Origin of the sequence: Kitasatospora sp. NPDC058170 (assembly GCF_042883905.1) — a bacterium.
Lineage (GTDB): Bacteria > Actinomycetota > Actinomycetes > Streptomycetales > Streptomycetaceae > Kitasatospora.
Map to the genome: position 1 here is coordinate 1 of NZ_JBHVUV010000034.1, position 99,013 is coordinate 99,013.

Sequence of the window (99,013 nt, forward strand, 5' to 3'; positions counted from 1 at the left end):
TACGTCCAGTACGAGGGCTTCCGGCCGGCACGCCGATAGCACGCACCGGACGCCGCTCCTTGACGGGCAAAAGTTGCCTGACGCGGCACTAGGCCCTGTCCGGCCGATCTTGCCGGGCGCGCGACGCCGGGCATCCCGGCTGGACGCACGCCCGAATCGCCCAAGTACGTCCAGTACGAGGGCGCTCCGGGCGCACGCCCAGCCGGGCGCGGATTGGGGGCACCTCCCGGCCGAAGGCTGGGGGAGTCGCGCGCTGATCCGCCAAGATCGACCGGACAGGGCCTAGGCTGCGGGCATGTCCGACATGTCCGATGGCTCTGGTGTGGTGTCCGACAGCCCGCTGCCCGACGGCCCGGCGCCCGACAGCCCGCTGCCCGACGGCGCGGCCGCCGACGATGCGGTGCTGGCCCGGCTGGCGCTGGGTCTTGAGGGCGTCCAGGCCGCGCAGCGCGGACGGACGGCCGAGGCCCGGCACAGCTTCGAGCGGCTCTGGGCGGAGCTCGGCGAGCGAGGCGACGTGTTCCACCGCTGCGTGCTGGCCCACTACCTGGCCGACCTCCAGGACGACCCGCGGGCCGAGCTGGAGTGGGACCAGCGGGCCCTGGCCGCCGCCGACTCGCTGACCGCCGAGCAGGCCCAGACCTACCGGTCCGCCCTCCAGGTCCGCGCCTTCTACCCCTCGCTGTACCTCAACCTGGCCTCCGACCACCTCAAGCTCGGCGAGCCGGACCGCGCCCGCGAGCAACTGGAGCGCGCCGTGCGCAGCCTGGACGCGCTCCCCGAGGACGCGTACGGCGCGGGCATCCGAGCCGCCGTGGAGGACCTGCGCCTGCGCCTGCGCGGCTAGGTCCCCGTCCGGTCGCTTCGCCGACCCGGGCCGTCCGAAGAGCTGTTGTTCAACGTTTTTGTTCAATGACCGAGCGCCGAACCCGAACAACCCCGGTGCGCTACATCTGGGACACACGCCTCAGGAGTGCCGCAGTTCCGCAGTTCCACCGGACGCCGGGAGAGTTCACCAGATGACGACGCTCTGCATCGGAAACAACCGCACCGAGGAGATGGTCGGGGACCTCACCGGGATGACGCAGCTGGAGCGGCGGTTCGCCGGCTGCGGGGCCCAGCGGATGATCTGGTTCGCCGAGGACGACGACGTGCTGGTGCTGCCCTGGGAGCCCGACCCGGTGTACCTCGGGTACGTCACCGGGCTGACCGGCACCCGGGCCGAGAGCCTGACCGTCGTGGTGCCGCCGCCCGGTGTGGAGGGCGAGGACATCCTCACCCCGGACCGGCTGGCCGACCCGGGCTTCCGCGAGGAGCTGCGCCGGGCGCTGGCCGGGCGTCCGGTGGATCGGGTGCTGGCGATCTCGCCCAACGCGGCCGTGGTCGACCTGGCCGCCGCGCTCGGTGCCGAACACGCCGTACCCGGCCACGCCTTCGCCGCACAGGGCGGCAACGCGCTGGTCAACAGCAAGGCGGTGTTCCGGGCGCTGGCGGCCGGGGCCGGGGTGCCGATCCCGCCGGGGACGGTCGCCACCGCGCCGCAGCAGGTGGAGGCGGCGGTCAACGGCCTGCTGGAGCAGGGCCACAGCGTGATGATGAAGGTCGAGTACCAGGCCGGCGGCTTCGGCAACGAGATCCTCAGCCGCGACGAGCAGGTCACCCCGGCCGGTGCGCAGCGGGTGGTCCTGCTGGCGGACCGGGCGGCGGTGGCCGGCTACGTCGCCGAGCGGTGGGAGTGGCTGACCGGCGGCCGGGGCCAGCGGGTCGTGGTGGAGCGGTACTTCACGGACGCGGTGCCGCTCTACGCGGAGTTCACGATCGGCGACCACGCCGCGGTGCTGTCCGGCTGCGGTGAGATGGTGATGGACCCGGTGGTGATCGGGGAGATCACCCCGCCGGTCACCCCGGACGCCGGGGCGCGGGCCGAACTGGTCGACCAGGCCGCGCGGTTGTGCGAGTCGCTGCGGGTGCTCGGATACCGGGGCACGGTCAGCGCGGACGCCTTCCTGACGCCCAAGGGCGAGCTGTACTTCAGCGAGACCAACGGCCGGCTGACCGGGTCGACGCATCTGCACGAGGCGCTGTTCGCCCGGCTGGTCGGCGACGGGCACCGCGCCTCCCGGGTGATCCTGGAGCTGGCCGGGCTCGCCGTGCCGTCCTTCCCGGAGGCCGTCGCGGCGGTGGAGCGGGCCGGGCTGGCCTTCGACCGCGCGACCCGCACGGGTGTGGTGTTCAGCGCCGACTTCGCCCCGGCCGACGGCTCGGTGATGTACTGCGTGATCGCCGAGGACGCCGAAGCGGCCCGGGCGGCGGAGCGCCGGCTGGCCGCGCTCTTCGCCGAGTGACGGCGCCGGACGGAGGGCCGCGCCCCGGGATGCGCGCGGCGGTGATCCACCGGTACGGCGGGCCCGAGGAGTTCCGGGTCGAGACCCGGCCCGAGCCGGTGGCCGGGCCGGGGCAGTGCCTGATCGACGTCACCCTGGCCGGGATCAACTACGCGGACCTGCACTGCCGTCGGGGCGAGTACCAGCGCTACCCGCTGCCCGCCGTGCTCGGCGCGGACGTGGTCGGCCGGCGGCGCGGGGACGGGCGGCGGGTCGCCGCCCTGCTGCGCTCCGGCGGCGGCTACGCCCAGGTGGCGTGTGCCGAGGCCGCGTACACCGTGGAGGTGCCGCCGGAGGTCGGTGACGAACAGGCGCTGGCGCTGCTGGAGCAGGGCGCGACGGCGTACGGCGCGCTGGCCCTGCTGGGGCGGGTGCGGGCCGGTGAGCGGGTGGCGGTGACGGCGGCGGCCGGCGGGGTCGGCCACCTGGCGGTCCAGCTGGCCCGGGAGTTGGGCGCGGGCCGGGTGGTGGGGCTGGCGTCGACGCCTGCGAAGCGGGAGTTCGTCCGCTCGCTCGGAGCCGATGCGGCGCTCGACCCGGCCGATCCCCGACTGGCCGCGCTGCTCGGCGAGTTCGGCGGGGTCGACCTGTTCGTCGACTCGCTCGGCGGCGAGGTGCTGCGGGTGGGGCTGGCCGCGCTGGCGCCGTTCGGGCGGCTGCTCAGCGTGGGGGCGCGCGGCGACGCCGAGGAGTCCTTCACGGTGGACGAGCTGGCGGACCGTTCGGTGGGGGTGCTGGCCTTCTGGCTGCAGCAGGTCCTGGACGACCGGGCGCTGTTCACCGACGTCGCCGACCGGCTCTTCCGACTCGCGGGTGACAAGCGGCTGGTGGCCAGGGTCGACCGGGTCGTCCCGCTCTCCGGGGTGGGCGGCGCGCACCGCGCGCTGGCCGCGCGGGAGACCATGGGCAAGGTGCTGGTGGACGTCCACCGGGAGGACGGCGGCGCCCGCTGAGGGTACGGGGGCGTGCCGACGGGGGGCGGGGCTGCGATGCGGCCCTGCCCCCTCGGCCTGTGCTCAGTAGCCGGTGGCCTCGTCCAGGCCGTGGCCGCGCAGTGGCACCAGGAAGCTGCGCTCGAAGACCACCACCACCTCGCCGGTCGACTTCGTCCCGGTGGTGCGGCAGCTGACGATGCCCTGCCCCTCGCGGGACTTGGAGAGCCGCTTGGCGAGCGTCTCGGTGTGCGCGTACAGGGTGTCGCCGGCGAACACCGGGTGGGTCATCCGGATGTTCTCCCACCCCAGGTTGGCGATGGTCCGCCCGCTGGTGGAGCGGGCGGTCATCCCGCCGACGATGCTGAGCGTCACCAGGCTGGAGACGATCGGCCGGCCCCAGGGGGTGTGCTCGCTGTACGCGGCGTCGATGTGCAGCGGGGCGTCGTTCATGCTCAGCATGCTCATCAGCACGTTGTCCAGCTCGGTGACCGTCCGGCCGGGGCGGTGCTCGATGACGTCGCCGACGGTGAACTCCTCGTAGTAGCGGCCGACCACCTCCCGGTAGCGCCGCTCGCCGATCCGCCGGTAGCCGGCGGGCCCGAGGTCGTCCGGAACGTCGTCCGGAACGTGGTCCGGGGTGTGCTCCGGGATCTGCTCCGGGGTGTGGTCCGTGGTGTCGTCCGGTGTCCTGTCCGTACTGCCGTGCATGCCGTGCTTCTCCCGAAGTGTCAGAGGTCGGAGGTGAGTTCCTTGACGTGCCCGGCGAACTCGGTGATCAGCCGCTCGTCCATGTCGGCGCGCATCATCAGCCGCAGTCCGGCCTCGCCCTTGGGGACGATCGGGAAGAACACCGCCGAGCTGTAGAAGCCGCGCTCGAAGAGCTGGGCGGAGAGCTTGACGGCGCGCTCGGCGTCGCCCACGTCCACCCGGCGCACCGGCAGTCCGTTGCCCGCGAAGGTGGTCGGCAGCAGCTCGTCGAAGAGGTCGATATTGCGGTTCAACCTGGCCTGGAGTTCACCGAGTTCGCCGGAGCGGTGGACGTCGGCGCTGCCCAGCGAGGCGCCGACCAGCGGCAGGGCGACGTTCTGCGACCAGCCGACCGGGCCGGCGTGGCGGTGCAGGAACTCGAACTGCTCGCGGTTGCCGAGCATCGCGATGCCGCCGCCCGTCCCGAATCCCTTGCCGAGACTGGCCACGATCACGGTCAGCGGGTTCATCTCCAGCCGGGAGCGGACGAAGCCCTCGCCGCGCTCGCCCATGATGGACAGCGAGTGGGAGTCGTCGATGTAGAGGAACAGCCCGTAGCGGTCCTGGAGTTCGAGCAGGCCGTCGAGCGCGGCCGCGCCGCCCATCGAGTACGCGCCGTCCGCCACGTAGGCGACCCGGGGGTACTTGCGACAGATGTCCTCCAGGTAGTTCAGGTCGTTGTGCGGGCAGTTGAGCACCAGCGACTCGTCCGCGCAGATCGGCTTCACGTACGCCATGCAGAAGTGGCAGAAGCGGTCGAAGACCATCACCCGGGGGCCGCCGCCGGTGCCGTCGCAGGTGCCGTCGAGGTGGCCGGAGGCGATCAGCGGCAGGATCCCGGCGGTCAGCGCGGTGCAGGAGGCGCCCGGCAGGATGTGGGCGCCGAACAGCTCGCCGAGCTCCTCCTCCAGCCGCACCAGCAGGTTGTGCCGGATCCGGGTGGTGGAGGTGACCAGCCAGGTGCTCTTGGACTCGGTGAGCGCGTCCACCGCGCCGGACGCGATCTTCGGGTGGTTGTTCAGGCCGAGGTAGGCGCAGGACACCATGTTGGCGAACTCGTGGCCGGTCTCGCGGACGATCAGCCGGTTGTTGGACTCCGAGTCGACCTTGATGCCGATCAGCCCGTTCGCACCGGCCGCCTGCCACACCGGGTCGGCGGTGGCGAGCATGGCCTCGGCGTTGCGGTACCGGCGCGGGCCCTGGATGGACTCTTCGGTCATCGTCACTTCTCTTTCCTGGTGGCTGCGGGCGGGTTGGGCGCGTCGGGCCCGACGGGAGCGCGGGGCGGTACCGGCGGGGTGCGCGGTGCCGGCGCGGTGGGCGGTACCGGCGGGCCGGGCGGGTCGAACTGCTCGATCAGGCGCTGGGATGCCTCGAAGAAGGGCATGCCGACCATCACGCCGTCCACGACGGTGACCGAGCGGCCGTTCTCGCGGCCCGCCTCGACCACCCGCCGGGCCCGCTCCAGCAGTTGCTCGTCCGGACTGAACGCCTCGTTGATCAGCCGGAGCTGCCGGGGGTGTACGGCGATCTTGCCGCTGAAGCCGAAGTCCCGGGCGAGCGCGGCCTCCCGGCGCAGCCCGTCCAGGTCGGTCACCTCGAAGAACGGCGCGTCCATCGCCTCCACCCCGGCGGCGCGGGCACTGTTGACCACCCGGCCGCGGGCGTGCACCAGGGCCTCCCAGGAGAGCCGGGCGCCGACCGCGAAGGCGTAGTCGGCCGAGCCGAAGACCAGTCCGCGCAGCCGGTGGCCGGCCGCGGCGATGGCGGGTGCGTGCTCGATGCCGAGCGGGGTCTCCACGACGGCGAGGAACTCCGTCTGCGGGCAGTCCGCGCCGAGCGCGCCGGCGGCGATCTCGATGTCCCGGGGGGACTCCGCCATCGGGATCAGGACGATGTCCGGCTTGACCCGGTAGCGGGTGAGCGCGATCAGGTCGCGCAGACCCTCCGGCCCGGACAGTGTGTTGATGCGCACCGCGCTGCGGGCCAGCTTGGTGGACGGCAGGGCGAAGAACTCCTCGGCGAGTCGGCGGGCCTCCTCCTTGTGGGTGGGCGGGACCGAGTCCTCCAGGTCGACCATGGCGATATCGGCCCCGGACTGGTGGCTCTTGGCGTACCGCTCCACCGCCATCGCGGGTGTGGACAGCAGGGAACGGCAGTACCGCGTGAACTTCATGGAAATCTCCGAAGTCAGCGAAGTCTGCGGCTCCCGGTTCTATCCCACCGGCATTGTTCGGCGCCGAGTGGCTGGACATTGAACATCAACTCGGAACAACCGGCCCGTAGGTCCCATTGTTTGACGCCAACTGCCCTGTGCATGATGAATCCCGGGGGATGGACACACGGCTGCACACCACGTCATGTCATCGGGACTCGTGTCATCGAGCACCACTTCAACGGAGAAGGGGGCTGTTGTGCCGCGTCGAGAGAGTCCACTGGACCAGGGGGACGGGCCGCTGCTGCGATTCGCGGGCGATCTGCGGGCGCTCAGGGAGCGGGCGGGCACCCCGCCGTACCGCCAACTCGCGGTACGGGCGCACTGCTCCGCCGCCAGTCTGTCGGTGGCCGCGGGCGGTCGGCGGCTGCCGAGCCTCGCCGTCACGCTCGCCTATGTACAGGCCTGCGGGGGTGACGTACGGGAGTGGCAGCACCGCTGGCAGCTGCTCGCCGCCGAACTCGCCGCCGACACCGCCGCCCGGCGGCGCGCCCAGGACGCCGGGCGGGCACCCTACCCGGGGGCCGTGGCCTTCGAAGCGGCGGACGCGGAGCGGTTCTTCGGGCGGGAGGCGCTGCTGGACCGGCTGGTGGCGCTGCTCTCCGAACGGCGGCTGGTGGTGCTCGTCGGGCCGTCCGGGGTCGGGAAGTCCTCGCTGGTCAGGGCGGGTCTGCTGGCCAGGCTGGACGGCGGCGCGGCGGGCGGGCCCCGCGAGGGACCGTCCGTCGGGTCGGCGGCCGGACCGACCGGAGGGGTGGCGGCCGGTCGGGGCGGTGGGCCGCGCGGCGGGCGGGCGAACGGGGGCGCCGCACCCGTCGCCCTGCTGACCCCGGGGGAACGGCCGATGGAGGCCTTCGCGTTGGCGTTGGCCCGGCTCGGGCAGCGAGCCGGGGAGGCGCAGCGGGGGGCCGACCCGGTGCTGGTGGTGGACCAGGCGGAGGAACTGCGCACCCGGTGCCGGGACGCGGCCGAACGGGAGAGTTTCCTGGACGCGCTGGTGGCGAGCGCCGCCGACCCGGGCGGAGGCCGTGGTGGCCAAGGGCCGTTCCGCTGCCGGGTGGTGCTGGTGGTGCGCTCCGACCAGGGCGCCGCACTGCTGGCCGAGCACCCGGCACTCACCGCGGCCTGTCGGGACGCGGTGCTGGCGGTCGGGCGTCCGGCGCCGGACGAACTGCGCCGGGCGATCACCGAACCCGCACTGCGCTCGGGCTGCACCGTCGAGGGCGCGCTGCTCGCCGTCCTGATCTCCGCCGCCGCCCAACAGCCGGGAGCGTTACCCCTGTTGTCCTCCGCCCTGTTGGAGACCTGGCGGCGACGCAGCGGAAACGCGCTGACCCTGGCCGGATTCCAGGCCACCGGCGGGTTCGAGGGGGCACTGGCCCGGACCGCCGAGGCGCTGTACGGCGGGCTGGGGGCGGAGGACCGCGAGCGGGCCAGATCGGTGTTCCTGCGGCTCAGCGGCGAGGCGGCTCCCGGCGGCGGCGAGGGTGCGCGCAAGCCCGTCGGGCGGGCCGAGTTCGACGAGCCGGGGGTACCGGCGGTGCTGGAACGGCTGGTCCGGGCGCGCCTGGTGGTACTGGACCGGGGCACCGTCGAGCTGGCGCACCACGTGCTGCCGCAGGCCTGGCCCCGGCTGCGGGACTGGCTGGCCGAGGGGCGGGAGGTGCTCGGCGACCAGCGGCGGCTCACCGAGGCCGCCCGGATCTGGGACGCGGCCGACCGGGACCCGGAACTGCTCCTGCGCGGCGCCCGGTTGGAACAGGTCCGGCGGCGGGTGACGGCCGGCGAGCTGACCCCGGCCGGGGTCGAGCGGGCCTTCCTGTCGGCGGCCGTGCGGACGGCCGCTGCGGACCGGCGCCGGGCCCGCCGGCAGAGCCTGGCGGTGGCCGGGCTCGCGGCGGCCGGCGGAGCGCTGCTCACCCTGGCGGGCGGGAGCCGGATGCGGCGGGCCTGGCGGCATTGATCAGTGCCGCAGCGGCGGGAGTTGAACAATCCCGCGGTTAATCGCCGGGTAATCCGGCCGGGCCGGGATTGTCGATCACCTGCTTGCGCGGCCGTCGGCGGGCCGGGTAGCTTGGCGATCGATCCCGGCCCGTGCAGCTTGCGAATCGGCCTGCCTGGCCAGGGATTTCCCGCCGGTCCCGGTCGGCCGGTGCCGGCCGGACGGTTTCCCCGAGGCAATTCCGCCGCCGGGGAGGCCCGTTCGGTATCCGCCTGGGCGCGGTTGTGCGCGCTGCCGCCCTTCCCGCTCCTCCCGTCGCGCCTCTCGCCCACTCTTTCCGCTGTTCCCGCTGTGTTCGTGTCCTGCTGTGTTCGTGCTGCTCGCGTCGTGACGTCGTTCGCGCCCGTTCCGGCGGTTTCCGTCCTTCGCGGCGGTTCGCAGCCGTTCCCCGCCGTACTCGCTGTCCCCGCCGTACTTGCTGTCCCGCCGTACTCGCTGTCCCGCCGTCCTCGTTGTTCACGTAGTCCTCGCCATATCCCGAATCCGCGTCAAGGGGGAGTCATGTCCAATTCGGCCCGTCCGGTGCACAGCTGGGACGAGTTCACCACACTGCGCGAGGTCGTGGTCGGCACCGCCGTGGGTGCCCGGCTGCCCGAGCAGTCCGACCCGTCGTCCTGGCTGTCCTGCTTCCCGAAGACCAGTGCCGCCGACCTCGCCGCGATCCCCACCGGTGCCTACCCGCAGCAGGTGATCGAGGAGACCGAGGAGGACCTGGACGCGCTGGTCGCCACCCTGCGCGGCCTGGGCGTCACCGTCCGCCAGCCCGAAGTGATCGACCACGCGGCGGAGTTCGCGGCGCCGCGCTGGCGGGCCGAGGGAGGCTTCCACAGCTACTGCCCGCGCGACCTCACCCTGGTGGTCGGCGAGACGGTGATCGAGGTGGCGAGTCCGATGCGGGCCCGCTACTTCGAGGTGTTCGGCCTGCGCGACCTGTTCCAGGAGTACCTGAAGGGCGGCGCCAACTGGCTGTCCGCGCCCCGGCCGCGACTGGACGACGAGCTCTTCGAGTTCGACGCGGACGGGCTGCCGCTGCTCGGCGAGGCGGAGCCCGTCTTCGACGCCGCCAACGTGCTGCGGCTCGGCCGGGACGTCTTCTACCAGGTCTCCCGCAGCGGCAACGAACTCGGCCTGCGCTGGCTGGAGTCGACCCTCGGCCTGCTCGGGGACCTGCGGCTGCACCCGCTGCGCGGCATCTACGGCTACACCCACATCGACAGCACCATCGCCCTGCTGCGGCCGGGCCTGGTCCTGCTCAACCCCGAGCGGATCAGCCCGGAGACGGTGCCCGAGCCGCTGCGCGGCTGGGACATCCTCTGGTGCCCGCCGGCCGAGCCCTCGGCCGACTCGCCGGAGAACGCGCTGAGCGAGAGCTGGATCAGCATGAACCTGCTGATGGTCAGCCCCGACACCGCGATCGTGGAGTCGGGCCAGCACAGCCTGATCAAGCAGCTGGAGCACGCGGGCATCACCGTCGTTCCGCAGCGCCTGCGCCACTCGCGGGTGCTCGGCGGCGGCTTCCACTGCGTCACGCTGGACATCCGGCGGGACGGCGGGCTGGAGGACTACCTGGCGTGAGCCGGGCGGCGGGGCGGCCCCGGGCGGCCGCCCCGCGTCCGCAGGCCGCTGCCGGCCGCCCCGCGCCGACCCTCCCGCGGTGATCGACACACGGGCGGGGCTGGCATGCTTGACCGGTGACTTCTCCGTTCGACGCCCCCGTGCCCACCCCGTCCGCCGACGACCGCGACGGCCGGCCGCAGTACGTCCTGCCGCTGGTCGTGCGGCTGGAGCGGGCCACCCCGCCCGGGCGGACCGACGCGCTGGAGACCTCGGCGCGCGCGGTGCTCACCCTGCTGGCCGACCCCCGGGTCACCGAGCCCGACGGCGAGTGGGTCGAGCGGGTCGCGGCCTGGGAGGACGCCCGGATCCGCAAGGTGGTCCGGCGGGCCCGGGGCGGCGAATGGCGGCGGGCCGGCGAGCTTCCCGGGATCACGGTGGCGGGGCGGGAGGCGGAGGTGCGGGTCTTCCCGCCGATCCCGCTGGACGGCTGGCCCAAGGAGCTGGCCAAGCTCCAGGTGTCGGGGACGGACCTGGAGGAGGCCGGCCCGCTCGACGACCCGGCACCCGGTGTGCCGGTGCTCTGGCTCAACCCCGAGCTGGAGATGAGCGCCGGCAAGACGATGGCGCAGACCGGCCACGCCGCCCAGCTCGCCTGGTGGCGGCTGGACGACGCCCAGCGCAAGGAGTGGGCCGAGTCCGGCTTCGCGCTGGCCGTCCGGACCGCCTCGCCCGCGGCGTGGACGGAGCTGCTGGCGAGCGGCCTGCCGCTGGTCCGGGACGCGGGGTTCACCGAGATCGCGCCCGGGCCGACCGTCGTACTCGAAGGCGGCGAGCGCTACTGCCCCGTCGGGCGCCTGCGGCGGTCGTGAGCACACCGTTGCGCCAGCCGGAGAACCCGTACCGGGAATCAGGCCGTGACGAGCTCCTGCTCGCGGTCCGGCGTCCTGACCTTGGGCTTCCTGTTCGGCAGTGAGAGCCGGAAGACCTTGCGCCACGCGGAGAACACCTGCTTGGGCAGCGGCCCGGTGACGTACTCCAGCTCGTACTTCTCGAACAGCGCGCGCACCTTCACCGCGACTTCGGCGTACCGGTTGCTCGGCAGGTCCGGGAACAGGTGGTGCTCGATCTGGTGCGACAGGTTGCCGGTCATGAAGTGCATGGCCCTGCTGCCGCTGATGTTCGCCGAGCCCATCATCTGGCGCAGGTACCACTGGCCGCGCGTCTCGTCCTTGATCGACCGGCGCTGGAAGACCTGTACGCCCTCGGGGAAGTGCCCGCACATGATCACCGAGTGGGACCAGATGTTGCGGACCAGGTTCGCGGTGAACGTGGCGGCGAGCGTGGTGAGGAACGACGGGCCCGACAGCAGCGGGTGGATCACGTAGTCCTTGAGCACCTGCCTGCGGATCTTGCGGCCCACGGCCCTGGCCCGCGCGCGGAACTCCGGGTTCTTGCGGCGCCGCTTGTGCAGGTTCCTGCCGAGCTCCAGGTCGTACGCCGCGATGCCGTACTCGAAGAAGCAGGCGTTGACGAGGTTCCACAGCGGCTGGCCGAGGTGGAACGGGTGCCACTTCTGGTCCTCGTCGACGCGCATGATGCCGTAGCCGAGGTCGTTGTCCTTGCCGATCACGTTGGTGTACGTGTGGTGCAGCTCGTTGTGGGAGTGCTTCCACTGCTCGGACGGCGAGACGTGGTCCCACTCCCAGGTGGTGGAGTGGATCTTCGGGTCCCGCATCCAGTCCCACTGGCCGTGCAGGACGTTGTGGCCGATCTCCATGTTCTCCATGATCTTCGCCACGGACAGGCCGGCGGTGCCGAGCAGCCACGCGGGCGGGAAGATCGAGAACAGCAGCACGCCCCTGCTGGCCAGCTCGAGCTTGCGCTGCGCCGAGATGACCTTGCGGATGTAGGCGGCGTCCTTCTCGCCGCGGCCGGCGATCACCTCGTCGCGGATCGCGTCCAGCTCGCGGCCGAGCTCCTCGATCTGCTCCGTGGTCAGGTGGGCGGTGGGGTCGATGGCGGTCAAGGTGCGTCTACCGTTCGATGTCGCAGGGGCCCGCCGCGGCGGACACGCAGGTCTGGATGAGGACGCCCGGCTCGGCCTCGGTGATCTCGCCGGTGCGCAGGTCGCGGACGGCGCCCGCCTTGAGCGGCGTGACGCAGCCGAAGCAGATGCCCATGCGGCACCCGGAGGGCATCAGCACGCCGGCCTCCTCGCCGATGTCCAGCAACGGCGTGGCGCCGTCCGCGTCCACGGTCCTGCCGGTGTTGCTGAAGGTCACCTCGCCGCCGCCGTCGCCGGCGACCACGATGCCGGGGCGGAAGCGTTCGGTGTGCAGGCGCTCGTGAACGCCGTGCCCGGTCCAGTGCTCCTCTGCGGCGTCGAGCAGGCCTGCGGGCCCGCACGCCCAGGTCTCGCGCTCGGCCCAGTCGGGCACGAGTTCGTCGAGGCGGGCGATGTCGAGCCTGCCGTCCGTGTCGGTGTGCACCTCGGTGAGGCGCAGCCTCTTCTCCGCGACCAGCTCGTGCAGTTCCTCGCGGAAGATCACGTCCTGCGGCTGGGGCGCGCAGTGGATCATGACGACGTCGTCGAGCGCGTTGTCGCGCAGCATGCCCATCACGGGCGTGATGCCGCTGCCGGCCGTCAGGTAGAGCACCTTGGCGGGCTTGGCCTGCGGCAGCACGAAGTCACCGGTCGGCTGGTCGAGCCGGATCAGCGTGCCCGGTGTCGCCCTGTGGACGAGGTGGTTGCTGACCCTGCCCTCCGGGATCGCCTTCACGGTGATCGTGATGCGGCCGTCCCGGCGTTCCGTCGGCGAGGTGATGGAGTAGGCGCGCCACAGGCGCCTCCCGTCGACGTCGACCCCGATCCGCACGTACTGACCGGCTGTGTGGCCGCGCCAGCCCCGCCCCGGCCTGATCACGACGGTCGCGGCGTCCCCGGTCTCGGGGTGCACGGCCTCGATGCGCCCCCGCAGGTCGGCGCCCGCACGCAGCGGGCTGACCAGGTCGAGGTAGTCGGACGGCAGCAGCGGCGTCGTGACCATCTCCAGCAGCTTCCACGCCCTGCTGCGGAGGGCTGTACTCGTCATGAGTCCAGCTTGCTGCGCCTCAGGGCGTAAAGTCCTGACCGTAGGACGTGAATCTGGTCGGCCGAATTGTTCGCAGGGAACAAAAACGTGAGCCATGCAATCCGGAGGGCCAGCGAGCTGGTCCTGGACGAGACGACGGTCACCGCGCTTCGGGCCGCGCTGACGGCCACCGCGGACGAGGTCGTCGGGGCGATCATCGACGAGGTCCCTCCCTACGCGAACGCCCTTTCGGGCCGCATGGGCGGGACCATCCGCCGAGCCGTCCGCACCGCCCTGGGGCACTACCTGGACCTCGCGAGCGGGCACGCCGCAAGTGGCGACGCCGGTGACGCAGCCTACGAGCTGGGCCGTGGCGAGGTGCGCGACGGCCGTTCGATGGACGCCCTGCTCAGCGCCTACCGCGTCGGCGCCCGGGTGGCCTGGCGGTGCCTGGCGGCGGGTGCCGTACCCGCAGGTCTGCCCGCTGCCGAAGTCGCCAAGTTCGCCGAGCTGACCTTCGCCTACATCGACGAGCTCTCCGCTGCGAGCGCCGCGGGCCACGCCGACGAGCTGGCCGCCCGGGGCAGGGCCCACGAGCGCCACCTGGAACACCTGGCCCGCGACCTCCTCGCCGACGCGAGCCCGGACGTGCTGCTGGCCTCTGTCCAACGGGCCGGGTGGCAGACCCCCGTTTCGCTGACCGCGGTCCTGCTGCCCGCGGCCCAGGCCCGGCCCGCCTACCGCGCGCTCGACCCGGGCACCCTCGTCCTCGACGATCTGCCGGACTCCACCGGTGTGCTGCTCGTTCCCGATGCCGACCGGGCACACCTTCTGCGGCAGCTGACCGACCGCACCGCCGTGGTCGGCCCGGCACGGCCCTGGACCCGCGCCTCCGCCTCGTACGCACGAGCCGTACGCGCGCGCTCCCTCTCCTGCGACATCCGCGACACCGAGGACCACCTGCCCGAGCTGGTACTGAGCGCCGACATGGACGCGTTCGCGGACCTGCGGGCCCGAGCCCTCGCACCGTTGCGGACCCTGCCCGCCGCGACCGCACGGCGGCTGGAGGAGACGTTGAGGGCGTGGCTGCTGCACCAGGGCAGGCGGGACGAGGTGGCGGCGGCGTTGTTCGTCCACCCTCAGACGGTCCGGTACCGGATGTCGCAGCTGCGGGAGCTGTTTCCGGATCTCGCATCGCCGCACCGGGTCCTCGAACTGACCCTGGCGGTGGGTCTTCGGGGCAGCTGACGCGTACCTCGACCGTCCGCGACCGCGTCCGCGAGCGCGCCAGGAACCGTGCCTCGTTCCCGGTGTCGCGCTCCGCGTCACGCGTCCCGGCGGCGCAGGGTGCGCAGCCCGGCGTAGGCGGCGGCGGCCGCCCAGAGGGCCATGATCAGCAGTCCGGTCCAGTGCCCGTACGCGATCTCCGGGTCGTCGGCGTAGCGCAGCGCGTACTGGCCGGCCCGGTCGGGGAGGAACTGCACCGCGTACCGGACCCCGGGGACGCCGCTGAGCAGCGGGGAGAGCAGGAAGACGGTCGGCACCAGCAGGCCCATCGCGGCGGTGAGGTTGCGCAGCACGGCGGTCAGGCCGAGGCAGAGCACCACCAGCAGCACCGGGTAGAGCACCCCGGCGGTGGCGCTGCGGACGGCGGCGGGCCCGTCCCAGTCGCCGGGGACGAAGGCGGCGTACCCGGCGAAGGAGCCGGCCGTCCCGGCCAGGCCGGCGCCGAGGGCGACGAGCACCCCGAGGAGGAGCTTCCCGCCGTAGAGGCGTCCGCGCAGCGGGACGGCGGTGAGCGAGACGCCGATCATGCGGCTGCTGAACTCCTGCCCGATCAGCAGGATCCCGAAGCAGGCCAGCGCGGCCTGGCCGAAGTTGAGTCCGTAGTGGATGCCGACCCCGGGGTCCTGGACGAGGCTGTCGTCCTTGCCGCCGACCGCGGCGCCCACCGCCGTGCCGAAGCCGGCCGTGAGCAGCACCGCGATCAGCGGGGGCAGCCAGAGCGAGCGGAGGGTGGTGAACTTGATCCGCTCGGAGCGCAGGACCTGTCCGAGGGGAGCGGTCCGGGTGCTCATGCCGCCACCGCCCGGTACTCGACACTGTCGGCGGTCATCCGCATGAAGGCCTCCTCCAACGAGTCCTGTCGGACGGCGATCTCGTACAGCACCACGCCGTTCGCGGCCGCGAGCGCGGCGATCCGCTCGGGTTCGGCGCCGCTCACCTCCCAGGCGCCGCCGTCCACCGGTTCGGCCGTCACCGCCCCCGTGCCGAGGCCGGCGAGGTCGCCGCCGAGCAGGGCGGCCAGTTTCGGCGGATCCACCGCGCGGACCCGGATCCGGGTGCGGCCGTGGCGGGCGATGAAGTCCGAGGTGGCGGCGTCCGACAGCAGCCGGCCCCGGCCGATCACCACCAGGTGGTCGGCGGTGAGCGCCATCTCCGTCATCAGGTGCGAGGAGACCAGCACCGACCGGCCCTCGGCGGCCAGTTCGCGCAGCAGGGTGCGGATCCAGCGGATGCCCTCGGGGTCGAGGCCGTTGACCGGCTCGTCCAGCATCAGCGTCTGCGGGTCGCCGAGCAGTGCGGCGGCCACGCCGAGGCGCTGGCGCATGCCGAGCGAGAACCCGCGGATCCGGCGGCTCGCGGCGTCGGTCAGGCCGACCTGGGCGAGCACCTCCTCCACCCGGTGCTCCGGCAGCCCGTCGGTGGCGGCCAGCCAGCGCAGGTGTCCACGGGCGGTGCGGCCGCCGTGCACGGCATGGGCGTCGAGCAGGGCGCCGACCGCGCGCAGCGGGTGGGCGAGTTCGGCGTACGGGCGGCCGTCGACCAGGGCGCGTCCGGCGGTCGGCCGGTCCAGGCCGAGGATCATCCGCATGGTGGTGCTCTTGCCCGCGCCGTTCGGCCCGAGGAAGCCCGTCACCACGCCCGGCCGGACCTCGAAGCCGAGGTCGTCGACCACCCTCGTCCCGTCGTACTCCTTGGTGAGGCCCTGAACCTCGATCATCGCGGCGCTCCCTCGCTCGGTGTGCCCCCATTCCACCGGAGCGGACGGCCCCGGCGGATCCCGCCGGGGAGGGGATCGGCCTCCCTCCCGGGAGGGAGGCCGGGTGCGCCGCTGACCTGGCAGGATGGCGCAATGCCCAGGATCCTCGCGCCGTTCCTCAGCGCCGCCGTGTACGCGCGGTGGCTGCACCTGTGGGTCGGGTGCGTCTTCGCCGGTGTCATCCTGATGATCTATCCGGGGACGTACGGGTGGAGCCCGGCCGAAGTCCTGCTGCGGGCCGTCCCGTTGGACGCCGCGCTGCTCGTGCTCGCCGCGCTGGTACCCGCGATGCGCCGCGCGGAGGGGGTGCAGGCGCGGTTGCTGCTGCTGCCCGAGCGGGAGCAGGACATCGCGGCCGAACCCGCCCGTGGCTGGGCCGACCGGCGGCGCACCGCGGCCTGGTTGGTCGGCCGGGTGGCCCTCGGGTCGCTGGTCGGGTTGCTCACCGTGCTGACGCTCACCGCCTGCGGCGATTTGCTGACCAGGCCGGCACCGAAGGTCTACGGTGTCGGACTTCCGTCCCAGGGCGGGGCGTTGTGGTACCCACTGGCGGTGCCGGTGCTGCTGTTCGGCTACGGCTGGCTGGTGGTGTGGGCCGGTCGGCTCCAACTCGCCATGGCCGTCCGGCTGCTGGGGCCGTCCCCGGCCGAGCGGCTGGCCGCCGCCGAGCTGCGGGCCGAACGCCTGCTGGAGCGCAACCGGTTGGCCCGCGAGCTGCACGACTCCATCGGCCACGCACTGACCGTGACGGTCCTTCAGGCCGGTGCGGCCCGCGAGGTCGGCGACCAGGCGTTCGTCGCCAGGGCGCTCGAAGTGATCGAGGAGACCGGCCGCCAGGCGATGGACGACCTGGAGCGCACGCTCGTCCTGCTCCGCGAGACCCCGGACAGGGTGGCCACCGAGCACCCCGGGATCGAGCAGCTGCCCGGGCTGTTCGACACCGCGCGCTCGGCCGGCAGCCCGGTCGAGGCGTGGATCGACGTGCCCTCGGGGAAGCTGCCCGGGGTGCTCTCCCGGGAGTCCTACCGGATCGTCCAGGAGGGTGTCACCAACGCCCTCAAGTACGCGCCCGGCGAGCCGATCACCGTCCGGGTGGCCGTGCGGGACGGCCGGTTGGAGCTGCGCTGCGCCAACGCGGTCGGTACGGCGGCGCAGGCCCGGAGCGCAGCGGCCCGCGGCGCCCAGGCCCGGAACGCATCGGCCCGTACGGCGGCCCGCGGCGGGTCGAACCGGGGTGGCAAGGGGCTGCGCGGCATCCGGGAGCGGGCCGCGCTGCTCGGCGGGGAGGCCTCGGCGGGGGCCGAGTCCGGCGAGTGGGTGCTGGCGGTGCGGATGCCCCTACGCTTGGGCGCGTGATGATCGACATTCTGCTGGCGGACGACGAAGAGCTGGTCAGGGCGGGTCTGCGGGCCGTGTTGGAGGCCCAGGGGGATCTTCGGGTGGTCGGCGAGGCCGCGGACGGGGCCGAGGCGGTGGAGCTGGCCCGGACGCTGCGTCCGCACGTGGTGCTGATGGACGTCCGGATGCCGCGGATGGACGGTCTGGCGGCGACCCGGGCGCTCGTGGCGCAGCGTCCGGGCGCGAGCGATGGCGCGATCGAGGGTGCGGGTTCGGGTGACACCGGGGGTGCGGGTGACGCCGGGGGTGCGGGTGCGCGGCAGCAGCCGAAGATCCTGGTCGTCACCACCTTCGAGAACGACGACTACGTCTACCAGGCCCTGCGGGCCGGCGCCGACGGCTTCCTGCTGAAGCGCTCCCGGCCCGCCGAGATCGCCCACGCCGTCCGGTTGGTGGCGGCGGGCGAGTCACTGCTCTTCCCCACCGCGATCCGCCGCCTCGCCGCCGGCCAGGGCAACCGGGCCGCCCGCGAGGGCATGGCCCGCGCCGCCCTCACCGACCGCGAGTCCGAGGTGCTGCGCCTGGTGGCCCGCGGCCTGACCAACGGTGAGATCGCCGAGCAGCTCCACCTCGGCGTGCAGACCGTGAAGACCCACGTCAGCAGCGTGCTGGCGAAGCTCGGGGCCCGTGACCGCACACAGGCCGTGATCGCCGCCTACGAGTCCGGCTTCGTGGAGCCCTCGGAGTAGCCGGGGCGGCCCGTCGAGGCGGTCCGTCGGGGCCGTCCGCCGCAGCGGGCTCAGGCCGGGTAGACGCGGGTCTGGGCGGCCTTGACGGCGGCCCAGACGGAGCTGCCGGGGGCCAGGTCGAGCTCGGCGGCCGCCGCCGGGGTCAGGTCGGCGGCCATCGGCAGGACGCCGACGAGATCGGCGCGGACCTGGTCACCGTGCAGGTCCAGGCCCGCGACCTCCAACTCCCAGACGTTGCGCGCGCTGGACTCCGGCCGCTCCCGGTACAGCGTGACGGCCGACGGCGGAAAGGCGACGAAGGCGGGACCGGACAACTGCTCGGCGGCGGTCATCGTGAGGCCGCCCGGCAGCGTGACCAGATGCCCTTCGGCGGTGCCCTGGTAGAGGTTGAGGCCGACCAGCCGGGCGATGTAGTCGGTACGCGGGTGCCGGGAGATCTCCGCCGGGCTGCCGGACTGCACCTCGCGGCCGCCCTCGATCACCACCAGCCGGTCGGCCAGCACCATGGCGTCCAGCGGGTCGTGCGTCACCAGCACCGCGACGGCCTCGAAGTCGGCGAGGTGGCGCCGGAGTTGGGACCGGACGTCGAGCCGGGTACGGGCGTCCAGGGCGGCCAGCGGCTCGTCCAGCAGCAGCAGCCGGGGCCGGACGGCGAGCGCGCGGGCCAGCGCCACCCGCTGCGCCTGGCCGCCGGAGAGGCTGCCCGGGCGGGCGCCGGCGTGCTCGGTGAGGCCCATCCGCTCCAGCCAGCCGGCCGCCTCGGCGCGGGCCTCGCGCTTGGGACGGCCCTGGCAGCGCGGCCCGAAGGCGACGTTGTCGAGGGCGCTGAGGTGCGGGAAGAGAAGGTAGTCCTGGAACACCACACCGACCGGGCGCTCCTCGGCGGGCGTGTGCAGGCGCTCGGCCGGATCCTCCAGGACGCGGCCGTCCAGGCGCAGATGGCCGCCGGTGAGCGGCAGCAGCCCGGCGAGGGCGCGCAGCGCGGTCGACTTGCCGGCGCCGTTCGGGCCGAGCAGGGCGATCACCTCGCCGGGGGCGGCGGTGAGCGCCAGGTCGAGGCTGAAGGCGGCCCGCTCCACGCGTAGCCGGGCGTCGAGCGCGTGGGTGGCAGCAGTCATGGCGGGCGCGTCCAGGGGGAGTTCGGCGGGGCGGGGGCCGACCGGTCCGGCCCTGCGCCCCGCGGGAGGCGGCGGCGTGCTCACGGGGTCGACATCCAGCGGTCGCGCAGACCGGCCAGCACGGCGATGGAGACCACCAGCAGGACCAGCGAGAGCGCGATGGCCGCCTCCGGATCCGACTCCATGGCGAGGTACACGGCGAGCGGCATGGTCTGCGTCCGGCCGGGGAAGTTGCCGGCGAAGGTGATCGTCGCGCCGAACTCACCGAGCGCCCGCGCCCAGGCCAGCACGGCGCCGGCGCCGATGCCCGGGGCGATCAGCGGCAGCGTCACCCGGCGGAACGCCGTCAGCCGCGAGGCGCCCAGGGTGGCGGCGGCCTCCTCGTAGCGGGGATCGGCGGCCCGCAGCGCACCCTCGACGCTGATCACCAGGAACGGCATCGCCACGAAGGTCTCGGCGATCACCACGCCGGTGGTGGTGAAGGGCAGGGTGATGCCGAAGGCCGAGTCCAGCCACTGCCCGACGATGCCGCGCCGCCCGAGGACCAGCAGCAGCGCCACACCGCCGACCACCGGCGGCAGCACCAGCGGCAGGGTGACCAGCGCCCGGACGAGGCGCCGCCCCGGCAGCTCGGTGCGGGCGAGCAGCCAGGCCAGCGGCACCCCGAGCACCAGCGACACCCCCGTGGCCGCCGTGGCGCAGATCAGCGAGAGCCGCAGCGCGTCCCACACCTCGGTGCTGGTGAGCTGCTCGGGCAGGGTGCTCCAGGGCGCCCGGATCAGCAGCCCGACCAGCGGCAGGGTCAGGAACGCGAGCCCCAGCAGCGCCGGGAGCAGCAGCGCGACCGGGACGCGGCGGGCGCGCCGCCGGCGCGGCAGGCCCTTGTGCGGGGCTCGCGCGCCGGCGGCGGTGCGGGTGGTGCGAGGGCTCACGGCGCCTGGAAGCCGGCCGCGGTGAGCGCCTGCCGCGCCTCGGGCGACTGGATGTACGCGACGAAGGCCGCGGCGCCGTCCTTGTTGGGGGCCTTGGCCAGCGCGGCGATCGGGTAGTCGTTCACGGCCTTGTCGGCCTCGGGGAAGTTCACGCCGTCGATCTTCGCAGCATCGGACTTCACATCGGTCCGGTAGACCAGCGAGGCGTCCACCTCGCCCAGTTCGACCTTGGTCAGCGCGCCCTTGACGTCCTGCTCCAGGGTGACGGGCGTCAGGTTGACTCCGGCGGCCTTGAGCGCCGTCTGGGCGGCGGCGCCGCACGGCACCTCCTTGGCGCACAGCGCGACCTTCACACCGGCGGCGGTGAGGTCGTTCAGCGAGGCGATGTGCTTGGGGTTGCCCTTGGGCACGGCGATGGTGAGCGTGTTCTTCACGAAGGTCTTCGGCTCGCCGCTCGCGCCGCCCGCGTCGGTGACGGTCTTCATGGTGGCCGGGCTGGCGGCGGCGAAGACGTCGGCCGGGGCGCCGGAGTTGATGCTGGTGGCGAGCGCCGAGCTGCCGCCGAAGTTGAACTTGACGCCGGCGCCGGGGTTCGCGGCCTCGAACTTCTTGCCGAGGTCGGTGAAGCTCTCCTTGAGCGAGGCGGCGGCGAAGACGGTGATCGTGCCGGACACCTTCGGGCTCGCGGCGGTGGCGCTGCCGGAGGCGGACGCCGCCGAGGAGCCGCTCGCGGAGGACTTGCCGTCGCCGTCGCTGCCGCAGGCGGTGACCCCGAGGCTGAGGGCGAGGGCCGCTGCGGCGGCGACGGCGAGTCTGCGGGTGCCGGTCGTACTGAGGGTCATTGGTGCGTCCCTTCCTGGGCGCGCCGGAAGGGGCGCGGGGCGGTGCGTGCAGAGGTGGTGCTTGCAGGTGCGGTCCTTGTGGTGATCATAGTGCCGCAAATACAAGGGAAAAATCCCCTGTGGCATTGCACAGCGGGCGCTCGCCAGCCCGGTCTGCCCGGCTGTGGGAAGCCTCAAACCCGGTGCGGCCGGCCCGCGGCCGACGAGGCGTTCCAGGGGCGTTCCAGGGGCGTTCCCGAGGTGTGCCAGGGAGCGGGCGCGGCTCTCTGCGTGCTCTCCGCAGGCCCGGGGTGGCCGAAAACCCCTCGCGCCCGGGCGGGCCGGGGCGCAAGAGTGGCCGGTGGCCGTCCATGCCGTCGGCCGACCGGCCGGGCCGAAGGGGACCGACCGGCCGGGCCCAAGGGGGGAGTACACCCATGTCCACACTGCGCGTCACCGCCGAGCGGCTGATCATCCTCGCCCACCCGAACGCGGACGCCCTCGAACTCGCCCAGGTCGGCCTCTACCGGGCGGTGGTGGCCAAGGGCGTGTACCGGACCGGCGACCACGCCGTCTACATCCCCGAGCAGGCGGTGCTGCCCGCCCAGCTGATCGAGGAGCTGGGCCTGACCGGCCGGCTCGCCGGCAGCAGGTCGGACCGGGTCAAGGCGGTCCGGCTGCGCGGCGAGCTGTCGCAGGGCATCGTCTGCCGACCGGGCGCGCTGGCCGGCGCCGACCTGGCGTCGGCGGCCGAACGCGGCGAGGACTTCGCCGAACTGCTGGGCGTCACCAAATGGCAGCCGCCGATCCCGACCTCGATGAGCGGGGACGTGGGGCGCGCGCCGGATCTGCTGCCCTGGGTGGACATCGAGAACCTCAAGCGCTTCCCGGACGTCTTCGCGCCGGGCGAGCCGGTGGTGCTGACCGAGAAGCTGCACGGCAGCTGCTGCCTGCTCACCTTCCACGCCGCGACCGGAGAGGTGCAGGTGTCCTCCAAGGGCATCGGCGCCCAGGGCCTGGCGCTGACCGAGGACGGGCGCAACCTGTACTGGCGGGCGGTCCGGGCGCACGGCATACCGGAGGTCGCCGCGAGACTGGCGCAGCGGCTGGGCGCCGAGCGGGTCGGCATCTTCGGCGAGGTGTTCGGCGCCGGGGTGCAGGACCTCACCTACGGCGAGTCCGGCCGCAGCGAACTGCCCGGCTACGCCGCGTTCGACGTCTCGGCGGTCGTCGACGGGCAGCTGCGCTGGCTGCCGGCCGCCGAACTGCTGGACGGCGAACTGCCGTTGGTGCCCGAGCTGTGGCGCGGACCGTTCGACACGGAGACGGTGCTGGCGCTGGCCCAGGGGCGGGAGACCGTCTCCGGGCGCGAACTGCACGTACGGGAGGGCGTGGTGGTCCGTCCGCTGAGCGAGCGCTACAGCCCGGTGCTGGGCGGCCGGGCGATCGCCAAGGTGGTCGGCGACGCGTACCTGACCCGCAAGGGCGGCACCGAGTACGAGTGATCCGGCGATGTGCGCCCGGGCGGGTGTCGAGGCGCCCGCCCGGGCCCCCGGAACCGGGGGCCGGCGGCGGCACAAGACCGACCCATTCGAACACAACGCCCGCGCATCGCGGGCAGCTTTTCACATCTTCACGTGGCCAATTCCGGCCCCTCGATAGCGTCCCACGCACCCCAGACCGGAAGCGCACGTGCGGAAGGCATATGACGGGTGATCGCTCCCAGGAGGCCGGTCGTCCGTCACGCGCCGCCCCGCCGGAGTCCGCCCGGTCGAGGGAGCCCGGGCGCGGCGTGAACCGCCCCCGGGCCCGACCGGTCGACCGGAGGTCCCATGGGCACGATGAACCACTTCAGTTTCGGCTGGCTGACGCCGGGGCTGTCGTACGCGATGGCGTGCCTCGGAGCCGCGCTGGGCCTGCGCTGCACCCTGCGCGGACTCTCCGCCACCGGCGCCGCCCGCCGCAACTGGCTGCTCACCGCGGCCGCCGCGATCGGCTCCGGCATCTGGACCATGCACTTCGTGGCGATGTTCGGCTTCACCGTCGACGGCACCGAACTGCGCTACAACGTGCCGCTGACCGTGCTCAGCCTGGTGGTGGCCGTGCTGGTGACCGGGCTGGGGATGTTCGCCGTCGGCCACGGGCGGCACCGGGGCCTGGCGCTGCTGGCCGGAGGCCTCACCACCGGCCTCGGCGTCGCCGCGATGCACTACCTCGGCATGGCCGCCATCCGGCTGCACGGCGGCCTGCACTACGACCCGGCCTCGGTCGCGCTCTCCGTGCTGATCGCGGTCGGCGCCGCCACCGCCGCCCTGTGGGCCGCCGTCACCATCCGCAACGTGTACGCGGCCGGCGCCGCCTCGCTGGTCATGGGCCTCGCCGTCAGCTGTATGCACTACACCGGCATGGCCGCCGTCCACGTCCGGCTGGAGCCCGCCAGAACCGGGCTCGGCGGCGCCGCCCCGATGGAGTTCGTCTTCCCGCTCGCCGTCGGGCTCGGCTCCTTCCTGTTCCTCACCTCCGCCTTCGTCGCGCTCTCCCCGACCGCACAGGAACGGGCCGCCTACCAGGAGGCCGGCGAGCTGGCGATCGAGGAGTTCACGCCGGCCGCCGACCAGGGCCACGCCGGGCGCCAGGCCCCCCACCTGCACGGCCGCGCGGCCTGAGCCGGCCGGCCCTGGTCCGGATCGCACCCGGCTCCCGGGCCCGCCTCCCGCGCCGTTTCCCGGGCCCGCCCCCCGCACCGACCTTCCGCACCGATCCTTCCGCCGGAAAGGCTCCTCACCCATGCGCGAAAGCCGCGGTACCGCGCCCGGTCCCCGCCGGGGTGCCCACGCCGGGCCGCCTGCCAGGCCCCCTCGTTCCCCCGCCCGCCGCAGCGCGCTCGGGCTGCGTCCCCGCACCGTCCGCGCCCGCATCGTGGCGCTGCTGATGGTCCCGGTCGTCTCGGTGCTCGCGCTCTGGGCGTTCGCCACCGTCACCACCGCGCAGGACGTCTGGAACCTGCTGCGCCTGCGCGCGGCACACGCCACCGTGCTCACCCCGATCGGCGACACCGTCGCCGGGCTGCAGGCCGAACGCACCGCCGCAGGACAGCTGTTGGCCGCGCCGGGCGCAGCCCGGGAGAGCGCCCTGCGCGAGGCCGCCGCCACCACCGACCGGGCACTCGACCCGCTGCTCCTCGGCCCGCCGCCCCGCGACCGCGCCGCCGCCGAACCACTGTCCGGCGGGGAGTCCGGCGCGGCGTCCGAATCGGTGTCCGACCCGGCGTCCGGCGCGGTCGGCGCCGCCCCGGTCGCCCGCGGCGGGCAGGGCTACAACCGGGCCGACGCCGAGGGGCTCGGCCCGGACGCCGCCGCGCGGCTGGACGCGCTCGGCACCGCCGTCGCCGCACTGCCCGCGCTGCGCACCCGGATCCTGGCCCGTGCGGTCGGCTGGCCCGAGGCGTACGCCGCGTACGGCACGGCCGTCGACCGGGCGCTGGCGGTGTCCGGCGCGCTGACACCGCTCCAGGACCACCGGGTCGCCTCCGACGCCCGGGTGCTGCTGGAGTTCGCCCGCTCCCGCGAACTGCTGGCCAGGGAAGACGCGTTGCTGCGCGCGGCCCAGCTGTCCGGCGGTCTCGGCGAGGACCAGCTGCGCGAGTTCGCCGGTACCGTCCTCGCCCGCCGCCGGTTCGAGCAGGGGTCCGCCGCCGACCTGCGCCCGCAGGACCGGTCCGCACTGCTCGCCGTCACCGGCGGCCCGGACCACCGGGACCTCACCGGCTACGAGGACCGGGTCCGCACCGCCCCCGACGGCCGGGCGGCCGTCGTCGCCGTCGCGCCGGAACGCTGGTCGGTGGCCGCCGGGAACGTCGCCCGCGACCTGCGCGCGGTCGAGGACGCGGCCGGCCGCGCCGCCGCCGAGCGCGAGGACCCCTACGCGCTCGGCCTGTTCACCCCCTCGGGGATCGCGGTACTGCTCGGCCTGGCGGCCGTGCTCGCCTCGCTGGTGATCTCGGTGCGGATCGGGCGCGGTCTGGTCACCGAGCTGATCGGCCTGCGCAATTCGGCACTTGAGCTGGCCGGGCGCAAACTCCCCGCCACCATGCGGAGGTTGCGCTCCGGTGAGGAGGTCGACATCGAGAGCGAGGCTCCGCTCCCGGCGCACGGGAGCGACGAGATCGGCCAGGTGCACGGCGCGCTGGGCACCGTTCAGCGGGCGGCCGTCACGGCGGCCGTCGAACGCGCCGAGGTGCTCTCCGGGGTCTCCGGGGTCTTCGTCAACCTGGCCCGCCGCAGCCAGGTCCTGGTCCACCGCCAACTCACCCTGCTGGACACGATGGAGCGCCGTACCGAGGACCCGTCCGAACTGGCCGACCTGTTCCGGCTGGACCACCTCACCACCCGGATGCGCCGCCACGCCGAGGGCCTGATCATCCTCTCCGGCGCGGCCCCCGGGCGGGCCTGGCGCAGGCCCGTCCCGCTGCTGGACGTGGTCCGCGCCGCCGTCTCCGAGGTCGAGGAGTACGCCCGGGTCGAGGTGCACCGGCTGCCGCCCGCGGCCGTCACCGGGCAGGCCGTCGCCGACCTCACCCACCTGGTCGCCGAGCTGGTCGAGAACGCCACCGGCTTCTCGCCGCCGCACACCCGGGTCCACATCCGCGGCGAACAGGTCGGCAACGGCTACGCGGTGGAGATCGAGGACCGCGGCCTGGGCATGGGCGGCGAGGCGCTGGCCGACGCCAACCGGCGGATCGCCGCCGCCGGGCAGGCCGACCTCTTCGACAGCGACCGGCTCGGCCTGTTCGTGGTCAGCCGGTTGGCCCGGCGGCACGGGATCAGGGTGTCGCTGCAGACCTCCGCGTACGGCGGGACGACCGCCGTGGTGCTGCTGCCCACCGCCCTGCTGGCCGAGGACCGCCCGGGCGGGAGCCTCCCGGAGGGGAGTGGCCTGGAGGGGAGTGGCCCGGAGGGGAGCCGACCGGTCGAGTGGTGGGAACCGGTCGATGCGGTACCGGAGTTGGACATCGATTCGCCGCCCGACCGGCCGCCGTTCGGCGCCCGGAGCGGTGACCCCGGGGTGTTGCGCCCCACCCCGTTCCGGGCCTCCGGCGCCCGGACGGACGGCCCGGCTGTGGACGGGCCACCGGTTGCCGACCGCCGTCCGAAGCCCGGACCGGGGCCGGTCGTCCGGGCGGTCCCCGCGCCGCAACCGCTCTCCTCGCCGCAGTCCGACGTTGCCCAGCCCGCCTTCGGCCGGCGGACCGGGCAGCGAGCCGAACAGCGAGCTGAGCAGCGGCCGGAAAGGCGGCCGGAACAGCGGCCGGAACGGCTGACCGAGCCGCCGACCGAAGGCGTGACCGGACCGGACGAGCTGCCCCGCCGGATCCGCCAGGCCAGCCTGGTACCGCAGTTGCGCGAGGCGCCGCCCGCCCCGGCCCCCGGCACCCGCCGCGCCGCATCGGCGCCCGGCCGCCCCCCGGAGGCCGCCCGCGCCGCGATGTCCGCCTACCAGCAGGGCTGGGCACGCGGTGAGCGCCCGGCGGCACCCGAATCGAACCACCAACCCCAAGGCCCCGAAGGAGAGCGCCGATGATCGGCACCACCCACCGCGCGGGAGAGCTCAACTGGCTGCTCGACGAGCTCGTTTCGCGGGTCGTCGAGGTCAGGTTCGCCGTGATGCTCTCCGCCGACGGTCTGGCGATGGGCACCTCGGCCGGCCTGGACCGGGAGGACGGCGAGCACCTGGCAGCCGTCGCCTCCGGCTTCCACAGCCTGGCCAAGGGCGCCGGACGGCACTTCGACGCGGGCGAGGTCCGCCAGACCATGGTCGAGCTGGAGCGCGGCTTCCTCTGCGTGGCCGCCGCCGGCGAGGGCACCTGCCTGGCGGTGTTCTCCACCGCCGAAGCCGATCTCGGCCTGATCGCCTACGAGATGGCCCGGCTGGTGCGCCGGGTCGGCGAGCACCTCCGGTCCGCGCCGCGCAGATCGTCGGACGGGTGAGCCCGGTGCCGGAGCAGCGCCCGTACCCGCACCGCCGCACCGACCCGCCACCCCCGTCCGATCCGCCCCCGTACGATCCGCAGCCCCCGCTGCCCCCGCCGTCCCGTCGGGCCCCGGTGCCCCCGCGCAACCCGCTCGCCGCCGCCCACCGCTCGCGCTGGTACGACGACGAGGCCGGCCCGCTGGTCCGCCCGTACGCCATGACCAGGGGCCGGACCCGCCCCGCCGGGCGGGGGTTCGACCTGATCGCCCTGGTGGTCGCCGACGTCCCGGACGGCCCGGACGCCCCCGACCTGCCGGTCGGCCCCGAGCAGGGCCTGATCCTCGGCCGCTGCCGCGGCGGAGCCCTCTCGGTGGCCGAGATCGCCGCCGACCTCGACCTGCCGCTCGGCGTGGTCCGGGTGCTGCTCGGCGACCTGCTGGCGGCCGGGTACATCCGGGTCAGCCGCCCCGTCCCGCCTGCCCTGCTCCCCGACGAGCGCATCCTCCAGGAGGTCGTCCATGGACTCCGCGCACTCTGACAGCACCCGCAGCGCCGCGCCGGGCGCCGCCGACCCCGCCGTCCTCGCGCTCAAGATCCTGGTGGCGGGCGGCTTCGGCGTCGGCAAGACCACCCTGGTCGGCTCGGTCAGCGAGATCCGCCCGCTGCGTACGGAGGAACTGCTCACCGAGGCCGGGCGGGGCGTGGACGACACCGGCGGGGTGGAGCAGAAGTCCACCACCACGGTCGCGATGGACTTCGGGCGGATCACCATCCGCGAGGGCCTGGCGGTCTATCTCTTCGGGACGCCGGGGCAGGACCGGTTCTGGTTCCTCTGGGACGAGTTGGCGCAGGGCGCGCTCGGCGCCGTGGTGCTCGCCGACACCCGCCGGCTGACCGACTGCTTCCCCGCCGTCGACTTCTTCGAGCACCGGGGCATCCCGTTCGTGGTGGCCGTCAACCGCTTCGCCGGCACCCGGGAGTTTCGTCCGGACGAGGTCGCCCGCGCGCTGGACCTGGAGTCCGGTACCCCGGTGGTGGTGTGCGACGCCCGGCGCCGGGCCTCGGGCAAGGAGGTGCTGATCAACCTGGTCGAGCACGCCGGCCGGGTGCACGCCGCCCGCCTGCTGGCCCACGCGGCCCCGGTGGGCTGAACGCCCGGCGGTCCGAACGCCCGGCGGCCTGACCGCCCGGCGCGCCCGACAGCCTCAACTCCCCATCGGGCGTGGGGGAATGGACGAAGGGGTGCCACCGATCGGCGGCACCCCTTCGACGGCGGTGCCGGTGCGGGCCGATGAGGGACGGCCCGGCCCGGTGCCGGTGTCAGCCGCGGCTCTGGAAGTCGATGTGGGTCCAGCTGGAGCCCGGGCAGTTGCCCCAGACCGCCCACGGCTGCGAGCGGGCGCCGATCCACAGGCCGGTGCTGGACGTGCCGTTGGCGCAGTAGGTGATGGTGCGCAACTCGCCCGAGTAGATCCGGCAGTTGCCCTCCCAGCGCCAGCCGTAGTCGGCGGTGATGACGCAGTTGTACGAGGCGGTGACAGCCGTGGGCCAGGCGATGCCCGATCCGGCGGTGATGGTCTGGTCGGCGGCAGGTGCGCCGGCGGCCGGCAGGGTGGTCGCGCCGAGTGCGCCGAGGGCGGCCGCGGCCACCATCCCGAACTTGGCGACGTTCCTGGCGATACAGCCTGACATGGTGGTGCCTCCTTGCTCCGCGCCCGGACGACGGGCCGGGTATTCGCGCCGGCCGCTTCATCCGATGACGTAATGCACACGAACGACTGCGGTCGGTGAAACGACGCCCTAGAGTGTGATGTGGGTCACAACTGGGATTGTCGGGTGCCGAGTTCCGAGGTGGGCGGCATGGGATTCACCGGTCCGTGTTCGAATGAGTGCGCAGGGGACTTCAATCGGGCGTTCACCGCGATTCTGCCCAGGCTCCGGCGCGCCGCGGTTTCGCTCACCGGCTGCCCGAGCCGTGCCGAGGACGTCGTGCACGATGCGTACCTGAGAATCGCGCGACGCCCGGAGCGCTTTCTCCGCCATCCGCAGCCCTACGCCTACGCGTTCACGACGATGGTCAATCTGGTGCGCGACCAGTGGCGCCGTGAGCGGCGGCGGACGCTCCTCCCGGACGCGGCCGAGGAGCCGGCCGGTGCGGACCGGATCGGCGAGGTGCAGTCCTCCTGGGAGGTGCTCCGGCTGCTGCGCTGCCTGACCGTCAAGCAGGCCCGGGTGGTCCTGCTGGTCGACCTCTACGGGTACAGCCTCGACGAGGCGGCCGCGCTGCTGGGGGTGCACCGCAGCACCCTGGCGGTCACCCGCCGCCGTGCGCACGGCCGACTGCGGGCCGTCCTCGAAAGCGAACGCGCATACGAACGCGCCTGCGAGCGCCGACGTGAGGGTGAGCGCCGGCGCGAGGGCGAACACCGACGCGAGGGTGACCACCGGCGCGAGGGCGAACCCGGGAGGCGGGGCGCGGGCGAGGGGGGAGGCGGACGGGAGCGGGGCGGCGGGCCGGACCGGAATCGCCCCGACGCACCGAACTGACGCCATGTCAGCTGATGCGGCGCCCCGGCCCGTACGCTGAAAATCGTGATCACGTACGAGGACCGCAGGCTGCGCACCCTGGCCGAGGACGGCCGCTGGCCCGAGCTGCTGGGCGCCTACCGGCAGGCCCGGGCCGCCGCCGCGGCGCGCGCCGGTGAGCGATCGGCGGCGGCCGAGACGGCGTCGCTCGGCCAGCTGATCGCGTACGGCGCGCCGCCCGAGCTGTCCGTCCGGCTGTTCGACCCGGACGGCGGTCCGGGCGCCGCCGCCGGGGTCGCCGACCACGACACCGGGCCGCTCTGGGAGGTCCTCGCCACCCGGCACTCCTGGCTGCGGCTGGCCCCGCTGCTCGGGCCCCCGGTGGTCCGCCGGCTGGTCGCGCACACCCGGGTGCTGATGGGGGAGGACCTCGCCTACGGGGCCGAGCCCGACCCGGAGGGCGTGCCGCTGCTGCTGGAGCCCTGGGAGGCGGCGGGCTGGGGCGACGGCCCCCGGGTGCGGGAGTACCTGCCGGGCGGTGGTTCGCGCAGTGCGCTGCTGGCGCTGCCCGCCTGCCGCGAGGGCCTGGGCCCGGTGCTGCTGCCGGAGCCGGTGGCGCGGCTGACCGGACAGCGGGCCACCCGGGCGCTGGCCGCCCTGGCGGGCTGGGTGGAGGTGGCCTGCGTCCGGGGCCCGGCGCCGCAGGCGGCCGCCCGGCTGGCACCCGACCTGCGGGTCACCGGCGGGTACCTGCCGCTCGCCGCCGCCTATCCGGCGCTGGTGCAGGCCGGGGCGGGGGACCGGGCGCACGGTTCGGCGCTCGGGCGGCTGGCGCTCTGGCGGGCGCTCGCCGCGATGGCCGGCGCCGATCGGCCCGACCGGGCCGAGGTGAACGCGCTGGTGGCCCGGATGCGCTGCTTCACCTGGTGCGACCCGGCGGACGAGCTGCGCCATCTGCACCTCGCCCTGGAGGATCCGGCGACCGGTCTGAGCTGGGCGATCAGCGGCTCCGAAGAGGCCTGAGCGGTCCGGCCGGACCCGGAGGAGGGTCCGAACGCACGGGACCCCCGGCCCGGCGCCGCTCGGGGGGTTGGGCGAGGCGCCGGACCGGGGGAGTCAGGGGATGCGGTGGGGCTCAGACGGCCGCGGACTGCGCACTCGGCGCGCCGCTCTGGACGGGGACGCCGTCCGGACGGCCTTCCACGGGGGAGCCCTCCGTGGTGGAGCCCTCGACAGGGGAGCCCTCCGCGGGGGAGGCGGAAACGTCCTCGGGTGCGCCGGCGTGGTCGTCGACCAGCGTCCGCTCGTCGAAGGGCACCTCGCCGGCCAGCACCCGCCGGGCCCGCTCACGGTCCAGCTCACCCGTCCAGTGGCCGATCAGCACGGTCGCGACGGCGTTGCCCGCGAAGTTGGTCAGCGCCCGGGCCTCCGACATGAAGCGGTCGATGCCGACGATCAGGCCGACCCCGTCGACCAGGGCGGGCTTGTGCGACTGGAGCCCGCCCGCCAGGGTGGCCAGCCCGGCGCCGGTGACCCCGGCCGCGCCCTTGCTGGCGATCACCATGAAGACCAGCAGCGACAGCTGCTCGCCGAGCGACATCGGCTTGTCCATCGCCTCGGAGATGAAGATCGAGGCCATGGTCAGGTAGATCGCGGTGCCGTCCAGGTTGAAGCTGTAGCCGGTCGGCACGGTGATCCCGACCACCGGGCGGCTGACGCCCAGGTGCTCCATCTTGGCGATCAGCCGGGGCAGCGCGCTCTCCGAGGAGGAGGTCGAGAGGATCAGCAGGAACTCGCGGCCGAGGTAGCGCAGCAGCGTGAACACGTTGACCCCGGCGACCAGCCGCAGCAGCAGGCCGAGCACCACGACCACGAACAGCGCGCAGGTGACGTAGAAGCCGATCATGATCACGGCGAGGCTCTTCAGCGCGGAGGTGCCGGTCGCCCCGACCACCGCCGCCATCGCCCCGAAGGCGCCGACCGGCGCCAGCCACATGATCATCGACATGACCCGGAACACCAGCCGCTGCACGTGCCCGATCCCGCGCAGCACGGGTGCGCCCGCCGGCCCCATCGCCTGGAGCGCGAAACCGGTCAGCAGCGCGACCAGCAGGGTCTGCAGCACCTTGCCCTCGGTGAGGGCCGAGAGCATGGTGGTCGGGATCATCCCGAGCAGGAAGTCGGTGGTGGACTGCGCGGCCCCGGCGGTGGCCTGGGCGTGTCCGGCCTTGGCCAGGGCCTGGGTGAGGTGCAGGCCGGAGCCGGGCTCCAGCAGGTTGCCGACGGCCAGGCCGATGCCCAGCGCCACCGTCGACATGGTGAGGAAGTAGCCGAGGGCGAGCCCGCCGACCTTGCCGACCTTCGCGGCCTTGGCCACCGAGCCGATGCCCAGCACGATGGTGCAGAAGATCACCGGGCTGATCATCATCTTGATGAGGTTGACGAAGCCCGTCCCGATCGGCTTCAGCTCCACGGCGAAGCCGGGCGCGGCCAGCCCGACCGCGACGCCGGCGACGACCGCCGCGATCACCGCCAGGTAGAGGTAATGGGTGCGGTCCTTCCGTCTGACCCCCGCCTGTGGTCCTGCTCCGGTGATCGACATCTGCGGCTCCTTCGCCCTGCAGTCCTGGCGGCCCCGGGTGGTGGGCCGCTCCGACTATGGGCCGCGCCGTGACGGAGGTCACGTTTGCGTTCATAGAGTTCACGACGGGCCCCACCGGGAGGCCGCGCGGGATCCGCCGGGGGAGGCCGCGCTGGATGCGCCGGGGGCTGCCGGGAGCTGCCGGGAGGCGCCGCCGGCTCCGGCGGGGCCGCCCCGGGCGTGGTGCACACTGTCAGGCATGTCCGTGCGCACCCTCCCCCCGCCGCGCCGGCTGGTGCGCAGCCTGGCCGGACAGCTCTTCGTCGTCCAGGTGGTGATCGTCGCCGCCGTGGTGGCGGGCGGCGCCGTGCTGGCCTACCTGTTCACCGCCGACCGCACCGAGGGCGCGGCCCGCAGCCAGGTGACCGCCGTGGCCCGCGCGGTCGCCGACTCGCCGTCCGTCCGGGCCGCCGTCGCCGGACCCGACCCGTCGGCCGTGCTCCAGCCCTACGCCGAGCAGGTCCGGGCGGACACCGGGGTCTCCTTCATCACCGTGATGGACACGGCCGGCGTGCGCTGGACCCATCCGCTGCCGGAGCAGATCGGCAAGACCTTCCTCGGGCACATCGACTGGGCGCTCGCCGGGGAGACCCGCAGCGAGACGTACACCGGCACGCTCGGTCCGTCCGTGCGGGTGGTCACCCCGGTGCTGGACGAGCGGCGGCAGGTGATCGCCCTGGTCAGCGCGGGCATCACGGTGCGGTCCATCACCGACCAGCTGCGCGGGCCGCTGCTCGCGCTGGCCGGTGTCGCGGTCGCCGCACTGGCGGTCGGCGGGCTCGGCACCTACCTCGCCAACTCCCGGCTGCGGCGGCACACCCACGGCATGGGGCCGGCCGAGCTCAGCCACCTCTACGAGTACCACCAGGCCACGCTGCACTCGGTACGGGAGGGTCTGGTGCTGCTCGACCGAACGCACCGGGTGGTGCTCTGCAATGACGCCGCCCGGGAACTGCTCGGCCTGAGCGGCGAGTTGGAGGGGCGCCCGGTGGACGGGCTGGGACTGCCGGAGGCCCTGGTGGCGGCCGTGCTGGGCGAGGTGCCGGTCCGGGACGAGGTCCACCTCACCGCCGAGCGGGTGGTGGTGCTCAACACCTCGACCATCGGCACCGGCCTCGGCCGCGCCGTCACCCTCCGGGACCACACCGAACTCCAGTCCCTCAGCGGTGAACTGGACTCGGTGAAGTCCTTCACCGAGGCGCTCGGCGCACAGGCCCACGAGGCCGCCAACCGGCTGCACGCCGTCGTGTCGCTGATCGAACTCGGCCGCCACGAACAGGCGGTGGAGTTCGCCACCGCCGAACTCGCGCTCGCCCAGCAGCTCACCGACCGGGTGGTCGCGGCCGTCGGCGAGCCGGTGCTCGCCGCGCTGATGCTCGGCAAGGCCGCCCAGGCCGCCGAGCGGGGCGTGGAGTTGACGCTCACCGAGGACAGCCGGATCGACGACGGCGTGCTGCCGCCCGGACTGCCCGCCCGCGACCTGATCACCGTGCTCGGCAACCTGGTCGACAACGCGGTGGACGCGGCCATCGCCGGCGCCGCCGACTGGCCCGGCCAGCCGGAGGTCACCGTCACCGCCCGGATCGACGACGGGGACCTGCTGCTGCGGGTCGCCGACACCGGTGCCGGGATCGAACCGGGCGCGGTGGAGGACGTGTTCCGGCGCGGCTGGAGCACCAAGCAGGACGGCCGCGGGCACGGCCTCGGGCTCGCCCTGGTCGCCCAGGCCGCCCGGCGCAACGGCGGCACGGTGGAGGTCGGGCGCGAGCGCGGCGCGGTGCTCACCGTCCGGCTGCCGCTGCAACGGGCGGAGGTGGCGCGGTGATCTCCGTCCTGGTGGTCGAGGACGACCCGGTGGCCGCCGCCGCCCACACCCTGTACGTCGAGCGCGAACCGGGCTTCCGGGCCGTCGGCACCGTGCACAGCTGCGCCGACGCCCTGCGCTTCCTGGACCGCGCCCGTGCGGCGGGCACTCCCGTGGACCTCACCCTGCTCGACCTCTACCTGCCCGACGGTCACGGGCTGCAGCTCTGCCGCACCCTGCGCGCGGCCGGGCACGGCACCGACGTCATCGCCGTCACCTCCGCCCGCGACCTCACCATGGTCCGCCAGGCCGTCTCGGCGGGCGTCGTGCAGTACCTGCTGAAGCCGTTCAGCGGCGCGGCCCTGCACGACCGGCTGGAGCGCTACGCCCGCTACCGCGACACCCTGGGCCGCACCGGCGAGGCCACCGGCCAGGACGAGGTCGACCAGGCGTTCGCCCTGCTCCGCACGCCCGAGCGCACCGCGCTCCCGAAGGGGCTCAGCGCCCCGACCCTGGACACCGTCGCCACCGTGCTGCGGGAGTCCGCCGCCGGTCTCTCCGCGGCCGCCGCGGGTGTGGCGGCCGGGGTCTCCCGGATCACCGCTCGCCGCTACCTGGAGCACCTGGTCGACACCGGGCGTGCCGTGCGCGAGCCGCAGTACGGCCAGGTGGGCCGCCCGGAGCTCTGCTACCGCTGGCGGGAGCGGGAGCGGGAGCGGTGAGGCGCGGCTCGGGTCCGGGGTTCGGGTCCGGGGTTCGGGTCCGGGGTTCGGGTCCGGGGGTTGGGTCCGGGGGTTGGGTCCGGGGGTTGGGGGCCCGTCGTCCAGGGCCGGTGTGCGTGCGGCCGTTCGTCGTTTCGGGCCCGCCCGTGACCTCCCGGGCGGGCGCTCGTTGGAGGGGAGGGTGCGCCGTCACCCGCTCGGGTGGTTCTCGCCGTCCCGGGGCCATGCGAGCAGGTCAGGCCAGTAAAGTTAGGCTTACCTAACTTTATTGGGAGTTCGCCTTGACGCTCGCCGCTGAGTCCGCCACCGGGCCCGCCGTCCCCGCCCAGGCCCCAGGGGATGCCATCCTGCGCCGCCAGCGCGTCCGCGAGTCCGCCGCCCGCACCTACGCCCGCTCCTTCCCGATCGTCCCGGTCCGCGCCAACGGCATGACCGTCGAGGGCGCGGACGGCCGCCGCTACCTGGACTGCCTCTCCGGCGCAGGCAGCCTCGCGCTCGGCCACAACCACCCGGTGGTGCTGGAGGCGATCCGCCGCACCCTGGACAGCGGGGCGCCGCTGCACCTGCTCGACCTCGCCACCGCCGAGAAGGACGACTTCACCACCGCCCTGTTCGAGAGCCTGCCCAGGGAGTTCGGCGAACGCGCCCGGGTGCACTTCTGCGGCCCCGCCGGGACGGACGCCGTCGAGGCCGCCCTCAAGCTGATGCAGACCGCCACCGGCCGCAGCGGTGCGCTCGCCTTCACCGGCGCCTACCACGGCATGACGGCCGGCGCCCTCGCGCTGACCGGGAGCGTCGCCGTCAAGGAGCCGCTGCCCGGCGGCGGCGAGGTCGTCCGGCTGCCCTACCCGTACGGCTACCGCTGCCCGTTCGGCGTCGGCGGAGACGCCGGGGCCGATCTGGCCGCCACCTACGTCGAGCGGCTGCTGGACGACCCCTCGGGCGGGGTGGTCAAACCGGCCGCGATGATCCTGGAGGCCGTCCAGGGCGAGGGCGGGGTCGTCCCCGCCCCCGACGGCTGGCTGCGCGAGATGCGCCGGATCACCGCCCAACGCGGCATCCCGCTGATCGTCGACGAGGTACAGACCGGCGTCGGCCGCACCGGCGCCATGTGGGCGGTCGAGCACAGCGGGATCGTCCCGGACGCCATGGTGCTCTCCAAGGCGATCGGAGGCAGCCTCCCGCTGGCCGTCGTCGTCTACCGCGAGGACTACGACGGCTGGCGGCCCGGCGCGCACACCGGCACCTTCCGCGGGAACACCCTCGCCATGGCGGCCGGCGCGGCCACCCTGCGGTACGTCGCCGCCAACGGCCTGGCCGAGCGGGCCGCCCTGGTCGGCGCCCGGATGACCGAGCGGCTGCGGGCGCTGCGCGAGGAGCTGCCGGTGGTCGGGGACGTCCGCGGACGCGGGCTGATGATCGGGGTCGAACTGGTCGACCCCGGCGCCGAACCGGACGCCTGCGGGGCTCGCCCGGCCGCGCCCGCGCTCGCCGTCAAGGTCCGCGAGGCCTGCCTGGCCCGCGGCCTGATCGTCGAACTCGGCGGTCGCCACGACGCCGTGCTGCGCCTGCTGCCGCCGCTCACCATGACCGACGAACAGGCCGCGGCCGTGTTCGACCGGCTGGCCGACGCGATCTCCTCGGCCGGCGCGGGGGCGCTCACGGGTGCGCCGGTCGATGCCGCGCCCGCCGTCGCCGCGCCTGCTGTCGCCGCACCCGCCAGGGCGGCGCGGTCCGGTGCGACACCCGCCCAGGCTGTCCGGTCCGGTGTGGCCCGGTCGGAGGCGGCGCTGTGACCGTCCCCGACCCCTCGGGCGAGGACCCGGGCATGCCCGACGAGCCCATCCCGCTCGACGCCCTCGCCGGGGGCGTCGACGGCCCCGGCGCACTCGGCCCGCTGCTGGCCACCGTGCTGGACGCGCTGGACGCCGGCACCGGCCTGCGCGGCGGCCCGCTCCCGGCCGGCACCCCCGCCGAGATCGCCGGACTGGTCGCCGAGGGCCTGCGCGGCGCCCACGGCCGCGGCGCCCTCGCCCGCCTCACCGAACTGCTCGCCTACGGCGCCGCCGACCCCGCCGACCCGGCCTGCGCCGCCCATCTGCACTGCCCCCCGCTCGCCGTCGCGGCCGCCGCCGACCTCGCCGTCAGCGCACTCAACCCCTCGCAGGACTCCTGGGACCAGGCCCCCGCCGCCACCGCCCTGGAGACGGAGCTGCTCGCCGAACTCGCCGGCCTGGTCGGCTACGACCCGGCCCGGGCGGCCGGCGTGCTCACCTCCGGCGGCACCGAGTCCAACCTGATGGGCCTGATGCTGGCGCGCGACCAGAAGCTCGACGGCATCGTCGAACTGGACGGCCTCCCGGCCGGCGGGACCCCTCGGATCATCGCCTCGCACGCCGCGCACTTCTCCGTCCAGCGCGCCGCCGCCCTGCTCGGCCTCGGCGAACGCGCCGTCGTCCCCGTCCCGGTCGACCGCCGGCTGCGGATGGACCCGGCCGCCCTGGAGCGCGTCCTGGCCGAGGTCACCTGGGCCGGACAGACCCCGATCGCCCTGGTCGCCACCGCCGGCACCACCGACACCGGCGCCATCGACCCGCTGCACGCCGCCGCCGACCTCGCCGCCCGCTACGGCGCCTGGCTGCACGTGGACGCCGCGTACGGCGGCGGCGCCCTGCTCTCCGACCGGCTGGCCCCGCTGCTGGACGGCATCGAGCGCGCCGACTCCGTCTCCCTGGACTGGCACAAGCTCGGCTGGCAGCCCGCCGCCGCCGGGGTCTTCCTGGTCCGCCACGCCGAGAGCTACGTCTCGCTCGCCCGCCGCGCCGAGTACCTCAACCCGGCCGACGACGAACACGCCGGCTACCCCAGCCTGTTGGGCCGCTCGCTGCGCACCACCCGGCGGGCCGACGCCTTCAAACTCGCCGTCACCCTGCGCACCCTCGGCCGCAGCGGCCTCGGCCGACTGGTCGACGCCTGCCACGAACTCGCCCTCGGCGCCGCCAAGGCCGTCCGGGGCGAGCCCGAACTGGAGCTGTACTGCGAACCCGTGCTGACCACCGTGGTGTTCCGCTACCGGCCCCCGGGATCGAGCCATGACCCGGCCGTCCTGGACGAGGTCAACGGCACGCTGCGCCGACTGCTGCTGCGCTCCGGCCGGGCCGTGGTCGGCCGCACCGAACTGCCCGGCGAGGGGCCCGGCCGGGTCCGGCTGAAGCTGACACTGCTCAACCCGCACACCACCCCCACGGAGGTCGGCGCGCTGCTCCACGAGGTGGTGCGGGCCGGGCGGGAGACAAAACCCTCGTAGGTCGCGGCGTGCGGTTCGTGGCCCGCGGTTCGTGGCCCGCGGTTCGTGGTCCGTAGTCCGCGGGTCCGTAGTCCGCGGGCCCGCAATCCGCCGGGCGCGGCCGGTGGCCCGCGACTCCAAAGGAAAAAGCAACGCCTTTTTCCGGCAGGGATGTTGGAGGAAGGCACACTGGTGTGCCAGGGTATCCGGGGGATATTCACCCGCCCCCGGAAAGCCTCCGTGGACATACCGTTGGGCACTCGTACAGGCTGATTCCGGCCGCCCGGTGATCGAATTCCGCCAACCCCCGGACAGGGCTTGCGGAGATCCCGAAGCGCGGCGGTAACTTCATGTGGTCGCCGATGCACCAAGCGCACACGGCTTCCCGGGGAAAGGCCGTCTGACCAGGTGCGCGCCACCCCGCATGCGGTGAACTCACCCTCACAAGCCGGTGAACTCTGCGTACCCGCATTGCATTTCAGTGAATCCCGGTAAAGCCACATGAACCCCAGTCCTGTGACGCGGAGGCAAAGGCATGCGCGAAACCACCCTGAGTACCACCACGCCGGGTCCCGGCAGCGCCCCGGCGGATACCGCCCCCGCCGTGTTCGAGGCGCTGCCGTTCTCCGCCCGCTGCCGGGAGATCTGGCAGCGCGGGGACCACCTGCTCATCGGCGTCAGCCCGGGGAACAGCTATTTCAGCCACCGCCGGATCGCCGAACTCATCGGGTGGGGGCGGGAGTTCTTCGACCGAATCGACATCGTCTACGCCGACCTGCACGTCGGGACCCAGTACGAGACCTTCGGCTACACCCCCGAACACGCCCACCGCCGGGCCGCCAAGGAGGTCAAGGCCACCGCCCGCCGGATCGAGCGCGGCATCGAGGAGGCCGGCCGGCGCGAGGGCGTCCGGGTGCACCCGCTCTCCGCGTTCACCGGCCATCCCGCGTACCGCCGACTGCACCGCCGGGTGATGGACGCGCTGGGATCCGACCGCGAGTTCCACGCCGCCGCCGAGGGCATGGCGCGCGGCTTCCTGGCCGCCCGGCTGGACGAGGGACTCGCCCCGGACGAACGCCAACTGGCGGCCGGGCTGCAGTACATAGCCGCCGAGCTGCCGTTCTTCCTGGACACCCCGGCACTGCTCGGCGTGCCCAGCTCGGTCAGCTGCTACCACTTCGAACTTCCGCTCACGCGCGTCCTGTTCGGCCGCGAGCAGGGCCTGCGGGCGGAGCCAGGACAGGCCTACGCCGTGGTCCGCCCGGCCGCACCGGTCAGCTCGGCGCCGTCGGCGCAAGCCGCCTGAACAACCCGCCCGAACAGCCCGCCTGAACAAGCCGCCCGAACAAGCCGCCTGAACAGCCCGCCACCAGCCCACTTCTCCCACGCTCCAGGAGCACCCTCATGACCGACCTGACCTTCCCGCTCTCCCGCAGAGGCGACGTCCTGCCCGAGGAGGCGCGGCGGCTGTGCGAGGAACAGCCCGTCGCCCGGGTCCGCACCATGACCGGCGACCCCGCCTGGCTGGTCAGCAGCCACGCGCTCGCCAAGCAGGTGCTGGAGGACGAGCGGTTCAGCCTCAAGGACACCGCCAACCCCGGCGTGCCCCGCCAGTACGCGCTGACCATCCCGCCGGAGGTGGTCGACAACATGGGCAACATCAACAGCGCCGGCCTGCGCAACGCCGTGATGAAGACCCTCACACCGCGTGCCGACAAGGAGTTGGACGGCTGGCTGCAGGCCGAGGCCCACCGGCTGATCGACACCCTGGTCGAGCAGGGCGCTCCGGGCGAGCTCCGGGACGGGTTCACCGAGCCGTACTCCGCGGCCCTGCACTGCCGGCTGCTCGGCATACCCGTCGACGACTGGCGACGGCTGATGGCCGGCATCGACGTCGCCTTCCTCACCAGCCCGCAGCCGTTCGAGGGCTCCACGCCCAACTGGTACAAGGACCTCGGCTACATGATGGAGCGGCTCAACGCCGACCCGGAGCCCAAGGACGGCCTGCTCGGCCGGTTCGTCGAGCTGCGCCGCTCGCCGGACGTCTCCGAACGGGTCGGCGACGAACTGCTGGCCACCGTCGCGCTGTCGCTGTTCGGGGCGGGCGCCGTCTCCACCTCGTCCTTCCTGCTGCACGCCGTCATCTACCTCGCCCGGCAGCCCGAGCTGGCCGAGCGGCTGCGCCGGGAGCCCGCGCTGATCGGCCGCGCGGTCGACGAGCTGCTGCGGGTCAACCTGTCGATCGGGGACGCCCTGCCCCGGATCGCGCTGGCGGACGTGCAGGTCGGCGAGGTGCTGGTGAAGGAGGGCGAGCTGGTGCTGGTGCTGGTCGAGGGCGCCAACTACGACCCGGCCGTCTTCCCGGACCCGGAGCGGATCGACTTCGACCGGAGCAGCAACCCGCACCTCGCCTTCGGCGCCGGACGCCACTTCTGCCCGGCCTCGGCGCTCGGCCGCACCCATGCGGAGATCGCTGTGACGGCCCTGGTCGAGCGGCTGCCGGGCCTGCGGCTGGCCCTGCCGGCCGAGCAGCTGGCCTGGCGGCCCGGGTTCATCAAGCGCCTGCCGGAGCGGCTGCCGGTGGTCTGGTAGCCCGCGCGGGGCACCCGACCGGGAGTGGTCCTCGGCCGGACAGGTCCTAGTCGGCGAGCAGGACGGCGCGGACGTGCTCCCAGGTCTCCCGGTCGGCGGCGACCAGTAGGCCGTCCTCGCCGCCCGGCGCCTCCGGGCGGTAGGTGCTGCCGTCGAGCCGCGCCGAGACGCCGCCCGCCTCGGTGACCAGCAGGGAGCCGGGCGCGTGGTCCCAGGGCAGGGTGCGCCAGTAGAGGATGAAGTCCAGCTCGCCGTCGGCGATGTCCGGGTACTCGATCCCGGCCGCGTGCCGGCCCGCGGTGACCTCGCCGAACGCCGCGTGGGAGTTGCGCTGCATCCGCTCGTGGTCGGCCGGGGCGAGGAAGCGGCTCTTCACCACACCGCGCCACTTGGCCGGTCCGGCGGGGGCCGGGGGGCGGGTCAGCCGGTGGCCGTCGCGCCAGGCGCCGGAGCCCAACTCGGCGGTGTAGCAGGTGGCGGTGACCGGCTGCCAGATCCAGGCGGCGACGGTCTGTCCGGCCCGGACGAGCGAGGCCATCACGGCGAACTCGGGGCGGCCGGCGATGAAGTTCGAGGTGCCGTCGACCGGGTCGACCAGCCAGACGGCGGGCTCGGAGTGCAGTGCCCGGGCGAGTGCCGGGTCGGCTGCCACGGCCTCCTCGCCGACCACCGGGACGGGCAGCAGCTCGCGCAGCCGCCGCGCGATGATCACCTCGGCCTCGCGGTCGGCCACGGTCACCACCTCGCCGGGGGCCTTCTCCATCACCTCGCCCGCGGCCAGCGCCCGGAACCGCGGCTCGACCACCTCGGCCGACGCCTCGGCGAGGATCTCCGCCACCTTGTCCATCAGCACGTGCCCGCTCCCTTCGCTGGCTACCACTCTCGCACGTCTGTGCGGTGGTGACCTGCGGCGGCCCCTCGCCGGGGGCGCGGAGGCGGTGCCGTTCACCTGGTACGGGGTGGGGGTTCGGCTCGGCGTCCCGGTGCCGTTCACCCCGGCACCGGCCGCCGGGCCGGGGTCGGGGTTGGGGAGGCGGGCGGGCTGTCTCCGGCTCTGTGTACCGGTTCCGTGGTCGTTGGCTGGCCCGTTGCCTGGTCCGTTGCGCGGGCCGTTACGCGGCCCGGGGCGGCGTCCGCGGTCGGGCGCCCCGGGCGGTGCCCCGCCCGGGGCCTGCGGTGCAGGTCAGCCGCCCGGGGAGGCCTCTCCGGGCAGCTCCCCGCCCGGCTCCGCGACTGCTTCTCCGCCCGGCTCCTCGACCGGTTCCTCGGCGCCGAGGTGGTGGAAGCCCGGGCGAGGATGCATCAGGAACTCGTGGTGCGAGATGTTCCACGCGTAGGCGCCGGCCATCGAGAACAGCACCCGGTCCGCAGTCCGCAGACCCCCGGCCGCCGGGGCGGCGTGGGCGAGGACGTCCTTCGGGGTGCAGAGCTGACCGGCCAGGCTCGCCCGCCCGGTCCGTACGGCGGGCCGCGGCCACGGATACGGCCACTCCTCGACCGCCAGCACCGAGAACGGCTGGTCGTGCCCCCGGGTGGCCGGGGTGCGCAGGTGGTGGGTGCCGCCGCGGACCACGGCGAAGTCCTCGCCGTGGCTGTGCTTCACGTCCAGCACCTCGGTCGCGTACCAGCCGCAGTAGGCGGTCAGCGCCCGGCCCGGCTCGATCCGCAGGGTCAGGCCGGGGTGGCGGTCCAGCAGCTCGGCCAGCCCCTCGCCGAAGGCCGTCCAGTCGAAGCGGGCAGCCGGATCGGCGTAGTCGACGGCCATGCCGCCGCCCACGTTGACCTCCTCCAGCGCGAACCCGTGCCGGTCGGCCAGCCCGGCCGACCAGTCGACGATCTGCCCGGCGACGGCCAGCTGCTCCGCCGCCGCCAGCCCGCTGGCCAGGTGGGCGTGCACCCCGCGCAGCCGCAGCCGGTGCCCGAGCGGCCCGGACAGCAGCCGGACGCACTCCTCGGCGCGGTCCGGGTCCAGCCCGAACGGCGCCGGGCGCCCGCCCATGGCGAGGGCGACCGAGTCCAGCGCGCCCGCCGCCACCGGGAGGTTCACCCGCAGCAGCACGTCCACCACGGTCGGTGGCCGACCGGCCAGCTCGGCGGCCAGTCGACGCAGCTCCTGCTCGCTCTCGACGTGCCAGCGGTGCACCCCGGCATCGACCGCGGCCGCGATCTCGGCGGGCGTCTTGCCGGGACCGCCGAAGGCCAGCGGCGCGTCCGGCACGGACTGCCGCACATGTGCCAACTCGCCGCCGCTCGACACCTCGTACCCGTCCACCGACGCGCGCAGCGCGGCCAGCACGGGTGCCTCCGGATTGGCCTTGGCGGCGTAGTACAGCTCGACCCGCCGGGGCAGCGCCGCCCGGATCCCGGCGGCGTGCGCGCGCAGGGCGGCGAGGTCGTAGACGTACGCGGGCAGCGCCTCCGGCGCGAGGCCGGCGACGTGCCGGCGGACCGGTTCGGTGGCGGTCATCGGGGGCTCCGGGTGAAGGGGTGCGGGGTGGGGGCTGCAGGGGCAGGGGCGGTGGCGTACCGGGCGGTGGGCGGGCTCGGCGGCCGGGTGGTCCGGGTGGTCCGGGTGGTCCGGGCGGTCCGGGCGGTCATCGGGGGCTCCCGGCCGGGGTGAGCGGGCGGACCGGCTGGACCGGCAGGTGGGCGGCCTCCGCGAGCACGGAGCTGGCCAGCGGCGACGGCAGCCGGACGTACCCGGCCGCCCGGTCGGCCTTGCGCTCCCAGCGGGTGAGCAGGTTGGCCTTGGCGGGCAGCGGCACCCCGGCGAGCAGCGCGCGCAGCCGCGGCGGCCGGCCGTGGGCGTCCGCGTACGCCTCCAGGGTGTGCCGGACGGCCTCCCAGAGCGCGCCCTCGGCGGCGGGGTGGCGGTCGGCGAGGGCGGCGAGCAGCTCGGCGACGTGGTTGACCAGCAGGCAGTACACCACCCGGTCCCAGCCGCGTTCCGCGTCGTACGCCATCGGGCCGGCCACCTCGGGCGGCAGCGCGGCCAGCACGGCGGCGTTCTGCTCGGGGAGGAGCTTGGTGCCCTCCAGGTCGCGGAAGAAGACCTGGGCCGGCCGCCCGGCCGCGTCCACCCCGATCAGCACGTTCTGCAGGTGCGGCTCCAGGACCACGCCGTGGTCGAAGTAGGCGGCGAGCACCGGCGGGACGAGCAGCCGCAGATAGGCGGTCCACCAGTCGAGGGCCTGCCGGGCGTCCGCGTCCGCGCCGAGCAGCCGCCCGATCTGGGCGGAGCTGGTCGGGTGCTCGTCCGCCACGGCTGCCGCCAGCAGCGGGGTGACGCCGGGCCGCAGCACGTCCGTGAAGCCGTCGCGGACGATCAGGCCGAAGCCCTCGTACAGCGCGGCGTCCGGGCGGCCGTCGGCGCCGGGCAGGGCGAGGGTGCGGAAGGCCGGTTCGCGCAGCATCGCGGCGGCCGGGAACCGGGCGGCCAGGTCGGCCAGCACCGGGTCCAGCAGCCGGGTGAGCGCGACCGCGCCGGTCAGCTCGTAGGAGGCGTTCTTGCGCAGGCAGTTGGTGATGCGGACGTTGAGGCTGAACTTCAGGAAGGCGCCGGCGCCGTGCAGGGTGCGCACCGAGGCGGTGGCGGTGAACGGCTCGCCGCCGGGCCCGAGGTCCAGGACGTCCCCGCGGGCCAGGGCTCCGCGCAACAGCGGGTGTTCGTCGAGGAGTTGGTACTGCCAGGGGTGCGCGGGCAGCAGCCGGTAGCCGGCGGGCACTTCGCGCAGCCCGTCCAGCAGCGCGGTGGCGGAGGGGTCCAGGGACTCCCCGGCGACCAGCTCCTCCCGCACGGCGAGATGGCGCAGCCGGAACGCGGCCCGGGACTCCGGCGCGTACGACCGCCAGTCGCCGCGCTCGGCGGAGCGCGACTTCGGTGCGGGGTGGAAGCGGTGGCCGAACAGCAGGGCCTGCTCGGACTCCAGGTAGCGGTCCGGCCCGGGGTCCGGTCGGGCGGTCAGCCCGGCCAGCACTCCCGCATGGCTCGACGCCAGCTGGTCGAGGAACTCCTCGTTCGCCGTGCCGGTGCGCAGCTCCAGCTCGTCCTGGACGTACCCGGCGAGCTCACGCCAGGCCAACTCGGCCCAACCGTCCGGGCGTTCCTCCTCGATCGGGCCGGTGAACCGGTGGGCGCCCAGCAGCGAGGTGCGGCGCAGCGCGACCCGCAGCAGGGCGCCGCGGCGGGGCAGCCGGACCAGCAGCCGGCCGTCGGTGACGGCGGTCTGGCGCTCGGGCCCGGAGACCTCGCGCAGCAGGCAGTTGAGCAGGGTGTGCGCCACCGCCAGGTCGGCGGAGGGCAACCCGGCAGCGTGCGGCTGCGCGGAGTGCGGCCCCTCGGAAGGTCGGCCCGTGGGCGACGGTTCGGCGAGTGTCGCCTCGCCGCGGGTCACCTCGGTACGGGTCGCTTCGGTACGGGTCACTTCGGTGTGGACCGCTTCGGTGTGGATCGCTTGGGTGAGCGGGTCGCGGGTCGTCGACTCGTGGGTGGTCGGCTGGCGGGTCATCGGCGACTCCAACGCTGGCGGGACGCGGAAGGGGAAGGCTAATGCGGTGGCCGCGAGTGCGGCCAGGAGTGCGGCGGCGGTGCCGACCAGCACGGGGGCGGTGGCCCCGAAGCGGCCGTTGGCCAGCGCCGCGACGGCTCCGGCGGCCACGGCGCCGCCCTTGGAGACGAATTCGAGGGTGCCGAACATCCGCCCCGGCGCCCGGCCGCGCGCGGCCTCGGCCGCCAGGACGGAGAGGCAGACCAGTCCCAGCGTGAGCCCGGCACCGAGCAGCAGCCGGACCAGGACGAACACCGGCAGGGAGTACGCGACGGCGTGCCCGGCCAGGCCGAGCGCGACGAAGCCGAAGCCGAGCGCGATCCCGGAGTGCGGGCGGTCGAGGAAGGCGGTGTGGGTGCGGGCGGCGAACGCCAGGTAGCACAGGTGCGGCAGGGCGAACAGCACGCCGGTCGTGGTGTCGGAGACCCCGGGGAGGCGTTGCCCGGCCAGGGATATCAGATAGGGGAAGGAGCTGATGGTGGCGAAGACGAAGGCGAACTCCAGGGCGAGCAAAGCCCGCAGGGGCATCGCCTCGGCGGCTTCGGGCAGCTCCGGCGCCTGCGCGTCGGGCACCGCCGGACCGCCCGGTTCCGGCAGCAGCGCGAGCAGGCCGGCGGCGGCCAGCGGCAGTGCGGCCATCACCAGGTACTGCCGGTGCGGGTCGATCCACGGCGACAGTGCGCCGACCAGGATCGGTGCCGCCACCAGCGCCGCCCGGGCGCTGCCCTGCATCAGCGTGAGCGCACGGGACAGCCGGGAGCCGTCGAGGGCGGCCGCGAGATAGCCGTTGGTGGCGGCGAAGGTGCCGCCGAGGAAGCCCTGGAGGACCAGGGCGAGGGTGAAGGCGGGCAGGCTGTCGGCGGCGCCGGCCAGCAGGAAGGAGACGGTGAGTCCGAGTTGGGCGCGCAACAGCAGCCGCTTGCGGCCGAACCGGTCGGCGAGGCGCCCCCAGAGCGGCGCGCCGAGGGCGCTGAACACCGTCGGCACGATGTAGAGCACGCCCGCCCAGCGGCCCTGCGGATCGCCGAGCGCGGGCAGGATGGCGGTCAGGTAGGGCGGGAGGCCGAGCGCGGCGAAGGAGGCCACGAAGTAGCAGGCCGCGACGGCGTGCACCTGGCGGCGGCCGAGCCCGCCGGAGCGGGCGGTGTCGCGGCCGGAGGGCTGCGCCAGGGCGTTCACGGTCACCTGGTGAGCCCCGTCGGACCCTTCGGCAGCAGGTAGTTGGGCCCGCTGGTGTAGTGCTTGTTGATGTCGGCCGCGCCCGAGCGCTGCTTGCTGAGCAGGGTGCCGGCGGTGACCATCGCCTTGACCGGGAGCCGTTCGGCGTCCAGCAGCCCGGTTCGCAGCGGTTCGCCCGCCGGGCCGATCCGGTCGACGGCCTCGGTCAGCCGCTTGCGCAACAGGGCCAGGGTGTCGGCGAGTTCGGCCCGCCCGTGCTCGGCGAGGCCGAACGCCAGGGCGCCGGTGCAGAGATGGCCGGTGATGGTAGTGAAGAGGTCGGTCAGCGGCCGGTCCTCCTCGCCGGTGATCCGGGCGTCGTCGAACGCGTCCGGCTCGGGGGCGAGTTCACCCAGCCTGGCGGCGAGCCGCGCGGTGTGCACCCGCGGCCCGTCGTCGTCCTTGTAGAGCAGCCGCAGGCCGCCGTCCTCGTCCAGCACGAGCGAGGTGTTCTGCTGGTGGGACTCCAGCGCGATGCCGTACCCGAACAGCGTGGCCTGCCAGTCGAGCAGCAGCTCCAGCAGGGTGTCGTACAGGGCGAACGCGTCCCCGCCGTGGAACCGGTCGGCGAGGTGGTCGAGGACGAGGCGGCCGCCGGGTGCGGGGGCCAGCAGGGCCGCCAGCGGGACGGTGACCGCCCGGTCCAGGCCGGCGGGCTGGCGGCGGAGCAGGACGGCGAGCAGCTCGTGGCCGGCGTGCGCCCAGCTCTGTTCGTCGGCGTGCAGGATCCGGTCGGCGAAGCGCGGCTCGCGGGCCAGTACGGCCTCGATCAGCCGCTGTCCGGCCGCGCCGTCGCGCAGCGTGCCGGGCTTGATGGTGCGGCGGTTGAGCCGGCCCAGGGTGGCGGTGGCGAGCGGGAGTTTGAGGTGGCAGGTGGGGTCGTCGGCGACCGCGACTGTGCGCATCGAGAGGGTGGGGACGACGGTCAGGTACGGCCGGTCGGCGAGTACGGCGCGTCCCGCCAGACCGGTCGCGTGCAGAGCCTCGGCCAACGGGGAGCCGGGCGGCGGGGAGCCGGCCCGGGGGGAGCCGGCCTGGGGGGCGCCGGTGGCCGTGCGGGACTCGGCTGCCGTGTGCGGTTCGGCCGGGCGGGGAGCGGCCGGTGGCGCCGCCAGGGTGAGCGGGTGGATCGGCAGGGTGGCCCAGGCGGCGTCGCCGCCCTCCAGGTCGAGGCCGAGCCAGCTCGGGGTGGGCCACCAGCTGGGCAGCGGCCGCTCGCCGTGCCGGGTCACCGAACCGGCCGGGACGGCGAGCCAGCGCAGTTCGAAGGCCGGGTGGAACTCGGGCGCGTGGCTGCGCAGTTGCGTCTCGGTGAGGCCGGATCGGCCGCGCGCGGTGGGGTAGACAGGGTGGTCGAGGTAGGCGGCGAGGGTGTCGTGGCCGAGGGCGGCGGCGGGGCCGGTCCAGTGGGCCGGGTCCGGGCCGTACAGGTCGGTGAGCGCGGTGTGCACCTGTCCGCGGACGCGGTCGTGCAGCTCCATGGTGGCGAGGGTCTGCCGGCACTCCTCGGTGAAGGCGCTCCAGCCGGGCCGGTCCTCGGGGTCGGCGAGGCCGCCGAGGGCCGCCAGGATGTCGTCGAGACCGGTGACCCGGCGGCCGGACAGCTCCAGCAGCGGCAGACGGGCGGCGTACTCGCTCTGGAAGCCCTCCTCCGCGACGGGCAGCGCGAGGGTGGCACCGGCGGCCGGGTCGAGGACGATCCAGCGGCCGTCCGCGCGCTCGTCGAGGCGGCCGCGGGTGCGCAGTCCGAGCACGTCCTCGCGCAGCAGCGCGGAGAGGACCCTGAGCGTCAACTGCTCGGCGGTGCTCACGGGGTGATCTCCCAGGTGTTGGCGGCGGTGAAGCGGGCGACGGAGGCGTCCACGGCGGACTGGTCGGTGCCGACGGCCCAGATCACGCCGAGGTAGTCCCGGTTGGTGCGGTAGTGCTCGTGCCGTTCGCCGACCGGACGCAGCGGGCGGTAGGCGAGCCTCACCCCGTCGCGCTGCTCGTCGTACGGGCCGGGGGCGGCGGTGAGCGTGCCGGCGCGGTCGGCGCAGACCGCCTCGTTGCGGGCCCGGCGGCCGGCCGCGGCGCAGCGTTCGGTGAGGTCCTCGGGCAGCGGGTGGCCGAGGTGGACGGCGAGGATGTGCTCGAACAGCGGGATGCCGAGGACCTCGGCCAGCATCAGGTCGCACTGGTCGCCGATGACGCGGTAGTTGACCTCGATCAGGCGGGCCCGGCCGTCCGGCTGGACGACGAACTCGGTGTGGCAGGCCCCGAGTCCGACGCCGACCGCGTCGAGCTGGCCGAGGACCTGGTCGAGGACGGCCTGCGGGTGGCCGGGGAGGAACTCCAGGGCCTCCTCGATGAAGTGCGGGGGAGGGGAGACCGTGGTCCGGAACCCGCCGAGGACATGGCGGCGGCGGGAGTCGCCGAGCGTCTCCAGGGTGTACAGCTGCCCGTCCAGGAACTCCTCGACGACCAGGGTCGCGCCGGCCCGGCGGTGCTGGATCTCCCGGCAGCGCAGCCCCAGTTCCGCGGCGTCGGCGACCAGCGTGACGTCCTCGCTGGCGACGCCCTCGCGCGGCTTGACGACGCAGGGGAACGGCGGGTCCAGCTCGGCCGGGTCCTGCCCGGGTGCCAGCTCGGCGGACCAGACGGCGTCCAGGCCGGCCGCGGCGAGGTGACGGCGGAGCTGGCCCTTGTCCTTCGCCCGCAGCGCGGCCTTCCAGTCCTTGGCCGGCAGCCCGAAGTACTCGGCGGCCAGGGCGGTCTGGGTCTGGAGGTGGTCGCTGTTGCTGAACACCGCGTCGGGGGCGTGGTGGCGGGAGACCAGGCTGACGACCTCGCGGAAGTCCCGCACCTCGCAATCCAGCACCTCGGGCGCGAACTCCGTCCCCGCGTAGGCGCGTCGATGGGCTTCCGGACAGTCGGTGAGCACGGTGACATCGAGGCCGAGACGGGCGGCCGCGGGCAGGAAGCCGTCGGTGACCGAGTCGGTGGGGTTCAGGGCGAGCAGGTACAGCCGCATGGTGGTGTCCTCATGTGAGGTGGGACGGGGGACCGGGGGCGGGCAGGGGCCGCGGGGCCGCGGGGGCCGCGGCGGCCGAGGGGCCGCGATGCCCACCCCCCTTCCGCTGACGACTACTTGGGCGCGTCGACGCCCGCGGCCTTGGCGATGTCGCCGAGCATCGCCTCGGCGGCCTGCACACCGATGCCGGACATCCAGGTCTCGTCCGGCACGTTGAAGACCCTGTTGTTCCGGACGGCGTTCAGGCCCTGCCAGACCGAGGTGCCCTGGACCTCGCTCTGCTTGGTCTTGGTCGGGTCGTCGGCCACGGTGACGAACACCAGGTCGGCGTCGGCCTGGTTGATCTGTTCGGCGCTGACCTCCAGCATCGACTGGTCGACGTCCTGCGAGGCCGGGCGGCCCAGGCCGACATCCTTCAGCACGACACCGCTGAACGACTGCTTCTGGTAGAGCCGGGTCGGGCCGGCCACGAAGCGGACCACCGAGGCGGTCGGCTCGGTGCCGCCGTTCTTCGCCCTGATCGCCTCGCCGAGCCTGGCCGCGCGGGCCTCGTAGTCGGCCAGCGCCTTCCCGGCCTCGGCCTCCTTGCCCAGGGCCTTGGCGTAGAGCGCGAGGTTCTCCTTCCACGGGAAACCGGTGGTCTCGGCGAGCACGGTCGGTGCGATGGCGTTGAGCTTGTCGTAGACCTTGGCGTGCCGGACCTTGGAGGACAGGATCAGGTCGGGCTTGAGGGAGGCGATCAGCTCCAGGTTCGGCTCGTTCATCGGGCCGACGTCCTTGGTGTCCTTGATCCTGTCCTTGAGGTAGTTCGGGAACCCGCCCTCGGTCTTCATGTGCGGAGACACCGCGCCGAGGGGGGTGATGCCCAGCAGGGTGACATCGTCCAGCTCGCCGCTGTCCAGGACGACGACGCGCTTGGGCTGGGCCTTGATCTCGGCGGTGCCCGCGGCGTGGGCGACGCTGCGCGGGAACCCGGCGGCGGACCCGGCGGCGGACCTGGCCGCCCCGGCGGAGGCGGCGGAGTCGTCGGCGTGCTTGGCGGCGTCCGTGGTGTCGCCGCTGCTGCCGCAGGCGGCCAGCAGCGTGGTGGAGACGGCGACGGCGAGCAGGGCGACGGGGATTCTGCGGGCGCGGGCGGAGCGGGTCATGACGGGTTCCTTGTCTCGGGTGGGGGAGCCGCCACCGGGTGAGCGGGGCTGCACGGTGCCGGGGTGAGCGGGGGGACGGGTGGACGGGGGGCAGGTGAACCGGGGGAGGGCTGGACGGACGGGGGAGGAGGACGGCCGGGGTCAGGCGCCGGCGTGCCGTCCCGTCCGGGCTCTCGGGACGACCAGCGGCGTGCCGGTCTCCGGGTCGGGCACGACCAGGCAGGGCACCTGGAAGACGGCCTCCACCAGCTCGGCCGTCAGCACCTCGGCGGGCGGTCCGGCGGCGGCCAGGCGGCCGTCCTTGAGGACGACCAGGTGGTCGGCGTAGCGGGCGGCCTGGCCGAGGTCGTGCAGCACCATCACGACCGTGCGCCCGGCCTCGGCGTGCAGGTCGGCGACCAGGTCCAGGACGTCCAGCTGGTGGCGGAGGTCCAGGAAGGTGGTCGGCTCGTCGAGCAGCAGCAGCTCGGTGTCCTGGGCGAGTGCCAGCGCGATCCAGGCGCGCTGGCGCTGGCCGCCGGAGAGCCGGTCCACCTGCTGGTCGCGCAGCTCGGCGGTGCCGGTGCGGGCCAGCGCGTCCTCGACGGCGGCCTGGTCGGCCTTCGACCACGGGCTGAGCATCCGCTGGTGGGGGAAGCGGCCGAGCCGGACGAGTGACTCGACGGTGATCGCCTCGGGTGTGACCGGCTGCTGGGGCAGCAGGCCCATCCGCTTGGCGAGGGCCCGGGCGGGCATCCGGTGGATGTCGGAGCCGTCCAGGGTGACGGTGCCGGCGGCCGGGCCGAGCAACCGGACCAGGCCGCGCAGCAGGGTGGACTTGCCGCAGGCGTTGGGCCCGACGATCGCGGTGACGGCGCTCCCGGGCAGCTCCAGGTCCAGGCCGTCCACGACCACCCGGTTGCCGTAGCGCAGGTCCAGGCCGTGGGCGGCGAGGCGGTTGCCCGCCGGTGCGGCGGAAGGGGCGGTCATCGGTTGCTCCTCTGGGGCAGCCGGCCCTGGCGGATCATCAGCACCAGGAGCCAGGGCGCGCCGAGGGTGGCGGTGACGGCACCGACCGGCAGCCCGTGGACGGGGATCACATGGAGGACGAGCAGGTCGGAGGAGAGCAGCAGCACGGCTCCGGTGAGCGCGGTGAGACCGAGCGTGCCGAGGGTGGGCGGGCCGGCCAGCAGCCGCACCAGGTGCGGTACGGCGAGCGCCACGAAGGCGACCGGTCCGGTGAGCGCGGCGGCCAGTGAGGCGAGGGTGATGGTGAGCAGCAGCAGCCCGAGCCGGTCGCGGCCGGGGTTCAGACCGAGCCCGCCGGCGGAGTCGTCGCCGAGGTCGAGCACGGCGATCCGGCGCTGGCAGAGCAGTACGGCCACCATGGCGGTCCCGATGGCGGCGCCGCCGATCCAGACCTCGGTCCAGTTCCGCCCGTACAGCGAGCCGGTGGTCCACTGCATCGCGGAGGAGGCCAGCTCGGCCGGGAACCGGACGATCATCAGGTTCACGGCCGCCGCCAGGCCCTGCTGGACCGCCAGGCCGACCAGTACCAGGCGGGTGACGGCCATCCGGGAGCGCCAGGCGAAGCCGCCGAGCAGCAGGGCGGCCAGCAGTCCGCCGCCGAGTGCGGCGAGCGGGATGAGCTCCTGGGAGGCGCCGGTGGCGAGCATCAGCACCGCGCCGAAGGACGCGCCGCCGGTGACGCCGATGGTGTCGGGGGAGGCCAGCGGGTTGCGGAAGAGCCGCTGGAGCATCGAGCCGGCCACCGCCAGGCCCGCGCCCGCGATCAGCGCCGAGACCACGCGGGGCGCCCGGAACTCCTGGACGACGAGGACGTTCCCGGTGTCGCCGAGGCCGGCCAGGGCGCGCAGTGCGTCCCAGGTGGACATCCGGACCTGGCCGGTGCCGAGCGCCAGGCCGGTCAGTAGCACGAGCAGGGCGGCGGCGGCCAGCGACCAGAGCGCGGTCCGGGCCCGGCGGCTGGTCCGGGTCGGGGTGTTGGCGGTGCCGGTGCCGGTGCCGGTGCGGGTGTCGGCGCGGGTGTCGGCGCGGGTGTCGGCGCGGGTGTCGGCGCGGGTGCTGGTGTCGGTGATGATCGGGGCTGTCGCGGTGGACGGGCCGGTGGCGTCGGTGGAGCTCATCGGGCCACCCTCCGGGCCAGCACCGCGAGCAGCGGCGCGCCGAGGAAGGCCGTCACGATGCCGACCTCGATCTCGGAGGGCCGGGCCACCACGCGGCCGAGGACGTCGGCGGCGAGCAGCAGCAGCGGACCGGCGATCAGACAGCCTGGCAGCAGCCAGCGGTGGTCGTTGCCGAGCAGCGGACGGACCAGGTGGGGGGCGGCCAGCCCGATGAAGGCGACCGGTCCGGCGACGGCGACGGCGCTGCCCGCCAGCAGGACGACGGCCAGCCCGCCGACCACCCGGATCCGGGCCACCGGCACGCCGAGCGACTGCGCGGCCTCGTCGCCGAGCGCCAGCGCGTTGAGCGAGGGCGAGACGGTGAAGGCGGCGAGCAGCCCGAGCACCAGGAACGGCAGCACCGGTGCGAGCGTGTCCAGGTGGCGCCCGGCGATCGATCCGGCCAGCCAGAACCGGGCCTCGTCCAGGGTGCGGTGACTGGCCAGCATCAGCGCGGACGTCCAGGAGGTGAGCACCACCGTCAGGACGGTGCCGCCGAGCGCCAGCCGGACCGGGTCGAGGTCGCCGCCGCTCCGGGACATCGCGTACGCCGCCACCGCCGTGACACTCGCTCCGGCCATGGCGAACCAGATGTACTCGACCGGACGGGTGAGCCCGAAGGTGTAGATCGCCGCGACCACCGCGAAGCTCGCGCCCGCGTTGATGCCCAGGGTGACCGGCGAGGCCAGCGGGTTGCGGGTGACGCCCTGGGCGACCGCCCCGGCGACCCCGAGCGCCGCCCCGATCGCGACGCCGATGATTGTCCGCGGGACTCGAAGGCCCGTCACCACATTTGCGTCTCCGTGGTGTTCGGTACCGGCCAGGGCGTGGACCACCGTGGACAGCGGGATGGATCGGGATCCGAGCGCAAGGCTCAGTGCGGCGAACAGCACCAGGGCGCAGACCCCGAAGGCTAGCAGCGCAGGCTGCCGTACCGACGAGGGTCGGAGCGCCGCCGGGGCCGTGGAGGCCGGCGGTTCGATTCTCAGCACGGGGTGAGATATTAGGTTAGGCAATCCTTACCTAGTCAAGTCCGGGCGCGCTTGGTCCGGACCACCCGTTGACGGCCTATAAGGTGAGCCTCACCTTATTCGATCTCGGGAGTGCCGATGATCTCGGGAGTACCCCTGCCCGCGCCGCCCACGCAGGCGCTGCCGTGTCCGGCGGAGTCCGTCCGTGCCGACTACGAGCAGCTGTTCGGCCGCTGCCCGGTGCTCCAGGTGAGACTCCTCGGCGATCACGACCCGGATCCGTCCGGCCATCAGGGCTGGTACTCCGCAGCCGAGTTGGCCCACCGGCCCGAGGCGCTGGACGCCGCCCTCGCCGGCGAGGCCGCCCGGATCGCCGCCGAGCACGGCAGGGAACCGCGTCCGCACGTCAGCGCCTCCCGCCTGCTGCACCACTACCTCTGGACCGCCTGCGTCCTCCTCGCTGGCCCCTGGTTCCTGGCCGGCCGCGTCCCGGTGATCGACCCCGCCGACATCTGGCTGCACGCTCCGACGGGCGACTTCGCCCTGCGCCCGCGCGGCCATGTCTCGCTGCCCGGGCACGTCCCGCTGTCCGGTGAGGACGAGCTCCGGGCCGAACTGCGCACCGCCGTCGTCGGCCATGCCGAACCGCTGCTCGCCGCGTTCGCCGCCGCCACCCGGCGCGGCACCCGGGCGCTGTGGGGCATGGTGACGGACGATCTGGCCTCCGCCATCTGGTACCTCGGCCGGATGTTGGGCGAGGAGGACGCGTCGGTGGCCGCCGCCGAGGCCGTCCTCCCCGGCGGCACCCTCCCGCTCCCCGGCTCCGCCGACTTCCGCCGCCTCACCGGCTCCGACGGCAGCAGCCACCACACCCGCACCCGCCTCGGCTGCTGCCTGTACTACGCGATCCGCCCGGACTCCGCCTGCCTCACGTGCCCGCGGACCTCCGACGAGGAGCGCCTGCTCCGCCTGGAGCAGACGGCGGGCTGACGGCGGGCTGACGGCGGGGGTGACGGCCGGAACGGCGGTGGGGGTGGCGGTGGGGGTTGTCTGGCCTGGCGGGGGTTGGCCTGGCAGGGGTCTCCGGGCGCCCGGCCCCGCACGGCTACTCGGATCCGATCGCGGCCAGGACGTCCAGCCCCGCTGCCCGCCGGGCCGGCCACAGCGCCGCGGCCATGCCTACCAGCGCGGCGAGCACCAGCATCAGCATCAGCTCGCCGTACGGGAGTACCGGAGTGACGTCCTCGCCCTTGACGAGCAGGGTGCGGATCGAGGCCCAGGCCAGCAGGCTGCCGAGCGCCATGCCCGTGGCCGCCCCGAAGAGCGAGACCACGACCGACTCCAGCCGGACCATCTGCCGGATGCCGCCGCGCTCCAGCCCGACCGCTCGCAGCATCCCGATCTCCCGCCGCCGCTCGAACACCGCCATGGTCAGCGTGTTGACCACACCCAGGGCGGCGATCACCAGCGCCACCCCCAGCAGCGCGTAGAGGATCTTCAGGGCAACGCTGATGGTGTCGTTGAAGCCGTCCCGTAGATCCTGCTTGCTCTGTATCTCCAGCACCGGGTTGTTCCCGGTCGCATCCCTGATGGACTGCCGGAGCGCCGCGGTGGCACCGTCGACACCCTTCACCAGGATGTGGTTGATGTACGCCTCCGGTTGGTGCCGCGCGATCTCCGCATTCGACAGCAGCAGTGATTCGAGCATTCGGCTCGTCTCGAAGACACCACCCACCGTGACTGGGACGGTGGGCCCGCCGGGGCGGCCCACCTGCAGGTCGGAGCCGACCGACACCCCTTCGTCCGCCGCGTACTCGGCGCTCACCAGGATCTGCCCCCGCCTCAGCGCCTCCGTGGAACCGCTGAGCATGGTGAGCTGGACCAGCCGGTCGACGGTGTCCGGATCGAAGCCCTGGACCGTCTCGGGGCCGCCGTCGACCTGCCAGTACACACTGCTCACGGCGCCGGCGGCAGCCACCCCCGGCGCCGCGGAGATCCGGTCGACGAGCTGGGGCGAGAGGCTGTTGTTGTTCATCCGGACGGCGTAGTCGGCCTTCATGTCGGCAGTGACCGCCTCGTCCAGTGCCGTTGCCACCGACGAGCCCAGCACCGTCAAGCCGGTGATCAAGGTCAGTCCGATGGTGAGCGCCGCGGCGGTGGCGGCGGTACGCCGGGGACTGCGCAGGACGTTGAGTGCGGCAAGCCTGCCGGGAGTGCCGAACAGCCGGGCCAGCACCGGGCGGGCCAGCGCGACGACCGGGCGGGACAGCAACGGGAGCAGCAACAGCACGCCGACCGTCGCCGGCAGCGCACCCAGGTCCACCCAGAACTGCGACGGCATGCCCTTGCCGCCGGCACCCCGCAGGACCAGGGCGGCACCCGCCAGGGTGCTCAGCACCCCGAGGGCGTTGCGCAGCCGCAGACTTCGCCCGGCCTCCGGCTGCGCCCCGCTGCCCATCGCCGCAACCGGTGCGATCCGGGCCGCGCGCAGGGCGGGAAGCAGCGCGGACAGCATGGTCGTCAGAGTGCCCACCGCCACTGCGGCGGCGGCCGAACTCGCAGTGATCACGAGTGGACCGGTCGGCAGATCCGGGTACAGCGAGGCGAACAGAGCGCGCAGCCCCGCGCCGATGCCGACACCGGCCAGCAGCCCGATCGCCGAGGAGCCGCCGCCGATCACCAGCGCCTCGGCCAGCACCGACCCGGTGACCTGCCAGCGGCCCGCACCGACCGCCCGCATCAGTGCCAGCTCCCGGGTGCGCTGGGCGATCAGCATGGTGAAGGTGTTGGCGATGATGAAGGCGCCGACGAAGAGCGAGATGCCGGCGAAGGAGAGCAGCACCGTGCGCGTCCCTTGGGTGCCCTCGGCGAGTCGGGTGGCCTGATCGTCGCTCAACTCCTGGGCGGTGTCGGCGGAGAACTGCTTTTCGGCGGGTACGAGGGGCTTCACCTGGGAGAGCAGCGAGTCCTCGGAGACGCCCGCGCGGGCGGTCACCTCGATACCGCTGTACTGGCCGGGGGCCAGCAGAGTCCGCTGCGCCTCGGCCGTCTCCAGCAGCACCAGGGTGCCGCCGGCGGACACCACCGGGTCGTCCGTGCTGAACACGCCCACCAGCCGGGCCTCGAAGACCGGCCCGCCGGCCGAGAGGCGGACGGTGTCACCGACCCGGTAGCCGCCCTTCCAGGCGGCCGCGCGATCGAGCGCGATCTCGCCCGCACCCTGTGGGCCGCGCCCCTCGACGATCGGATAGCGGTCGTCCCTGCCGTCCGGTCCCGGAAGGAAGTTGGTACCCCGGGCCAGCTCTGCCTCGCCGAGCAGGTCGCCGTCGCGATCGGCGACGGCCGTGAAGCTGGTGACCACTGGCCGGACCCGTGCGGTGCCCGGTAGCGCCGCGAGTTGTCGGACGGTGGTGTCTGTCAGAGCTGTCGAGCCTCGCTCGCTCTTCTGACGGGGGCTGACGAAAGCGCCCGCGGCTTGGTCCGTGACCAGGACGGACAGTTGGGAGTAGTCGGTGGAGCGGCTGTTCTCGGCGGCCCGGCGGGCGGTGTCGGAGAAGATCAGCGTCCCCGCAAGGAAGGCGGTGCCGATGATGACGGAGCAGGCCGTCATCAGCAGCCTGCCTCGATGGGCCAGTACATTGCGCAGTGCGGCGCGGAGCATGAGGTGTCCCGGATGGTGGTGGAGGGGCGGTCGGCGGTTCGTTGGCCGTTCGGTTCGTCGGCCGTTCGGTTCGTCGGCGGGTGAGGTCGCGGGTGGGGCGGCTGTCGGTGGGTCAGGTCGTGCGCCTGGTCGTCCGCCCGGCGGGTTCAAGGCGGCGCATGCGATCCAGGACGGTGTCGGCGGTGGGCAGACGGAACTCGTCCACGACCCGGCCGTCGGCGAGGAAGACCACCCGGTCGGCGTAGCCCGCGGCCACCGGGTCGTGCGTCACCATCACGACGGTCTGGCCGAGTTCGTCTACGGAGGTGCGCAGGAAGCCGAGGATCTCCGCACCGGTGCGGGAGTCCAGATTGCCGGTCGGCTCGTCCGCGAAGACGATGCCGGGCTTCGAGGCCAGCGCCCGGGCGCAGGCCACCCGTTGCTGCTGGCCGCCGGAGAGCTGGGACGGGCGGTGCGCGAGACGGCCCGCGAGCCCGACCGCGTCGATCACCCGGGCGATCCACTGTTCGTCGGGACGCCGCCCGGCGATGTCCAGCGGCAGGGTGATGTTCTCCAGGGCGCTGAGCGTGGGGAGGAGGTTGAAGGCCTGGAAGACGAAGCCGATCCGCTCCCGGCGCAGACGGGTGAGCTGCCTGTCGCGGAGCCCGACGAGCTCGGTGTCGCCGATCGTCACCGAGCCGGAAGTGGCGGTGTCCAGCCCCGCGAGACAGTGCATCAGCGTCGACTTGCCCGAACCCGAGGGCCCCATGATGGCGGTGAACTCGCCCTGGCCGAAGACGACGTTGACATCGTCCAGTGCCACGACACGGGTCTCGCCCTCGCCGTGGACCTTGCTCAACCCGGTGGCACGGGCGGCGGTGCCGGCCCCGGCCCTGCCTGTGGCCGTGGATGCGGTGGTGACGTTCATGGGAGGTTCTCCTCGCTCTCGGTGGTCCACCGCAAAGCTGCCGCAGCCGGAGTGGTCACGTCGTCTGGCTGTGGGCAGAACTCCTCCTGGCCCTCGTCTGCCTCTGGGCGTATCCCGCCAGGCAGACGCGTGTGCACGAACCGCCTGGCTACGATCGCCGCATGAAAGAAGCGATGCCGCGTCCGCCGTTGCTCGGACGGATCCCACCGCGCGCCTGGCCGATGCTCGGCTGGTGCGCGGCGACGGTGTTCGCCCTGATGTTCCACGACAGCAGGCCGCACGACCCGCTGCCCGGCAACTCGTGGCTGGGCTGGGCGGTGCACCTCGACGTCGGGCTCTGGGCGGTGCTCAGCGTCCTGGCTGCGCTGCCGATCCTCCTGTGGCGTCGCAGGCCGCAGCTCGCCCTCGGCCTGATGCTGGCCGAGTCGGTGCTGTTCATGGGAGTCGGCCGGTCCTGGCTGCTGCTTCTGCTGGCGACGGACACTCTCGTGCTCTATCTGGCGGCGGGCGCTCCTCGACCACCGGTCCCGGGCGGCCGCGCCGGCGGCAGCCCAGCCGGAGGCCCCGGCCCGGCAGCGGGTGTCGAGGCGCAGGGCCAGGGAGACGGTGGTGCCGGCGCCGACCCCGAGCCCTCCCGCCGGGCCGCCGCCGGCGCGGCCGCCGTCACACTCGCCGCCCAGCTCGCCGAGTGGCGTGCCACCAACGGCAGTTGGGCGCACGGCCTGTTGGCCGCCGCGGTCCCGATCGCCGCGGGCGTCGTCATCGCCTGGCTGGTCGGCCACTCCGTCCGTCAGCGCCGTCACTATGCCGAGAGCCTGCGCATCCAGGCCGCCGCACAGGCCGCAGAGCGGGCCGTCCAGGCCGAACGACTCAGGATCGCACGAGAGTTGCACGACATGGTCGCCCACAGTATCGGGGTGATCGCGTTCCAGGCCGGTGCGGCCGGCCGGGTCTTCGACACCCAGCCCGAGGGCGCCCGCCAGGCGCTCACCGCCATCGAACTCACCAGCCGGGAGACGCTGGCAGGCCTTCGCCGCATGCTCGGAGTGCTGCGCCGCGCCGACGCCGACTGGCACGGGGAGCACGGGGAGCACGGGCGCGGAAGCGGGTACGGACACGGCAGAGCGGGACAGGAGGAGTATGCCGGCGCCGGCCCGGGCAGCCCGGCGGCGGGCCTCGCCGACCTCGAACGGTTGACGGCCACGACAGCCGCGGCCGGAGTCGACATCGACGTGAGAACGCTTGGGCAGCCGCGCCCGCTGCGCCCCGAGATCGACCTGTCCGCGTTCCGTATCATCCAGGAGTCGGTGACCAACGTGGTGCGGCATGCAGCTGCCCGGCGCTGCCGGGTCCTCGTCGAGTACCGGAGCGAGGAGCTTGCCATCGAGATCACCGACGACGGGCCCGACGACGGGCCCGTCGGCCGATCAGTCGCCCCGACCTCTTCGGCCCCCTCGGCTGGCCAGGCCGGCCGGCGGCTGGGCAGTGGCTACGGAATCGCCGGTATGCGGGAGCGGGTCGGCCTGTTGAACGGCCGGTTCAGTGCGGGCCCGCGCCCCGAGGGCGGTTTCCGGGTGATGGCGAGGCTGCCGGGATGACGATTCGCGTCGTGCTTGCCGACGATCAGCCCCTGATCCGTGCAGGGTTGAGCATGGTCATCGCCGACACCCCCGATATCGAGATCGTCGGCGAGGCCGGGACGGGTGCGGAGGCAGTCCGGCTGGTCCGCGAACTCGGGCCGGACGTCGCCCTGATGGACATCCGGATGCCCGGCATGGACGGCATCGAGGCGACCCGCCTGATCACCTCGGACCAGGCCGTCACCACCCGGGTACTCGTCCTCACCACCTTCGACGACGATGACAACGTCTACGCCGCCCTCCGAGCCGGCGCCTCCGGATTCCTGGTCAAGGACATGGCCCTGGACGACATCCTCGCCGCGACCCGCGTGGTCGCCGCCGGCGATGCCCTGATCGCCCCGAGCGTCACCCGGCGCCTCATCGCGGAGTTCGCCGACCGCCCCGAACCAGCCGCCCCCGCTGCCCTCGCCGCCCCGACGGCCCCCACCACCCCCACGGCCCTCGCTACCCCTACTGCCCCCACCGCGCCTCCGATCCCCGGCCTGGAGAGCGTCACCGAACGCGAACGCGAGGTCCTCACCCTGGTCGGCCGCGGCCTCTCCAATGCGGAGATCGCAGCCAGACTCTTCATCGGTCCGGGCACGGCCAAGACCCACGTGGCCCGGCTGCTGACCAAACTCGACGCCCGCGACCGCGTCCAACTCGTCATCACCGCCTATGAGGCCGGCCTGGTCTCGCCGAGCCGGTGAGGTTACGCTCCCCAGCATGATCAATTCGACGATGCGGGTGCGGATCGCGCGCCCCTCCCGGGACCTCGCCGCCGCCGAGCGGTTCTACGTCGAGGGCCTGGAGTTGGACATCCTCTGGCGCACCACCGAGCGCGTCTCCGGTGAGCACGACCTGCTCATGGTCGGTCCGCCCGGCGGGGCATGGCACTTCGAGCTCACCCACGACCCGGAGCTGCCGCTGGAGCCCACGCCGACGGTCGACGACCTCTTCGTGGTCTACCTGGGCACCCCCGTCGACGACGCCCTGGTCGAGCGCCTGGTGGCGGCCGGCGGCGCCCGGGTGGCGGCGCACAACCCGTACTGGGACGAACACGGCGTCACCGTCGCCGATCCGGACGGGTACCGTCTGGTGCTGTGCAGTCGCACCTGGGGTGCCTGAGGCGGCGGTCCACCGGTGTGGCGGGCGGCCGGGCCTTCTCACGGCCGGCTCCCTGACGTACTGTCACTCACTGCCGGTGCGCCGAGTCCCCCGTCGGACGGCGTCCACACCGGGAATCCCTGAGCCTGCGAGCACACCCGAACCGGGGTGCGCGTCCCGACCGGCGGCGCGCGCCCAGCTGTTCCAGGCGGCCACCACCACAGGAGAAGAGAGACGGCCATGACCACCGTGCGCGGAACATCCGTGGACATCCCCACGCCGGACGGCACCGCCGACGCCTACCTGGCCCACCCGGACGACGGCGGCCGGTACCCCGGCGTCCTGCTGTACATGAACGCGTTCGGACTGCGCCCTTCGCTGGAGGCGGCGGTCCGGCGGATCGCGGCGGCCGGCTACACGGTGCTGGCGCCCAACGTGCTGTACCGCCACGGGCGCGCGCCGTTGATCGAGCTGCCCGGGTTCGTCAATCCCGCCGCGGACCCGACGATCTTCGAGCGCCTCGGCCCGATGATGGACGCGCTCACCCCCGAGCTCGCGATGCGTGACGCGGGCGCCTACCTCCGCTGGCTGGCCGACTCCCCGCTGGCCACCGAGGGCCCGGTGGGCATCACCGGCTACTGCCTCGGCGCAGGCCTGGCCCTGCGTACGGCGGGCACCTACCCGGACCGGGTCGCCGCCGCGGCCGGTTTCCACGGCAGCGCCCTGGCGAGCGAGGAGGCGGACAGCCCGCACCTGCTCGCGGACCGGATCACCGCCGAGCTGTACTTCGGTCACGCCGACCAGGACCGGTCGATGCCTCAGGAGCAGATCGACCGCCTGGACAAGGCGCTCACCGGGGCGGGCGTGCGCCACACCTGCGAGGTCTACGAAGGGGCCCGGCACGGCTTCACCCAGACCGACACCGCACCGTACGACGAGGCGGCGACCGACCGGCACTGGGAGGCGCTGATGGCGCTGCTGAAGCGCGCGCTCTAGGCGCACACCGGAAAAGGGCAGGACATCTGACTGGGCTGGGGCGGCAGGCTCGCCGGGGCGCCGCTGCCCGAGACCGACGAACTGATCGTCAGACCGGGCCTCAACCTCCGTCACCCCGGCCGCCCGCCAATCAGCCGCAGGGGCGTGTACCCGCGGTGCGGCGGGACTTCTATGCTGCCGTGATGATCAAACCGATTGAGCTGGTGATATTCGACTGCGACGGCGTGCTGGTCGACAGCGAACGCATCGCGGCACGCGTCCAGGTCGCGCTGGGAGCAGAGTTGGGCTGGCCGCTGACCGAGAGCGAGGTCGTCGAGCGGTTCATCGGGCGGTCCACCGCCTCCATCGCCGAACAGGTCGCCACCCGGCTGGGTGCCGAGACGGCGGCGCTCTGGGGGAAGCGGTTCGAACAGCTCCACCGTGAAGCGGTCGACGTGGGGCTGCGCCCCGTGGAGGGCCTGCCGGAGGCGCTCGCCGGGATCGCCCTGCCGACCTGCGTGGCGTCCAGCGGATCCCACGAGAAGATGCGCCACACGCTCGGGCGCACCGGGCTTTACGGGCACTTCGAGGGCCGCATCTTCAGCGCCACGGAGGTCGACCGCGGCAAGCCGGCGCCGGATCTGTTCCTGTACGCCGCCGAGCGGATGGGCGTCGACCCGGCCGCGTGCGCGGTGGTGGAGGACAGCCGCCCGGGAGTGCAGGCCGCCCGGGCCGCCGGGATGCGGGCCTTCGGCTATGCCGGAGGGCTGACCCCGGCCGAGCGGCTCGAAGGGCCCGCCACCGTCGTCTTCCACGACATGCGTGAACTGCCCGCGCTCATCGGCGGGTCGGGGCGGTAGGGGCGGTCGAGGTAGCGGGGACGGTAGGGCATGCTGCGCCGAGAAAATGCCGTGCCCGCTGTCACGCCCCCGCGCTACGTTGCCGCCCATGACGGAATTCGTACTAGTAGCAGGTGCCTGGCTCGGATCGTGGGCATGGGACGAGGTGGTGCCCGAGCTGCGGGCGGCCGGCCACGGCGTCCACGCACTGACGCTCTCTGGCCTCGCGGAGCGGCAGGGGCTGCCGGCCGGCCAGCAGACCCATGTCCAAGACATCGTCGACGAGATAGAGCGCCTCGACCTGCGCGACGTCGTGCTGGTCGGGCACAGCTACTCGGGCATCCCGGTGGGGCAGGCCGCCGAGCGGATCGGTGACCGGCTGCGCCGCGTGGTGTTCGTGGACTCCAACGTCCCGGCCGACGGCGAGTCCTTCGTCTCGGCCTGGCCGGAGGGCCGGTCGATGGTGGAGGGGTCGATCGCCGCGAACGGGGGCTTCTGGGCACCCCTGACCGCCGCCGACTACGCCGGACACGGTCTCACCGACGAGCAGATCGACCGGATCACGGCCGGCGCGACGCCCCACCCGGGCGCCACGCTGACCGAGCCGTCCGTCCTGCGGCGCCCGCTCGGCGAGCTCCCGGCGACGTACCTCAAGTGCGTGCTCGACGGCCCGGAGCCGATGGAGGCGGTCGCCGAGCTGCTGAAGAGCGAGCACTGGGAGCTGGCCGAACTGGGCACCGGTCACTGGCCGATGTTCTCCGAGCCGCAGGAGCTGGCCCGGATCCTGCTCCGGTCGGCCGCCGCATCCTGAGCGGCTGAGCGGCCGACCCGGGCCGATCTGAGCCGACCCGGCAGACTCGGCCGACCCGGCCACGAGGGCCCCGGCGTCCACCGGCGTCCCTCGGGGCGGGGGTCGCAGAGGCCTCGTGCCGTCGTTCCGGGCTGCGGTCAGGGCGGGTGTGCGGGCCTGCCGCTCACGGGTGCCGCGTGCCCGTCGAGGTCGGGGCCGAGCCCCGGCGTCCGGCCGACCACTCCTCCCGGAGCAGCCCGAACAGCACCCGGTCATAGCGCTCGCCGTCCACCAGCACGGCCGACCGGCGCCGCCCCTCCTCGTGGAACCCCAACCGGGTGAAGGCGCGCACGGCACGTTCGTTGCCGCTCCAGGTGTCCAGCTCCAGGCGGTTCAGCCCGTACGCGCCGAACAGGTGGTCCATGATCAGCCGGACGGCCTCCGAGCCGTGCCCCCGGCCCCAGAACTCCCGCTCCCCGATGGTGACTCCCAGCGTCGCGACCCCGGCGTAGGGGTCGAGGTCCCGGTATTCGGCCATGCCGATGACGCGGCCGTCCGTCAGGTCCTCGACCGTGAACACGGCCGCCTCCCGGGGGACCAGCCGCAGCATGGTGTCGAATCCGATCCCGATCGCCTCGGCGGTGACCGGCCCGAAGCACGGGTCCCCGGCCGAGGCCCAGCGCACCACCTCCGGGTCGTTCCGCCACCGGAGGTGGTGCTCCGCGTCCTCCGCGCGCAACGCACGCAGCTTCACCAGGGTGCCTTTGATCATGGTCGGATCATAGAACCGCCCGATCCGCGGTGTGATCGGGATCGGCATCCCGGCCGGTGCCAGTGCCAGTGCCAGCGTCAGTGCCGGTGCCGGTGCCGGTCCCGTGCCGGCTCCGACCGCGCCCGTCCTGCCGCTGCGCCCGCCTCGCCAGGGATAAACCACGTGCCGGGGAGCACGGGTGCCGCGTAGCCTGCCTGGTTGTGGACAAGGTGCGCGCCGAGCGGCAACTCCGTCTGATCGCCGAGGCCGTGGAGGTCGCCGGAGCCCTCGGGGCGGCGGTGTGGCTCCGCGGGGGGTGGGCGATGGACTTCTACCTCGGCGGGACCACACGCGACCATGCCGACATCGACTGGTTCCTCTGGGCGGACGACGCCGCAGGTGTGGCGGACGGACTGCTGCGGCGCGGCTACCGACCGGTGCCGGGGCCGCCGGCCGATCTTCAGCTCGACTTCGCCAAGCACGGGCTGGACAGCAGTTTCACGCTTCTGAAGCGGGATGAGGCCGGCCGTCCGGTGGTCGCGGGAGGCCCCTGGGCCGGTGCGCGCTGGCCCGAGGGAATGCTCGACGCCGGGCCCGGCCGGATCGGTGGTCTGCAGTGCGCGATCGTCAGTCCGCAGGCCCAGATCGAGATCAAGCGGATGATGCCAGTCTGGGATCCCGCCCGCCCGCGGCGGGCCAAGGACGCCGAGGACATCGTCCGGCTGGAGGAGGCCCTCCGGGCCCGGGGTGCAACGGTCTGAGGGCGGCCGCCGGACGTCGACGGCAGCGGCCCTGCCGACGGTCGGCGCGCAAGGAGCGCCTCCCGTCGACAGGGCCCACCGTCGGCTGCTGCGGCCACGAACCCGGCCCGGCCCGGTCGGCCGCCGGATCGCCGGTCTGTCGGCCCGCCAGCCCGCCGGCCCGTCAGCCCGTCGGCCCGTCAGCCCACCCGGACCCGGACCTCCTTCACCGCCAGCGCCTTGCAGGACGGCGAGCCGCCCGTCTGACGGCAGGTGGCGCGGTCGACGTAGTTCCAGGTGAGCGTGGTGGTGCCGACCGCCGTGGCGGTCCAGGTCTGGCGGACGGTGTGGCCGCACCCGACGGAGCCGGGCGGGCAGCTGGTCAACGCGACGTCCTCGCCGCGCCGGACCACCGCGGCGTCACCCGCACCCACCAGCTCCCAGCCGTGCGGGAGCGGGGCCGAGCGCAGCGCGACGCCCACCGAGCCGCCGACGCGCAGCTGGACGTCGGCGGGGTCGAAGGGGGGAAGCCGGCCGCCGCCGACCGCTTCCGCGTCGCCGTCGGCGGGGAGCGTGACGACGGCGTCCGGGTCCTTGGCCGCCGAGGCGGACGGTGAGGACGAGCAACCCGCCAGCGGTACCAGCACCGCGAGCAGCGCGCAGGCGACCGCGCCCCGGGCGGAGGGGCGAGCCGTCATGCGCCCAGCTCCCGGAGGTCGCGCCGCAGCGCGAGGAGCGCCGAGACCTCCGCCAGCCAGCGCGCGAACAGGTGCTCGCGCCCCAGGTCGGCGCCGCTCGCCGCGGCGGCCTGCAGCCAGCTGCGGACCAGCGTGCGGCCGGTCTGGCCGATCACCGGTTCGGGCAGGTCGAGGGCGGCCGCGAAGCCGCCGGCCCGGACGTGCTGGGCGAGGAAGCTCAACGGGTACGGGCCCACGCCCGCGGCCTCGGCGTGGTGGGTCGCGGCGATCGCGGCCTCGGTGAACAGGGCCTGGCGCGGGCCGCCGGCGAGCAGCAGGCCCCGGGTGATGGCCGTGGGGACATCGAGGTCCGCCAGTTCGGCGTCCGGCCGGACGGTGGTCATTTCGGCAGCTCCAGGGCGGTCGACTTGTTCAGGGGGTGTTCACCGGGGGTCAGTCCGCCGAGCTGGCTGTTGACGAACTGCTCCTCGGTCACCCAGGAGGTGAAGCCCCAGGGGTTGTAGACCTGCAGCTTGTCACCGTCGCGTCCGATGATCATCATCTGGTGGCCGGAGTCGTTGTTGCGCACGGTGATCGGTACCGGAAGGCCCTCGTCGACCGACTTCTCGATCCGCGCCAGCGCGGCCCGGCGGTCGTCGTCGCTCTTCAGCTCGACGTGCTCGTAGTCGGCGCCGGTGGCCTTGCCGAGGTCCTTGTCGGCCAGGTAGGTCTGGGCCTTGCTGCCGAGGCCCTTGTCCTCCTCCGGGTAGGTCTTCCTCCCGTCGGCCTTCTGCCCCTGGATGTACTCGTCGATGTAGGTCTTCTGCAGCCGCTGCTCGAAGTTCTGCGGGGAGTCGGCACCGGGCACGTCCGGCGTCCCGCCGGTGGTGAGCTGGAACATCAGCAGCGGGTCCAGCTTGGCCTGGGCGATCACGGTGGACGCGGCGACGCAGTCGCTGACGTCGCGCTGCGAGTAGACGCCGTACCCGTCGATGTTGACCTGCTGGCCCTGGTACGTGACGTCGATGTTGTCCGAGGACTCCCGGCCGGTGTCCCCGGTGGTCGTCGCGGGCACCAGGTGCTGGGCGAGCCAGGCCGGGTCGTCGCCGTGCGGGTGGATCGCGGCGTCGAACTTCTGGATGTCCGCCACCGAGTGGCCGGCGGCCAGCGCCTTCCAGAGGTACGCGGCCTCCTCGGGCGACTTGGCGCCGGACAGCAGGGCGCGGAACGCCGCCTGGTCCGCGCCGGTCATCACACCGAGGGTCTGGGTGGCGCGGTCGAGCTGGTTGGGCGTGAGGATGTAGCCGCCGTCCTCGCCCACGCCCGGGTTCTTCTCGGTGGCCAGGACCACGGCCGCCAGCGGGTCGATCGACCCCTGGCCGGCGCGCTCGGCGCGGGCCATCGAGGCGAGCTGGTTCAGCCGGCTGGCGGTGCTGGTGGCGCAGCTCTCGGCCCGCCGGGCCGCGGCCAGGCGGGCGCCGACACCGGCCATCGCGGTCTGCATCGCGCCCTGGTCGAAGCCGCCCAGGTCGTCCTTGATCTTGTCCCCGGCGGACTTCAGCTGCCGGCAGCCGTCCGAGTCGGTCTTCTGCGCCCACTCCAGGTCGTTGGCCCAGGCCTCCAGCAGCGTGGCGGCCGAGGCGAGGGTCTCCTTGGAGGTGGTGGTCTCCGCCGACATCGCCTGCACCGCCTGGGTGGCGTGCTCGGCCACCGAACCGGTCCAGACCGCGGGCAGCTGGTTGGTGGCGATGCCGGAGAGGTCCTGTGCGGCGCTCGCGAAGGAGGCGGACGCCTGCGCGTAGTCCTTGGCGCGGGCCCGCACGGCGCCAGGATCGCCGACCGGCGGAGGTACCGCCAAGGCCTCGTTGATGCCCTGCAGCAGGTGCAGGTTGGGGAGCATGAACTGCGGTTGCTCGATGTTGTGCTGAGCGTGCTCCAGATCCTTGACCTTGCTCACCGGCCGCCACCCGCCGTCACCAGGGAGGCGGTCACGGCCTTTTCGGCGTTGCGGTAGTTGGTCGTGGTGGTCGCCATCTTCTGCGACAGCTCGTCAAGGGCGCGCTGGGTGACCGATATCTCCTTCGACCAGGCGACGTCGAAGCTCGACCAGGCCTTGTCCATGCCGAACTCGCCGAACGCCGTCGACGCGTAGCAGGCCGAGCCGGCGAACGCCGTCTTGGCCGCCGCGATGTCGGTCGCCGTTTTGTTCAGCTGCTCGGTCACGCCGTTCAGGCCCGCCACGTTGACGCGGTATCCGTCCGATCCGCCGCTGGCGCCCGGCGCTGCTCCGCCGCTCATGGTTCCCCCGTTGTGTCAGGTACGTCCCGTCCGCAATGACTCCGGTGCCCGCGCAACTGGAGGCGTGGACACCGGAGGCAAGAGCCTAACGCGTGCCGGGGGCGCCCCGGACGACGAGGTTCGCCGCTCGGCAGTGGCGGAGCCGGGGTGGACCGGGCTGCCATCGGCGGGTGGTGAAGGACTGGTGACGAACGGTCGGGAGCTGGTGGTGGAGGGGTCGGTTTCTTGCGCCCGGCGCCATCGAATATGTAGACCGGTCTACTGGTCTACTGGTCTATCGGTCTACTGGTCCTCGGGCCCGCGGTCCGCCGGCTCGGTTCCCCTGGAAATAGGTAGACCGGTCTACCGGCTGGCCAGCCCCGTGCGTACACGCCCCTCGGAATATGTAGACCGATCTACCTTTACCGCGCTAATCGACCGATCGGTCTACATACTTGGCCACCTGCCCGGCACGCGATTCTGTTGACCGGTCTACCTACTGGCAGAATCTACTGACCGGTCTACATATTTCTTCTCAAGCGCCTCCGAACGCGCCGTCGCGCGGCGGCGGTAGCGGCGGTCGGTGGCGGTGCACCCGGCGAGCAGCAGGGCCGCGGCCGCGGCGGCGACGGTGATCCGGAAGGGTGCGGTCGGCGCGAAGTGGTCCGCGGACCAGCCGCCGAGGAAGGTGCCGGCGGACTGGGCCAGGATGATGGCGCTGACCAGGGCGGCCATGGCCTCGCCGAGCCGGGCCGGCGGGACGGTCCGCTCCACCAGGCCGAACATGGTGATCATCTGCGGCGCCACGGCCACCCCCAGGCAGCCGATGGCAGCGGCCAGGACGCCGATGCCGCCGCCCGAGAACAGCAGCAGCACGGACGTGCTGAAGAGCAGCACCGTCCCGACCCGCAGCCGCAGCGGCAGCTCCCAACGGGCCGGGAGGGCGGCCGTGGCGATCCCGGCGAACGCGCTGGTGAAACCCATGAAGCCGTAGAGCACCCCGGCGGCTCCCGGACGCCCGAGCGCATCCGTGGTGGCCGTCACCCCGACCTGTACGGAGCCGAAGCAGGCACCCAGCAGCGCCATCCCGGCCAGCAGCAGCACATACGGCGTGGTCAACAGCCGTTCGGCCGACCGGATCCGGCGCCCGCCCGCCCCCGGAGCGGCCGTCGGGTGCAGGGCGAAGAGCGTCGCGCAGACGCCGACCAGCGCCGCCGCCGTGAGGAGTCCGGCGGCCGGCGAGGCCAGCGTGGCGAGCACGCCGACGACGGCCGGGCCGGTGGTGAAGCTGACCTCGTCCACGATGCCGTCCAGCGAGAGCATCGAGGACGTCAACTCGCCGTCCCCGCGCGCCAACCGGACCCAGCGGCTGCGCGACAGCGGCCCGACCAGCGGGACGGAGAGGCCGATCAGCGCGGCCGGCGCGATCTGCCAGACCAGCGGGAGACCGCCCTCCGAGGCGCCGACCAGCGCGAGGATCGCCAGCGCGTTGACGGCCGCAGCGACCAGGCCGACCGTCCGCTGCCCGCGCCGGTCGGCGAGTCGGCCGATCAACGGTCCGCCGACCGCCTGGCCGACGGCCAGCGCCCCGGCCACCAGCGAACCGAGCCAGACGCTGTCGGTGTTGCGGGTGACCAGGAGCAGCGTGCCGATCGGGCACATCGCGTTCGGCAGCCGCCCCAACAGCGACCAGAGCAGCACCCGGCCGCCCGTCACCCGCGCCACCGCGCGGAACTTTCCGACCACGGACACCATGACGACCCCCACACGGAGCCGGCGCGGGCGCCCGCCTCCCACCACCGGCCCGACCAGGTGAAAGGGGACCTGCGGGTGAGCTTCGACCGTATGGTTCGGACGAACTCGCGGGTAACCGTGCGATCACCCAGTGGAGTCGACCGGCCGTCGCGGACGGGGTTGGAGGACCACCCAAGCCGGGGGCCGCCCAAGCCGGGGGCCGCCGAAGTCGGGGACGTCGCACCACAGTCATCAACACTTTCTTCGACCCGGCCGACACGATCGTCATCGTTCGCAGCCCGATCCGTCGGGCATGGACCACCCACCGCTGGGACGCCCGACCCCGACGCCGCCCGACCCCGACGCCGTCCGTGACCACCCGTCCGTGACCACCCGTCCGTGACCACCCGTCCGTGACCACCCGCCTATGACCACCCGCCTGTCCGCGCCGCCTACTGTCCGTCGGAGGCTTTGGCTGCTACGGTCAAGGACTTCTCGTAGCACACCGACAGCGGATCCTGCTCATGCGGCAGGTAGTTCGCGATCATTCGATATCCGGACCGCTCGTACAGGCGGATCGCAGCCGGCTGTCGGACGCCCGTCTCCAATCGCATCCACCGGCCGCCGAGTTCCCGGGCAAGCTGCTCGGCCGCTGTCAGTAGCGCACCGGCGGCGCCCCTTCCCCGGACGGCTGGGGACACGAACATCCGTTTCAGCTCGCAGGTCTCCAGCGAGATCGGCTGCACCGCACAACATCCGACCGCCTGGTCCTCCCGACGGACCAGCAGGTAGCGGGCCTCCGGAGACAGCGGAGTGGGACGGGCATCAGCGGCTAGCCCATAGACCGGGATCAACTCTGCCGTCATCGCGGCCATCAGGGAGCAGAGAGCCTGGTCGTCGGCGGCACAGGGAGAGACGAAAAACACGCGATCATCGTCGCAGCACGTTCCGCCGTCCCGCCGGCACCAGACCACGGTTTTCGGCCAGGCGGACAGCGCCCAAGCCGAGCCGCGACCCGACCCGACCCGCCCTGACCCGACCCGCCCTGACCCGACCCCGCCCGATCCGGGCGGACCGGGTCAGCCCACCAGGTCCTTCCGGATCTGGGCGAGGATCAGCCCGGCCCCGGTGTAGCCGATGCCGAGCATCCACAGGTTGTCGTCCACCTGGTAGACCCGCCCGTTCCGCACCGCGTCGAGGCTGCGCCAGAGCGCGCCCTCGGTGATCCGTCCGTGGTCGGACTTCGCCGCGTCGCCGTACACCGAGTAGAAGATGACGTCGGCGGCCGCCTGGTCCACCTGCTCGGGGCTGATCTCCAGCGAGAAGCCGGGCTTGTCCTGGTTGGCGGGCCGACCGACGCCGAGGTCCCTGAAGACCGAGCCGACGAAGGTGTCGTTGAGGTAAAGCCGGGTCGGGGCGCCGGCCAGGAAGCGGGCCATCCCGACGCGGGTGGCGGCCGTCTTCTCGGGCCCGCCGAGCGCCGTGACCAGCGCCCTCACCTTCCCCTGGTACTCCGCCTCCACCGCTGCGGCCTCCGTCTGGCGGCCCAGCGCCTCGGCGTGCAGCCGGAAGTTCTCCTTCCAGGCGGGGCCGGTGGTCTTGGTCAGGACGGTCGGCGCGATCTTCGACAGCTCGTCGTAGCGCTTGTCGTCGCGGACCTGGTTGCTGAGGATCAGGTCGGGCCGAAGGGCGGCGATCGACTCCAGACCCGGCTGGCCGATGACGCCGACGGGTTTGGTCCCGGCGAACCGCGCGGCCGGCAGATAGGCGGAGAACGGCGCGCCGTCGCTCACAGTCGTCGCGCCGACCGGGGTGATGCCCAGCGTCACGACCGAGTCCAGCGCGTCGGTGTCGAGGACGACCACCCGGACCGCGCGCTGCGGGACGGTGCTCTCGCCGCGCGCGTGCCGGACGGTACGGGTGCCGCCGGACGAGGCCCCACCGGAACCGGCCCCACCGGAACCCGCTCCACCCGACCCGGCCCCGTCCGAACCGGCACCGGAGGAGTCGGAGCCGGAGGAGTCGGAGCCGGAGGAGTCGGAGCCGCTCGAACCGCAGGCCGCGAGGAGGAGACCGGACCCCGCGGCGGCAAGGGCGGAGAGCGCGGCGCGGCGTGTGAACAGTTGGGGCATCGGGCGGCTCCAGAGGGTCCGGCGACAGGGCCGACCGCATTCCTGCCCGTCTGCCGGCGCGGCTACGCCTGGTCGCCCGGGCCGGTCTCCAGCCTTCGCTGGCGCAGCAGTTCGCCGTACTCGGCGTGCACCCGCCGGTCCATGGCGAGCGCGAACTGGGCGTCCGCCACCGTCCGGGCGAGCGGGCGTACGCGCTGGATCCGCTCGGTCAGCCGGGCGGCCTCGCCGGCGGGCAGCGGGGCGTCGGCGGCGAGGGCGCCGAGGATCTGCTCGCGGACCAGCACGGTGAAGATCTCGGCGATCGCGTCCGCGTGCTCCTGGGTCCGGCGGCTCGCCTCCAGCACGACCGACAGCGGCACGCCCTCGGCGACCAGGGCCGTGGTGGAGTCCATCAGCCGCCGGCTGACGTGGGTGATGCCGTCCTCCTGGACGGTGACGTAGCCCTGGGCGATGGACTCGGCGGTGTTCTCCTCGGTGAGCTGGTCGCCGAAGGCGTCCTTCAGCTCGTCCCAGTCCAGGTGTACCGGCGACTCGTCCGACCAGGGGGCGACGATCGCGGCCTCCAGTCCGATCAGCTCGGCGACGTCCCGGCCGCTCTCCCCGGCGCCGATGAGCTCGGCGATGCCGCCGAGGGTGTGGCCGCGCTCCAGGAGTTCGGCGATGACCCGCAGCCGGGCCAGGTGGGCCTCGCCGTACCAGGCGATCCGGCCGTCCTTGCGCGGCGGCTGGAGCAGCTTGCGTTCGCGGTAGAACCGCAGCGTACGGGTGGTGATGCCGGCCGCTTTGGCCAGTTCCTCCACCCGGTACTCGCGTTGTCTGTCGCCCGCAGCTGCTCTGACCTTGTCCACGGCGCTCAGCATAGGACTGGCGGTCGTCGAGGTACTGCGATCACGGCAACGCGGCGGCGACGGCACCGGGCGGTCGCCGAAACGACGCGGCTCGGCTTCTTCCATCGACTGTCAGCAAGGGCTACCCTGCCAATCATGCCAGTGATTGCTGGCGCGATTGGCGGGGTAGTTCCCCGAACAGGAGTTCCCCGAACCAGGACGCCCGGGATGCACGCGCGGACCGCCTGCCGCACACCACCCACGGCGCGTCGCACACCGCACACCGCACACCGCACACGGCACACCGCACACGGCGCGCCACGCCACGCACGCCACGCACGGCACGCCACACACCGCAGTGCGTACCTCACGCCCCCACCCTCAGGAGGACGCCGCATGGCATCCAGCACCAAGCGCCCCCGGCCCGCCGCCCCCGGCCAGGGCTCGCCGGCCGCCGTCCCACACGTCCGGGTGGCGGTCATCGGCTCCGGCTTCGGCGGCCTCGGCGCCGGCGTCCGGCTGCGCCGCGCCGGGATCACGGACTTCGTCGTCCTGGAGCGCGCCGACTCGGTCGGCGGCACCTGGCGTGACAACAGCTACCCCGGCTGTGCCTGCGACGTGCCCTCGCACCTCTACTCCTTCTCCTTCGCGCCGAACCCCGACTGGCCGCGCAGCTTCTCCGGCCAGCCCGACATCCGTGCCTATCTGGAGAAGGTCGCCGACGTCTTCGGGCTCCGCCCCCACCTGCGCTTCAACACCGAGGTGACCGAGGCCCGCTGGGAGGCCGAGCAGACCCGTTGGCGGATCACCACCACCGCCGGTCAGTGGACCGCCGACGCGATCGTCTCCGCCGCCGGTCCGCTCGCGGACCCGCAGGTACCCGACCTGCCGGGCCTGGACACCTTCCCCGGCAAGGTGTTCCACTCCTCCCGCTGGGACCACGACTTCGACCTCGCCGGCAAGCGCGTCGCGATGGTCGGCACCGGCGCCTCCGCCGCCCAGATCATCCCGTCCATCCAGCCCCGGGTGGGCAGGCTGACCGTCTTCCAGCGCACACCGGCCTGGGTCCTGCCGCGCCGCGACCGCGAGATCACCGCCGCCGAGAAGTGGCTGCACGGACGGCTGCCCGTCACCACCAAGATCCGCCGAGGGGCGCTCTTCGCGCTGCGCGAGCTCCAGGTGGACGCCTTCGTCCGGCGGCCCGGCGCGCTGCGGCTGGTCCAGCAGCTCGCCGAGCGGCACATCGCGCAGGGCGTCGCCGACCCGGCGCTGCGGGCCAGGCTCACCCCCGACTACCGGATCGGCTGCAAGCGCATCCTGCTCAGCAACACCTACTACCCGGCGCTGGCCGCCGCCAACACCGAGGTGGTCCCCGCCGGTCTCGCCGAGGTGCGCGGCTCGACCCTGGTCGCGGCCGACGGCAGCGAGCACGAGGCGGACGCGATTGTCTTCGGGACCGGCTTCCACGTCACCGACATGCCCATCGGGTCGCGGGTGTTCGGCGTCGACGGCCGGAGCCTCGCCGAGGAGTGGAAGGGCGGCATGGAGGCGCTGCGCGGCTCCACCGTGCACGGCTTCCCCAACCTCTTCTTCGTCATCGGGCCCAACACCGGCCTCGGCAACAGCTCGATGATCCTGATGATCGAGTCCCAGCTGAACTACCTGGTCGACGCGCTCACCACGCTCACGTCCGTGGGCGCGACGGCGATGCAGCCCACCGCCCGGGCGCAGCGGCGCTGGAACCTCGAACTCCAGCACCGGATGGACCGCACGGTCTGGACCACCGGCGGCTGCCGCAGCTGGTACCTGGACGGCAGCGGCAAGAACACCGTGCTCTGGCCCGCCTCCACCACCGCGTTCCGCCGCGCCACCCGCCGGGTGGACCTCGCCGAGTACGAGCTGATCATGCGCTCCCGGTCCACACCCGGCGCACCCGCTGCCGCCACCGGGCCCGGCGCGACGGCCGCAGCCACGGCCACCGAGCCGCCCGGCGCGGCCGCGGCAGAGGAGGCCCTGGCATGAGCCCCGTCGTCCCCGCCGACTGCGTACCACCCGTCCCGGCCGAGGAGTTGCGGGTCCGCTCGGCCGACGGCCTCCTGCTGCACGTGGAGATCCACGGGCGGCCGGACGCCCCGACCGTCGTCCTCGCCCACGGCTGGACCTGCTCGACCGCCTTCTGGGCCCCGGTGATCCGCCAACTCGCCGACCGCTACCGTGTGGTGGCGTACGACCAGCGCGGCCACGGCCGCAGCGAGGTCCCGCCGAGCCGGGCGCGCTACTCCACCCGGGCGCTCGCCGACGACCTCGAAGCCGTGGTCGTCCGGACCGTCCCGGCGGGGGAGCGGGCCGTCCTCGCCGGGCACAGCATGGGCGGCATGACCATCATGGCCGGCGCCGACCGCCCCGCCGTCGCCGACCGCACCGGCGCCGCACTGCTGGTCTCCACCGGCCCGGACCGCCTGCTCGCCGAACTGCGGGTCCTGCCGGACGGGTTGCGCCACCCGGGGCTGCGCCGCCTGCTGCACCGACGGGTACTGCGCTCCCGGCTGCCGCTCGGTCCGGTCGGGCCGGTCAGCCGGGCCGCGCTCAAGTACGCCACCATGGGCTCCGGTTCACCGGCGGGTCGGGTCCACGCGGCGGCCCGGGTCGTGCACGCCTGCCCGACCGTGGTCCGGGCCGAGTGGGCCGGCGTGCTGGACACCCTCGACGTCACCGCGGGACTCGGGCGGCTCGTCGCGCCGACCGCCGTGATCGTCGGTACCGACGACCGGCTGACCCCGCCGGTGCACGCCCACCGGATCGTCGCGGCGCTGCCTGACCCGCAGGGGCTGCTCCTGCTGCCCGGGGTCGGCCACATGGCGCCGTTCGAGCGGCCCACCGAGGTCGCCGCCGAGATCCACCGCCTCGCGGCCGCCCACCTGGCCGCCGCCCAGCTGCCCGCTGCCGACCTGGCCGCCGCCGACCGTCCCGAGGTCCATCTCCCCACCGCCCGGAGCCAGAGCCCGATCCAACACCCGACCCGGACCCAGGGCCCGACCCAAACCCAGGGCCAGAGCCAGCACCCGACCCAGACCCAGAGCCAGAGGAGTGTCACCGCATGAGCGCCACCCCGCCGCTATCCGAGCAGGTCGTCGTCATCACCGGTGCCGCCCGCGGCGTCGGCGCCGCGCTCGCCCGCAAGCTCAGCCTGCGCGGCGCCAGGGTCGCCCTGGTCGGCCTGGAGCCGGCCGAGCTCAAGGTCGTGGCCGCGCTCTGCGGGCCGGCCGCCACCGCCTGGGAGGTCGATGTCACCGACATCGAGGCACTCGGCGAGGCCGCCCGGCAGATCCGGGAGCACTACGGCCGGATCGACACGGTGATCGCCAACGCGGGCATCGCGATCGGCGGACCGCTGCTGGACAGCGACCACCGGGCGTTCACCCGGGTGATCGAGGTCAACCTGCTCGGCAGCGTCGCCACCGCGCGGGCCTTCCTCCCGGCCCTCACCGAGAGCGGCGGCTATCTGCTCCAGATCGCCTCGTTGGCCGCGATGACGCCCGCGCCGCTGATGAGCGCCTACTGCGCCAGCAAGTCGGGCGTCGAGGCCTTCGCTCACTCGCTGCGCGCCGAGGTCGCCTACCAGGGGGTCAAGGTCGGTGTGGGCTACCTGAGTTGGACCGACACCGACATGGTGCGCGGCGCCGACCAGGACGCCGTCCTCAGGCAGATGCGGGCGCGCCTGCCCTGGCCGGCCAGCAAGACGTACCCGCTGGAGCCGGCGGTGGACCGGCTCGTCGCGGGTGTCGCCCGCCGCTCGGCGCACGTCTACGCCCAGGCCTGGCTGCGCGGCATGCAGCCGATGCGCTGGCTGCTGCCGACCCTCATCGCCAAGGCCGGCGCCCGCGATGTCGCCAAGCTGGCCCCGGAGATCAAGGCCACCGCCGCGACCCGGCTGCGACCGGTGGGCGCCGGCGGCGCGGCCGACAGCGCCGCGCGCTCCGAGAAGCCCTGACCGTACGGCCGACGCCCGCGGGCCGGTCACGTCGATCGTCGACGTGACCGGCCAGCGGGCGTCGCGGCCGGGGTCCTGCTGCCGGGCCCCGCGCGTGGAGTTTCAGGACTCCGGCTGGGAGAGCGATTTCAGGGCGTCGTAGGCCTGTTGGACGAACCGGCCGTCCAGCGAGGGGCCGCAGTTGGCCAGGGCGCCGACCGCGGTGGCGGTCTGCGGGCAGAGACCGACGAAGGCGGTGAAGCCCCGGGTGGCACCGGAGTGGAAGAGCAGGTCGCGGCCGGCGACGTGGCGGTGGTTCCAGACCAGGCCGAGCCGGTCGGTGGACCGCGGCAAGCGCAGCCGGAGCTGCTGGACGTCCAGCAGAGCGCTGCCCAACGCGCTTTCCCGGGGCTGGAGATGGGCCAGCAGGTAGCGCAGCAGGTCGGCTCCGGATGTGCGGACGGCGCCCGCGCCGGGCAGGCCGGGGATGCGCCAGGGCGGGAGCGGGTGGCCGCGCCGGTGACCGACGGCCTGGTCGGGCGCGTCGGGTCCGCCGGCGGTGCCAGGTCCGCCGGCGGTGCCAGGTCCGCCGGCGGTGCCGGGTTCGCAGGTGGTGGAGCGCAGGCCGAGCGGTCGGCCGACCCGGTCGGCGAGCAGGTCGGCGTAGTCGGCGCTCCCGGCCTCGGCAAGCAGTCGGCCGAGCAGCCCCACACCGAAGTTGGAGTAGGCGAACCGGCTGCCCGGGCGGTGCCGCACGGTGGTGCGTGCCAGTCCGGCCCGCAACTCCTCGTCGCCGTAGGCGGCGTAGGGGTTGCTGAAGAAGGTCGGGAGCGCCGACGACACCAGGCCGGGCGGGAGGCGGGGGAGGCCGGAGGTGTGGGTGGCCAGGTGCAGCAGGGTGACGGGCGGCCCGTCGGCGGGGACCGCGGGGGGCCGCCAGTGCCGGGGGAGGTGGCTCTCGATCGGGTCGGCCGGGGCGAGTTCGCCGCGCGCGGCCATCGTGGCGAGCAGCAGGGCGGTGAACGTCTTGGTGACGGAGCCGAGTTCGAAGACGGTGTCCGGGGTGCAGGGGGCGGCGGTGTCGTGGCCGAGCCGGCCGTGGCAGTGGACGGCCCGCCGGTCGCCGCGCGCCACCGCCAGGGTCACGGCGGTGGCGTACGGCGCGGCGGCCCGGACGAGTGCGGTGGACTCCCGGGCACCGACGGCGGCGGGAGTGGCGACCGGGCCGGCGGGGGCGGTGCACACGCCCCTCGCCGTCCGGCCGGACGCCCTGCCGGACATCGGGTCGGCCGTCTCGGCCGTCTCCGCCGGATCGGTCGGGCCGGTGGGGCCGGTCGGGCCGGTGGGGCCCGTCGCCGTCATGCCGCCACGGCCGCGCCGCCGAGCGCGCGCGAGAGGGTGACGGTGCCGGCCACCACCGCGACCACGGCGGTGTGCTCGTGGTCCTGGAAGGCCTGGGCCGTGTCCTCGGCGACCGGCTCGGAGTTGTCGCGCGGGATCAGCCCGTCCTCGCGCTGGACGGCGGCCAGCGCCTCCCAGCCCTGCAGGCCGGTGACCGGTTCGCCGATGCAGGAGTCCACCACCAGCAGCTCGCCGACGAGGTCCCACTGGCCGACCTCCAGCCAGATATCCACCCAGGCGGGCAGCCAGGCGCGCACGTAGTCGCGCATCGGCTCCGGCAGGTTCTCCGGACGGGCGCCCCAGTCGGTGAGGTGGAAGACCGTGTGGGTGATGTCGTAGCCGGTCATCCAGTCGACCGCCCACGGCTCGGGCGTGGCGCCGAGCCACGTCCCGGCGGCGAGCGCGGCCCAGTCGTCCGGCTGGTTCCGCAGACCGACCACCCGGCGGGCGTTGGCGACGGCGAGCCGGCGGCTGGGCAGGATCTCGGCGGCCCGGACGGCGCGCAGCTTGCCGAGCGACTCCAGCAGCTCGTCCATGGCCGGGTGGCGGTAGCCGGCCCGGGCGAAGTGGACGTACGTCTCCAGCGGGTCGGTCATCACCAGGTGGCGCAACTGTCGCTCGTAGAGCAGGTTCCCCTCGCGCAGCTGGGCCCAGCCGAAGTCGAGGAGCTCGCGCGCGATCCGGGCGTCGTGCGGGCCGGTGACGCCGTCGCGAAGGACGAGCGAGGCGGCCAGCGCGCATTCGCCGAGCGGCTTGTAGGCGTTGTTCGGGTCGGCCAGGTCGATGGTGATGTTGTCCGAGAGCCGGCCGAATCCCTGTTCGTGCGAGGCGTGCAGCCAGGCCATCGCACGCGAGCCGAGCTGCTGGGCGGTGGCGAGGAGGTGGTGGTCCGTCATGGCCGGGCTCCGTTCCCGTCCGTGGCCAGCAGTGCGGCACCGATGGCGAGTTCGAGGGCGGTGCGGGCGCTGCCGTCGCCGACGACCTGGATCCGCTCCAGGACCGGTTCGACCTCCAGGGGCAGCGGCAGGCCCTGGGCCTGCGTCCAGCAGAGCCAGCGGGCGAGCCGGGCGGCCACCCGGTGGTCGCGGCGCAGCATCGAGCGGACGGTTCCGCGGGCCAGCGCCAGGGTGTTGGCCCGGGCGGCCTCGTGCACCGGTCCGTCGAGGTCGGGCAGGGCGAGCGCGGAGAGCTGCGCCATCCGGACCGACCAGCCCTGCCAGGCGTGCGGCCGCAGGTGCGGGGCGTGCTCGGGTTGCGGGGCGGCCAGGTCGAGGGCGGTGAAACCCTGCGCGGTGACGGAGCGCAGCGTCCGGGTCAGCAGGACACCGGTCGCCCAGTCCCGCCAGGCGGCGATCAGCGCCGCCCCGGCAGGCCCGTCCTCGTCGACGGAGGGTGACGGGGCGCCGGGAGCCGTCGGGGCGTTCGTCGCGGGCGCGGTGACGGCGGGTGACGGGAAGGCGTGCTGGGCCTCGGCCAGCAGCAGGGCGGTCTGCTCGTCCGGGGCGGCGCCGCCGAGCAGCTGCGGTGCGAACAGGTCCGGCCCGAGCACCCGGGCGGCGGCCAGCAACGGCCTGGGTGCGGCGGCGGTGCCGGGATCGGCGAGCGCGGCCGCACCCCCGACGCCCCGGAGGGTGTCGAGGGTGCGGCCCGCCAGCCGCTCGACCGCTGCGGCGTACTCGTCGCGGAGCGAGATATCGGCGGTTGGCATGGTTGCGTGGTCCTCCTTGACGGGGGTTTCACGAAGGCTCACGGGGGTCCGTGACGGGAAGGCCCAAGGTGCGGGGGCTTCTCGGCGGCGACCGGGTGGATCCTTCGCGAGGGGCCCGGGTGTCGTCTCCGACTACCGGGTCTTCTCCTTGGGCTGCTTCGGGGAAAGCAGCAGAGCCAGCCCCACCAGCAGCAGCGCAGCGGCTTCGGGGCGGTACGTGGGCGCGTCGCTCACGGCGGCCTCGTCCTCCACCATCAGCGCGCCGAGCGCATCGAGTTCGGCCCGGGTCGCGAGCGGCGCCGGGGCCCTTCCGGTCGTGTACTGAGTAAGCATCAGATATGCCTCCTCAACAGGATCTTCACCGCCTGGTCCGGCGATGCCCCTGACCGACCTTACGAGCACGAACGATCGCCCGCATCCGCACTGCTCTGATCTGCGAAGTTACCGGTGCGTTGGGTGAGTGGCGCCCGGGGTCGGTACGGTCAGGGGCATGACCACTGCCTTGATCACCGGCGCGACCGCCGGCATCGGAGCCGCCTTCGCGCGACGGCTCGCCCGGAGCGGCTACCGGCTCGTCCTGGTGGCCCGGGACACCGAGCGGCTGGAGCGTTCCGCCGCCGACCTGAAGGCCACGTTCGGCATCGACACCGAGGTGCTGACCGCCGACCTGGCCACGGAGGACGGCATCGCCGCCGTCGAGGCCCGACTGGCCGACGGCGACCGCCCGGTGGACCTGCTGGTGAACAACGCCGGCTTCGGCAACAAGGGTGCCTTCCTGACCGTCCCGCTCCAGGACGAGCTGGACATGCTGAAGGTGCACGTGGAGGCGATCCTGCGGCTGACCACGGCCGCCCTGCCGGGGATGCGCGAGCGCAGGCGCGGCGCGATCGTCAACGTGGCCTCGGTGGCGGCCTTCCTGCCGCGCGGTACGTACGGCGCCAGCAAGGCGTGGGTGGTGAGCTTCACCCAGGGCGTGCAGCGGGACCTCGGCGGCAGTGGGGTGCGGCTGATGGCGCTCTGCCCGGGGTTCACCCGCACCGAGTTCCACGCGCGGGCGGGCATGGGCACGGGCAACATCCCGTCCTGGGGCTGGCTGTCCGCGGAGCGGGTGGTCGGCGAGGCGATGCGCGACCTGGCTCGCGGCCGCTCGGTGTCCGTCCCGGGCCGGCGCTACAAGATCGCCGTGGCGATCGCCCGACTGCTGCCCTCGGGCAAGCTCGGCAAGGTCTCCTCCAAGGCGGCGCGGACCTACCGGACGAACTGACCGGACCGACTGACCGTACGCACGCCCGGGGCGCCGCGTCGCACTCCCGCAAGGGGGCGGCGCGGCGCCCTGCGCGTGGGGCGCTCCGGGTGTCCGGGCGCACCCGCGCGTGGCCGGGGTGCAGCGGCCCGTCGGCCCGGCGGTACGGGAATAGAGTGAGCCTCACTATTAGCTTCGCTAACTATGAGCTATTCTCGCTATGCTGGTGGAGGCCCGACCGGGATACCTGCCACGCCTGCGACGCCTGCGGTGCGCCTCGTGCCGGCCATGACTGCCATGACTGCCATGCCAGCCAAGCGCGCCAAGGCCGCCACGTGCGCCACGACCGCCGCGCCGCCGGCCACGCCCGCTCCACCCGCCACACCCGCCGCGCCACCGCGCGCCCGACCGAGGGAGGCCCGCCCTTGAGGCCCGACGGCATCCGATGGACCCCGCCCGCCCGCGCCGAGGGCGAGCCCCGCCCGCCCGCCCAGTGGCGGCGCATCCTCGCGCTGTTCCGCCCGTACACGGGCCGCCTCACCGCCGTCGGGCTGCTGGTGGCGGCCTCCGCCGTGGTCTCGGTGGTGTCGCCGTTCCTGCTGCGGGCCGTCCTGGACACCGCCATCCCGCAGGGCCGGACCGGGCTGCTGAGCCTCCTCGTGCTCGGCATGATCGCCGCTGCCGTGGTCAACAGCGTCTTCAGCGTGGTGCAGACCCTGATCTCCACCACCGTCGGCCAGCGCGTCATGCACGACCTGCGCACGGCCGTCTACACCCACCTCCAGCGGATGTCCCTGGCGTTCTTCACCCGCACCCGCACCGGCGAGGTGCAGTCCCGGATCGCCAACGACATCGGCGGCATGCAGTCCACGGTGACCTCCACCGCCACCTCGCTGGTCTCCAACTTCACCAGCGTGATCGCCTCCGTGGTCGCCATGGTCGCGCTGGACTGGCGCCTCACCGTGGTCTCGCTGCTGCTCCTGCCGCTGTTCGTCTGGATCAGCCGCCGGGTCGGCAGCGAGCGCAAGAAGATCACCACCGAGCGGCAGAAGCAGCTGGCCGCGATGAGCTCGGCCGTCCAGGAGTCGCTCTCGGTCAGCGGCATCCTGCTGGGCCGCACCATGGGCCGCTCCGGCTCGCTCTCCAAGGAGTTCACCGAGCAGTCCGACCAGCTCGCCGAGCTGGAGGTGCGCTCCAGCATGGCGGGGCGCTGGCGGATGAACACCATCCAGATCGTGATGGCCGCGATGCCCGCGGTGATCTACTGGGCGGCCGGCCTGGCCGCGGCCGGCGGCTCCCCGATCGTCTCGATCGGCACCCTGGTCGCCTTCGTCTCGCTCCAGCAGGGACTGTTCCGCCCGACCGTCAGCCTGCTCTCCACCGGCGTCCAGGTGCAGACCTCGCTGGCACTGTTCCAGCGCATCTTCGAGTACCTCGACCTGCCGGTGGAGATCGCCGAGCCCGAGCGGCCGGTCACCCTGGAACGGATCCGGGGCGAGGTCCGCTTCGAGGGCGTCGACTTCCGCTACGACCCGGAGCAGGAGAAGCCCACCCTGTCCGGCGTCGACCTGAAGGTCCCGGCCGGCGGCTCGCTCGCGGTGGTCGGCGAGACCGGCTCCGGCAAGACCACGCTCAGCTATCTCGTCCCCCGCCTGTACGACGTGACCGGGGGGCGGGTGACCATCGACGGCGTCGACGTCCGGGAGCTCTCCTTCGACACCCTCGCCCGGGCGGTCGGCGTGGTCTCCCAGGAGACCTACCTCTTCCACGCCTCGGTCGCCGACAACCTGCGCTTCGCCAAACCGGACGCCACCGACGCGGAACTGGTCGCCGCCGCCGAGGCCGCGCAGATCCACGGGACCATCGCCGGGCTGCCGGACGGCTACGACACGCTGGTCGGGGAGCGCGGCTACCGCTTCTCGGGAGGGGAGAAGCAGCGGCTCGCGCTCGCCCGGACCATCCTGCGCAACCCGCCGGTGCTGATCCTGGACGAGGCCACCAGTGCGCTGGACAACCGCACCGAGCTCGCCGTCCAGCAGGCGATCGACACCCTGGCGGCGGGTCGGACCACCATCACCATCGCCCACCGGCTCTCGACCGTCCGCTCCGCCGACCAGATCGTGGTCCTGGACCGGGGCGAGGTGGCCGAGCTGGGCACCCACGACGGGCTGGTCGAGGCGAACGGCCGCTACGCGGCGCTGCTGCGCCGGGACGCGCCGGTCGCCGCCGCACCCGTGTAGGGCGCCGCACCCGGGCGAGGTGCCGCAGCCGCGGAGGGCGCGGTAGCCGTCGGGGAGGCGCGGGTCAGGCGGCCTTGGGGAGCTCGTTGTAGCTCTCCACGAACTCCTGGCCGGAGAGCTGCTGGATCGCCCGCATCACCTCGTCGGTGACGTGCCGCCGGGCCTTGAGCGAGCGGGCCTGCCCGTGCAGCTCGTCGAAGTGCAGCGGCTCGCCGAAGCGGACCGTCACCTTGCGGATCCGCGGCACGCGCTTGCCGATCGGCAGGATCTGCTCGGGCCCCTCCAGCGCCACCGGGACCACCGGGACGCCGGCGGTCAGCGCCAGCCAGGCCACGCCGGTCTTGCCGCGGTAGAGCCGGCCGTCGAGCGAGCGGGTGCCCTCCGGGTAGATGCCGAAGGCCTTGCCGTCCTCCAGGATCTCCAGCGCCGACTCCAGCGAGGCCTGAGCGGAACGGTAGGTGCCGCGCTCGACCGGCACCGCGCCGATCGACTCGAAGAAGCCCTTGGAGAGCGCGCCCTTGAGCCCGGTGCCGGTGAAGTACTCGGCCTTGGCGAGGAAGTGCACCCGGCGCGGCGCCGTCAGCGGGATCACCACGCTGTCGATGAAGGAGAGGTGGTTGCTGGCCAGGATCACCCCGCCCTTGCGCGGCACGTTCTCCAGACCCTGGATGTCCGGCCGCCAGATGCCCCGTGAGACGGGTTTCAGCACCAGCTTGGTGAAAAGGTCGAGCACGGTCCCTCCCTGGACGAACGCGCCCGGGAGGCGCCCGGGCCTGAACATGCGGCAATCGGTGGTCGGTTCCCGGCCGGGCCGAGATCAGACCCGCAGACTACGACACCCACCCGGGAGGCCGTCCACTCCCGCCAGCCGTGGTGCTCGCCACGGCCGGGTAGGGTACGGCCGTCGGAAACGCACATCAGCAGTTCTTCAGTTCCTCAGGAGGGGCAACCCATGGCAGACGTCGACACGATCCGCGCGGCCTTCGACAAGTACGACGTGAACGGCGACGGCCGGATCACCGCCGCCGAGTACGCCACGGTCGCGCGTGAGCTCGGCGACCTGACCACGTCGATCGCCGTGGCCGAGGCCATCATCAACCGGATGGACACCAACCACGACGGCGAGCTGACCTTCGACGAGTTCCTGGCCGCGCGCCAGAGCTGACCCGGTTCGCCGCTGCGGGGCCCCTGTCGTCGGCAGGGGCCCCGCAGTGATGTCCCGGCCCGTGGGCCCGCTCAGGCCCCGGCGGGGGGCACCGGGAACACCCGGCGGACCACCCGCTCCGCCGCCCCGCCGTCGTCCCACGGGCAGAACCGCTCCCGGAAGGCCGCCCGCGCCGCCGGCGCCGGATCCCCGGCCAGCAGCGCCGCCGCCAGCCCGTCGGCGTCCACCGTGACCGCGCCCGGCGGCTGCGCGAACAGGTCGAAGTAGACCCCCCGCACCCGCTGGTACTGCTCCCAGTCCGGGGCGAAGACCACCACCGGCCGGTCCAGCACCGCGTAGTCGAACATCATCGACGAGTAGTCCGTGACCAGCACGTCGGCCGCCAGGTACAGGTCCTCCACGGTCGGGTGCGCCGAGACGTCCACGATCTCCGCGGCCCCCTCGCCCGTCGCCAGGTCGCCCGGGCCGCCGGTGTGGAAGTAGTGCGTGCGCACCAGGAGCGTGAACCCCGGCCCGAGCCGCCGCGCCAGCTCCCGGACGTCCACCAGCGGCACGTACCCGCCCTGGCCCTCGCGGTGCGTCGGCGCGTACAGCACCGCCGTCCGGCCCGGCGCCAGCCCGAACCGCTCGCGCATCGCGGCCACTTCGGCGGGCGTGGTGTTCGCCAGCCGGTCGTTGCGCGGGTAGCCGGTGTCCAGCATCTCGTACCGGCCGGGGAAGGCCCGGGCGAAGTGCTCGCTGGTGTGCGGGTTGGAGGAGACCAGGAAGTCCCAGCGGTCGACGGCCTCCTGGAGGCGCGCGAAGTCCATCCCGTCGGCCGCGACCGGGTGGTCCCTGAGGTCCATGCCCATCGCCTTCAGCGGCGTGCCGTGCTGGGTCTGGACGTGCACCGTACCGGGCCGCTTCACCATGGTCCGCGGGAAGTTGACGTTGTTGACGAAGTACTTGGCGGTCGCCATCGCCTTCAGGTACGCGGGCGTGTTGACGATCACGTACGGCACTCCGGCCGGCAGCGTGGCCGCCTGGGTGCGGTTCTCCACCACCCAGACGCCCCGGACGGCGGGCGCCAGCTCCCTGGCCTTCTCGTAGATCGCGGCCGGGCTGCAGGCGTAACCCCGGTGCCAGTAGGCCGCGTAGACCGCCAGGTGCTCGTCCAGCGGCAGCCGGCGGAAGGCGTTGTACGCGGTGAAGCGGGCACTGCTGCGCACCCCGCGCTTCACCGCCGGTGCGACCGCCCGCGCCCCGCGCTTCAGTTCGCGCGGCAGCCGCCCGGTGCGGCGCAGCTCCGCGTAGGCGATCCGCGAACCGCGCGCCGCCAGCCGGTACTGCACTCCGCGCAGACCGCCGGGGAAGCGGTAGCCGGCCGGGCGGTGGCGGGCGAAGTGCTCGGCGATCCGGCGGAAGAAGTCCTTGCGCAGCTCGGGCGGGACCAGCCCCGGGGTGTCGTGGACGGTCAGTGCCTGCTGCACGGTGCGCTCGAAGACGAGGGTGCGCAGGGTGTCGGGGACGGGGCGCCCGGTGCGGTCCAGGAAGGCGAAGATCGCGTCGTACTGGGCGAAGGCGTCGGCGTGCTTGGGGGAGGCGGTGCTGGTGATCGCGCCGGCCCGGCCGCGCCGGTAGAAGTAGCAGGGGCGGTCCAGGTAGCGCAGCCGTCCGGCGGCCAGCAGCGCCGGGTAGGTGACGGAGATGTCCTCGTAGAAGCCGCGTCCGAAGGAGACGCCGAGGCCGAGCAGGAACTCGCGGCGGAACACCTTGTTCCAGACCGACATCACGGTCCGGAACAGTGCGGGGTGCTCGGCGACGGTGCAGCCCTGCTCCAGGGGGGAGCCGGCCAGCACGTGGCGCCACGGGTTGGGCTCGGTCCCGCCGTCCGGGTAGACGTGGGTGAAGCCGGTCAGCAGGACGTCGGCGGGGGCCTCCCCCTCCTTCTCCCGGGCCCGCTCCCGCTCCAGCTCGTCGAGGACCGCCGCGACGGTGCCCTCCGGGAGCCAGTCGTCGCTGTCCACGAACCAGACGTACTCGCCGCGCACCTCGGGCAGCGCGGCGGTGCGGGCGCCGCCCAGGCCCTGGTTCTCGGTGAGGTGCAGCACCCGCAGCCGGGGGTCGCGGGCCGCGTACTCGTCGAGGATCTCGCCGCAGCGGTCGGGGGAGAGGTCGTCGACCGCGATCACCTCGAAGCGCGGCTCCTCGGCGGGGGAGGCTTCGCGGGGCTCACCGGCCGGACCGGATTCGAGGATCGAGTCGAGGCAGCGGGGCAGGAAGCGCTCCACGCCGTGGACGGGGAGCACGATGCTGAGGAGGACTGGCACGCTGGCCGAGTCTACCGAGCGCGGCGTGATCCGGAACCGCCGGTGCCGCGCCCTGTGGAGGGCGGCACCGGCAGCCGGGTGGCGGCCCGGCCGACCCTCTACGGCCGACCGCCGGTCCGAGCACCCCCCGAGCCTGGCCACCGCAGCGTCGAGGCGGCCGGGCAGTGGCTCGGGTGAGCCGGAATCCTTCAATGCTCTTCATCAGTCGAACACACTCATGAGCGTGTCTCGTACTGGTGTCGCCGAAAGAGATATTGCTTGGAGGTTTCCCCCGAGTCAATCCCTCGAATGTGTTCACTTCCTGAACAGATGGTCACGGTGCGGAGCGCCGCAGCCGGGGCTGTCCTCTCTACCGTCCGCTCCGGTGGGAGTGCGCCCCCGGGCCCCGGCTCCCCGCCGTCTGTGTCCGCCCGCGGCTCCCTGTGGCGACCCTGTGCGCCCGGCGTGTGCCTCCTGCGCGAGCGCCGGGTCCGTGCCTCCGGTCCCCGCTGACCTCCGGCCGGTCGTGCACCATCATTGATGCCTAGTCGTGACCGCCCGCTCTGCCCCTGGTGCACCGTCAGTTGACGTCGCACGGTACGGTGGCAGAACACCAGGACGGTTGCGCGAAGGCCGTCTGTCACGGATAGTCTTCGCCTCACGGCCCTGGCGCCTCGTAGGGGTGGGAAAACTGATGGAACACATGCAAGCGCGGACTCGGGCCCGCGTGCCGGCTATCCAGTGCGGTGTCGGTACGACCGGCCGCAGGATCGAACGGCACCTGGCTGTGCTCGGCGCGCCCGCGCTCCCGGCGGTGGACACCGCCGAGGCGCTCGGGTTGATAAGGGAGCTGACGCCGCGTGGCGCCGGCGCCCCCACCGCGCCGCGCCGCCACGTGCGGGTGTCGCTTCTGGCGCCGCTGCGCCGGCTGCGGCGAAGCCTCTTCGGCGGACGCGGCTGAAGCGGGGGCCTGTCCGGCCCCGGGGGCCTCGCGGCCCCTCCGGGCCGTCCCGGCTCCCGCGCACACCGGCACCGACCCGATGGACCTGAGGGCCCATCGGGTCTTTGGCGTACCCGGGACACCCCTCGCGCGGGCACGGAGCTCCCACCCTACGCCGCCGAGCCGCTCCGGTACAGGGAGTCGGTGAGGCGGTTCGGCGCACCCCCCGGCGTGGGTGAGGATGGCGCCATGGCGGACAGCAACCACTCCAGCTCCAGCAGCTCCCAGGCCCCCTCCCCCCAGGCCTCCTCCCTTCCGGCCCCCTCCTTCCAGACCACCACCTTCGAGATCACCACGGGCAGCCGCGAGGTCGCGCTCGACATCACCGGCCGCTGCACCGCGTTCCTCGACGAGCGCGCCGCCGGGCGCGACGGCCTGCTCAACGTCTTCGTCCCGCACGCCACGGCCGGCATCGCCGTGCTGGAGACCGGCTCGGGCAGCGACGACGACTTCCTCGCCACGCTGCGTGAGCTGCTCCCGGCCGACGACCGCTGGCGGCACCGGCACGGCAGCCCGGGCCACGGCCGCGACCACGTGGTGCCCGGCCTGGTCGCGCCGCATGCCACGCTGCCGGTGATCGGCGGCCAACTGGCGCTCGGGATCTGGCAGTCCGTGGTCCTGGTCGACACCAACGGGGACAACCCGCGGCGGACGGTCCGGCTGTCCTTCCTGGGCTGAGACGACCCGGGGGCTGCCGCGGCGGGACCGCTCGGCGGGGGCGGGACTGCGGCGCGGGCGGGACAGCCGGGCGCGGGCGGTACCGCGGCGCGGGGCGCCTCCGCCCGCCGCTACCGGACCGCGGCCGCCACGGCGGTGAGGTAGCGCTCGATCGCCAGGTACTGGCAGAGCACGGCCACCGGGCGGCCGAGCCGCGCGTACCAGGCGGAGAGCCGGGAGAACGCGGTCACCTCGAACCAGACCTCGCCGGTGCCGTCCATGGTCACCAGGAACGCCTCCTCGCCGCACTCCGGGTGCCCCGGCAGGGTCCCGTAGGCGAAGCCGATCCGGTCCGGCTCGTCCACCGTCCACACCACCCGGCAGGGGATCACCAGCCTCGGGCGGCGCGTGCCGGGCAGGCTCAGCCGGATCAGCACCGTCGCGCCCGGCTCGGCCGGGGCGTGCGGATGGACCGCGAAGCCGGTGCCGAGCTGGCTGCCCCATCCGAGGACGTAGCGGCCGGCCCGCTCCAGTACCCCGGGCCCGTGCCCGAGGTGGATCCGCCGCCGAAGGTGCGCGTAGCCCGCCGGGAGACGGGCGTCCCGGGTGGCGCCGACCTCCGGATAGCTGGGCGAGGCGGACCGGGCGGCGAGCAGTCGCCGGTCGAGGGTGGTGGGCATGGCGCCACCGTACCGGGGGGTGCCGACCGGCCCGGTACCGGGCCGGTGCCCTGTCCGGTCGGTCCGTGCGCGGATTGGTCGGCCAGGGCCCTGCCTGCTGCGCGGAGCGGACCGGCCTTGCGACCCGGTGGGGCGGCGGAGTAGGAAGGCGGCATGAGTGAAGCAGCGAACGGCGTCGACGCGGTGGACAGCGGTGCGGACGACGCGGGCCCGGTCTGCGCCGTGGCCCCGGCCGGGACGGTGGCGGCACTGACGCACGACCCGGGGCTGACCGGGCCGCGGGCCGACTGCGTGCTGTGCGGCGAGCCGACCGAGCTGCCCGCGGACCAGCCGGGGACGACGCTCTGCCCGGTCTGTGCCTGGCAGCAGGCCCAGCGGATCGCCTGCTCCGGCTGACGCCGGGACGGGCGGGCGTGTACCGCCCGGCGCCCACCCGCTGCCCGGTCCCCGCTACCCGGTCCCCGCTGCTCCCGTCCGGGGCCCCGCCGTCAGACGTCCTCCCGTCAGACGTCCTCCCGGCGGGCCAGCGCGAGGGTGGAACCGCTGCGGCCCTTGCGGACCAGCAGCTGCGCCGGGATCCGGGTGCGCAGGTCCGCGACGTGGCTGACGATGCCCACCGCGCGGTCCCGCTCCCGCAGGCCGTCCAGGACGTCCATCACCTCTTCCAGCGCCTGTTCGTCCAGCGTGCCGAAGCCCTCGTCGATGAACAGGGTGTCCAGCGGCATCCCGCCCGCCTCGTCCGTGACCACGTCGGCCAGGCCCAGCGCCAGCGCGAGCGAGGCGAAGAAGCTCTCGCCGCCGGAGAGCGTCGCGGTGTCCCGCTCGGTGCCCGTCCAGGCGTCGACCACCCGCAGGGCCAGGCCGGAGCGCCGGTTGCCGGTACCCCGGTCGTCGCTGTGCACGAGGGTGTAGCGGCCGCCGGACATCCGCACCAGCCGGTCGCTCGCCGCGGCGGCCACCTGCTCCAGGCGGGCCGCCAGCACGTACGACTCCAGGCGCATCCGCAGCCGGTTCTCCGTGGAGGTGCCCGCAGCGAGCGAGGCGAGCCGGTTGATCCGGGCGAACCGGACCAGTGCCGGGGCCAGCGAGGCGGCCAGCGCGGCCAGCTGTCGGCCGATCCCGGCCAGCTCCTCGCAGCGCCGACGGGCCGCGTCCTGCGCCGCGTGCGCCCGGCGCAGCCGGTCGGTGGCGCCCTGGAGCCGGGCCTGGGTGCCCGGAAGGTCCGCCGCCGGACAGGCCGCGGCCGCCACCAGTTCGGGCTCGGCGAGCAGCCGCTCCACCGCCGCCCGCGCCGAGCGGTGCCGCTCCAGCCGGGCCGCCAGCCGCTCCCGCTCGGAGGCCGGCAGGAGGACCGCCCTGGCCTCCTCGGCGTTCGGGAACCCGGCCGAGACCGCGGCCGCGGCCAGCTCGCCGTCCGCGTCCTTCAGCCGGGCCGCCGCCTCCGCACAGGCCCGGGCGGCACCCGCCAGGGCCGTGACCCGATCGGCGAGCCGGGCCAGTGACGCCGACCGGTCGGCCACCGACGGCGCGTCGCCCCGGGCGGCCGAGACCTTCGCGGCCAGCTCCTCCTGCTCGCCGTGCAGGGTCTGGATCCGGGCGGTGAGCGCCGCGCTGCGCTCGCCCGCGTCCCTGAGCGCGGCGAGCCGGGCCGTCTGCTCCTGGGCGAGGCGCTCGATCCGCTGGGTCAGCGGGCCGAGGTGCTCGGCCACCCTGGAGGCCTCGCGGTGCTCGCGCTCCAGCGCGGCGAGCGCCTCCGCGAGGGCCTCGGCGCCGTCCGGCCCGGCCGCACCGGCGGCGGCCGCCTCGCGGACCCGGAGGTCCGCCAGCTCCCGCTCGGCGGTGTCCGCCGCCTGCTCGGCCACCGTCTGCGCCGCCCGGGCGCGGTCCTCGTCCGCCGCGCCGACCTGGCCGCCGGCCGGCCTGGCCGGTGCCGGGTGCTCCGGCGAGCCGCAGACCCGGCAGGCCTCGCCCGCGCGCAGCCGGGCCGCCAGCTCGGCGGCCATGCCCGCGAGCCGGCGCTCGCGCAGGTCCTGGCTGTGCTCACGGGCGTCCAGCGCCTCGGCACGCAGCCCGAGCGCCCGCGGTCCGGCGTCCGCGATCTCCGCGCGCAGGCCGTCCCGGCGGCGGGCGGCGGCCAGCCGCTGCGTCACCTCACCGCGCCGTGCGTCCAACTGCTCGACCCGGGCGCCGGCCGCCCGGGTGGCCGTCTGCTCCTCCTGCAGCGCGGCCAGCCGCTCCTCGAAGTCCTCCAGCCACTCGCGGGCGTCCTCGGCGAGCTCCTCGGCCCTGCGGCGCTCGGCGTCCGCCGTCCGCTGCTCGCGGGCGAGCGCAGTGCAGCGCCGCTCGTCCTCCTGAGCCGCCTCCAGCCGGACCACCTCGGCCCGCAGCCGGCGCTCGGCCCGGGCCAGCTCCGGCTCCTCGGCCCGGGCCAGCCCGGGGCCGTCCGCGCCGTCCGCCCGGGCGAGCGCCTCGCGGTGGCGGCGCTCCTCCTCGCGGGCCGCCCGGTGGGCGCCGTCGGCCGACTCGCGCAGCCGCAGCACCGACTCCACCCCGACCGCGGCCTGTGCGGCCGCCAGCCGGCGGCCGTCCCGCTCCGTCGCGGGCTCGTCCTCGGCGAGCCGGGCCGCCTGGAGCGCCGACTCGCGGTGCCGCCGCTGCCGACCGGCCAGCTCCTCGGCGGCGGCCCGGGCCCGCCCGGCCTCCTCGTGGGCGCACTCCGCGCCGGCCAGGGCGGCGTCGGCGACCGCGAGCTGTTCGGCGGCGCCGCTGCGCAGCATCGCGGCCCAGCCGAGCACCGCGCCGGTGAGGTCGGCGGCGGCCGGGTGCGCGGTCTCGTCCTCGCCGGGCACCCAGTCGGCGGCGGGCTCGGCCGCCGGCCCGGCAGCCTGCTCGGCCTTGTCGGCCAGGGCCCGCAGCCGCCGCTGGTCGGTCTGGACGGCGGCCTCCTGGGCGCGCCTGCGCTCGGCGAGCCAGGACTCCACCTGCTGGAACCGCTCGGTGTCGAACAGCCGGCGCAGCAGCTTGCCGCGCTCCTCGGAGTCGGCCCGCAGGAACCGCGCGAAGTCGCCCTGCGGCAGCAGCACCACCTGGCAGAACTGCTCGCGGCTCATCCCGATCAGCCGCTGGATCTCCTCCCCGGCCTCCTGGTGCGACTTACTGACCGGCCGCCAGCCGGGTGCGCCGTCCCCGGCGTCGGCGGCCCACTCGCGCAGCAGCGTCTGGGCCCGCTCGGTCGTCCAGCCGGTGCCCTTCTTCTTGGGCCGCTGCTGCTCGGGGAGCCGGATGATCTCCAGCCGCCGCCCCCCGAGCGTCAGCTCCAGCCGCACCTCGGTCAGCCGCAGCGGATCGGCGTGGTCGCTGCGCAGCCGGTTGGCCCGGCGGGCGCCGGGCACGTCCCCGTAGAGGGCGAAGCAGACGGCGTCCAGCACGCTGCTCTTGCCCGCGCCGGTGGCGCCGCGCAGCAGGAAGAGGCCGCCGGCGGCGAGCGCGTCGAAGTCGACCGCCTCGGTGCCCGCGAACGGGCCGAAGGCGGCGACCGTCAGCCGGTGGAGTCTCATCGGGGCAGCTCGGCCTTCCGGTCGGTGGTCTCCCGGACGCTCTCGAAGCCCTCGCGCAGCCAGTCGAGCTCGTCCCGGTCCGGCGCGGCGCCCGGGCGCACGTGCCGCAGGAAGCCCTCGGCGATCTCCAGGTCGGCCCGCCCGCTCACCCGGGCCGCGTACGACCGGGTGTCGCCCTCCTCGGGCCGGTCCGGGTCGAAGAGCAGCTGCAGGGTGTGCGGGAAGCGCCGCCGCAGCCGCTCCATCGGCTCGGTGGGGCGGGCGGAGTCGGTGAGCGTGGCCTGCACCCAGGACTGCTCGAACGGGGTGTACTCCTCGGCGTTCAGCAGCCGGTCGAGCGTGTCGCGCAGACAGGCGAGCGGGCGCGGCCGCGGGCAGTCGACCCGCTCGGCGGTGACCGCGCCGTCCGCCGCGAGGTCGACCAGCCACATCGTCTTGCGCTGGTTCACCTCGGAGAACGAGTAGGCGAGCGGGGAGCCGCTGTAGCGCAGGTGCGGGGCGAGGGTCTGGCAGCCGTGCAGGTGGCCGAGCGCGGCGTAGTGGACGCCGTCGAAGACGGTGGCGGGGACGGAGGCGACACCGCCGACCGCGATGTCCCGCTCGCTGTCGCTGGTCTCGCCGCCGGTGACGAAGGCGTGCGCCAGCACCACCGCCCGGGTGCCCTCCGGGCGGGCCGCGAGGTCGGCCCGGACCTGGTCCATCGCCGCGCCGAGCACCGCGGCATGGCCGCCGCGCTCCAGCCCGAAGCGCTCGCGGACCAGGGTCGGCTCCAGGTACGGCAGCCCGTAGACGGCCACCGGCCCGTGCTCGTCCGCCAGCATGACGGGCTCCGCGCACTCGCCCGGATCGGTCCGCAGATGGACGCCGGCCCGGCCGATCAGGCCCGCGCCCACGCCCAGCCGGCGGGCCGAGTCGTGGTTGCCGCTGATGAACACCGTGGGCACGCCCAGCCCGGCCAGCCGGTGCAGCACGTCGTCGAACAGGGCGACCGCCTCCAGCCCCGGCAGCGCCCGGTCGTACACGTCGCCGGCGACCAGCACGGCGTCCACGCCTCTGGCCCGGACGACCTCCACGAGGTGGTCCAGGTAGGCGCGCTGGGCGTCGTGCAGGCTCTCCCGGTGGAAGGAGCGCCCGAGATGCCAGTCGGAGGTATGCAGCAGTCGCATGGTCCCCGACCCTAACGTCCGCCACTGACAACCCGGGCGAAACAGCCCCACCGGCCGCCCCGGCCAGGGCCTCCGCGCCGCCGGCTCCCGCGCTCGGCCCGGGCCCGGATCGTCACTCCCGGTCGATTGTCAGTGACGGTGTGTATGTTCTCGGTCGTCGGCCGCTCCGGGCCTTCCAGGGGTTCCGGGGGCCGGCGCGACCACGAGGAGGAGCCATGTCCCAGCAGTCCGCGTTCTTCACCGCCCGCGGGCCCGCGACGCGCCGCGACCGGGCCCGGGCCGGGAGCCGCCCGCCCTCCGGGCGCCCAGGAGCCGGGCGCCCGGGAGTCGGGCGTCCCGGAGCCGCAGGTGCCGGAGCAGGGCGTCCCGGATCCGGGGGTTCCGCCCGGGCGCTGGGCGGCGGAGGTGCGCCCGGGCGGGCCGGGTCCGGGGTGGGCGGCGGCCCCGGCGGCCGGTCCCGGAGCCGTGGCCGCGCCCGCGGTGCGCCGCCGCCGCAGCCGGTCGCGCTCGCCGTGGCCGCCCGGGCCGCCGACTTCGCCCGCCTGGCGCGGTACGGCCTGTTCGGCGGCGCGGCCTTCCCGTCCTACCTGGGCCGGACGGACGCAGCCCTCCGGGCCCTGCACGAGCAGGGGGTGGAGGTGCACCTGCGGGTGCTCGAACCGGCCGACTACGAGGACTACTGCGAGGCGTTCGGCCTCGACCCGGGTGCCGCGGCGGCCCGGGTCGCGTACGCGGCCGACCCGGAGCTGGCCGGGGAGCCCTTCGTGTACGCGGGGGAGCGGCTGGCCGAGCTGCTCCCGGTGCTGGTCGACGACCACCGGGCCAGGGTGCGCATCTCCGTCAGCTGCGCGGTGCTGCTCACGGCGGTCGGCGAGGGCCCGCGGGGGCGGTCGTTGATGGAGGCGGTGATGCGCCACGTCACCGGGGTGTACCTGGCGCTGGCCGGGGGCGCGGGGGAGGGCTGCCACCTGCTGACGCTGAACTGCCACGGCCCGGAGGACGGGGAGGAGCTCGCCACGGCGGCGGAGCTCTGCATCGACGGCGGCCGGCTGTTCGCCGGCGGTCGGGACGCCGAGGCGTTCTGCGTCACCCTGGCGGCGGGCACGGCCGCGCGCGGCACCGGCGCGCTGCTGCTGCACCGGGATCCGGCGGCGCCCGACGGCCCGCAGGTGTGCGGCTGGGCGCTGGCGGACGGGCGGTTGCGGCCGATGTCCGTCCGGGAGGTGCTCGACGCGCTCGCGGAGGCGGCCAACCGGGGCCTGCCGCTCCCGCCGGGGTCGGCGGCGGTCCCGGCCTTCGCGCTCCCCCCGTTCCCGGCACCCGGCGGCAGCGGGCGGGGTCACTCCGACGCCGCCGAGGACGGCGGTGGGCCGATGGCCTGACCAGCGGCTCCGGACCTCCGCGTCCACCAAGCGGCGCTGGGGACTGTTCATCGACCGCCTGTTCGGGGAAGATTTCGGGGAAGATCAACAGCAGGAGCGGGTGGTACCCCACGCCGCCGCTCCCGCCGCCCCGCCCCGAACCGCGCACCGCTGGTCCTCCCCGCGCACCGTCGGTCCGGCGAGCCCGACACCGAAAAGGGGGGACGCATGAGCCGGATCGAGTTCAGCGCGGAGATCGCCGAGCTGCTCGGCAGGGTGCGTCGGCGTCCCACTGCGGGCTGGCCGTGGCGACCGGGCGAGCAGGTGCCCGAGGGGCTGCCGGTGAAGCAGTCCTGGGGGTGGCTGTTCGCCCCCGACGGCCGGGTGCTGACCCTGGTCAACCCCAAGGACGGCATCGTCTCGCTCCCCGGTGGCTCGCTGGAGCCGGAGGACGCCGGGGATCCGGGTTCGGCGCTGGCCCGCGAGGCGGCCGAGGAGGCCCAGGCGGTGATCGGCGAGCCGTACTACCTCGGCTACCTCTACGACCGGGTGGGTTCGGCCAACGGCGGGCACGAGTGCGCCCGGGTCCGGATGGCCGCCGCACTGCGGGCGGTCGGTCCCAGCGCGGCGGACCCGGCCTCCGGGCGGCACTACCGGCGGCTGCTGGTCGCGCCCGGTCTCGCGGTCGAACTGCTCGGCTGGGGGGCACCCGGTCTGCGCCAGGCCCGGGCGGCGGTGTCGGCCGCCGTGCGTCGGCTGGGCGTGCCCGCCACCGCCAACGAGGCGATCGAGGAACTGCCGGTCGAGGGCTGCGTGGTCTTCCCCGGCCCGGCCCACTCGGGCACCGTCTACCCGGCCGCCGGGGGCTGAGCCGGTTCCCGAAGGGGCGCGTCAGCAGTGGACGTGCCGGGCGTGGACGTGCCCGGCGGGGACGTGCCGGGCGGGGGCGTGGGGGAGGAGGGCGTGTCGGGCGGGGCGTCGCGGAGGGCGGCGTGCCGGCGGCGGCCCGGGCGGCCGGCGCCGGCACCGGTGAGCCGGGCCACTTGATTGACGGTCAAGGATTCGAACTGGAGGTCGCCTGCGGCGCGCACGCCGCAGAGGGCGCCGCCGGGGCCTGAGCAGCGCAATCGCCCGTCCACGCGGTCGAGTTCACTCCGCTGTCCACGGACGGACCGTCAATATCCTTGGCATGACCACTTCCCGGGGATGCTACCGCCTGGTATCAACATGTGTGACTCAGGTCACTCCCTGGAGGTGTCATGCTACGCCCCACCCGTGCCATGTCCGTAGCCGCCCTGGCGGTACTCCTTACCCTCACCACCCTCTTCACCGCCTCGTCGGCCAGTGCCGCGACCGTCAACTACGCCGCGCTGGGCGACTCGTACGCATCCGGCGTCGGCGCCGGGAGCTACACCAGCGAGAGCGGCAGCTGCAAGCGGAGCACCAACGCCTATCCGTACCTCTGGAAGAACGCGCACGCGACGTCGTCCTTCTCCTTCGTCGCCTGTTCGGGTGCCAGAACCGGTGACGTGCTCAACAACCAGCTCTCGGTGCTGAACTCCGGCACCACCCTGGTCAGCATCAGCATCGGCGGCAACGACGCCGGTTTCGCCAGCACCATGCAGACCTGTGTGCTGGACTCCGAGAGCGCCTGCCTCAACGCCGTCGCCGCCGGAAAGAAGTACGCCACCACCACCCTGCCCGGCCAGCTCGACCAGGTGTACGCGGCCATCCACGCCAAGGCGCCCAACGCCCGCGTGGTGGTGCTGGGTTACCCGCACCTCTACAAGGTCGGCGGCAGCTGCATCTTCGGCATCGGCGACACCAAGCGTGCCGCCATCAACAGTGCGGCGGACGTGCTCGACGACGTCCTCGCCAAGCGTGCCGCCAACGCGGGCTTCGCCTTCGGCGACGTCCGCAGCATCTTCACCAACCACGAGATCTGCGGCAGCAGCACCACCTGGCTGAACAGCACCACCCTGCCCGTCGACGAGAGCTACCACCCGAAGGCCGCCGGCCACTCGGGCGGCTACCTCCCGGTCTTCTCGGCGCAGGCGTAGCGCCCGGCGCCGGGCCGGCCACCGCCGAAGGGCGGGCACCGGCGCGGCACCCGGGGCCTGTCCGGCCGTGACCGGCCGGACAGGCCCCGCTTCGGGCGTCCCGCTTCAGCTCCCGGTCCCGGCTCCAGCCCCGGTGCCGGTGCCGGTTTCGGCCCCCGTCCCGGCCCCGTCTCCCGTCCCGGGCCGGCCGGCGGCCCCGCTCGGCGGGAAGGGGATCGCGGCCAGGACGGGCAGCAGGGACTCCTCCTCGTAGTCCAGGTGCGCCTCCAGCTCGGCCGACATCCGCGCCAGCTCCGCCCGGAACCGCTCCGGCTCGCCCGCCCCCGCTCCGTCCAGCAGGGCCACCAGCTCGCCCTTGATCCGGCCGACGGTGCGGTGCTCCTCGCCCAGCCGCTCCAACGCCTCGCGCAGATGCGGGTGGCTGCGGGCCAGGGCGGGGAAGACGTGGGCGTCCTCGCCGGTGTGGTGATGGGTCAGCCCCTCGCAGAACGCCAGGCAGTGCTGCCGCAGTTGCAGCCCCAGGCTCGGGGCCTGCCCGGCGATCGACGCCTCGGCCTCCTCCCGCACGTGCCGCAGTTGCGCGCGCAGCCAGGTGTGGACCTCCAGCAGCTTGTCCGCCAGGTTGGCCACCGGGCGCCGGTCCTCCTGCTTCTCGTGTTCCAGCACCACGACGGGCAGCTCGCGCGCGGTGAGCGTCTGGTAGTCGCCGTACCCCGGTGCCACCCGGACCACCGCCTCGAACAGCCGCTCCCGCCGCGCCCCCTCGGCGGGCACGGCGATCGCGTCGAACACCTCGGTGCCGAGCTCGACCCGTACCACCGGGTGGGCCAGCAGGTTGCGGTACCAGTGCGGGTGGTCCGGGGCCCCGGCCGCCGAGGCGACCACCAGCAGTAGACCGTCCGCCCGGACGTAGCCGAGCGGCACCGTGTGTTCCCGGCCGGACCGCGTGCCGGTGGTGGTCAACAGCAGCAGGTCGCCGCCCTCGAAGGGGCCGCCGACCCGGCCGGCGTTGGCGCGGAATTCCTCGATGACCGTCTGATTGAAATGATGGGGAGTCATGGGCATGCGCTTGTGTGGAGTCTCCGATGAAAGGGGGGAGGCCACAGGAGTCGCAGCACGCGTACGCGGCACCGCGCAACGGCGGGCGGGGGAGCAGGCGGGCGGCGGAGGGATCCGAGCCGCCGCGAGCACGGACCAGCCGAGCCGGGTCGAGCGGTGCGAGCAGATGCGGACGCGGGCAGGCGCTGCCGCGGCCGATGACGTCAGATCAGGGAAGCGGAGTGAGAACTCATCGCGCATCGTCCCTCTGTGAAAGGTGCCCGCTCGATCGCCGGCCGGCCCAGTTCTCTTTGGCCGACATCGCGCTGCACGCCCCCATTAGAGCCACCCGCCGCGCCGACTGTCAACGAGCGCCGTACACGATCGCCGAGGCCGGGCGGTGCCGCGCCCGTCGGTCCGCCCGGTCCACCCCGGTCCCCCGGGTCTGCCCGGTTCTGAACGGTTCTGAACGGTTCTGAACGGGCAGAGCCGGGCCGTCGGCTCAGTCGGCCGTCTCGGTGGCCACCCAGCCGAGGTAGTCCGCCGATCCGGCGGTCACCGGGACGGCGATGAGCTCGGGCGTCTCGTACTCGTGCCGCTCGGCGACGAACGCGGCTAGCCGGTCGAACAGCCCGGCGCGGGTCTTGAAGTCGATGCGCCACTCGGCGGCGTCCCGCACCTCGCCGTCCCACCAGTAGACCGAACGGACCTGATGGACCTGGGCGCACGCGGCCAGGCGCTCGCGGACCACGGCCGCGGCCAGCGCCCGCGCCTTGGCCTCGTCCTCGTGGGTGGTGGTGACGACGGTGAGGTCGGAGTTCTTCATGGGGCCAACCTAGTGCCGCGTCAGGCAACCTTCGCCCCGTCGCGACGCCCGGCACGCACTCTCGCCGCACCGGCCGAAAGCCCAAGTACGTCCAGTACGAGG

Annotated in this window: 86 protein-coding genes and 1 pseudogene; 43 read left to right on the forward strand and 44 right to left on the reverse strand. The window is 74.1% G+C overall.

Features of this window, described 5'->3' with window-relative positions:
* Positions 1 to 295: 295 nt before the first annotated feature.
* The 3 genes from ACFVVX_RS31155 (at position 296) to ACFVVX_RS31165 (ending at position 3,337) form a co-directional block, all read left to right on the forward strand.
* Positions 296 to 847, forward strand: coding sequence for a hypothetical protein (locus ACFVVX_RS31155; protein ID WP_387950493.1), 552 nt, complete (start codon positions 296 to 298; stop codon positions 845 to 847).
* A 172-nt stretch (positions 848 to 1,019) separates the two neighbouring features.
* A complete protein-coding gene (locus ACFVVX_RS31160; protein WP_387950495.1) occupies positions 1,020 to 2,345 on the forward strand; it encodes a peptide ligase PGM1-related protein in 1,326 nt (441 codons plus the stop codon).
* A gap of 29 nt (positions 2,346 to 2,374) precedes the next feature.
* Positions 2,375 to 3,337, forward strand: coding sequence for a zinc-binding alcohol dehydrogenase family protein (locus ACFVVX_RS31165; protein ID WP_387950497.1), 963 nt, complete (start codon positions 2,375 to 2,377; stop codon positions 3,335 to 3,337).
* Between the two features lie 63 nt (positions 3,338 to 3,400).
* Here ACFVVX_RS31165 and ACFVVX_RS31170 read toward each other — a convergent pair whose 3' ends face one another.
* From ACFVVX_RS31170 to ACFVVX_RS31180, 3 genes are read right to left on the reverse strand one after another with little or no spacing between them, the layout of a single operon-like run.
* The gene (locus ACFVVX_RS31170; RefSeq protein ID WP_387950498.1) at positions 3,401 to 4,027 is read right to left on the reverse strand and encodes a MaoC family dehydratase; all 627 of its coding nucleotides are present in this window, start codon (positions 4,025 to 4,027) and stop codon (positions 3,401 to 3,403) included.
* Positions 4,028 to 4,047: 20 nt separating this feature from the next.
* Entirely contained in the window at positions 4,048 to 5,286 is a 1,239-nt protein-coding gene (locus tag ACFVVX_RS31175) for an aminotransferase class I/II-fold pyridoxal phosphate-dependent enzyme (protein ID WP_387950499.1), read from the reverse strand.
* A 2-nt stretch (positions 5,287 to 5,288) separates the two neighbouring features.
* Positions 5,289 to 6,242 (reverse strand): HpcH/HpaI aldolase/citrate lyase family protein, encoded by a 954-nt coding sequence (locus tag ACFVVX_RS31180; RefSeq protein WP_387950500.1) that lies wholly within the window; start codon positions 6,240 to 6,242, stop codon positions 5,289 to 5,291.
* 238 nt (positions 6,243 to 6,480) lie between these two features.
* Between ACFVVX_RS31180 and ACFVVX_RS31185 the strand changes: the two genes are divergently transcribed.
* The 3 genes from ACFVVX_RS31185 (at position 6,481) to ACFVVX_RS31195 (ending at position 10,709) form a co-directional block, all read left to right on the forward strand.
* Positions 6,481 to 8,244 carry an AAA family ATPase gene (locus tag ACFVVX_RS31185; RefSeq protein ID WP_387950504.1) on the forward strand — a complete coding sequence of 588 codons (1,764 nt, stop codon included), beginning with the start codon at positions 6,481 to 6,483 and terminating at the stop codon, positions 8,242 to 8,244.
* 540 nt (positions 8,245 to 8,784) lie between these two features.
* Positions 8,785 to 9,858: an inosamine-phosphate amidinotransferase 1 gene (locus ACFVVX_RS31190; RefSeq protein WP_387950506.1), complete on the forward strand. Its 1,074-nt coding sequence runs from the start codon at positions 8,785 to 8,787 to the stop codon at positions 9,856 to 9,858.
* A gap of 116 nt (positions 9,859 to 9,974) precedes the next feature.
* Entirely contained in the window at positions 9,975 to 10,709 is a 735-nt protein-coding gene (locus tag ACFVVX_RS31195) for an aminoacyl-tRNA hydrolase (protein ID WP_387950508.1), read from the forward strand.
* Between the two features lie 38 nt (positions 10,710 to 10,747).
* Here ACFVVX_RS31195 and ACFVVX_RS31200 read toward each other — a convergent pair whose 3' ends face one another.
* On the reverse strand, positions 10,748 to 11,866 hold the full coding sequence (locus tag ACFVVX_RS31200; RefSeq protein WP_387950510.1) for a fatty acid desaturase family protein: 1,119 nt from the start codon (positions 11,864 to 11,866) through the stop codon (positions 10,748 to 10,750).
* Positions 11,867 to 11,873: 7 nt separating this feature from the next.
* On the reverse strand, positions 11,874 to 12,932 hold the full coding sequence (locus ACFVVX_RS31205) for a ferredoxin reductase (protein ID WP_387950511.1): 1,059 nt from the start codon (positions 12,930 to 12,932) through the stop codon (positions 11,874 to 11,876).
* 87 nt (positions 12,933 to 13,019) lie between these two features.
* On the opposite strand from ACFVVX_RS31205, the gene ACFVVX_RS31210 reads away from it, so the two are divergent.
* Positions 13,020 to 14,159 (forward strand): PucR family transcriptional regulator, encoded by a 1,140-nt coding sequence (locus tag ACFVVX_RS31210; RefSeq protein ID WP_387950513.1) that lies wholly within the window; start codon positions 13,020 to 13,022, stop codon positions 14,157 to 14,159.
* Positions 14,160 to 14,236: 77 nt separating this feature from the next.
* Here the strand turns inward: ACFVVX_RS31210 and ACFVVX_RS31215 are convergent, their stop codons facing one another.
* Both ACFVVX_RS31215 and ACFVVX_RS31220 read right to left on the reverse strand, forming a co-directional pair.
* Positions 14,237 to 14,989 (reverse strand): ABC transporter permease, encoded by a 753-nt coding sequence (locus ACFVVX_RS31215; RefSeq protein ID WP_387950515.1) that lies wholly within the window; start codon positions 14,987 to 14,989, stop codon positions 14,237 to 14,239.
* The gene (locus tag ACFVVX_RS31220) at positions 14,986 to 15,915 is read right to left on the reverse strand and encodes an ABC transporter ATP-binding protein (protein ID WP_387950517.1); all 930 of its coding nucleotides are present in this window, start codon (positions 15,913 to 15,915) and stop codon (positions 14,986 to 14,988) included. The genes ACFVVX_RS31215 and ACFVVX_RS31220 overlap by 4 nt, the downstream gene beginning before the upstream one ends.
* A gap of 132 nt (positions 15,916 to 16,047) precedes the next feature.
* Here ACFVVX_RS31220 and ACFVVX_RS31225 point away from each other — a divergent pair, with 132 nt between their 5' ends.
* Both ACFVVX_RS31225 and ACFVVX_RS31230 read left to right on the forward strand, forming a co-directional pair.
* Positions 16,048 to 17,310, forward strand: coding sequence for a sensor histidine kinase (locus tag ACFVVX_RS31225; RefSeq protein ID WP_387950518.1), 1,263 nt, complete (start codon positions 16,048 to 16,050; stop codon positions 17,308 to 17,310).
* Positions 17,310 to 18,041, forward strand: a complete 732-nt coding sequence (locus ACFVVX_RS31230) for a response regulator (RefSeq protein WP_387950631.1) — start codon at positions 17,310 to 17,312, stop codon at positions 18,039 to 18,041. Before ACFVVX_RS31225 ends, ACFVVX_RS31230 begins: the two co-directional genes overlap by 1 nt.
* Positions 18,042 to 18,091: 50 nt before the next feature.
* Here ACFVVX_RS31230 and ACFVVX_RS31235 read toward each other — a convergent pair whose 3' ends face one another.
* The 3 genes from ACFVVX_RS31235 to modA form a co-directional block, all read right to left on the reverse strand.
* A complete protein-coding gene (locus tag ACFVVX_RS31235; protein ID WP_387950520.1) occupies positions 18,092 to 19,159 on the reverse strand; it encodes an ABC transporter ATP-binding protein in 1,068 nt (355 codons plus the stop codon).
* Between the two features lie 80 nt (positions 19,160 to 19,239).
* A complete protein-coding gene (locus tag ACFVVX_RS31240; RefSeq protein WP_387950522.1) occupies positions 19,240 to 20,091 on the reverse strand; it encodes an ABC transporter permease in 852 nt (283 codons plus the stop codon).
* Positions 20,088 to 20,933, reverse strand: a complete 846-nt coding sequence (gene modA / locus ACFVVX_RS31245; protein WP_387950524.1) for a molybdate ABC transporter substrate-binding protein — start codon at positions 20,931 to 20,933, stop codon at positions 20,088 to 20,090. The genes ACFVVX_RS31240 and modA overlap by 4 nt, the downstream gene beginning before the upstream one ends.
* A gap of 416 nt (positions 20,934 to 21,349) precedes the next feature.
* Between modA and ACFVVX_RS31250 the strand changes: the two genes are divergently transcribed.
* The 6 genes from ACFVVX_RS31250 (at position 21,350) to ACFVVX_RS31275 (ending at position 28,033) form a co-directional block, all read left to right on the forward strand.
* The gene (locus ACFVVX_RS31250; RefSeq protein ID WP_387950526.1) at positions 21,350 to 22,417 is read left to right on the forward strand and encodes an RNA ligase (ATP); all 1,068 of its coding nucleotides are present in this window, start codon (positions 21,350 to 21,352) and stop codon (positions 22,415 to 22,417) included.
* Positions 22,418 to 22,744: 327 nt separating this feature from the next.
* Positions 22,745 to 23,578, forward strand: coding sequence for an MHYT domain-containing protein (locus ACFVVX_RS31255; RefSeq protein ID WP_387950527.1), 834 nt, complete (start codon positions 22,745 to 22,747; stop codon positions 23,576 to 23,578).
* A 253-nt stretch (positions 23,579 to 23,831) separates the two neighbouring features.
* Entirely contained in the window at positions 23,832 to 26,492 is a 2,661-nt protein-coding gene (locus tag ACFVVX_RS31260; RefSeq protein ID WP_387950529.1) for a nitrate- and nitrite sensing domain-containing protein, read from the forward strand.
* A complete protein-coding gene (locus ACFVVX_RS31265; RefSeq protein WP_387950531.1) occupies positions 26,489 to 26,899 on the forward strand; it encodes a roadblock/LC7 domain-containing protein in 411 nt (136 codons plus the stop codon). Before ACFVVX_RS31260 ends, ACFVVX_RS31265 begins: the two co-directional genes overlap by 4 nt.
* Before the next feature lie 116 nt (positions 26,900 to 27,015).
* Complete coding sequence (locus ACFVVX_RS31270; protein WP_387950633.1) at positions 27,016 to 27,420, forward strand: DUF742 domain-containing protein; 405 nt, start codon at positions 27,016 to 27,018, stop codon at positions 27,418 to 27,420.
* Positions 27,401 to 28,033, forward strand: coding sequence for an ATP/GTP-binding protein (locus ACFVVX_RS31275; RefSeq protein ID WP_387950533.1), 633 nt, complete (start codon positions 27,401 to 27,403; stop codon positions 28,031 to 28,033). Before ACFVVX_RS31270 ends, ACFVVX_RS31275 begins: the two co-directional genes overlap by 20 nt.
* Positions 28,034 to 28,202: 169 nt before the next feature.
* Here the strand turns inward: ACFVVX_RS31275 and ACFVVX_RS31280 are convergent, their stop codons facing one another.
* Positions 28,203 to 28,574, reverse strand: a complete 372-nt coding sequence (locus ACFVVX_RS31280) for a hypothetical protein (protein WP_387950534.1) — start codon at positions 28,572 to 28,574, stop codon at positions 28,203 to 28,205.
* Positions 28,575 to 28,742: 168 nt separating this feature from the next.
* On the opposite strand from ACFVVX_RS31280, the gene ACFVVX_RS31285 reads away from it, so the two are divergent.
* Together ACFVVX_RS31285 and ACFVVX_RS31290 are read left to right on the forward strand one after the other, a co-directional pair.
* Positions 28,743 to 29,429 (forward strand): RNA polymerase sigma factor, encoded by a 687-nt coding sequence (locus ACFVVX_RS31285; RefSeq protein ID WP_387950536.1) that lies wholly within the window; start codon positions 28,743 to 28,745, stop codon positions 29,427 to 29,429.
* A 45-nt stretch (positions 29,430 to 29,474) separates the two neighbouring features.
* Positions 29,475 to 30,431: a hypothetical protein gene (locus ACFVVX_RS31290; protein WP_387950538.1), complete on the forward strand. Its 957-nt coding sequence runs from the start codon at positions 29,475 to 29,477 to the stop codon at positions 30,429 to 30,431.
* 112 nt (positions 30,432 to 30,543) lie between these two features.
* On the opposite strand, the gene ACFVVX_RS31295 is transcribed toward ACFVVX_RS31290, so the two are convergent.
* Positions 30,544 to 32,010, reverse strand: a complete 1,467-nt coding sequence (locus tag ACFVVX_RS31295) for a cation:dicarboxylate symporter family transporter (protein ID WP_387950539.1) — start codon at positions 32,008 to 32,010, stop codon at positions 30,544 to 30,546.
* A gap of 238 nt (positions 32,011 to 32,248) precedes the next feature.
* On the opposite strand from ACFVVX_RS31295, the gene ACFVVX_RS31300 reads away from it, so the two are divergent.
* The 6 genes from ACFVVX_RS31300 (at position 32,249) to ACFVVX_RS31325 (ending at position 40,453) form a co-directional block, all read left to right on the forward strand.
* Complete coding sequence (locus ACFVVX_RS31300) at positions 32,249 to 33,874, forward strand: ATP-binding protein (RefSeq protein WP_387950541.1); 1,626 nt, start codon at positions 32,249 to 32,251, stop codon at positions 33,872 to 33,874.
* On the forward strand, positions 33,871 to 34,575 hold the full coding sequence (locus tag ACFVVX_RS31305) for a response regulator (protein ID WP_387950543.1): 705 nt from the start codon (positions 33,871 to 33,873) through the stop codon (positions 34,573 to 34,575). Before ACFVVX_RS31300 ends, ACFVVX_RS31305 begins: the two co-directional genes overlap by 4 nt.
* Positions 34,576 to 34,856: 281 nt before the next feature.
* Entirely contained in the window at positions 34,857 to 36,371 is a 1,515-nt protein-coding gene (locus tag ACFVVX_RS31310; RefSeq protein ID WP_387950545.1) for a diaminobutyrate--2-oxoglutarate transaminase family protein, read from the forward strand.
* Positions 36,372 to 36,403: 32 nt separating this feature from the next.
* Complete coding sequence (locus ACFVVX_RS31315; protein ID WP_387950547.1) at positions 36,404 to 37,882, forward strand: pyridoxal phosphate-dependent decarboxylase family protein; 1,479 nt, start codon at positions 36,404 to 36,406, stop codon at positions 37,880 to 37,882.
* A 514-nt stretch (positions 37,883 to 38,396) separates the two neighbouring features.
* Positions 38,397 to 39,167: a tRNA-dependent cyclodipeptide synthase gene (locus ACFVVX_RS31320; RefSeq protein WP_387950549.1), complete on the forward strand. Its 771-nt coding sequence runs from the start codon at positions 38,397 to 38,399 to the stop codon at positions 39,165 to 39,167.
* A gap of 98 nt (positions 39,168 to 39,265) precedes the next feature.
* The gene (locus ACFVVX_RS31325; protein WP_387950551.1) at positions 39,266 to 40,453 is read left to right on the forward strand and encodes a cytochrome P450; all 1,188 of its coding nucleotides are present in this window, start codon (positions 39,266 to 39,268) and stop codon (positions 40,451 to 40,453) included.
* Positions 40,454 to 40,499: 46 nt separating this feature from the next.
* Here ACFVVX_RS31325 and ACFVVX_RS31330 read toward each other — a convergent pair whose 3' ends face one another.
* The 10 genes and pseudogenes from ACFVVX_RS31330 to ACFVVX_RS31375 form a co-directional block, all read right to left on the reverse strand.
* On the reverse strand, positions 40,500 to 41,300 hold the full coding sequence (locus tag ACFVVX_RS31330) for an inositol monophosphatase family protein (RefSeq protein ID WP_387950634.1): 801 nt from the start codon (positions 41,298 to 41,300) through the stop codon (positions 40,500 to 40,502).
* Positions 41,301 to 41,636: 336 nt separating this feature from the next.
* On the reverse strand, positions 41,637 to 42,920 hold the full coding sequence (locus ACFVVX_RS31335; protein ID WP_387950553.1) for a type III PLP-dependent enzyme: 1,284 nt from the start codon (positions 42,918 to 42,920) through the stop codon (positions 41,637 to 41,639).
* Between the two features lie 127 nt (positions 42,921 to 43,047).
* Positions 43,048 to 44,757, reverse strand: coding sequence for an IucA/IucC family protein (locus ACFVVX_RS31340; RefSeq protein WP_387950636.1), 1,710 nt, complete (start codon positions 44,755 to 44,757; stop codon positions 43,048 to 43,050).
* 687 nt (positions 44,758 to 45,444) lie between these two features.
* Positions 45,445 to 46,185, reverse strand: a pseudogene (locus ACFVVX_RS31345) (MFS transporter); the annotation flags it as partial.
* A complete protein-coding gene (locus tag ACFVVX_RS31350; RefSeq protein WP_387950554.1) occupies positions 46,182 to 48,029 on the reverse strand; it encodes an IucA/IucC family protein in 1,848 nt (615 codons plus the stop codon). The gene ACFVVX_RS31350 and the pseudogene ACFVVX_RS31345, both read right to left, overlap by 4 nt.
* The gene (locus ACFVVX_RS31355; protein WP_387950556.1) at positions 48,026 to 49,231 is read right to left on the reverse strand and encodes an acetyl-CoA carboxylase biotin carboxylase subunit family protein; all 1,206 of its coding nucleotides are present in this window, start codon (positions 49,229 to 49,231) and stop codon (positions 48,026 to 48,028) included. The genes ACFVVX_RS31350 and ACFVVX_RS31355 overlap by 4 nt, the downstream gene beginning before the upstream one ends.
* A 113-nt stretch (positions 49,232 to 49,344) precedes the next feature.
* Positions 49,345 to 50,379, reverse strand: a complete 1,035-nt coding sequence (locus ACFVVX_RS31360; protein WP_387950558.1) for an ABC transporter substrate-binding protein — start codon at positions 50,377 to 50,379, stop codon at positions 49,345 to 49,347.
* Between the two features lie 141 nt (positions 50,380 to 50,520).
* A complete protein-coding gene (locus ACFVVX_RS31365) occupies positions 50,521 to 51,348 on the reverse strand; it encodes an ABC transporter ATP-binding protein (RefSeq protein ID WP_387950559.1) in 828 nt (275 codons plus the stop codon).
* Positions 51,345 to 52,505, reverse strand: a complete 1,161-nt coding sequence (locus tag ACFVVX_RS31370) for a FecCD family ABC transporter permease (RefSeq protein ID WP_387950561.1) — start codon at positions 52,503 to 52,505, stop codon at positions 51,345 to 51,347. The genes ACFVVX_RS31365 and ACFVVX_RS31370 overlap by 4 nt, the downstream gene beginning before the upstream one ends.
* The gene (locus ACFVVX_RS31375) at positions 52,502 to 53,464 is read right to left on the reverse strand and encodes a FecCD family ABC transporter permease (protein ID WP_387950637.1); all 963 of its coding nucleotides are present in this window, start codon (positions 53,462 to 53,464) and stop codon (positions 52,502 to 52,504) included. Before ACFVVX_RS31375 ends, ACFVVX_RS31370 begins: the two co-directional genes overlap by 4 nt.
* Positions 53,465 to 53,653: 189 nt before the next feature.
* On the opposite strand from ACFVVX_RS31375, the gene ACFVVX_RS31380 reads away from it, so the two are divergent.
* The gene (locus ACFVVX_RS31380) at positions 53,654 to 54,505 is read left to right on the forward strand and encodes an iron-sulfur protein (RefSeq protein ID WP_387950563.1); all 852 of its coding nucleotides are present in this window, start codon (positions 53,654 to 53,656) and stop codon (positions 54,503 to 54,505) included.
* A 115-nt stretch (positions 54,506 to 54,620) separates the two neighbouring features.
* Here ACFVVX_RS31380 and ACFVVX_RS31385 read toward each other — a convergent pair whose 3' ends face one another.
* Positions 54,621 to 57,176, reverse strand: a complete 2,556-nt coding sequence (locus tag ACFVVX_RS31385) for an ABC transporter permease (RefSeq protein ID WP_387950564.1) — start codon at positions 57,174 to 57,176, stop codon at positions 54,621 to 54,623.
* A 112-nt stretch (positions 57,177 to 57,288) separates the two neighbouring features.
* Positions 57,289 to 58,083, reverse strand: coding sequence for an ABC transporter ATP-binding protein (locus ACFVVX_RS31390; protein WP_387950566.1), 795 nt, complete (start codon positions 58,081 to 58,083; stop codon positions 57,289 to 57,291).
* 161 nt (positions 58,084 to 58,244) lie between these two features.
* On the opposite strand from ACFVVX_RS31390, the gene ACFVVX_RS31395 reads away from it, so the two are divergent.
* The 6 genes from ACFVVX_RS31395 to ACFVVX_RS31420 all read left to right on the forward strand — a co-directional run bounded on the left by ACFVVX_RS31395 (position 58,245) and on the right by ACFVVX_RS31420 (position 63,434).
* Entirely contained in the window at positions 58,245 to 59,681 is a 1,437-nt protein-coding gene (locus ACFVVX_RS31395) for a sensor histidine kinase (RefSeq protein WP_387950567.1), read from the forward strand.
* Positions 59,678 to 60,412, forward strand: a complete 735-nt coding sequence (locus ACFVVX_RS31400) for a response regulator (protein WP_387950569.1) — start codon at positions 59,678 to 59,680, stop codon at positions 60,410 to 60,412. The genes ACFVVX_RS31395 and ACFVVX_RS31400 overlap by 4 nt, the downstream gene beginning before the upstream one ends.
* A 16-nt stretch (positions 60,413 to 60,428) precedes the next feature.
* Positions 60,429 to 60,830 carry a VOC family protein gene (locus tag ACFVVX_RS31405; RefSeq protein WP_387950570.1) on the forward strand — a complete coding sequence of 134 codons (402 nt, stop codon included), beginning with the start codon at positions 60,429 to 60,431 and terminating at the stop codon, positions 60,828 to 60,830.
* Between the two features lie 219 nt (positions 60,831 to 61,049).
* Positions 61,050 to 61,805: a dienelactone hydrolase family protein gene (locus ACFVVX_RS31410; protein ID WP_387950571.1), complete on the forward strand. Its 756-nt coding sequence runs from the start codon at positions 61,050 to 61,052 to the stop codon at positions 61,803 to 61,805.
* A 182-nt stretch (positions 61,806 to 61,987) separates the two neighbouring features.
* Positions 61,988 to 62,644 (forward strand): HAD family hydrolase, encoded by a 657-nt coding sequence (locus tag ACFVVX_RS31415; RefSeq protein ID WP_387950573.1) that lies wholly within the window; start codon positions 61,988 to 61,990, stop codon positions 62,642 to 62,644.
* An 88-nt stretch (positions 62,645 to 62,732) separates the two neighbouring features.
* Positions 62,733 to 63,434, forward strand: a complete 702-nt coding sequence (locus ACFVVX_RS31420; RefSeq protein ID WP_387950575.1) for an alpha/beta fold hydrolase — start codon at positions 62,733 to 62,735, stop codon at positions 63,432 to 63,434.
* A 163-nt stretch (positions 63,435 to 63,597) separates the two neighbouring features.
* Here the strand turns inward: ACFVVX_RS31420 and ACFVVX_RS31425 are convergent, their stop codons facing one another.
* Positions 63,598 to 64,185, reverse strand: coding sequence for a GNAT family N-acetyltransferase (locus ACFVVX_RS31425; RefSeq protein ID WP_387950577.1), 588 nt, complete (start codon positions 64,183 to 64,185; stop codon positions 63,598 to 63,600).
* A 200-nt stretch (positions 64,186 to 64,385) separates the two neighbouring features.
* Here ACFVVX_RS31425 and ACFVVX_RS31430 point away from each other — a divergent pair, with 200 nt between their 5' ends.
* Entirely contained in the window at positions 64,386 to 64,925 is a 540-nt protein-coding gene (locus tag ACFVVX_RS31430; protein WP_387950579.1) for a nucleotidyltransferase domain-containing protein, read from the forward strand.
* 179 nt (positions 64,926 to 65,104) lie between these two features.
* On the opposite strand, the gene ACFVVX_RS31435 is transcribed toward ACFVVX_RS31430, so the two are convergent.
* The 8 genes from ACFVVX_RS31435 to ACFVVX_RS31470 form a co-directional block, all read right to left on the reverse strand.
* Positions 65,105 to 65,602 (reverse strand): hypothetical protein, encoded by a 498-nt coding sequence (locus ACFVVX_RS31435; RefSeq protein WP_387950580.1) that lies wholly within the window; start codon positions 65,600 to 65,602, stop codon positions 65,105 to 65,107.
* Positions 65,599 to 65,985 carry a hypothetical protein gene (locus tag ACFVVX_RS31440; RefSeq protein ID WP_387950581.1) on the reverse strand — a complete coding sequence of 129 codons (387 nt, stop codon included), beginning with the start codon at positions 65,983 to 65,985 and terminating at the stop codon, positions 65,599 to 65,601. Before ACFVVX_RS31440 ends, ACFVVX_RS31435 begins: the two co-directional genes overlap by 4 nt.
* Positions 65,982 to 67,538: a hypothetical protein gene (locus ACFVVX_RS31445; RefSeq protein ID WP_387950582.1), complete on the reverse strand. Its 1,557-nt coding sequence runs from the start codon at positions 67,536 to 67,538 to the stop codon at positions 65,982 to 65,984. The genes ACFVVX_RS31440 and ACFVVX_RS31445 overlap by 4 nt, the downstream gene beginning before the upstream one ends.
* The gene (locus ACFVVX_RS31450) at positions 67,535 to 67,879 is read right to left on the reverse strand and encodes a type VII secretion target (protein WP_387950584.1); all 345 of its coding nucleotides are present in this window, start codon (positions 67,877 to 67,879) and stop codon (positions 67,535 to 67,537) included. Before ACFVVX_RS31450 ends, ACFVVX_RS31445 begins: the two co-directional genes overlap by 4 nt.
* A gap of 471 nt (positions 67,880 to 68,350) precedes the next feature.
* A complete protein-coding gene (locus ACFVVX_RS31455) occupies positions 68,351 to 69,613 on the reverse strand; it encodes an MFS transporter (RefSeq protein ID WP_387950585.1) in 1,263 nt (420 codons plus the stop codon).
* A 431-nt stretch (positions 69,614 to 70,044) separates the two neighbouring features.
* Positions 70,045 to 70,518, reverse strand: coding sequence for a GNAT family N-acetyltransferase (locus ACFVVX_RS31460; protein WP_387950587.1), 474 nt, complete (start codon positions 70,516 to 70,518; stop codon positions 70,045 to 70,047).
* 153 nt (positions 70,519 to 70,671) lie between these two features.
* Positions 70,672 to 71,724, reverse strand: coding sequence for an ABC transporter substrate-binding protein (locus ACFVVX_RS31465; protein ID WP_387950589.1), 1,053 nt, complete (start codon positions 71,722 to 71,724; stop codon positions 70,672 to 70,674).
* A 62-nt stretch (positions 71,725 to 71,786) separates the two neighbouring features.
* Complete coding sequence (locus tag ACFVVX_RS31470) at positions 71,787 to 72,584, reverse strand: MerR family transcriptional regulator (protein ID WP_387950591.1); 798 nt, start codon at positions 72,582 to 72,584, stop codon at positions 71,787 to 71,789.
* Between the two features lie 363 nt (positions 72,585 to 72,947).
* Here ACFVVX_RS31470 and ACFVVX_RS31475 point away from each other — a divergent pair, with 363 nt between their 5' ends.
* Genes ACFVVX_RS31475 through ACFVVX_RS31485 form a run of 3 tightly spaced genes read left to right on the forward strand, consistent with a single transcriptional unit; the run spans position 72,948 to position 76,542 of the window.
* Complete coding sequence (locus tag ACFVVX_RS31475; protein ID WP_387950592.1) at positions 72,948 to 74,573, forward strand: flavin-containing monooxygenase; 1,626 nt, start codon at positions 72,948 to 72,950, stop codon at positions 74,571 to 74,573.
* Positions 74,570 to 75,652 (forward strand): alpha/beta fold hydrolase, encoded by a 1,083-nt coding sequence (locus tag ACFVVX_RS31480; RefSeq protein ID WP_387950594.1) that lies wholly within the window; start codon positions 74,570 to 74,572, stop codon positions 75,650 to 75,652. Before ACFVVX_RS31475 ends, ACFVVX_RS31480 begins: the two co-directional genes overlap by 4 nt.
* Complete coding sequence (locus ACFVVX_RS31485) at positions 75,649 to 76,542, forward strand: SDR family oxidoreductase (RefSeq protein ID WP_387950596.1); 894 nt, start codon at positions 75,649 to 75,651, stop codon at positions 76,540 to 76,542. Before ACFVVX_RS31480 ends, ACFVVX_RS31485 begins: the two co-directional genes overlap by 4 nt.
* A 102-nt stretch (positions 76,543 to 76,644) precedes the next feature.
* On the opposite strand, the gene ACFVVX_RS31490 is transcribed toward ACFVVX_RS31485, so the two are convergent.
* The 4 genes from ACFVVX_RS31490 to ACFVVX_RS31505 form a co-directional block, all read right to left on the reverse strand.
* A complete protein-coding gene (locus ACFVVX_RS31490) occupies positions 76,645 to 77,883 on the reverse strand; it encodes a serine hydrolase domain-containing protein (protein ID WP_387950597.1) in 1,239 nt (412 codons plus the stop codon).
* On the reverse strand, positions 77,880 to 78,818 hold the full coding sequence (locus ACFVVX_RS31495; protein WP_387950599.1) for a DUF6895 family protein: 939 nt from the start codon (positions 78,816 to 78,818) through the stop codon (positions 77,880 to 77,882). Before ACFVVX_RS31495 ends, ACFVVX_RS31490 begins: the two co-directional genes overlap by 4 nt.
* On the reverse strand, positions 78,815 to 79,630 hold the full coding sequence (locus ACFVVX_RS31500; RefSeq protein ID WP_387950601.1) for a hypothetical protein: 816 nt from the start codon (positions 79,628 to 79,630) through the stop codon (positions 78,815 to 78,817). The genes ACFVVX_RS31495 and ACFVVX_RS31500 overlap by 4 nt, the downstream gene beginning before the upstream one ends.
* Before the next feature lie 132 nt (positions 79,631 to 79,762).
* Entirely contained in the window at positions 79,763 to 79,963 is a 201-nt protein-coding gene (locus ACFVVX_RS31505; protein ID WP_387950603.1) for a hypothetical protein, read from the reverse strand.
* A gap of 157 nt (positions 79,964 to 80,120) precedes the next feature.
* Between ACFVVX_RS31505 and ACFVVX_RS31510 the strand changes: the two genes are divergently transcribed.
* On the forward strand, positions 80,121 to 80,894 hold the full coding sequence (locus ACFVVX_RS31510; RefSeq protein WP_387950605.1) for an SDR family NAD(P)-dependent oxidoreductase: 774 nt from the start codon (positions 80,121 to 80,123) through the stop codon (positions 80,892 to 80,894).
* Between the two features lie 404 nt (positions 80,895 to 81,298).
* The gene (locus tag ACFVVX_RS31515; RefSeq protein WP_387950638.1) at positions 81,299 to 83,113 is read left to right on the forward strand and encodes an ABC transporter ATP-binding protein; all 1,815 of its coding nucleotides are present in this window, start codon (positions 81,299 to 81,301) and stop codon (positions 83,111 to 83,113) included.
* A 64-nt stretch (positions 83,114 to 83,177) separates the two neighbouring features.
* Here ACFVVX_RS31515 and ACFVVX_RS31520 read toward each other — a convergent pair whose 3' ends face one another.
* Complete coding sequence (locus tag ACFVVX_RS31520; RefSeq protein WP_387950607.1) at positions 83,178 to 83,846, reverse strand: lysophospholipid acyltransferase family protein; 669 nt, start codon at positions 83,844 to 83,846, stop codon at positions 83,178 to 83,180.
* 219 nt (positions 83,847 to 84,065) lie between these two features.
* Between ACFVVX_RS31520 and ACFVVX_RS31525 the strand changes: the two genes are divergently transcribed.
* Entirely contained in the window at positions 84,066 to 84,278 is a 213-nt protein-coding gene (locus ACFVVX_RS31525; RefSeq protein WP_387950608.1) for an EF-hand domain-containing protein, read from the forward strand.
* A 71-nt stretch (positions 84,279 to 84,349) separates the two neighbouring features.
* Here the strand turns inward: ACFVVX_RS31525 and ACFVVX_RS31530 are convergent, their stop codons facing one another.
* Positions 84,350 to 86,587, reverse strand: coding sequence for a CDP-glycerol glycerophosphotransferase family protein (locus tag ACFVVX_RS31530; protein ID WP_387950610.1), 2,238 nt, complete (start codon positions 86,585 to 86,587; stop codon positions 84,350 to 84,352).
* Between the two features lie 673 nt (positions 86,588 to 87,260).
* Between ACFVVX_RS31530 and ACFVVX_RS31535 the strand changes: the two genes are divergently transcribed.
* A complete protein-coding gene (locus ACFVVX_RS31535; protein WP_387950611.1) occupies positions 87,261 to 87,527 on the forward strand; it encodes a hypothetical protein in 267 nt (88 codons plus the stop codon).
* Positions 87,528 to 87,755: 228 nt separating this feature from the next.
* Positions 87,756 to 88,244, forward strand: a complete 489-nt coding sequence (locus ACFVVX_RS31540) for a YjbQ family protein (RefSeq protein WP_387950613.1) — start codon at positions 87,756 to 87,758, stop codon at positions 88,242 to 88,244.
* Between the two features lie 110 nt (positions 88,245 to 88,354).
* Here ACFVVX_RS31540 and ACFVVX_RS31545 read toward each other — a convergent pair whose 3' ends face one another.
* Entirely contained in the window at positions 88,355 to 88,903 is a 549-nt protein-coding gene (locus ACFVVX_RS31545; RefSeq protein WP_387950615.1) for a DUF1990 family protein, read from the reverse strand.
* A 153-nt stretch (positions 88,904 to 89,056) separates the two neighbouring features.
* Here ACFVVX_RS31545 and ACFVVX_RS31550 point away from each other — a divergent pair, with 153 nt between their 5' ends.
* Positions 89,057 to 89,299 (forward strand): hypothetical protein, encoded by a 243-nt coding sequence (locus ACFVVX_RS31550; protein WP_387950617.1) that lies wholly within the window; start codon positions 89,057 to 89,059, stop codon positions 89,297 to 89,299.
* A gap of 107 nt (positions 89,300 to 89,406) precedes the next feature.
* On the opposite strand, the gene ACFVVX_RS31555 is transcribed toward ACFVVX_RS31550, so the two are convergent.
* Together ACFVVX_RS31555 and ACFVVX_RS31560 are read right to left on the reverse strand one after the other, a co-directional pair.
* Positions 89,407 to 92,460: an AAA family ATPase gene (locus tag ACFVVX_RS31555; RefSeq protein WP_387950619.1), complete on the reverse strand. Its 3,054-nt coding sequence runs from the start codon at positions 92,458 to 92,460 to the stop codon at positions 89,407 to 89,409.
* On the reverse strand, positions 92,457 to 93,626 hold the full coding sequence (locus tag ACFVVX_RS31560) for an exonuclease SbcCD subunit D (RefSeq protein ID WP_387950620.1): 1,170 nt from the start codon (positions 93,624 to 93,626) through the stop codon (positions 92,457 to 92,459). Before ACFVVX_RS31560 ends, ACFVVX_RS31555 begins: the two co-directional genes overlap by 4 nt.
* A gap of 512 nt (positions 93,627 to 94,138) precedes the next feature.
* On the opposite strand from ACFVVX_RS31560, the gene ACFVVX_RS31565 reads away from it, so the two are divergent.
* The 3 genes from ACFVVX_RS31565 to ACFVVX_RS31575 all read left to right on the forward strand — a co-directional run bounded on the left by ACFVVX_RS31565 (position 94,139) and on the right by ACFVVX_RS31575 (position 97,047).
* On the forward strand, positions 94,139 to 95,008 hold the full coding sequence (locus ACFVVX_RS31565; RefSeq protein ID WP_387950622.1) for a hypothetical protein: 870 nt from the start codon (positions 94,139 to 94,141) through the stop codon (positions 95,006 to 95,008).
* 207 nt (positions 95,009 to 95,215) lie between these two features.
* The gene (locus tag ACFVVX_RS31570) at positions 95,216 to 95,857 is read left to right on the forward strand and encodes a hypothetical protein (protein WP_387950624.1); all 642 of its coding nucleotides are present in this window, start codon (positions 95,216 to 95,218) and stop codon (positions 95,855 to 95,857) included.
* 389 nt (positions 95,858 to 96,246) lie between these two features.
* Positions 96,247 to 97,047, forward strand: coding sequence for an SGNH/GDSL hydrolase family protein (locus tag ACFVVX_RS31575; RefSeq protein ID WP_387950626.1), 801 nt, complete (start codon positions 96,247 to 96,249; stop codon positions 97,045 to 97,047).
* A 105-nt stretch (positions 97,048 to 97,152) separates the two neighbouring features.
* On the opposite strand, the gene ACFVVX_RS31580 is transcribed toward ACFVVX_RS31575, so the two are convergent.
* Together ACFVVX_RS31580 and cutA are read right to left on the reverse strand one after the other, a co-directional pair.
* Entirely contained in the window at positions 97,153 to 98,112 is a 960-nt protein-coding gene (locus ACFVVX_RS31580) for a nitroreductase/quinone reductase family protein (RefSeq protein ID WP_387950628.1), read from the reverse strand.
* A gap of 475 nt (positions 98,113 to 98,587) precedes the next feature.
* Entirely contained in the window at positions 98,588 to 98,911 is a 324-nt protein-coding gene (cutA, locus tag ACFVVX_RS31585; protein ID WP_387950630.1) for a divalent-cation tolerance protein CutA, read from the reverse strand.
* Positions 98,912 to 99,013: the final 102 nt, after the last annotated feature.

Bases quoted from the DNA above. Each gene is read 5' to 3' on its own strand.
- ACFVVX_RS31155 (WP_387950493.1), top strand. From the start codon at position 296: ATGTCCGACATGTCCGATGGCTCTGGTGTGGTGTCCGACAGCCCGCTG.
- ACFVVX_RS31160 (WP_387950495.1), top strand. From the start codon at position 1,020: ATGACGACGCTCTGCATCGGAAACAACCGCACCGAGGAGATGGTCGGG.
- ACFVVX_RS31165 (WP_387950497.1), top strand. From the start codon at position 2,375: ATGCGCGCGGCGGTGATCCACCGGTACGGCGGGCCCGAGGAGTTCCGG.
- ACFVVX_RS31170 (WP_387950498.1), bottom strand. From the start codon at position 4,027: ATGCACGGCAGTACGGACAGGACACCGGACGACACCACGGACCACACC.
- ACFVVX_RS31175 (WP_387950499.1), bottom strand. From the start codon at position 5,286: ATGACCGAAGAGTCCATCCAGGGCCCGCGCCGGTACCGCAACGCCGAG.
- ACFVVX_RS31180 (WP_387950500.1), bottom strand. From the start codon at position 6,242: ATGAAGTTCACGCGGTACTGCCGTTCCCTGCTGTCCACACCCGCGATG.
- ACFVVX_RS31190 (WP_387950506.1), top strand. From the start codon at position 8,785: ATGTCCAATTCGGCCCGTCCGGTGCACAGCTGGGACGAGTTCACCACA.
- ACFVVX_RS31205 (WP_387950511.1), bottom strand. From the start codon at position 12,932: ATGACGAGTACAGCCCTCCGCAGCAGGGCGTGGAAGCTGCTGGAGATG.
- ACFVVX_RS31215 (WP_387950515.1), bottom strand. From the start codon at position 14,989: ATGAGCACCCGGACCGCTCCCCTCGGACAGGTCCTGCGCTCCGAGCGG.
- ACFVVX_RS31220 (WP_387950517.1), bottom strand. From the start codon at position 15,915: ATGATCGAGGTTCAGGGCCTCACCAAGGAGTACGACGGGACGAGGGTG.
- ACFVVX_RS31225 (WP_387950518.1), top strand. From the start codon at position 16,048: ATGCCCAGGATCCTCGCGCCGTTCCTCAGCGCCGCCGTGTACGCGCGG.
- ACFVVX_RS31230 (WP_387950631.1), top strand. From the start codon at position 17,310: ATGATCGACATTCTGCTGGCGGACGACGAAGAGCTGGTCAGGGCGGGT.
- ACFVVX_RS31235 (WP_387950520.1), bottom strand. From the start codon at position 19,159: ATGACTGCTGCCACCCACGCGCTCGACGCCCGGCTACGCGTGGAGCGG.
- modA (WP_387950524.1), bottom strand. From the start codon at position 20,933: ATGACCCTCAGTACGACCGGCACCCGCAGACTCGCCGTCGCCGCCGCA.
- ACFVVX_RS31250 (WP_387950526.1), top strand. From the start codon at position 21,350: ATGTCCACACTGCGCGTCACCGCCGAGCGGCTGATCATCCTCGCCCAC.
- ACFVVX_RS31255 (WP_387950527.1), top strand. From the start codon at position 22,745: ATGGGCACGATGAACCACTTCAGTTTCGGCTGGCTGACGCCGGGGCTG.
- ACFVVX_RS31265 (WP_387950531.1), top strand. From the start codon at position 26,489: ATGATCGGCACCACCCACCGCGCGGGAGAGCTCAACTGGCTGCTCGAC.
- ACFVVX_RS31275 (WP_387950533.1), top strand. From the start codon at position 27,401: ATGGACTCCGCGCACTCTGACAGCACCCGCAGCGCCGCGCCGGGCGCC.
- ACFVVX_RS31280 (WP_387950534.1), bottom strand. From the start codon at position 28,574: ATGTCAGGCTGTATCGCCAGGAACGTCGCCAAGTTCGGGATGGTGGCC.
- ACFVVX_RS31285 (WP_387950536.1), top strand. From the start codon at position 28,743: ATGGGATTCACCGGTCCGTGTTCGAATGAGTGCGCAGGGGACTTCAAT.
- ACFVVX_RS31295 (WP_387950539.1), bottom strand. From the start codon at position 32,010: ATGTCGATCACCGGAGCAGGACCACAGGCGGGGGTCAGACGGAAGGAC.
- ACFVVX_RS31300 (WP_387950541.1), top strand. From the start codon at position 32,249: ATGTCCGTGCGCACCCTCCCCCCGCCGCGCCGGCTGGTGCGCAGCCTG.
- ACFVVX_RS31315 (WP_387950547.1), top strand. From the start codon at position 36,404: ATGCCCGACGAGCCCATCCCGCTCGACGCCCTCGCCGGGGGCGTCGAC.
- ACFVVX_RS31320 (WP_387950549.1), top strand. From the start codon at position 38,397: ATGCGCGAAACCACCCTGAGTACCACCACGCCGGGTCCCGGCAGCGCC.
- ACFVVX_RS31325 (WP_387950551.1), top strand. From the start codon at position 39,266: ATGACCGACCTGACCTTCCCGCTCTCCCGCAGAGGCGACGTCCTGCCC.
- ACFVVX_RS31330 (WP_387950634.1), bottom strand. From the start codon at position 41,300: ATGGACAAGGTGGCGGAGATCCTCGCCGAGGCGTCGGCCGAGGTGGTC.
- ACFVVX_RS31335 (WP_387950553.1), bottom strand. From the start codon at position 42,920: ATGACCGCCACCGAACCGGTCCGCCGGCACGTCGCCGGCCTCGCGCCG.
- ACFVVX_RS31355 (WP_387950556.1), bottom strand. From the start codon at position 49,231: ATGCGGCTGTACCTGCTCGCCCTGAACCCCACCGACTCGGTCACCGAC.
- ACFVVX_RS31360 (WP_387950558.1), bottom strand. From the start codon at position 50,379: ATGACCCGCTCCGCCCGCGCCCGCAGAATCCCCGTCGCCCTGCTCGCC.
- ACFVVX_RS31365 (WP_387950559.1), bottom strand. From the start codon at position 51,348: ATGACCGCCCCTTCCGCCGCACCGGCGGGCAACCGCCTCGCCGCCCAC.
- ACFVVX_RS31370 (WP_387950561.1), bottom strand. From the start codon at position 52,505: ATGAGCTCCACCGACGCCACCGGCCCGTCCACCGCGACAGCCCCGATC.
- ACFVVX_RS31380 (WP_387950563.1), top strand. From the start codon at position 53,654: ATGATCTCGGGAGTACCCCTGCCCGCGCCGCCCACGCAGGCGCTGCCG.
- ACFVVX_RS31385 (WP_387950564.1), bottom strand. From the start codon at position 57,176: ATGCTCCGCGCCGCACTGCGCAATGTACTGGCCCATCGAGGCAGGCTG.
- ACFVVX_RS31390 (WP_387950566.1), bottom strand. From the start codon at position 58,083: ATGAACGTCACCACCGCATCCACGGCCACAGGCAGGGCCGGGGCCGGC.
- ACFVVX_RS31395 (WP_387950567.1), top strand. From the start codon at position 58,245: ATGAAAGAAGCGATGCCGCGTCCGCCGTTGCTCGGACGGATCCCACCG.
- ACFVVX_RS31400 (WP_387950569.1), top strand. From the start codon at position 59,678: ATGACGATTCGCGTCGTGCTTGCCGACGATCAGCCCCTGATCCGTGCA.
- ACFVVX_RS31405 (WP_387950570.1), top strand. From the start codon at position 60,429: ATGATCAATTCGACGATGCGGGTGCGGATCGCGCGCCCCTCCCGGGAC.
- ACFVVX_RS31410 (WP_387950571.1), top strand. From the start codon at position 61,050: ATGACCACCGTGCGCGGAACATCCGTGGACATCCCCACGCCGGACGGC.
- ACFVVX_RS31415 (WP_387950573.1), top strand. From the start codon at position 61,988: ATGATCAAACCGATTGAGCTGGTGATATTCGACTGCGACGGCGTGCTG.
- ACFVVX_RS31420 (WP_387950575.1), top strand. From the start codon at position 62,733: ATGACGGAATTCGTACTAGTAGCAGGTGCCTGGCTCGGATCGTGGGCA.
- ACFVVX_RS31425 (WP_387950577.1), bottom strand. From the start codon at position 64,185: ATGATCAAAGGCACCCTGGTGAAGCTGCGTGCGTTGCGCGCGGAGGAC.
- ACFVVX_RS31435 (WP_387950580.1), bottom strand. From the start codon at position 65,602: ATGACGGCTCGCCCCTCCGCCCGGGGCGCGGTCGCCTGCGCGCTGCTC.
- ACFVVX_RS31440 (WP_387950581.1), bottom strand. From the start codon at position 65,985: ATGACCACCGTCCGGCCGGACGCCGAACTGGCGGACCTCGATGTCCCC.
- ACFVVX_RS31450 (WP_387950584.1), bottom strand. From the start codon at position 67,879: ATGAGCGGCGGAGCAGCGCCGGGCGCCAGCGGCGGATCGGACGGATAC.
- ACFVVX_RS31455 (WP_387950585.1), bottom strand. From the start codon at position 69,613: ATGGTGTCCGTGGTCGGAAAGTTCCGCGCGGTGGCGCGGGTGACGGGC.
- ACFVVX_RS31465 (WP_387950589.1), bottom strand. From the start codon at position 71,724: ATGCCCCAACTGTTCACACGCCGCGCCGCGCTCTCCGCCCTTGCCGCC.
- ACFVVX_RS31470 (WP_387950591.1), bottom strand. From the start codon at position 72,584: ATGCTGAGCGCCGTGGACAAGGTCAGAGCAGCTGCGGGCGACAGACAA.
- ACFVVX_RS31475 (WP_387950592.1), top strand. From the start codon at position 72,948: ATGGCATCCAGCACCAAGCGCCCCCGGCCCGCCGCCCCCGGCCAGGGC.
- ACFVVX_RS31480 (WP_387950594.1), top strand. From the start codon at position 74,570: ATGAGCCCCGTCGTCCCCGCCGACTGCGTACCACCCGTCCCGGCCGAG.
- ACFVVX_RS31485 (WP_387950596.1), top strand. From the start codon at position 75,649: ATGAGCGCCACCCCGCCGCTATCCGAGCAGGTCGTCGTCATCACCGGT.
- ACFVVX_RS31490 (WP_387950597.1), bottom strand. From the start codon at position 77,883: ATGACGGCGACGGGCCCCACCGGCCCGACCGGCCCCACCGGCCCGACC.
- ACFVVX_RS31495 (WP_387950599.1), bottom strand. From the start codon at position 78,818: ATGACGGACCACCACCTCCTCGCCACCGCCCAGCAGCTCGGCTCGCGT.
- ACFVVX_RS31500 (WP_387950601.1), bottom strand. From the start codon at position 79,630: ATGCCAACCGCCGATATCTCGCTCCGCGACGAGTACGCCGCAGCGGTC.
- ACFVVX_RS31505 (WP_387950603.1), bottom strand. From the start codon at position 79,963: ATGCTTACTCAGTACACGACCGGAAGGGCCCCGGCGCCGCTCGCGACC.
- ACFVVX_RS31510 (WP_387950605.1), top strand. From the start codon at position 80,121: ATGACCACTGCCTTGATCACCGGCGCGACCGCCGGCATCGGAGCCGCC.
- ACFVVX_RS31525 (WP_387950608.1), top strand. From the start codon at position 84,066: ATGGCAGACGTCGACACGATCCGCGCGGCCTTCGACAAGTACGACGTG.
- ACFVVX_RS31535 (WP_387950611.1), top strand. From the start codon at position 87,261: ATGGAACACATGCAAGCGCGGACTCGGGCCCGCGTGCCGGCTATCCAG.
- ACFVVX_RS31540 (WP_387950613.1), top strand. From the start codon at position 87,756: ATGGCGGACAGCAACCACTCCAGCTCCAGCAGCTCCCAGGCCCCCTCC.
- ACFVVX_RS31545 (WP_387950615.1), bottom strand. From the start codon at position 88,903: ATGCCCACCACCCTCGACCGGCGACTGCTCGCCGCCCGGTCCGCCTCG.
- ACFVVX_RS31550 (WP_387950617.1), top strand. From the start codon at position 89,057: ATGAGTGAAGCAGCGAACGGCGTCGACGCGGTGGACAGCGGTGCGGAC.
- ACFVVX_RS31555 (WP_387950619.1), bottom strand. From the start codon at position 92,460: ATGAGACTCCACCGGCTGACGGTCGCCGCCTTCGGCCCGTTCGCGGGC.
- ACFVVX_RS31560 (WP_387950620.1), bottom strand. From the start codon at position 93,626: ATGCGACTGCTGCATACCTCCGACTGGCATCTCGGGCGCTCCTTCCAC.
- ACFVVX_RS31570 (WP_387950624.1), top strand. From the start codon at position 95,216: ATGAGCCGGATCGAGTTCAGCGCGGAGATCGCCGAGCTGCTCGGCAGG.
- ACFVVX_RS31575 (WP_387950626.1), top strand. From the start codon at position 96,247: ATGCTACGCCCCACCCGTGCCATGTCCGTAGCCGCCCTGGCGGTACTC.
- ACFVVX_RS31580 (WP_387950628.1), bottom strand. From the start codon at position 98,112: ATGCCCATGACTCCCCATCATTTCAATCAGACGGTCATCGAGGAATTC.
- cutA (WP_387950630.1), bottom strand. From the start codon at position 98,911: ATGAAGAACTCCGACCTCACCGTCGTCACCACCACCCACGAGGACGAG.